Source organism: Acinetobacter sp. GW821-FHT09D10 (genome assembly GCF_059416285.1).
In genome coordinates this window covers 1-115,343 of sequence record NZ_JBWKOW010000006.1, presented here as the reverse complement: position 1 = coordinate 115,343, position 115,343 = coordinate 1, and the positions used below count along the sequence as shown (strand labels likewise).

96 protein-coding genes, 4 tRNA genes and 2 pseudogenes are annotated in these 115,343 nt (G+C 38.2%); 41 read left to right on the top strand and 61 right to left on the bottom strand.

Annotated elements, in window-relative coordinates; genetic code table 11:
* Genes AC07M3_RS14065 through AC07M3_RS14055 form a run of 3 tightly spaced genes read left to right on the top strand, consistent with a single transcriptional unit; the run spans position 1 to position 1,304 of the window.
* On the top strand, positions 1 to 615 hold the full coding sequence (locus AC07M3_RS14065; RefSeq protein ID WP_005045802.1) for an RNA polymerase sigma factor: 615 nt from the start codon (positions 1 to 3) through the stop codon (positions 613 to 615).
* Positions 605 to 925: a hypothetical protein gene (locus tag AC07M3_RS14060; RefSeq protein WP_494567585.1), complete on the top strand. Its 321-nt coding sequence runs from the start codon at positions 605 to 607 to the stop codon at positions 923 to 925. Before AC07M3_RS14065 ends, AC07M3_RS14060 begins: the two co-directional genes overlap by 11 nt.
* Positions 915 to 1,304 carry a DUF3106 domain-containing protein gene (locus tag AC07M3_RS14055; RefSeq protein WP_004790640.1) on the top strand — a complete coding sequence of 130 codons (390 nt, stop codon included), beginning with the start codon at positions 915 to 917 and terminating at the stop codon, positions 1,302 to 1,304. Before AC07M3_RS14060 ends, AC07M3_RS14055 begins: the two co-directional genes overlap by 11 nt.
* A 92-nt stretch (positions 1,305 to 1,396) precedes the next feature.
* Here the strand turns inward: AC07M3_RS14055 and AC07M3_RS14050 are convergent, their stop codons facing one another.
* The 4 genes from AC07M3_RS14050 to cxpE all read right to left on the bottom strand — a co-directional run bounded on the left by AC07M3_RS14050 (position 1,397) and on the right by cxpE (position 7,925).
* The gene (locus tag AC07M3_RS14050; protein WP_307011370.1) at positions 1,397 to 3,811 is read right to left on the bottom strand and encodes a CSLREA domain-containing protein; all 2,415 of its coding nucleotides are present in this window, start codon (positions 3,809 to 3,811) and stop codon (positions 1,397 to 1,399) included.
* A 15-nt stretch (positions 3,812 to 3,826) separates the two neighbouring features.
* Positions 3,827 to 5,677: a rhombotarget A gene (rbtA, locus tag AC07M3_RS14045; protein WP_307011368.1), complete on the bottom strand. Its 1,851-nt coding sequence runs from the start codon at positions 5,675 to 5,677 to the stop codon at positions 3,827 to 3,829.
* Between the two features lie 335 nt (positions 5,678 to 6,012).
* Positions 6,013 to 6,711, bottom strand: coding sequence for a DnaA regulatory inactivator Hda (hda, locus tag AC07M3_RS14040; protein WP_003650214.1), 699 nt, complete (start codon positions 6,709 to 6,711; stop codon positions 6,013 to 6,015).
* Positions 6,712 to 6,731: 20 nt separating this feature from the next.
* Positions 6,732 to 7,925, bottom strand: coding sequence for a chloramphenicol efflux transporter CxpE (gene cxpE / locus AC07M3_RS14035; protein WP_045429480.1), 1,194 nt, complete (start codon positions 7,923 to 7,925; stop codon positions 6,732 to 6,734).
* Between the two features lie 135 nt (positions 7,926 to 8,060).
* Between cxpE and purM the strand changes: the two genes are divergently transcribed.
* Both purM and purN read left to right on the top strand, forming a co-directional pair.
* Positions 8,061 to 9,131 carry a phosphoribosylformylglycinamidine cyclo-ligase gene (purM, locus tag AC07M3_RS14030; protein WP_004643711.1) on the top strand — a complete coding sequence of 357 codons (1,071 nt, stop codon included), beginning with the start codon at positions 8,061 to 8,063 and terminating at the stop codon, positions 9,129 to 9,131.
* Positions 9,128 to 9,757: a phosphoribosylglycinamide formyltransferase gene (purN, locus tag AC07M3_RS14025; protein ID WP_092706577.1), complete on the top strand. Its 630-nt coding sequence runs from the start codon at positions 9,128 to 9,130 to the stop codon at positions 9,755 to 9,757. Before purM ends, purN begins: the two co-directional genes overlap by 4 nt.
* Before the next feature lie 69 nt (positions 9,758 to 9,826).
* Here purN and AC07M3_RS14020 read toward each other — a convergent pair whose 3' ends face one another.
* Positions 9,827 to 10,636: an alpha/beta fold hydrolase gene (locus AC07M3_RS14020; RefSeq protein ID WP_375037868.1), complete on the bottom strand. Its 810-nt coding sequence runs from the start codon at positions 10,634 to 10,636 to the stop codon at positions 9,827 to 9,829.
* Positions 10,637 to 10,657: 21 nt separating this feature from the next.
* Positions 10,658 to 11,674 carry a signal peptide peptidase SppA gene (gene sppA, locus AC07M3_RS14015; protein ID WP_005038834.1) on the bottom strand — a complete coding sequence of 339 codons (1,017 nt, stop codon included), beginning with the start codon at positions 11,672 to 11,674 and terminating at the stop codon, positions 10,658 to 10,660.
* 131 nt (positions 11,675 to 11,805) lie between these two features.
* Here sppA and AC07M3_RS14010 point away from each other — a divergent pair, with 131 nt between their 5' ends.
* On the top strand, positions 11,806 to 12,789 hold the full coding sequence (locus AC07M3_RS14010) for a lysophospholipid acyltransferase family protein (RefSeq protein WP_205468667.1): 984 nt from the start codon (positions 11,806 to 11,808) through the stop codon (positions 12,787 to 12,789).
* Here the strand turns inward: AC07M3_RS14010 and AC07M3_RS14005 are convergent.
* The 3 genes from AC07M3_RS14005 to AC07M3_RS13995 all read right to left on the bottom strand — a co-directional run bounded on the left by AC07M3_RS14005 (position 12,742) and on the right by AC07M3_RS13995 (position 17,172).
* Positions 12,742 to 15,174 (bottom strand): DNA internalization-related competence protein ComEC/Rec2, encoded by a 2,433-nt coding sequence (locus tag AC07M3_RS14005; RefSeq protein ID WP_494567584.1) that lies wholly within the window; start codon positions 15,172 to 15,174, stop codon positions 12,742 to 12,744. The genes AC07M3_RS14010 and AC07M3_RS14005 overlap by 48 nt on opposite strands.
* 83 nt (positions 15,175 to 15,257) lie before the next feature.
* Positions 15,258 to 15,944 carry an ABC transporter ATP-binding protein gene (locus AC07M3_RS14000; RefSeq protein WP_004643715.1) on the bottom strand — a complete coding sequence of 229 codons (687 nt, stop codon included), beginning with the start codon at positions 15,942 to 15,944 and terminating at the stop codon, positions 15,258 to 15,260.
* Positions 15,937 to 17,172: a lipoprotein-releasing ABC transporter permease subunit gene (locus tag AC07M3_RS13995; RefSeq protein WP_045429455.1), complete on the bottom strand. Its 1,236-nt coding sequence runs from the start codon at positions 17,170 to 17,172 to the stop codon at positions 15,937 to 15,939. Before AC07M3_RS13995 ends, AC07M3_RS14000 begins: the two co-directional genes overlap by 8 nt.
* A gap of 149 nt (positions 17,173 to 17,321) precedes the next feature.
* Between AC07M3_RS13995 and AC07M3_RS13990 the strand changes: the two are divergent.
* Positions 17,322 to 17,402: pseudogene (locus tag AC07M3_RS13990) on the top strand (PilZ domain-containing protein); the annotation flags it as partial.
* Between the two features lie 29 nt (positions 17,403 to 17,431).
* Here the strand turns inward: AC07M3_RS13990 and AC07M3_RS13985 are convergent.
* A complete protein-coding gene (locus AC07M3_RS13985) occupies positions 17,432 to 18,340 on the bottom strand; it encodes a DMT family transporter (RefSeq protein WP_494567583.1) in 909 nt (302 codons plus the stop codon).
* Between the two features lie 7 nt (positions 18,341 to 18,347).
* Entirely contained in the window at positions 18,348 to 18,836 is a 489-nt protein-coding gene (locus tag AC07M3_RS13980; RefSeq protein WP_017387849.1) for a YaiI/YqxD family protein, read from the bottom strand.
* Positions 18,837 to 19,083: 247 nt separating this feature from the next.
* On the opposite strand from AC07M3_RS13980, the gene AC07M3_RS13975 reads away from it, so the two are divergent.
* Complete coding sequence (locus tag AC07M3_RS13975; protein WP_494567582.1) at positions 19,084 to 20,025, top strand: hypothetical protein; 942 nt, start codon at positions 19,084 to 19,086, stop codon at positions 20,023 to 20,025.
* 33 nt (positions 20,026 to 20,058) lie between these two features.
* Complete coding sequence (locus AC07M3_RS13970; RefSeq protein ID WP_005038822.1) at positions 20,059 to 20,205, top strand: hypothetical protein; 147 nt, start codon at positions 20,059 to 20,061, stop codon at positions 20,203 to 20,205.
* Between the two features lie 59 nt (positions 20,206 to 20,264).
* Here AC07M3_RS13970 and serC read toward each other — a convergent pair whose 3' ends face one another.
* Positions 20,265 to 21,344 carry a 3-phosphoserine/phosphohydroxythreonine transaminase gene (gene serC / locus AC07M3_RS13965; RefSeq protein ID WP_494567581.1) on the bottom strand — a complete coding sequence of 360 codons (1,080 nt, stop codon included), beginning with the start codon at positions 21,342 to 21,344 and terminating at the stop codon, positions 20,265 to 20,267.
* Positions 21,345 to 21,729: 385 nt separating this feature from the next.
* Here serC and AC07M3_RS13960 point away from each other — a divergent pair, with 385 nt between their 5' ends.
* Genes AC07M3_RS13960 through AC07M3_RS13945 form a run of 4 tightly spaced genes read left to right on the top strand, consistent with a single transcriptional unit; the run spans position 21,730 to position 26,579 of the window.
* Positions 21,730 to 23,217, top strand: coding sequence for a TolC family protein (locus AC07M3_RS13960; RefSeq protein WP_494567580.1), 1,488 nt, complete (start codon positions 21,730 to 21,732; stop codon positions 23,215 to 23,217).
* Between the two features lie 12 nt (positions 23,218 to 23,229).
* Complete coding sequence (locus AC07M3_RS13955) at positions 23,230 to 24,351, top strand: HlyD family secretion protein (protein ID WP_494567579.1); 1,122 nt, start codon at positions 23,230 to 23,232, stop codon at positions 24,349 to 24,351.
* A 3-nt stretch (positions 24,352 to 24,354) separates the two neighbouring features.
* On the top strand, positions 24,355 to 25,485 hold the full coding sequence (locus AC07M3_RS13950) for an ABC transporter permease (protein ID WP_311077277.1): 1,131 nt from the start codon (positions 24,355 to 24,357) through the stop codon (positions 25,483 to 25,485).
* Entirely contained in the window at positions 25,482 to 26,579 is a 1,098-nt protein-coding gene (locus AC07M3_RS13945; protein WP_494567578.1) for an A1S_2622 family ABC transporter permease subunit, read from the top strand. The genes AC07M3_RS13950 and AC07M3_RS13945 overlap by 4 nt, the downstream gene beginning before the upstream one ends.
* A 46-nt stretch (positions 26,580 to 26,625) precedes the next feature.
* Here the strand turns inward: AC07M3_RS13945 and gyrA are convergent, their stop codons facing one another.
* The 7 genes from gyrA to xerA all read right to left on the bottom strand — a co-directional run bounded on the left by gyrA (position 26,626) and on the right by xerA (position 35,338).
* Complete coding sequence (gene gyrA / locus AC07M3_RS13940) at positions 26,626 to 29,340, bottom strand: DNA gyrase subunit A (protein ID WP_003650180.1); 2,715 nt, start codon at positions 29,338 to 29,340, stop codon at positions 26,626 to 26,628.
* Between the two features lie 415 nt (positions 29,341 to 29,755).
* Positions 29,756 to 30,715, bottom strand: coding sequence for an MBL fold metallo-hydrolase (locus AC07M3_RS13935; RefSeq protein WP_494567640.1), 960 nt, complete (start codon positions 30,713 to 30,715; stop codon positions 29,756 to 29,758).
* A 93-nt stretch (positions 30,716 to 30,808) separates the two neighbouring features.
* Complete coding sequence (locus AC07M3_RS13930) at positions 30,809 to 31,648, bottom strand: helix-turn-helix domain-containing protein (protein WP_494567577.1); 840 nt, start codon at positions 31,646 to 31,648, stop codon at positions 30,809 to 30,811.
* Positions 31,649 to 31,724: 76 nt separating this feature from the next.
* Complete coding sequence (locus AC07M3_RS13925) at positions 31,725 to 32,657, bottom strand: electron transfer flavoprotein subunit alpha/FixB family protein (protein WP_016137313.1); 933 nt, start codon at positions 32,655 to 32,657, stop codon at positions 31,725 to 31,727.
* Between the two features lie 17 nt (positions 32,658 to 32,674).
* On the bottom strand, positions 32,675 to 33,424 hold the full coding sequence (locus tag AC07M3_RS13920; protein ID WP_133747167.1) for an electron transfer flavoprotein subunit beta/FixA family protein: 750 nt from the start codon (positions 33,422 to 33,424) through the stop codon (positions 32,675 to 32,677).
* Between the two features lie 449 nt (positions 33,425 to 33,873).
* On the bottom strand, positions 33,874 to 34,455 hold the full coding sequence (locus AC07M3_RS13915) for a phosphohydrolase (protein ID WP_494567576.1): 582 nt from the start codon (positions 34,453 to 34,455) through the stop codon (positions 33,874 to 33,876).
* Positions 34,445 to 35,338, bottom strand: coding sequence for a site-specific tyrosine recombinase/integron integrase (gene xerA, locus AC07M3_RS13910; RefSeq protein WP_080595434.1), 894 nt, complete (start codon positions 35,336 to 35,338; stop codon positions 34,445 to 34,447). The genes AC07M3_RS13915 and xerA overlap by 11 nt, the downstream gene beginning before the upstream one ends.
* A 174-nt stretch (positions 35,339 to 35,512) precedes the next feature.
* On the opposite strand from xerA, the gene AC07M3_RS13905 reads away from it, so the two are divergent.
* The gene (locus AC07M3_RS13905; RefSeq protein WP_494567575.1) at positions 35,513 to 36,136 is read left to right on the top strand and encodes a LysE family translocator; all 624 of its coding nucleotides are present in this window, start codon (positions 35,513 to 35,515) and stop codon (positions 36,134 to 36,136) included.
* A 48-nt stretch (positions 36,137 to 36,184) separates the two neighbouring features.
* Here AC07M3_RS13905 and AC07M3_RS13900 read toward each other — a convergent pair whose 3' ends face one another.
* The 5 genes from AC07M3_RS13900 to AC07M3_RS13880 form a co-directional block, all read right to left on the bottom strand.
* Positions 36,185 to 36,790, bottom strand: coding sequence for an alpha/beta fold hydrolase (locus tag AC07M3_RS13900; RefSeq protein ID WP_494567574.1), 606 nt, complete (start codon positions 36,788 to 36,790; stop codon positions 36,185 to 36,187).
* A 102-nt stretch (positions 36,791 to 36,892) separates the two neighbouring features.
* Entirely contained in the window at positions 36,893 to 37,738 is an 846-nt protein-coding gene (gene dapF, locus AC07M3_RS13895; RefSeq protein WP_494567573.1) for a diaminopimelate epimerase, read from the bottom strand.
* Positions 37,739 to 37,743: 5 nt separating this feature from the next.
* The gene (gene lysA / locus AC07M3_RS13890; protein WP_092709527.1) at positions 37,744 to 38,994 is read right to left on the bottom strand and encodes a diaminopimelate decarboxylase; all 1,251 of its coding nucleotides are present in this window, start codon (positions 38,992 to 38,994) and stop codon (positions 37,744 to 37,746) included.
* Positions 38,995 to 39,016: 22 nt separating this feature from the next.
* Positions 39,017 to 39,241 carry an LPS translocon maturation chaperone LptM gene (gene lptM / locus AC07M3_RS13885; RefSeq protein WP_307011327.1) on the bottom strand — a complete coding sequence of 75 codons (225 nt, stop codon included), beginning with the start codon at positions 39,239 to 39,241 and terminating at the stop codon, positions 39,017 to 39,019.
* A gap of 140 nt (positions 39,242 to 39,381) precedes the next feature.
* Positions 39,382 to 40,788 carry an amino acid permease gene (locus tag AC07M3_RS13880; RefSeq protein WP_004643801.1) on the bottom strand — a complete coding sequence of 469 codons (1,407 nt, stop codon included), beginning with the start codon at positions 40,786 to 40,788 and terminating at the stop codon, positions 39,382 to 39,384.
* Between the two features lie 488 nt (positions 40,789 to 41,276).
* Here AC07M3_RS13880 and radA point away from each other — a divergent pair, with 488 nt between their 5' ends.
* The gene (gene radA, locus AC07M3_RS13875) at positions 41,277 to 42,665 is read left to right on the top strand and encodes a DNA repair protein RadA (RefSeq protein ID WP_092709518.1); all 1,389 of its coding nucleotides are present in this window, start codon (positions 41,277 to 41,279) and stop codon (positions 42,663 to 42,665) included.
* A gap of 82 nt (positions 42,666 to 42,747) precedes the next feature.
* Positions 42,748 to 43,737: a Tim44 domain-containing protein gene (locus AC07M3_RS13870; RefSeq protein WP_494567572.1), complete on the top strand. Its 990-nt coding sequence runs from the start codon at positions 42,748 to 42,750 to the stop codon at positions 43,735 to 43,737.
* Positions 43,738 to 43,798: 61 nt separating this feature from the next.
* Here AC07M3_RS13870 and epmA read toward each other — a convergent pair whose 3' ends face one another.
* The 5 genes from epmA to AC07M3_RS13845 all read right to left on the bottom strand — a co-directional run bounded on the left by epmA (position 43,799) and on the right by AC07M3_RS13845 (position 49,757).
* A complete protein-coding gene (gene epmA / locus AC07M3_RS13865) occupies positions 43,799 to 44,773 on the bottom strand; it encodes an EF-P lysine aminoacylase EpmA (protein ID WP_494567571.1) in 975 nt (324 codons plus the stop codon).
* A complete protein-coding gene (locus tag AC07M3_RS13860) occupies positions 44,770 to 45,837 on the bottom strand; it encodes a 4-phosphoerythronate dehydrogenase (RefSeq protein WP_494567570.1) in 1,068 nt (355 codons plus the stop codon). Before AC07M3_RS13860 ends, epmA begins: the two co-directional genes overlap by 4 nt.
* A gap of 105 nt (positions 45,838 to 45,942) precedes the next feature.
* Entirely contained in the window at positions 45,943 to 46,335 is a 393-nt protein-coding gene (locus tag AC07M3_RS13855; protein WP_494567569.1) for a YkvA family protein, read from the bottom strand.
* 143 nt (positions 46,336 to 46,478) lie between these two features.
* Positions 46,479 to 47,270, bottom strand: coding sequence for a formate dehydrogenase accessory sulfurtransferase FdhD (fdhD, locus tag AC07M3_RS13850; protein ID WP_494567568.1), 792 nt, complete (start codon positions 47,268 to 47,270; stop codon positions 46,479 to 46,481).
* Positions 47,271 to 47,348: 78 nt separating this feature from the next.
* Complete coding sequence (locus AC07M3_RS13845) at positions 47,349 to 49,757, bottom strand: FdhF/YdeP family oxidoreductase (protein ID WP_494567567.1); 2,409 nt, start codon at positions 49,755 to 49,757, stop codon at positions 47,349 to 47,351.
* 397 nt (positions 49,758 to 50,154) lie between these two features.
* Here AC07M3_RS13845 and AC07M3_RS13840 point away from each other — a divergent pair, with 397 nt between their 5' ends.
* Both AC07M3_RS13840 and AC07M3_RS13835 read left to right on the top strand, forming a co-directional pair.
* Positions 50,155 to 51,297 (top strand): glycerate kinase, encoded by a 1,143-nt coding sequence (locus AC07M3_RS13840; RefSeq protein ID WP_494567566.1) that lies wholly within the window; start codon positions 50,155 to 50,157, stop codon positions 51,295 to 51,297.
* Between the two features lie 52 nt (positions 51,298 to 51,349).
* Positions 51,350 to 51,955, top strand: coding sequence for a nitroreductase family protein (locus tag AC07M3_RS13835; protein ID WP_199991337.1), 606 nt, complete (start codon positions 51,350 to 51,352; stop codon positions 51,953 to 51,955).
* A 99-nt stretch (positions 51,956 to 52,054) separates the two neighbouring features.
* Here the strand turns inward: AC07M3_RS13835 and AC07M3_RS13830 are convergent, their stop codons facing one another.
* The 4 genes from AC07M3_RS13830 to AC07M3_RS13815 form a co-directional block, all read right to left on the bottom strand.
* On the bottom strand, positions 52,055 to 52,609 hold the full coding sequence (locus AC07M3_RS13830) for a TetR/AcrR family transcriptional regulator (RefSeq protein WP_494567565.1): 555 nt from the start codon (positions 52,607 to 52,609) through the stop codon (positions 52,055 to 52,057).
* A 701-nt stretch (positions 52,610 to 53,310) separates the two neighbouring features.
* Positions 53,311 to 53,787 carry a hypothetical protein gene (locus tag AC07M3_RS13825; protein WP_494567564.1) on the bottom strand — a complete coding sequence of 159 codons (477 nt, stop codon included), beginning with the start codon at positions 53,785 to 53,787 and terminating at the stop codon, positions 53,311 to 53,313.
* Between the two features lie 7 nt (positions 53,788 to 53,794).
* Positions 53,795 to 54,028, bottom strand: coding sequence for an ECs_2282 family putative zinc-binding protein (locus AC07M3_RS13820; protein ID WP_494567563.1), 234 nt, complete (start codon positions 54,026 to 54,028; stop codon positions 53,795 to 53,797).
* A gap of 178 nt (positions 54,029 to 54,206) precedes the next feature.
* Positions 54,207 to 55,127: an aminoglycoside phosphotransferase family protein gene (locus AC07M3_RS13815; RefSeq protein ID WP_494567562.1), complete on the bottom strand. Its 921-nt coding sequence runs from the start codon at positions 55,125 to 55,127 to the stop codon at positions 54,207 to 54,209.
* Positions 55,128 to 55,290: 163 nt separating this feature from the next.
* Between AC07M3_RS13815 and AC07M3_RS13810 the strand changes: the two genes are divergently transcribed.
* From AC07M3_RS13810 to AC07M3_RS13800, 3 genes are read left to right on the top strand one after another with little or no spacing between them, the layout of a single operon-like run.
* Positions 55,291 to 56,142 carry a YqiA/YcfP family alpha/beta fold hydrolase gene (locus tag AC07M3_RS13810; protein ID WP_494567561.1) on the top strand — a complete coding sequence of 284 codons (852 nt, stop codon included), beginning with the start codon at positions 55,291 to 55,293 and terminating at the stop codon, positions 56,140 to 56,142.
* A 34-nt stretch (positions 56,143 to 56,176) separates the two neighbouring features.
* The gene (locus tag AC07M3_RS13805; RefSeq protein WP_494567560.1) at positions 56,177 to 57,241 is read left to right on the top strand and encodes a hypothetical protein; all 1,065 of its coding nucleotides are present in this window, start codon (positions 56,177 to 56,179) and stop codon (positions 57,239 to 57,241) included.
* Between the two features lie 43 nt (positions 57,242 to 57,284).
* Positions 57,285 to 58,028, top strand: a complete 744-nt coding sequence (locus AC07M3_RS13800; RefSeq protein WP_005045700.1) for a TSUP family transporter — start codon at positions 57,285 to 57,287, stop codon at positions 58,026 to 58,028.
* A 157-nt stretch (positions 58,029 to 58,185) separates the two neighbouring features.
* Here AC07M3_RS13800 and AC07M3_RS13795 read toward each other — a convergent pair whose 3' ends face one another.
* From AC07M3_RS13795 to greB, 4 genes are all read right to left on the bottom strand, one after another.
* A complete protein-coding gene (locus tag AC07M3_RS13795; protein WP_005038764.1) occupies positions 58,186 to 59,064 on the bottom strand; it encodes a MetQ/NlpA family ABC transporter substrate-binding protein in 879 nt (292 codons plus the stop codon).
* Positions 59,065 to 59,532: 468 nt separating this feature from the next.
* A complete protein-coding gene (gene posA / locus AC07M3_RS13790; RefSeq protein ID WP_494567559.1) occupies positions 59,533 to 63,531 on the bottom strand; it encodes a delta-poly-L-ornithine synthetase PosA in 3,999 nt (1,332 codons plus the stop codon).
* Positions 63,532 to 63,868: 337 nt separating this feature from the next.
* A tRNA-Ser gene (locus AC07M3_RS13785) sits at positions 63,869 to 63,958 on the bottom strand.
* Positions 63,959 to 64,047: 89 nt separating this feature from the next.
* A complete protein-coding gene (gene greB / locus AC07M3_RS13780; protein WP_005045696.1) occupies positions 64,048 to 64,542 on the bottom strand; it encodes a transcription elongation factor GreB in 495 nt (164 codons plus the stop codon).
* A 372-nt stretch (positions 64,543 to 64,914) separates the two neighbouring features.
* Here greB and AC07M3_RS13775 point away from each other — a divergent pair, with 372 nt between their 5' ends.
* Positions 64,915 to 66,027 carry an MltF family protein gene (locus AC07M3_RS13775; protein WP_133747194.1) on the top strand — a complete coding sequence of 371 codons (1,113 nt, stop codon included), beginning with the start codon at positions 64,915 to 64,917 and terminating at the stop codon, positions 66,025 to 66,027.
* A gap of 91 nt (positions 66,028 to 66,118) precedes the next feature.
* On the opposite strand, the gene AC07M3_RS13770 is transcribed toward AC07M3_RS13775, so the two are convergent.
* A complete protein-coding gene (locus tag AC07M3_RS13770) occupies positions 66,119 to 66,502 on the bottom strand; it encodes an SCP2 sterol-binding domain-containing protein (RefSeq protein WP_003650124.1) in 384 nt (127 codons plus the stop codon).
* A 204-nt stretch (positions 66,503 to 66,706) separates the two neighbouring features.
* A complete protein-coding gene (gene ttcA, locus AC07M3_RS13765; RefSeq protein WP_004643831.1) occupies positions 66,707 to 67,612 on the bottom strand; it encodes a tRNA 2-thiocytidine(32) synthetase TtcA in 906 nt (301 codons plus the stop codon).
* A 504-nt stretch (positions 67,613 to 68,116) separates the two neighbouring features.
* Between ttcA and AC07M3_RS13760 the strand changes: the two genes are divergently transcribed.
* On the top strand, positions 68,117 to 68,986 hold the full coding sequence (locus AC07M3_RS13760) for a lytic transglycosylase domain-containing protein (protein WP_213031178.1): 870 nt from the start codon (positions 68,117 to 68,119) through the stop codon (positions 68,984 to 68,986).
* A 247-nt stretch (positions 68,987 to 69,233) separates the two neighbouring features.
* Positions 69,234 to 70,139, top strand: coding sequence for a protease HtpX (gene htpX / locus AC07M3_RS13755; RefSeq protein WP_003650116.1), 906 nt, complete (start codon positions 69,234 to 69,236; stop codon positions 70,137 to 70,139).
* A 46-nt stretch (positions 70,140 to 70,185) separates the two neighbouring features.
* Here htpX and AC07M3_RS13750 read toward each other — a convergent pair whose 3' ends face one another.
* A complete protein-coding gene (locus AC07M3_RS13750) occupies positions 70,186 to 70,764 on the bottom strand; it encodes a DUF4112 domain-containing protein (protein ID WP_092709460.1) in 579 nt (192 codons plus the stop codon).
* Positions 70,765 to 70,837: 73 nt separating this feature from the next.
* Positions 70,838 to 73,933: a multidrug efflux RND transporter permease subunit gene (locus AC07M3_RS13745; protein ID WP_494567558.1), complete on the bottom strand. Its 3,096-nt coding sequence runs from the start codon at positions 73,931 to 73,933 to the stop codon at positions 70,838 to 70,840.
* Between the two features lie 263 nt (positions 73,934 to 74,196).
* Here AC07M3_RS13745 and AC07M3_RS13740 point away from each other — a divergent pair, with 263 nt between their 5' ends.
* Positions 74,197 to 75,339 carry a glycerophosphodiester phosphodiesterase gene (locus AC07M3_RS13740; RefSeq protein ID WP_494567557.1) on the top strand — a complete coding sequence of 381 codons (1,143 nt, stop codon included), beginning with the start codon at positions 74,197 to 74,199 and terminating at the stop codon, positions 75,337 to 75,339.
* A 43-nt stretch (positions 75,340 to 75,382) separates the two neighbouring features.
* On the opposite strand, the gene AC07M3_RS13735 is transcribed toward AC07M3_RS13740, so the two are convergent.
* Positions 75,383 to 76,345 (bottom strand): MBL fold metallo-hydrolase, encoded by a 963-nt coding sequence (locus AC07M3_RS13735; RefSeq protein ID WP_133747200.1) that lies wholly within the window; start codon positions 76,343 to 76,345, stop codon positions 75,383 to 75,385.
* Positions 76,346 to 76,451: 106 nt separating this feature from the next.
* On the opposite strand from AC07M3_RS13735, the gene AC07M3_RS13730 reads away from it, so the two are divergent.
* A complete protein-coding gene (locus AC07M3_RS13730; protein WP_056481643.1) occupies positions 76,452 to 76,826 on the top strand; it encodes a diacylglycerol kinase in 375 nt (124 codons plus the stop codon).
* 169 nt (positions 76,827 to 76,995) lie between these two features.
* On the opposite strand, the gene groL is transcribed toward AC07M3_RS13730, so the two are convergent.
* From groL to AC07M3_RS13710, 4 genes are all read right to left on the bottom strand, one after another.
* Entirely contained in the window at positions 76,996 to 78,630 is a 1,635-nt protein-coding gene (gene groL / locus AC07M3_RS13725) for a chaperonin GroEL (RefSeq protein ID WP_209831354.1), read from the bottom strand.
* Positions 78,631 to 78,688: 58 nt separating this feature from the next.
* Positions 78,689 to 78,979 carry a co-chaperone GroES gene (locus tag AC07M3_RS13720; protein ID WP_002120604.1) on the bottom strand — a complete coding sequence of 97 codons (291 nt, stop codon included), beginning with the start codon at positions 78,977 to 78,979 and terminating at the stop codon, positions 78,689 to 78,691.
* A gap of 189 nt (positions 78,980 to 79,168) precedes the next feature.
* Positions 79,169 to 79,927, bottom strand: coding sequence for a metallophosphoesterase family protein (locus AC07M3_RS13715; protein WP_307011279.1), 759 nt, complete (start codon positions 79,925 to 79,927; stop codon positions 79,169 to 79,171).
* Positions 79,908 to 80,846: a diacylglycerol/lipid kinase family protein gene (locus AC07M3_RS13710; RefSeq protein ID WP_307011277.1), complete on the bottom strand. Its 939-nt coding sequence runs from the start codon at positions 80,844 to 80,846 to the stop codon at positions 79,908 to 79,910. The genes AC07M3_RS13715 and AC07M3_RS13710 overlap by 20 nt, the downstream gene beginning before the upstream one ends.
* Before the next feature lie 392 nt (positions 80,847 to 81,238).
* Here AC07M3_RS13710 and AC07M3_RS13705 point away from each other — a divergent pair, with 392 nt between their 5' ends.
* A complete protein-coding gene (locus AC07M3_RS13705; RefSeq protein WP_004643846.1) occupies positions 81,239 to 83,071 on the top strand; it encodes a phosphoenolpyruvate carboxykinase (GTP) in 1,833 nt (610 codons plus the stop codon).
* Positions 83,072 to 83,112: 41 nt separating this feature from the next.
* On the opposite strand, the gene glpD is transcribed toward AC07M3_RS13705, so the two are convergent.
* The gene (gene glpD / locus AC07M3_RS13700) at positions 83,113 to 84,630 is read right to left on the bottom strand and encodes a glycerol-3-phosphate dehydrogenase (protein ID WP_494567556.1); all 1,518 of its coding nucleotides are present in this window, start codon (positions 84,628 to 84,630) and stop codon (positions 83,113 to 83,115) included.
* 157 nt (positions 84,631 to 84,787) lie between these two features.
* Complete coding sequence (gene glpK, locus AC07M3_RS13695; protein ID WP_494567555.1) at positions 84,788 to 86,296, bottom strand: glycerol kinase GlpK; 1,509 nt, start codon at positions 86,294 to 86,296, stop codon at positions 84,788 to 84,790.
* Positions 86,297 to 86,669: 373 nt separating this feature from the next.
* Between glpK and AC07M3_RS13690 the strand changes: the two genes are divergently transcribed.
* Positions 86,670 to 88,001 (top strand): MFS transporter, encoded by a 1,332-nt coding sequence (locus AC07M3_RS13690; protein ID WP_309949565.1) that lies wholly within the window; start codon positions 86,670 to 86,672, stop codon positions 87,999 to 88,001.
* A 116-nt stretch (positions 88,002 to 88,117) separates the two neighbouring features.
* A complete protein-coding gene (locus tag AC07M3_RS13685) occupies positions 88,118 to 88,540 on the top strand; it encodes a hypothetical protein (RefSeq protein WP_494567554.1) in 423 nt (140 codons plus the stop codon).
* Between the two features lie 21 nt (positions 88,541 to 88,561).
* Here the strand turns inward: AC07M3_RS13685 and AC07M3_RS13680 are convergent, their stop codons facing one another.
* Both AC07M3_RS13680 and folD read right to left on the bottom strand, forming a co-directional pair.
* Positions 88,562 to 89,230: a class I SAM-dependent methyltransferase gene (locus tag AC07M3_RS13680; protein WP_494567553.1), complete on the bottom strand. Its 669-nt coding sequence runs from the start codon at positions 89,228 to 89,230 to the stop codon at positions 88,562 to 88,564.
* 251 nt (positions 89,231 to 89,481) lie between these two features.
* Entirely contained in the window at positions 89,482 to 90,330 is an 849-nt protein-coding gene (gene folD, locus AC07M3_RS13675; protein WP_494567552.1) for a bifunctional methylenetetrahydrofolate dehydrogenase/methenyltetrahydrofolate cyclohydrolase FolD, read from the bottom strand.
* A gap of 152 nt (positions 90,331 to 90,482) precedes the next feature.
* Between folD and AC07M3_RS13670 the strand changes: the two genes are divergently transcribed.
* Both AC07M3_RS13670 and AC07M3_RS13665 read left to right on the top strand, forming a co-directional pair.
* A tRNA-Cys gene (locus AC07M3_RS13670) sits at positions 90,483 to 90,556 on the top strand.
* Positions 90,557 to 90,567: 11 nt separating this feature from the next.
* A tRNA-Leu gene (locus AC07M3_RS13665) sits at positions 90,568 to 90,653 on the top strand.
* Positions 90,654 to 90,762: 109 nt separating this feature from the next.
* Here AC07M3_RS13665 and AC07M3_RS13660 read toward each other — a convergent pair.
* Positions 90,763 to 92,526 (bottom strand): alkaline phosphatase D family protein, encoded by a 1,764-nt coding sequence (locus tag AC07M3_RS13660; RefSeq protein WP_494567551.1) that lies wholly within the window; start codon positions 92,524 to 92,526, stop codon positions 90,763 to 90,765.
* Positions 92,527 to 92,721: 195 nt separating this feature from the next.
* Between AC07M3_RS13660 and AC07M3_RS13655 the strand changes: the two genes are divergently transcribed.
* Positions 92,722 to 92,807, top strand: a tRNA-Leu gene (locus AC07M3_RS13655).
* Positions 92,808 to 92,883: 76 nt separating this feature from the next.
* Complete coding sequence (locus AC07M3_RS13650) at positions 92,884 to 93,225, top strand: hypothetical protein (protein ID WP_494567550.1); 342 nt, start codon at positions 92,884 to 92,886, stop codon at positions 93,223 to 93,225.
* Here AC07M3_RS13650 and AC07M3_RS13645 read toward each other — a convergent pair whose 3' ends face one another.
* From AC07M3_RS13645 to rlmE, 4 genes are all read right to left on the bottom strand, one after another.
* Positions 93,226 to 93,540, bottom strand: a complete 315-nt coding sequence (locus tag AC07M3_RS13645) for a DUF5713 family protein (protein ID WP_003650079.1) — start codon at positions 93,538 to 93,540, stop codon at positions 93,226 to 93,228.
* A gap of 133 nt (positions 93,541 to 93,673) precedes the next feature.
* On the bottom strand, positions 93,674 to 94,525 hold the full coding sequence (gene folP, locus AC07M3_RS13640) for a dihydropteroate synthase (protein WP_494567549.1): 852 nt from the start codon (positions 94,523 to 94,525) through the stop codon (positions 93,674 to 93,676).
* A 135-nt stretch (positions 94,526 to 94,660) separates the two neighbouring features.
* Positions 94,661 to 96,556 (bottom strand): ATP-dependent zinc metalloprotease FtsH, encoded by a 1,896-nt coding sequence (gene ftsH / locus AC07M3_RS13635; RefSeq protein WP_213074624.1) that lies wholly within the window; start codon positions 96,554 to 96,556, stop codon positions 94,661 to 94,663.
* Between the two features lie 133 nt (positions 96,557 to 96,689).
* A complete protein-coding gene (rlmE, locus tag AC07M3_RS13630; RefSeq protein ID WP_005038716.1) occupies positions 96,690 to 97,340 on the bottom strand; it encodes a 23S rRNA (uridine(2552)-2'-O)-methyltransferase RlmE in 651 nt (216 codons plus the stop codon).
* A gap of 199 nt (positions 97,341 to 97,539) precedes the next feature.
* Here rlmE and yhbY point away from each other — a divergent pair, with 199 nt between their 5' ends.
* Entirely contained in the window at positions 97,540 to 97,863 is a 324-nt protein-coding gene (gene yhbY / locus AC07M3_RS13625) for a ribosome assembly RNA-binding protein YhbY (protein ID WP_003650075.1), read from the top strand.
* A gap of 16 nt (positions 97,864 to 97,879) precedes the next feature.
* Positions 97,880 to 98,416, top strand: coding sequence for a DOMON-like domain-containing protein (locus AC07M3_RS13620; protein WP_003650074.1), 537 nt, complete (start codon positions 97,880 to 97,882; stop codon positions 98,414 to 98,416).
* A 59-nt stretch (positions 98,417 to 98,475) separates the two neighbouring features.
* On the opposite strand, the gene AC07M3_RS13615 is transcribed toward AC07M3_RS13620, so the two are convergent.
* Entirely contained in the window at positions 98,476 to 99,063 is a 588-nt protein-coding gene (locus tag AC07M3_RS13615; protein WP_056481669.1) for a hypothetical protein, read from the bottom strand.
* A gap of 29 nt (positions 99,064 to 99,092) precedes the next feature.
* Positions 99,093 to 99,250: pseudogene (locus AC07M3_RS13610) on the bottom strand (hypothetical protein).
* A 123-nt stretch (positions 99,251 to 99,373) separates the two neighbouring features.
* On the opposite strand from AC07M3_RS13610, the gene carA reads away from it, so the two are divergent.
* The 5 genes from carA (at position 99,374) to AC07M3_RS13585 (ending at position 105,590) form a co-directional block, all read left to right on the top strand.
* Positions 99,374 to 100,513: a glutamine-hydrolyzing carbamoyl-phosphate synthase small subunit gene (gene carA / locus AC07M3_RS13605; protein WP_199991363.1), complete on the top strand. Its 1,140-nt coding sequence runs from the start codon at positions 99,374 to 99,376 to the stop codon at positions 100,511 to 100,513.
* A 14-nt stretch (positions 100,514 to 100,527) separates the two neighbouring features.
* A complete protein-coding gene (carB, locus tag AC07M3_RS13600; protein ID WP_005038712.1) occupies positions 100,528 to 103,758 on the top strand; it encodes a carbamoyl-phosphate synthase large subunit in 3,231 nt (1,076 codons plus the stop codon).
* Between the two features lie 87 nt (positions 103,759 to 103,845).
* A complete protein-coding gene (greA, locus tag AC07M3_RS13595) occupies positions 103,846 to 104,322 on the top strand; it encodes a transcription elongation factor GreA (RefSeq protein WP_003650066.1) in 477 nt (158 codons plus the stop codon).
* 74 nt (positions 104,323 to 104,396) lie between these two features.
* Positions 104,397 to 105,029: a CatB-related O-acetyltransferase gene (locus tag AC07M3_RS13590; protein WP_494567548.1), complete on the top strand. Its 633-nt coding sequence runs from the start codon at positions 104,397 to 104,399 to the stop codon at positions 105,027 to 105,029.
* Positions 105,030 to 105,152: 123 nt separating this feature from the next.
* A complete protein-coding gene (locus AC07M3_RS13585; RefSeq protein ID WP_494567547.1) occupies positions 105,153 to 105,590 on the top strand; it encodes a universal stress protein in 438 nt (145 codons plus the stop codon).
* A gap of 73 nt (positions 105,591 to 105,663) precedes the next feature.
* On the opposite strand, the gene AC07M3_RS13580 is transcribed toward AC07M3_RS13585, so the two are convergent.
* Positions 105,664 to 105,993: an MGMT family protein gene (locus AC07M3_RS13580; RefSeq protein WP_307011713.1), complete on the bottom strand. Its 330-nt coding sequence runs from the start codon at positions 105,991 to 105,993 to the stop codon at positions 105,664 to 105,666.
* Positions 105,994 to 106,074: 81 nt separating this feature from the next.
* Between AC07M3_RS13580 and AC07M3_RS13575 the strand changes: the two genes are divergently transcribed.
* On the top strand, positions 106,075 to 106,794 hold the full coding sequence (locus AC07M3_RS13575) for a zinc metalloprotease (RefSeq protein WP_494567546.1): 720 nt from the start codon (positions 106,075 to 106,077) through the stop codon (positions 106,792 to 106,794).
* Between the two features lie 6 nt (positions 106,795 to 106,800).
* Here AC07M3_RS13575 and AC07M3_RS13570 read toward each other — a convergent pair whose 3' ends face one another.
* The 3 genes from AC07M3_RS13570 to AC07M3_RS13560 all read right to left on the bottom strand — a co-directional run.
* Positions 106,801 to 108,531, bottom strand: coding sequence for a CapA family protein (locus tag AC07M3_RS13570; protein ID WP_494567545.1), 1,731 nt, complete (start codon positions 108,529 to 108,531; stop codon positions 106,801 to 106,803).
* Positions 108,528 to 110,183 carry a glycoside hydrolase family protein gene (locus AC07M3_RS13565; RefSeq protein ID WP_494567544.1) on the bottom strand — a complete coding sequence of 552 codons (1,656 nt, stop codon included), beginning with the start codon at positions 110,181 to 110,183 and terminating at the stop codon, positions 108,528 to 108,530. Before AC07M3_RS13565 ends, AC07M3_RS13570 begins: the two co-directional genes overlap by 4 nt.
* Positions 110,184 to 110,327: 144 nt before the next feature.
* Positions 110,328 to 115,343: BapA/Bap/LapF family large adhesin (locus tag AC07M3_RS13560; RefSeq protein WP_494567543.1), on the bottom strand; the 5,016-nt coding region annotated here is incomplete at its 5' end.

The following is a 115,343-nucleotide window of genomic DNA, read 5'->3' as shown; positions in this document are numbered from 1 at the left end:
ATGGATTTAGCACCGAAAAAGTCTCGATCGGAAACATCTAGTGCTCATGCAAGCACGGCTGAGCAACGCCTGAAAGTTTTCATGCAAGATGTAACTGGTCGTGCTTTGGTGATGATGGAGAGTGCTACCCAAGGTCAACAAGGTATTGCAATGGATTTGGTTCAAGAAGCATTTATTGCTTTACACAAATCTTATGCCGATAAAAGTACTGAAGAATGGTATCCCCTGTTTTATACGATTTTAAACAACAAACTTCAGGATTGGCGCCGCAAAGAATCTCGTAGAGCAAACCCATTTTCATTCTTCAAAAAAGTTAGTCTGGACAATGACGACGACGAAATTATTGATGTAGTTGATGAAAAAGCCATTAATCCTGCGGATTTTCTCGATCAAGCAGTGACTATCGAAGAAATTCGAGAAGCGATTTCAAAGCTACCAGTTCGTCAACAACAGGCATTTATGTTACGTGCATGGGAAGGTTTTGACACACACACAACAGCTCAGATCATGAACTGTACCGAAGGTAGTGTAAAAACCCATTATCACCGAGCAATTCAGGGACTTAGAGAGTACTTGGCCCATTTAAATCCCTTGGGAGGTTCTGATGAATCATGATGATTTCACTAAAAAGGTGACGTCTAAACTTGATAGTTTGGCACATCACCATAAAAATAAAACAGTGGTCATGAATCATGTGCTTGACCATATTGAACAAAAACCAGCCTCTTTTTATAGTGTCTGGAAAATGTCTGGTTTTGCACTTGCAGCAGCGATCACAGGTTTTGTAATTTTACCTAATTCAGCAGATATTGTTGATAAGCCACAAAATCAAGTGATTGTAAATCCTAAATTATCCCCACAAATGGTGGAAGATTTAGAAATGCTAATGGTCTTGGGTGAGGATAAAGTACAACATGGCAGCTAAAAAATTAGCTCTTATCCTTTGTTCATTAAGTTTCTTGCAAACCAGTTTTGCAGGTTTTGAACGATTTTGGATTTTTTCTAAAGATGCCAATACACAAGTTGATGACACATGGAATGCCCTTTCTGAAGAGGAACAACGTGCAGTTATTAAACGTTACCAGAGCTTAAAAGAGTTACCAGCGAATCAAAGTACGAACCTACAGCAACGTATGGACTGGTTTACTCAGCTCCCCGATGCTGAAAAAGAAAAAATGCGTGAAGCATGGCAAAAAATGAGTACACAGGAACGTAATGATTTACGCCAGCGTATGCTTAAAGCGAATGGTGAAGAAAGAACAGCTATTCGTGAAGAATATATGAATAAGTATTTAGAACATTAATATAGTATGTGAAGTTCACACACCGTGAGTTTCATGATTTATAGAGTTTCCATAAAAAGCCTCCAATTGGAGGCTTTTTTATTTTATATAGTTTATTTACGGTAGCGTCTATAGACCGCTAAACCAAGTAAAGATGCTATAGATAGAATTCCTAAGCTACCGCCGCCGCCACTACTCCCTCCACCAGCAGCAGTATTACTACTAACTAAACTTAGAGTACCAGCATTTGAAATTTTATTATCAGCGTCATATACGTAATAAGTTAATGTATCATTGAAGTTATTAAAACTATTTTTAGCCTGAATATAAATATTACCACCATAACAAGTATTATCCTTATCATCACCTGGGCAAGGACCTTCTCTATCTGCCTTCACGACCGTAAAAATTCCATCTTTTGAGCTTTTACTAGGTAAATAAATTGGTAAGTCCGCAAATTGAGGCTTATTAGGCTTTGTAATAAGTACACTAACTGGCCCATCTCCATCATCGTTTGCATATTTAAGTAAATTTAATGGAATTATTTCATTTGCTAAATATTGGAATATTACCTTGTCATTATTTACTACTGGTGCAACATTATCAAATCGGGCTTCTAACAGTCCGGATGTTTGCGTAGAACCATCTTTAGTACTAATCGTATATTTACAATAGTTGTAATCACCAGCTTGGGTAGTAATATCATCCGATCGATAGAATATAATTTGCTGTAAAGCACTATTCCATTCACAAAAAAGTCTATCGTCTTTTTTGACGCTTGTCACTTTATCGTCTATCAGTCCTGTTCCAACAGATTCAAGATTAATATTATAGTCCGTACTATTAAAAAATTTTAATATATGATTACTACCTTCATTTGGCAAAGGTAAACCATTTGCCTTCAAATCAATATAGATAGCTCGATATTTTGCATTTGCCTTAGTTTGATCAAGAAGATTTTTATAATTTGCCAAATCTATTTTTAAGGTATCCCATAAATATGAATAAAGTGGATTAGTGAGATTTTTTTCTACAGTATCATATTGTGTTTGATATCCCTCAAGTAAAGTAGTAAGTGATTCATTGCCTAAACCTCTTAAATCACCAGCAGTCAATTTCATTAATTCTACAGAACCTATATCACAGCTATTACGAGCAATGTTATCTGGCTGATAATATAATTTATTAGTTGGGCGTCGAGCTAAACCACGTTGATCTATATTAGCACATACAGCTTTACCATCAGAATCTACATCTATCAGATCTTCTTTTCCTGAGGGCAATTTTAATGGAAAATAAAGTGGTAAGAAGCCTGTTACTGCTGCAGCTTCATGGCGCTCAAGTAAAGCACTAAATGGAACACCTGAAATATCAATTGTCTTATTAGCTGAAGAAAGTATTTCTGTTGGTAAATCACATTTATCAGTATTATTACTTAAATTTAGTGCATTAAAAGATAATCTAAGACCAGAGTTTTTCAAATCAGCTGCTGAGCCTGCCAAATATCGACAAGAATAACCATCTGTGTTAAATCCAATTATATTAAACGTTAATTCTTTTCCACCTAAACTATCGTAGAGAAAAGTAGTGTGGGCCTTGTTTTGGACAATAGTATTATTTTGTAATTTTAAACTACTTCCACCACTTAGAATGGTTGATGGATTCGTTGTAGTACCCGGAACCGCATCTCCTGTAAATTTCAAAATCACTCCATTTACAGTATTTGCGATATTTTGAGCAATCGTATTAATAGTAAATTCAACTTTCGGTTCACCACAAAATTCAAATGTACTAGCAGAATTATTTGAACCATTTTTGATAATACTTGAAGATGTAAGAGTAACATCACGTTTGGAATACTCGGTACCGTTACTACAACTCATTGCTAACACACTACCAGTCGTTGCCTGATTGCCTTGCAATAAGGAATGAGTTACCGATAAATTCACCCCACTACCACCAAGAAAGACAGCTCCACCTTTCAGTGCTTGTGAATTCAAAATTTGAGTATTTAATAAGGTAACATTACCACCCGCATAAATAGCCCCGCCTTGATTTGAAGCCATACCATTTTCTAAAATAATATTTTGCAAAAATAATGCTTTTTGATTTTCTGCTGTATTAAATATACGTGACTTGCCTGCTGCATTAATACGAGTTTGAAGAAGTGGTAATGCAGGATAATCATTTGTTAATACATTCTTTTCTGACCAAATTTTATCTTGCTCGCGTTCTCCGTAACCATAAATAGAAATATTAGCATTTGGTACTAATTCTTTATTTAAAGTATAAGTCCCTGCTTTTAGTTGAATTACCTGATCGGCATCCAAACTAAAAACAGTACATCCATAGGCGGATTTACGAGTTTCTGCAACTTTAATAGCTTCTCTTAATGAACATGCATTAGCATTTTCACCATCTTCATCAGCAAAAGTTGTAACCTCAATTCTTTTATTTGTGGTATCTGCAAAAAGTGGTATATTTGCAAGCACAGCTAATGCTAATAATGCTTTTTTATAATTTTTCATAGTCCTCATCCCTGATTATGACTTGAAACGGCGCAAAGCAATTAAACCTAATAAACTTAAAATAAAGCCGCCACCAACACTACCCCCACCTCCAGTACTGACAGATTTGTCTTCAATTCCAGATACAGGGTCCTGAACAATTCTTGTTGGGATAGTAATATATTGAAACTCTACGCCTTCATTAAAACGAGAAACACTCGTAATAACCTGAATGCTAAAAATATCTGCACCATGCCAGTTACCATTTGGTGTATAAATTACATTTCCATTTTGATCTAGAGTTATAGTACCTTTAGAAACTGGAGTATCCGTACTTTGTTTAATTCGAAGACATCCTGGTTGCCATTCTTTTCCATCAGCACGCTCTCCAAATAAACGTTTGCATGTAGCTGGAGTCACTAGATCTGCTTCACTTAAAGAACCCAAAATATTAAATTTAGCAACTTGGCCGTATCTAATATCTTGACCTACTGAAGACATCTCTGTGTTTAAAATATATTCGATTGCGCCTAGATCACACAGCTCATCATAACCGCTACGTTTTTTCCCACGTTGATCAACATTTTCACAGCTTGCTAATCCGACTGAAGTGGCGTCACTATATAAACGACCTTTATTAATAATTAAGGAATCAGCTAAAGTATTATAACTTTCTAACAGTCGAGGTTTAAAAAAACCCAAGAAGCTATCTTTAGGCGTGCTAAATGGGCATAACAATCCTTCTTTTGCTGTTACATCACAGACACCTTCATCTGTAGTTCCTGCAATTAATTTTTCATTATTAGGATAGATAATATTTGGAAGTTTTGAGGTCGCATTCCTATTACATTCTGCTGTAACTAAATTACTTTGTATGATTGCTTTATCAGCAGTACTAGCCTGACAATTGATTGTATTCCCAACTAAAATACTATTTAAAATAGAAGCATTACCTTGCGGGGCATCTAGAAATAGCCCTTTGTCATTTTTGATCATGGTAATGTTATTAACAAACATTCCATCTCGAATATTTGCAATAAAACCTACTTTATTGTGGAAAAAAGTACTGTTACTCAATCCGGTAGCGCGCTGACTTAAGTATCCAGCTGTGCTTGCATCATCAAATTTATTTGCATTAAAAAAAAGTGATCCAGCTGCTGAACTAGCTTCATTATCTCGGATCACAGACTGAGTGACCAAATACAAAGGCTGCTCGCTATAAATTACTCCACCTTCTGTTGCTTTATTATTCTGAATAAGAGTATTGGTAATAGTGACGAAACCATAAGTCTGGCCACTTTTTGTGACAAGCCCTCTATTATAAATTGCTCCCCCTTGAGCTGCATATCCATCGATTAAACGAGAGTTTTGGATCTTCAACATTTCATGATTATCGATCAACCCACCAGTGACGGCTTTAGATTTTAAACCCGCACCTTGTAAGTTAAGATCAGTTAGCGAAACAGAAATCGATGCTTTTTCAACACTTGCATCATCAACTATAAATAACCCATCTGTACCAATCATTTTTATTGTAGCGTTATGTGAACCTGGCTGATCGGTATCAACTAACGTAGAATCATTCTTAACAGTACTGATTGTTAAAGGTGCTGTGATCTTTATTTTTTCATTAAGTGTGTACTCTTTATCCCTTTGCAGAATAATGTTTGTTGAGTCACTACCTTTACATCCGTGATAACCCTCTTTTACAGAATCTACATCTGTAGAATTACTTGAGTTACGCTTATTTAACAGCTCTACAGCCTCACGTAATGAACAGACTGTATTATCGACGTCTTCATCAATTGTAGTTGTGACTTGAATATCGGCAGAATAAGCGTGTCCAGCAGCAGCCAATAAAGCAAAAGCAATGCTCCGTTTGAGCATACCCATCTCCTTACATCTTTTTTCATTTTTTTTGTCAATATTGCAAAAATTTTACTTTTGCAATCGCATCCTTTGTGCGTACTTTGTCACAGCAAGTAGAATTTCTCAAGACATTTTGGTCGGTCTGTAGAGTCATTTTTGAACCAGATTACAAAAAGCTTCATACATTTAAAAAACTTTTTTAAATACAAAAATGTGAACCATTAAAAATTAGAAAGAGATTTAAAAAGATATATAGGCAAGTGCTCTGAAACTAGATATCTTGTGCCAGAGACTCTATTTTTAATAGGTTTTTATAAATTTAGACAATGCAATAAAGCAAAATGAAAGAATATCTATTGTTGATATTCATCAATCAAAGCATAAATTTGTCTTAAAGTTGCATTTGAAAGTTTTGTTTTTTCGCCTTTGAGCAATTTTTCTAATTGGGCAACTGTCTGTAGCAAAAGAGAAGCTTGATGAGGGCCATGTAACAATAAATAGTCAACAATTTGCTGATCAAAATGAATACCACGTCTAGACATTACAGATGTCACCAAAGCATAGCGGTCCGCATATAAACTTCCACTCGGCACTTTAACACTGACAGCTTGGGTAAGTCGTGACTGTAAATCTGGTAATTCCAACTTTAATTCAATAGGCGCTACACGCGAAGAAAATACCAACTGCCCTTCGTGATTATTCATTAAATGAAAGACAGCTTTTTGCCAATGAGGAACACCACTAATCGATTCAATATCATCCAGAGCAACAAGGTCATAATGCTCTAAAGAAGTAATTGCTTCGATAGGAGCATCCAGGAGTTCAAGCAAAGAAACTTTAATCGCAGATTTGCCTATTTCTAAATAAGAGTCACAAATTGCGGAAAGTAAATGACTCTTACCTGTCCCTGCCCCACCATAGATGTAAAACCTACTGACTAGACCAGCATGTAGTTGACGCACAGCATCGACTACATTCCCCCAACTTGGTCCCGAGAAATCACTGATTCGAGCATCAAGTTGAGGTTCTATATCCAGTTGGAGTTGACGCATATATCGAATTAACCTTGAAATTATTTCTGGTCAGATGGTTTCAGTTTATCTGTATCTTGCTGTGTTTTAACCTCAAGATCAAGCTTAGTGCTTTCGGTTTCTACATGAATTTGCTCAATATCACCTTGTTGTATGACTAACGCAGACGGTGAAGCGTAAAGTGAGCTTCTTTCATAGTTATCTCTTAAGTGTTTCAACAACACTACAATAACAGCCGCAACAGGCAATGCAATTAACATTCCCAAGAACCCTGCAAGTTGCGCGCCTGCCAATACTGCAAAAACAACTGCTACAGGAGATAGACCAATTTTATCGCCCAGTAAGAATGGCTGTAGAATATAGCCCTCTACCGCTTGGCCAATCATAAAAACTACACCAACGAGTAATAAATGCATCCAGTCCAATCCGAACTGGAACAAGCTTGCGATAACCGCTGCAATAATACCTACTGCAAACCCTAAATAAGGAATAATACTGGCAAGGCCAGCCACCATACCAATAATAAGACCAACTTCCAAACCAATGAGCTGCAAACCAACCGCATATACTATGCCTAGCAACAGCATGACGAGAAACTGACCTTTAACAAATGCCCCTAAAACGCTATGACATTCACCAACGATTTGCAAGGTAGTTGCTTCATATTGACGTGGAATGAGACGACGTAAGTTCTGTAACATACGATCCCAGTCTAGTAAAAAATAAAAAGCAATAATTGGAATTAAAACAACTGTTCCACCAATCTGAATAAAATTCAAACCAGACTGGGCCAATTTTAATAACACTGACTGAATACTATCGGCACTATAATTGGTTTGAACATATTCCATCACAGCTTTTGACATCTGCTCTGTGTCAATTTCCATTGCCTGGAGATTAAAAGTTGAAGATACCCAAGGCAAAAAGGTAGCGTTAATCCAGTGAATACCAGCTGGAATACTATCTCGGGCATAAACCAATTGTTTCCAGATTAGAGGAACCAAATACCACAAAGCGATGGTTAAAGTTACACCTATTCCTATAAACACCACGCTAATTGCTAACCAGCGAGGCAATTTGATTTTTACCAGAACATCAACAAGTGGACTGAATAAATAAGCCAGGAAAAAAGCGCCGATAAAAGGAATGACTACAGGCTTGAGTAAGTACAATACCCATACCAGCAATACAATACCTGCGAGTAAAAAAATACGGCGCAGTATACGATCTTGCATAAAATCTAGCCTTTTTTGATTTAATCGTTATAAATGAAAAAATATTTTTATTAAAGATAGCATTTTCGAGCATAAATAACATAAGAGTTTCGTATATTCAGGTTATAATCTGCCGCCAATGCGGAGACTTCATTTATGAGCAACTCAACTTCTACCCCAAATACCGGTTTAAGCTATAAAGATGCGGGTGTCGACATTGAAGCGGGCGACGCACTGGTCGATCGTATCAAGTCAGTCGCTAAACGTACAAGTCGTCCTGAAGTAATGGGCGGACTTGGTGGCTTTGGTGCACTATGCAAAATTCCTAAAGGTTATGAAGAGCCTGTTTTAGTTTCTGGAACCGATGGTGTAGGAACTAAATTACGTTTGGCACTTAATCTTAATCGTCATGACACAATCGGCCAAGATCTTGTGGCTATGTGTGTAAATGACCTTTTAGTTTGTGGTGCAGAACCATTATTCTTCCTTGATTATTATGCAACTGGTCACTTAAATGTTGACGTTGCTGCAAATGTTGTTACTGGTATTGGTAAAGGTTGTGAGCTTGCAGGTTGCGCACTTGTAGGTGGGGAAACCGCAGAAATGCCAGGCATGTATGAAGGCGAAGATTACGATCTTGCTGGTTTTGCTGTTGGTGTTGTTGAGCAAAGTAAAATTATTGATGGCTCTAAAGTAAAGTCTGGTGATGTACTTATTGGTGTTGCATCAAGTGGTGCTCACTCAAATGGTTATTCATTATTACGTAAAATTTTAGACGTTAAAAATGTTGATTTAACTCAAACGATTGATGGCCGTCCTCTTGCTGATGTAGCAATGGAGCCAACTCGTATTTATGTAAAACCAGTTCTTGAGCTATGCAAACAAGTTGATGTACATGCTATGGCACACATCACTGGTGGCGGTTTACCAGGTAACTTACCTCGTGTATTACCAAATGGTGCACAAGCTGTCATTGATGAAGCTTCTTGGGAATGGTCTGAGTTATTCCAACTTCTACAACGCGAAGGCAATGTAGAACGCTTTGAAATGTACCGTACGTTTAACTGTGGCGTAGGTATGGTCATTGCGGTTGATGCAAATGATGCAGAAAAAGCAATTGAAGTGCTTAATGCTCAAGGTGAAAAAGCTTGGAAAATCGGACACATCCAAGAAAATGCTGAATCAGTGGAAGGTGCAGACGAAAAAATTCGTGTGATCTTTGCATGATAAAAATTGCTGTTCTAGTCTCTGGGAACGGCAGTAATTTACAAGCCTTGATAGATGCAAATCTATCAGGGCAAATTGTAGGTGTACTGTCTAATAAAGCAGATGCTTATGCCCTAGAGCGTGCTCAAAAAGCCAATATTGCTACGGCAGTTATTTCGCATAAAGACTTTCCAACTCGTGAAGTGTTTGATGAAGCAATGCATCAACAACTGTTGGCTTGGCAAGTGGATGTAGTTATTTTAGCCGGCTTCATGCGCATTTTAACTCCCACCTTTGTCAATAAATGGCAAGGGAAAATGCTGAACATACATCCCTCACTTCTTCCAGCTTACAAAGGCGTGAACACTCATCAACGTGTTTTAAACACAGGTGATCGTTTACATGGTTGTACCGTACACTTTGTAACGGCTGAACTAGATTCTGGTCAATCAATTGCCCAATCCGCTATTTCAGTTAAAGAACATGATACTGCCGCTTCATTAGCAGATCGAGTACATACACTTGAGCACTTTATCTACCCACAAGTAGCAGAGTGGATATGTAATGGTCAACTTACATGGAAAAATGGCCAAGCTTATTTCCGTGATCAAGTTCTTAAGCACCCTATTCGTTTTGCAAATTGGTAAAGCATTTTACTTAAAAGCAAAAATAAAAAAAGGACATGCTAGCATGTCCTTTTTTTATAATTTTAAAAATTAATTTGGCTGAGTATGAATCAATTTCTTTATAGAGTTCACCGTATCAATAGGATGTTCTAGAGGGAACATATGTCCCCCTTCAACTACAGTAAATGGGATTCCCATTTTTCGCTTTGCCATTTGAGGAAAGCCTCTTTTTAAGAAATCACTTTTTTCCCCCACCACTAAATGTACGGGCATCTTAGGTTTTGGCATAGGTAGCCACCACCAAGAAGGATTTTTACGGAAAATTGCAACTTCATCTTCACGAGAAATAGTTAAAGTAACTCCACCGCGGACCGAGTCTTCTTTTAAAGCATAGTCAATGTAAGCTTGAAAACAATCTTCATCAAAATCTTTATAGAAACCTTTAGGGCGCAGTAATTCAGCAGCCTGTTCTCTCGATTCCCAATGTTCACGACGACGTGCAGATAAGCCAGCTGGTGTCATCGCATCAACCAATTTAGGACGAAATAATTTTGCCATATGAAAAGCAAATGAATATCGTCCTAAAATAAGAGGCGGGTCTAACATAATCACTTGAGAAAAGAGTTCAGGGCGCTGAAAAGAAGCCATCAAAGTTAAAACTGAACCAAGAGAATGCCCAAGTCCAATGACTTTACGTCCTTTCGCCTGCCGCACAATACTATCAATCACCTGATCAACCAAAGAAGGCCAATGGTTAGTCACAGGATAACGCTTATCAGGACCAATCAGGGGAACATAAATAATGTCATATTCCCCTTTCAACTGGTCAAACAGTTTTTGATACACTTTTGAGGGTACGCCATTCGCATGAGCAAAGTGTATAACTGGTTTCATTGACATACCGCTATCCTAAAACAGATTTTATTGTAATTTTGCGCTTTGACGAGTCTGCACTTCTTGAGCAATAGATTCACTTACCCCTTGCCCTATTTGTGCACCCATACGACCTAAAATTGATTGTAATGGGTTACGCTCAATTGTGTAGTCAACTTTATTATCAAGGTTTAGCTCACGCATCAAGCTCGTAATGTTACCTGAACGGTCAGCAACACCTAACTGGATTGCTTGGTCACCAGTCCAGAACAAACCAGAAAAAATAGCTGGATCATTCGATTTCAAACGCTTTCCACGTCCTTCTTTAACTGCGGTAATAAAGTGAGTATGAACATTATCAAGAACAGATTGAATGTGCTGCTTTTGTGCAGGATCAATCGGTTTTGTCATACTTAAAATGTCTTTATTCGTTCCTGCTGTTAAAGTGCGATCTTCGATACCAAGTTTCTGAGCTAAACCAGTAATCCCATAGTTAGGCATGATGACACCAATTGAGCCCACTAAACTCGATGGATTGACAATAATTTCATCTGCAGCAGAAGCAATATAGTACGCACCCGATGCACCCATATCACCAATAACGGCGTAAACCTTCTTATCAGGATGCTGTTTTTTCAAATAACGAATTTCCTGCCAGATTTCATCAGACTGAACAGGAGAACCGCCAGGTGAGTTAATATTAAGTGCAACAGCTTTACTATTTGATGCCTCAAAAGCACGCTTAAGCGCTTTATTGGTATCTTCACTATTCACAGATTGATTGCTTGAAGCGTCAATAGTTCCAATAATATCTACCACTGCCAAATGAGCACTGCTGCTACTTACAGCAGATCCTTCTTTACTGGTTGAGCAGCCTTTGCCCATGAGTACAATAATGAATAATAAATAAATAAAAGTTAATGTTTTAAAGAAGATACCCCAACGGCGACTTCGACGCTGTTCCTCTACAGAGGCAAGTACAGCCTTCTCGAGAATTTGCCATTCTGGTCCATTTTGTTTAGGGATTATAGGTTCATTTTGTGGTTTTGGCGGCCAATCGGACATAAAATTCCAATCCAAATTAATCTAAAATGATGTCATTATATACGTTGATTTGATAAAAACTGTCTAAATAATATGATTTCATTTATAATAATTTTATCTTTTTTTAATTATTGCTTCCTTTCCCGCGATAGATGACCAAATTAGATATAAAAAGCATGAACTATTTCCTACTCAAAACTTTTAGCCGCCAGCCAATTAAATTTGGACGTTTTTTTGCTCGTATGTTGGCAGGGTTAATCAATACTTTAAAAATTACTAAAACATCAAAAAGTATAGAACTAAACCTACAAATCGCCCTTCCACATTTAACGCCACAGCAGCGAATAGAGATTACGCAACAAGCTATTCGTAATGAAATCACCTCATACTTTGAATTTTTAAGTATTTGGGGTTCATCAAATAGTAAAAATATCGAAAGAATTCATCATGTTGAAGGTGAACATTACTATCACGAAGCGCTTGCAGCAAAAAAAGGGCTTGTTATGATCATCCCACATTTTGGCACATGGGAAATCATGAATGCCTGGTGTTCACAGTTCACTTCAATGACAATTTTATACAAGCCTGTAAAAAATGTAGATGCAGACCGTTTTGTTCGAGAAGCACGTAGTCGTGAGCAAGCCAATTTGGTCCCTACCGATGAAACTGGTGTAAGACAAATTTTTAAAGCTTTAAAACAAGGTGAAACCACCGTAATTTTACCTGACCATACGCCAAATGTTGGTGGTGATATGATCAATTATTTTGGCGTTCCACTTGCCTCAAGTAATTTAAGTGCCAAGCTCATCCAAAAAACTAAAGCAAAAGCTTTATTTCTTTACGCAATTCGTAACGAAAATGATGGCTTTACGATGCACATTGAACCTATGGATGAGAAAATCTACGAAGGTAGTGCGGATGATGGAACTTATGTCATTCATCAGGCTATTGAACAACTCATCCAGCGTTATCCAGAACACTATCACTGGAGCTATAAACGTTTTAAGGCAAATCCTGCTTTAGATAATATTTACAATATTGATCCAAATGAAGCACTTCAAATTGTAGATAGACTTAAAGCCGAAGCTTCACAAAGTTCTGTGAAGCCAAGTGCGCTCAAAACGTCGAGTGTATAAAGCCATTTGATGATTACGAGATACAAAACTTAATGTTCCTTGCTCGATTGTGGTTTTAAAAGGAATATTAAGTGCTTGTATTCTGGCTAAAACCTCTTTGCTTGGATGCCCGTATCGGTTATTAAAACCAGCAGAAGCAACAACAAGCTTGGGCTTTAAAGTCGCTAAGAAGTCATAGGCAGAACTATGTTTACTACCATGATGGCCCAATACCAAAACATCTACTTTTAAATCAGGATATTCCTTTATTAGTTGATATTCTGCTTCCCATCCTGCATCCCCCATAATTAAATAGTTTTGATAACCTTTTATCTGTTTTAAATGAATATAAACGACACAAGAGTATTGATTTTGATTTGAAGAAGCTAAATTTAAATCATTTTCTTTAGGCCAAAGTATCTCAATATCTAACTGTGGATATTGCCATTTTTGCCCTTGATGACAATAAGTAAATGGTTCTTTAACCTGCTCTTTCCACAACTCATTCGATATGACTTGTTTGATAGGAAAAGCCTGACTTATCGCCGGAAATGCACCACTATGATCTTGGTCAAGATGAGATAACACGACATGATCTAATTGTTTAATACCTTTCTGACGTAAATATGGAATCACTACATTTTGGCCAATACTAAAAGCTTTCTCATCATAAGAACCGCCGGTATCAATTAACCATGTCTGCTCTAGATGTTGTAAAAAAATAGATTGGCCCTGACCTACGTCTATAATATTTAATTGGATTTGCTGGGATGACTTATTTGGAATGATTAATGGTAAACAACATATGAGACCCCAAGATTTCGGTAAAACACCACGTGGTAAAAATAAGATAATAATGACACAGCTAAGACACACCAAAGTAAGTGGTGTCAGGCTAAAACCTTGTAATGGTAAGGATAGTTTCTCTAAAAGACTAAAACATGTCAGCACTATACTGAGCAAAATATCGTTAATCTGAAAGAGTACTTTTCCAAGTGAATTAAAAATAAGCCACACACAAGCGGCAAAAATATTCAAAGGAACAATAATTACTCCTAGCAAAGGAACTGCAATAATATTTGTGAGAGGTGCAACCCATGAAATTTGTTGAAAGAAAATCAGCATTAAAGGACATAGGGCGATAAATATTTTGCCCTGAGATTCAATTAGGGTTTTAGTTAAAAGAATTATTCTAGATAGCAGACTCACTGAAGCAAGACTCGGAGTCTGTACTATGGTTTGATAAATGCGTAATAAAATAAAGCAAGAACCATAAGAGAGCCAAAAACCTGCCGATAAGACACTAAATGGATCGAAAAGCAAAAGTAGACTTGCGCTATAAACCAAGAGTGAAAATGGCTTAACAGGTAGTTTTACCCACAATAAAAAAACAAATAAAAATACTGAAAGTAAAGTTCTTAAGGCTGGGATTTCAAAGCCGACAAATGCGGTATACATCAAAACCCCAAAACATAACGGAATCATTGCCAATATTTGCTTGGGTTGCCACAAGTAAATCTGCGGATAATAACGTCGTACTAATTGATGTAATCCCCAAGACAACATGATTGCAAAAATAAGGACATGAGGCCCTGAAATGGCCAACAAATGAGAGACTCCTAACTGCTTAAATTGATTTTTAGTCTGTTCATTTAAAAGGCTTTCATCTCCTGTTAGAAGTGCTAATAACAGTCCTTTGTTCTGTAAGGGAGATTTTTTTAGCATTAATCTAAATTTTAGACGGAGTTTTTCTATATTTAATTGTTGTCTAGTAAAAAACTTTTGTTGCTGTTTTAAGTGACTTTGATAACCCAACCGATAAATTTCATCAGAGCTTAAAGGTTCAATATGCTGAACACTGAAACCTGACATTATATTTCGTTGAATGAACCATTGTTCCTGATCAAAAGCACCTGATACTGCGTAACTATGGGCAGGTCTGGTTTTACCCGAAATCCGATAGTAGTGGCCTAATTGTAATTTTGGACCCTCTATCAATGCCTTCTCATTTTCATTTTTTAAATATAATAGCCAATTGACTACATGGGATGACCGCCCTAGAACCTGAGCGAGTTGCTGTGTCTTATTATCTTTTTCTTCATTTATTCGGTCTATATACACAACAATGTCTAAAGACTCAGGTTGCATCTCCCGTAGTTGTAGTCTTTCATTTAAGGCATGATGAGCATATTGATGACCTATAACAAAAAGGCTTAGACCACAGATTAAACAGTAAACTCCTTTTAATATGGGACGATTTACAACGATATACTGCTTAAAAATATAAAAAATAAAGCTGATAAAGAGGAGAACTTTACCAACCCAACCATATTGCGTTATTAGGGGAAGATCTATTCCCATAAATGCAATACCTACAACCCACCCCACTAAAATAAGCTTTAACATTTAAAATCATATCGTTATCTTTTTAGGGGCAAAATTAAAGCCCAACTGAGTGGGCTTTAACAATGTGATTTAATGACAATTTTTTAAGAACCACTCACCCAAAGACCATCTTCCATATGCAAGATTGAATCTGCTGCCTGAGCCAACTGCTCATCATGAGTCACAATGAGCATGGCCATGTTGAGTTCTTTCTTAAGATCAGTCAGTAATTCAAAAATGCCTAAAGCTGTTTTACGATCTAGGTTTCCTGTTGGTTCATCAGCCAAAACAACCGCAGGTTGAGTGACCAAAGCACGAGCCAAAGCGACACGTTGGCGCTCACCGCCTGAAAGCTCACCTGGCTGATGATCCATACGATGAGATAAACCCACTCGATCTAGTAAATATTCAGCTTGTGCTTTTACCGATTTGTATTGGCTATCTGGGCGAAGCATAAGAGGCATTGCCACATTTTCAAGCGCAGTAAACTCAGGTAACAAATGGTGAAATTGATAAACAAAACCTAGGTATTTGTTACGTTGAAAACCACGTTCGGCTTCGCCTAAATTATCAAAACGCTGACCATTTAAAAATACTTGTCCTTGCGTTGGTTGCTCTAGACCGCCTAGCGCATGAAGCAAAGTACTTTTACCTGAACCACTCGCACCAACAATCGAAACAAACTGCCCTGCTTCAACTTGTAAAGAAAGACCTTTAATGACTTCAACCTTAGATTTACCATCATCAAAATGTTTATAGATATCTTTTGCTTCTAAAACAATTTTACTCATAACGCAGTGCCTCGGCAGGTTGAACTTTGGCCGCACGAAGCGCCGGATAGATAGTTGCCAAGAAGCTTAGAAGTAAAGACACAATCACAATAATCGTCACATCTTGCCATCTTAAATAAGAAGGTAGGTAATGCACAAAGTAAGCATCAAATAGATTTAGGCCCAAAACATTGTTAAACCATGAAATGATATCACTAATGGTTAAAGCTAAAATTACACCTAAAACCGTACCCGCAACTGTACCAATCACACCAATGACAGTACCTTGCACCATAAATATTTTAGTAATCATCGATGGTGACGCCCCTAATGTACGCAAAATGGCAATATCTGATTTTTTATCAGTAACAACCATCACTAAAGACGAAACGATATTAAATGCTGCAACCACAATGATAAGTACAAGTAATAAACCAACCAGTGTTTTTTCCATTTGAATGGCATTAAACAGATTGCCATGCGTATAGGTCCAGTTCGTCGCGTAGAAATTACTTGGCAAACTTTTTACCAAGTCATCTGCAACTTGTGGTGCGGCAAAAATATCATCTAGTTTTAAACGAACACCTTGAGCACCATCTGGTAAGCGTAATAGGGTTGACGCATCATATAGGGCGATATAACCCACCATAGAGTCGACTTCAGCACCTACACTAAAAATACCAACCACTTTAAAGCGTTTGAAACGAGGTACTACACCTGCTGGAGATGGCGTTGCTTCAGGTAAAACCAATGTCACGCTGTCGTTTAGACGTAAGCCTAATGAATCGGCCATATCTTTACCAAGGACAATACCAAACTCACCCTTTTTAAGTGAATCTAAGCTACCAGCAACAATATGATTTTGAATAATAGACACATTCTTTTCATATTTTGGGTCAATACCCGTCACCATAATACCTGCGACTTGCCCTTGCGCGGTTAACATACCTTGCAATTGGGTAAAAGGTGCAACCCCAGTTACATGTGGATGATGTTCAACTCGTTTTACCAGTTCAGGCCAATCCGTGAGGATTTGTGTAGATGAAACTGTCGCTTGCGGAACCATTCCCAAAACACGGTTTTTTAGTTCTCGATCGAAACCGTTCATCACAGAAAGTACCGTAATCAGCACAGCGACACCTAGTGTCAAACCGATCATCGAAACCAATGCAATAAAAGAAATAAAATGATTACTGCGTCTTGCGCGAGTATATCTCAACCCTATATACAGTGAGATTGGTTTAAACATACCTTCTAAATCCAAGGTGATTGATGGGAAATAGCAGATGCTCATGTCAAATCGCATCCACATCTACTATTTGGCCATATCGTTAGATGCTGTATTAAGGTTTAAAAATCAGTAAGTTCTGATCTTTCCTTAACAATCCTAATATTATATTGCTGCGCTATTTTCTACTACTTAAGTTGGGAGATCAATTTGATCATGCATTTCGCTACGAATTAGAACAATTTAATGAATAAGCTCAACAAATTACCCAAATCTTCTCCTATTTAGGTTTCATATGTCGGACAAAATTTCGATTTGCTTGAATGTCTTTATAGAAATATAAAAATAGTCCAAACAGGATAATTAAAGCACCTACAAAAACCATAATCGAAAGTTGTTCATGATTTAAAGCAGCTCCAATCATCATGGCTAACATTGGCGTAATAACTGTCGTTAAAGATAAAGTCGTTGCCTGAATGTTTTGTATAAGCTTGAAATAACAAAACATGGCGACTAATGAAGCCATCAATACCGTATAAATTAAGGCAAATAACGATTTAGCTTCTGGTAAATGTGTTGGTGCATATTGCCAAATAAATGGAATAAGACAACTTGCCAAAATCGAAGAAACTAAAATAGATCCCGTTGCCTGAGCCATAGGCTGAATTTGTGCATTAACTTTCTTAACCCAAAAAATTGAGAAAGAATAGACAAAAACACTGATCAGCATGAGAACGATGCCAAACGGATGCACATGCTGATTCGATCCATTCAAGCAAATAATCGCTAAACCACTTACGGCAATAGCCATACCTAACCATTGCAACTTATAAAGTTGCTGACCGAATGCAAAACGGCCAATCAGCCCAGCCATAATGGGAGCTAAACCAAACATAAGCGCAATCATGCCTGAACTTAAATATTGGGTAGCAGCATATGTGAAAATTTGAGAACCAATTAAGCTAAAAGATCCGGCAATGTAGCTATGAATTGCTTGTCGATGAGTTGGAAAAGGTGTTCTTAAAATCAGTAATATAGTCACGGCCAAAGGCAATGCAATAAAAAAGCGTAACAACAATGCCCACATAAGATGTAAATCGGACACACTCCAAACAATGGCTAATGGAGTTGTTGCCCATATAAACACTAACAAGGCATAGGTTAAAGCCAAATTGGTTTGCGATGGCATGCGATGCTCACTTAGCTATTTTACGTTTTTGCTTTAAAATTGTTTGATCTAATGCACTCGAAAATTCACGCTTATCCCGTTCTGAAATAGGGGGCGGCCCGCCAGTTTGTACTCCTGCGCCACGAAGCGTATCCATGAAATCACGTAGGTGTAACCGCGCTTTAACATTAGCAGTTGTATAAACCTCACCTCGGGGGTGAATAGCAACGCCACCCTTTTCAATGACTTGAGCCGCTAGTGGAATATCTTGCGTAATGACAATGTCATTTTCAATCATACGATCAACTATTTCTTTATCGGCCTGATCTGCACCACTTAAAACCTGTATTGACTTGATGCGAACAGAAGGCGTAATCCCAACATTTTGATTTGCAACAAAGATGACTTCTAACTGATAACGATCTGATGCACGCAAAATCACTTCACGTAATATTCTTGGTAAAGCATCTGCATCTACCCATAGCTTAAATGGCAGCAAGTTATTCTCTATTTCCATTAAAAATATAAGTCTAACAGATGCTTTTCTAAGGTGAATAGTAATAAACATTAAACTTATTTTTAATTTAGTGTTTAAGTTTTTTTAAGAGCCAGATCTACCTTTTATTTTATAATTAGCAGCAATATCTATCTTTCAATGACTAAATATGTGCTTTTACAAGAGAATTTACATATGGTGACTTGAAAAATAGCAAACACCCTCGATTTAATATAACAAGTAATGTGAACCCAACAGCATCATGCTTATGAAAAATCAAAACAGTCCAGAAGTTATTAAAGTAAATGACCAAAATTTTGGTAGTCATGGCGAACATTGGAATCTATTGACGTCCCATCCCGAAACAGATGTACCAAAATGGTTAGGACTAGCACTTGATGCGCCCGTAATGCCAATGGGCTTATGTGAACATGAAGAAGAGATGGATCAATCTTTTTGGTTAATTCAAGGCCCACAAGACCAAAAAGTTACAATCAACCAGATTATTGCGGTTGAAAATCAGAAACCTCGTGCGCTCAAAACAGCCTTTCCAAGTTTTGAAAGTCCATATCAATATAATGCAAAAATTGAACGTATCATTACTTGTGACTCTTCGACACAAGCTGTTTTAAGTTTAAAACTAAATAAAGATACAACGGTTTATGCATTTGATAATTTATTTAGCGTTAACGCTTGTCAATATGACAAAACTAAAGATTATCAAGTTCAATTTAATGCATGGGCTTATGAATTAGAACCTGTTCCAGCAGGCGAAAAAATCGTTGTTGATGACCCAGCCTCTATTAAACATCACCGTGCATTAAATGCAATTTTAACTGAACATAATGGTGTTGCTCCTGAAAATTTACAGGAGCTCATTAATGAATGGCAACCAAAAACTCCAGAAGATCAAGAACCTGTAACCGTTGATTTTTCAAAAATGGTTGCTTATTTATATGGTGAAACTCTTGGTCAAGAAGATGAAGCATGGTTCCAAGGTAATATCGTTGGTAAAACTTCTATGACATTTATGGGGGCAGAATATACCCTTTATGATGTTACTTTGGTTTTAGAAGATGATCTTCCTGCCATATTAGTGCGCATTGCAACCAAAAACGATTTGTATAAAAACTTTAATATTGGCGAATATATTCGCGGTAATATCTGGATTCAGGCGACTATTTGTGCTAAAAAGGGTGAAACTAATTGAATTTCACTAATATTTTAATAATTAGGTTATTGAATGAAGATTATACCCGAACAAACTACCAGCCTCATTCAATCTAGTAGCCTGCGCGTAAAGGTCGATACTGGTGCGTTTTGCTTTTTTGTATTGGGTATGTTTTTAGCTGCCATATTCATGCACCAGTTTGGTTTAGTTCCTTTTTAGTTTATAAAATTTATTCAAAAATAAAGCCCTCATTTGAGGGCTTTATTTATTTGATTTGCTTAACCATTACGCTTTGCAAAATCATCCATAAAGTTGATTAAAGCCTGTACACCATCTAAAGGCACTGCGTTGTAAATACTTGCACGCATACCACCGACAGAGCGATGTCCAGCTAAGTTTAATAAATGGTTTGCTTCCGCTTCTTTTAAGAATTGCTTTTCTAAAGCTTCATCTGCCAAGGTAAACGGTACATTCATAATTGAACGGTTTGGAATTGCAATCGGGTTATTGTAGAAATCGCTTGAGTCGATATAACCATATAATGACTGAGCTTTTGCGAGGTTAACTTTATGGATAGCATCTACCCCACCCTGCTCTAGCAACCACTCAAATACCAAACCAGACAAGTACCAAGCGTAAGTCGATGGTGTATTAACCATAGAACCATTTTTCGCTTGGTCACCATATTTCAAGATGCTTGGAATTTCTGGTTTAGCTTGATCAAGTAAGTCATCACGAATAATGACAATTGTTAAACCAGCAGGACCAATATTTTTTTGTGCGCCAGCATAGATCAAACCAAACTTGGTCACATCTAATGGAGCAGATAAAATGCTTGATGAATAGTCACAAACGAGTGGTGCTTCTACATCAGGAATTCCTGCAAACTGTAAGCCACCAATCGTTTCATTATCGGCATAATGTACATAGGCTGCATCATCAGACAAGTTCCATTCGCTTTGTTCAGAAATTGCGAACTTACCATCTACTTTAATACCAGCGTCTACAACATTAATGTCGCCATAACGTTTTGCTTCTTTCAACGCTTTTTCAGACCAGATGCCAGTATCAATATAATCAGCTTTATTGTTCTTACCCAAAAGGTTTAAAGGAATCGCAGAAAATTGTAATGACGCACCGCCTTGTAAAAACAGTACTTTATAGTTTTCTGGAATATTCATTAACTTACGTAAATCTGCTTCAGCTTTTTCAGCCATAGCAACATAGTCAGCACTACGATGACTCATTTCCATGATGGATAGACCTTTACCATGCCAATCCAACATTTCTTGTTGAGCTTTTTCTAAAACGGCAGTAGGTAATGCAGCAGGACCAGCACAGAAATTGTACGCGCGCATGATTTTTCCCTTGTATAAAGTCAAACACAATAAAAATGGCATTTAACCACAGATTGCTTAAGCTTGCAGCAGCTTCTCAAGTAAATATTTCAATGCTGGACTGTATTTAGGATCATTTTTTCAATTATTGTTGGATTTATTTCTTTGCTTTTATTTGTGATTTTATCAGTTTAAAACATTTTCATTGAGTAAAGATCAACTTGACTTGTGATTATGATTTCACATACTTTGATATGTAGTACAAAATATGGGCTTTATAATATTTAAGAATTAAAGGGAGCTTAAACTATCTTGTTTCTATACAAATGTATAAGAAACAAGATGATAATTGAATTTAATAACAAGAAATTTAAACTATAAGGGATGCCAGAAATTGTTATTTAAAATGCCAGTACATCGATATAGACAGTCTATTTGCCCCTTTTTCTTTAAACCCAAACATCTTGCTTTGGCCTTAGGACTTTTTTTCACAAATCATTTATATGCTCAAAGCTTAAGCTATGCTGAAGCAGAACAACAAGCTTTGAAGAGTTCATATAGCACTCAAGCTAATCAGGCTTTGCAGCAAGCATCTCAATTAGAAGCTGAAGCAGTGAAAGGACTCGGATTACCTCGAGTTGATTTAAATGTTAGAGCATATGCCTTTCACAGCGAAACAGACGTACCCCTCGCCTCTTTTAAACAAAAGCTTGAAAATGATTTAAGCCAGGGATTCAACGATAAACTTTCACAGTGGAACAATGTCATTCCATCGGATGTTCTTGGACAAGTTCAAGAAGGTGCGAATCAAACCATCCATGATGGTATAAATCGCTTTCCCGACTATGCGAATCTGACTATAGAAGATCAGGTTGTACGCCCATCTATTTCGGTCGTTATGCCCCTATATACAGGTGGCTTAACCAGCAGTGCAAAAAAAATAGCCAACATTCAAGCACAGCGTTCGGAACTTTCAAGTCAACAGCAACAAGATGTACAGCGGTTTGAAGTTGTACAAAGTTATTTTAATGTTCAATTACAGCAGCAACTGGTAGCAAGTAGTTTATTCAACTTTAATGCCATGCAAAAACATTACAGCAATGCCCTAAAGCTCGAACAACAAGGATTTATTAGTAAAGGGCAACGCATGCAGTTTGAAGTGGCTCGTAATAATGCGGAACGTACTTTACAAAGTACTCAAGCCAACTTAAATGCCAGTCGCTTTAGCCTCAATAATCTTTTACATCAAGAAAATAATGTAGATTTAAGTACACCCTTATTTGTAAATAACACTCCAAGCCAGTCTCTAGAATCACTTTTAACTAGTTATTCGCAAAAATCCAGTCTTGTACAAAAAATGCAGATGGATACTCAACTGGCTAATGTAAATATTCAAGCTCAACAAGCCGCAAAAAAACCAAGTCTTTTTGCATTTGGTGAATATGCCCTTGATGAAAATGAAAACTGGATTGTCGGTGTAATGGCAAAATACAACCTATTCTCTGGTGTAGATAAAAATAAGAATATCCATGCTGCTGAATTAAAGCGTTATGCTTCTGAACTTATGACCGAACGTACCAAGCAAGAAATTGAGGCACTTCTGAATAAATCATATAACGAACTCAACTCTGCTCAGCAAAGCCATCAACTCTTACAAAGAAACGTAAATGCAGCTCAAGAAAACTTGCGTATTCAAGAGCTTTCTTTCCGTGAAGGAATGGGTACAGCTACCCAAGTCATTGATGCACAAAATGCTTTAAGTGCTTTAAAAACTGAAATGGCTTTAAATGCCTATAAATATGTCATGTCACTCGCGACTCTATTGCAAAGTCATGGTTCAATTGATCAATTTAAAGCTTATGTCAATCAACCACATACCGACTATATCCGTTAATAGGAGTATAAAATGAATCAAGAATCATCTCATTCAGAACAGGATTCTCTTGCTGCGGATACGGTAGAAACTAACCAATCTCAAAAAAACGATCAAGCGAGTGACAACCCTGAATCAAACATAAATAACGGCGACTCTCAACCACCTAAAAACTCCAAGCTTAAACTGATTATTGGCTTAGTAATTATTGCACTATTAGGTTTAATTATTTTTGGTTTATGGAAAAGTTATCAGCCAAAGCCTATTGAACTACAAGGTCGGGTTGAAGCCGAAACTATTCACGTGAGTACGAAAGTTCCAAGTCGTATTGAAGAAATTTATGTACAAGAAGGCCAGAAAATTTCCAAAGGCCAGCCACTTGTTCGCTTGGTTAGCCCAGAAATAGAAGCTAAAAAGCAACAAGCCTTGGCAGCTTTACAATCAGCTTTAGCATTTCAATCTACGATAGACCGCGGTTCTCAGCAAGAAAATATCGATACTCTCTATGCCAACTGGCAAAGCACCAAAGCACAAGCAAACCTTGCAAAAACCACTTACCAACGTGGTGAAAATTTATATAGACAAGGTGTTATTTCACGCCAAAGACGAGATGAGATGCTAGCGGCTCAAACTTCTGCCCAAGAATTAAGTGAAGCCTCTTATCAACAATATGCTCGTGCAAAACGTGGTAGTACAAGTCAACAAAAATCTACAGCAGATGCACAGGTTGAAATTGCAAAAGCAGCTGTAGGCGAAGCAAAAGCACTTGAAGCTGAGACACGTTTATTCTCCCCTATTTCAGGTACAGTTTCAAAAACTTACGGGAAGCCTTCCGAGTTAGTCGCTATGGGTGTACCTGTTGTCAGCATTTTAGAAGATGATGATTTATGGGTCAGCTTAAACGTGGGTGAAAATCAATATGCCTCTGTTTATAAAAATAAAACCCTTGAAGGTTTTATTCCCGCACTTAATCAAAATGTGACTTTTAAAATTAAGAATATTGATGCTGAAGGTGAATTTGCCACTATAAAAACTACTCGCCAAACTGGAGGCTATGATATTCGTAGCTTTAAACTTCATCTTGTACCTGAAAAACCAGTGCAAGATTTAAAAGTGGGTATGAGTGTTCTATTTAAAATTAAAGAAGAAAAATAACTTATGTTTGCCAGTATATTACGCGAACTAAACTATCTAAAAAGCAATAAATGGGATTTGTGCATGGTGACACTTATCCCCGCTTTTATCATTTTTTTGTTTAGCAGCATGTTTTACGCAGGTAAAGCTGAACATTTACCCATTGCCATTATTGATCAGGATCAAAGTGAACTTAGCCGCAATATTGAAAAGTATCTTTCGTTGAATCATACGGTAGATATTAAAACGATTACGGCAAGCTCTACTGAAGCTGAACAATTACTTAACGAAACTAAAATCTGGGGTTATGTTTTCATTCCAGACGGTGCTGAAAAGCGCTTTGTGAAAGCGCAAGATGCTCAAATCAGCATTGCATTTAACCAGTCTTTCTTTAGCGTGGGAAATACGATTTCTTCAGCAATGCTGGTAAGTACCCTCAATGCTTTAGCAGACTATGCAGGCCAAAGTTATCTTGCAAATAATATTCCCTATTTAGATGTACCTACAGCTCATGTAAAAGTATCAACGCTTTACAACCCAAGCATGAGCTATGAGTTTTATTTAGAGCCATTTATGGTTCCTGCCGTATTGCATCTATTGCTATGCTGCTGTGTTGCTTTTGCAATTGGACAAGAACTAAAACGTAATACCCTCACTCAATGGGTGAACCGAGAAAATTTTATTCAAGGCTTATTGGCTAAAAATTTGCTCTATAGCCTTATTTTTTGTGTATGGACGTGGCTATGGATGTTTTGGCTAGTTGAAATCCGTGGCTGGTTCGTAGCGGGTTCCTTAAGTTTATTGCTGGTTGCACAGTTCTTACTTTATTTTGCCTATGCTCTGATTAGCAGTACGGTCATTCTTGCCACTAAAAATTTAAGTAAAACTTTTGGCTTTATTGCCGTCTATGGTGGCTCATCTTTAAGTTTTGCAGGCGTTACTTTGCCTTTAAATAATGCACCGATTTTCACTAAATTTTGGTCACTCATTATCCCCTATACACCTTATGCCAAGCTGCAAACCGAACAATGGGTGATTGGTAGCCCACTTTTCATTTCAATGATTCCCTTTTTAATACTTCTGGGTTACTGCCTTATTTACTTCTTTTTAAGCTCTCTGCTGCTTAAAAAATTAATTCGGGGAGCAACTCCATGAAAGAGTTTTTAAAGGCTTATGGGCAAACATTTAAAGATATTGTTAGTAATAGTTCGGTTTTCACAACTCTGATTTTATCGGTCATTCTTTATAGCTTTTTTTATCCTACCGCCTATAAAGCTGAGCGTGCAGAATCAATTCCTATTGTAATAGTTGATGAAGAACAAAGCCTATTAACCTCTCAATTAATAGGACAAAGTGCAAATAGTCCACATGTTCATATTGTTACCGTTACAAGTAATTTTTTACAAGCGGAACAAATGGTTCGTGAACAAAAGGCTGATGGTATTTTACTTTTACCAAGCAACCTAACTCAAAGCTTGCGTCGAGGAGAAACAGGGGGAATTGGCTTATATCTGAGCACAACAAACTTTTTAAAAACTAAAGAAATTGGTTTAGGCTTAGCTACATCCATTGAAGCCACATTAAAAGAATATATTGAAAGATTTGGAGAGCGCACACATTTCCAACCTGCGCTTTCTATTCATCAAGTCCCATTATTTAACCCACTTTCAGGATATGGAAGTTATATTTTTCCAGCTGTTGCAGGTTTAATTATCCATCAAACGATTGTGCTAGGTTTAGCGATGCTAATCGCAAGCTACCGTGAACAACACCAAAAAATTACAGGTGTTCGCTTCGCTGGAATTTTTGCAAGTATATTTACCATTGGCTGTTTAGGATGTTTTTATCTTTTCGGTTTTACCTTGTGGTTCAATGACTATCCACACGGTGGGAACTTTACTGGTTTGCTAGTCGCCGTTCCTATTTTTATTAGTTGTGTGATTGGATTAGGCATGCTGATCGGCTCACTTTTAGATATGCCAGAACGTGCTGGACATATTATTGTGTTTAGCTCTGTTCCCCTATTCTTACTGACAGGCACTGCATGGCCTCATCAAGCAATGCCTGAGTGGTTACAATGGTTTGCATGGTGCTTACCATCAACACATGGGGTACAAATGTTTGTGCAACTTAACCAGATGGGTGTTCCTTTAGCCACGGTTATACCAAAACTGATTTTTCTTGCGACAGCCGGATTAATATTAATGTGCTTAGCTTATTATCAACTTGTTAAAAAATCTTCTTCATAAAATAAAAAAAGGAAGCATATGCTTCCTTTTTTTATTTAATTTCTACTTACTCTTCTGATGCATCGTCATTCGTAGACACTGCATCTTCGGTATCTAATTCTGAAGTATCAACCTCTCCTTCGAGAAACTCTTCTTCATCTTCAACCGCTTCAATAGACACAACACCCACCAAGGTTTCTTCTTCGCTTAAACGAATTAGACGTACACCTTGTGCATTACGACCAGTCATTGCAACTTCTGCCGCGCGAGTACGAACTAATGTACCACCATCAGAAATAAGCAACAGTTCTTTGCTTTCATCGATAGATACTGCACCTACAAGCTCACCATTACGTTCACTTGTCTTAATCGCAATAACACCCTTACCACCACGTTTTTTGGTTGGGAAGTCATTTACAGGAGTACGTTTACCATAACCATTGGCACTCGCACACAGCACTTCACCCGTTTCAGGAACAACAACAAGCGATACGATGCGACTTACTACACTTAACTCTGCTGAATCTTCATTATCATCAGATTCATCATTTTCAATTTCTGCATCTTCTTCACTTAAAGTGTTGCTTGCAATGCTAACGCGCATACCACGGACGCCTTTAGCAGTACGACCCATTGAACGCACATCGGTTTCAGCAAAACGAATTGCCTTACCTTCATTTGAAAACAACATGATTTGCTGATTACCATCAGTAATCGCAACACCAATTAAGGTATCCTCTTCATTAAGTTCAATTGCACGTAAGCCATTTGAACGAATGTTAGAGAACTGCTCCAAATCAACACGTTTAACTGTACCTGAAGCTGTTGCCATAAATACGTAATGGTTTTCTAGGAACTCTGTTAACGGCAAGATCGCAGTTACTGTTTCGTTCGCATCTAAAGGTAACAAGTTTATAATCGGGCGGCCTTTTGCACCACGTGATGCTTGAGGCACTTCAAATACGCGAAGGCGATATACTTTACCTACGTTAGTAAAACACAACACAGTCGCATGATTTGAAGCCACGATTAGATGTTGAATAAAGTCATCACTCTTCATTGAAGTTGCAGACTTACCACGTCCACCACGGCGCTGAGCCTGATAGTCAGAAAGCGGTTGAGTTTTTGCGTAGCCTGTTTGTGAAACCGTTAATACAACTTGTTCTTCTGGAATTAAATCTTCACGACTAAAATCAATACGCGATTCAATAATTTCCGTACGACGTCCATCACCATACTGTTGTAATACTTGTGCTAGCTCTTCACGAATCACAGCCATCAATAAATTGAAATCATTAAGAATTGCAGTAAGTTCAGCAATTTGACCTAAAATTTCAGTATATTCAGCATGTAATTTATCTTGCTCAAGACCCGTTAAACGATGTAAACGCAATTCTAAAATTGCACCTACTTGCGTTGGAGATAGACGATAAATCGATTCAGATAAGCCAAATGGACGATCTGGGTTTTCACCTTCGATTTCATCTGGGCGAACAGAAATAGCACCAGCTTTTTCGAGTAAAGAAACAACACCACCGCCAGCCCACTCACCTGCAAGTAAACGCTCACGCGCTTCAGCTGGGTTAGCAGAAGTTTTAATGGTTTCGATAATTTCATCAATATTGGCTAAGGCAACGGTTAAGCCTTCCAAGATATGACCACGTTCACGTGCTTTACGCAATTCGAACATGGTACGGCGTGTCACTACTTCTTGGCGGTGACGAATAAATGCCGCAATAATATCTTTCAGATTCATCAATTTTGGTTGTCCATTGTCAAGACAAACCATGTTGATGCTGAATGAGTTTTCAAGCTGTGTATTCAAGAATAAGTTATTTACAATGACTTCTGCGTTTTCACCGCGTTTCAAGTCAATCGCAATACGCATACCGTCTTTATCAGACTCATCACGAAGCTCTGAAATACCTTCAAGTTTTTTCTCTTTAACTAACTCGGCAATACGCTCAATAACTCTTGCTTTGTTAACTTGATATGGAATTTCAGTAAAGACGATGGTTATGCGACCTGTCTTTTCATCTTCTTCGAAATGGTATTTACCACGAATGTGTAGTCGGCCTTTACCTGTACGGTAAGCATCAACAATACCTGATTTACCGTAAATAATACCGCCTGTAGGGAAATCAGGACCAGTAATATATTCCATCAACCCTTCAATCGAAATATTCGGATTGTCGGCATAGGCTAAACATGCATTCACAACTTCTGTCATGTTATGTGGTGCCATGTTTGTTGCCATACCAACAGCAATACCAGCAGCACCATTAATTAACAAGTTTGGAACACGTGTCGGAACCACCTGAGGAATACGCTCAGATCCGTCGTAGTTATCTTCCCAGTCAACAGTGTCTTTTTCTAGATCTGCAAGAAGTTCGTGCGCTAACTTTGTCATACGGACTTCGGTATAACGCATTGCAGCTGCACTATCGCCATCAATCGAACCGAAGTTACCCTGACCATCTACCAATAAATAACGTAAACTAAAGTCCTGAGCCATACGTACAATGGTTTCATAAACAGCTGAGTCACCATGAGGGTGATATTTACCGATTACGTCCCCAACAACACGTGCAGATTTCTTGTAGGCTTTGTTATAGTCATTGCCCAATTCGTGCATGGCAAATAGCACACGACGGTGAACAGGTTTTAGACCGTCTCTCACATCCGGCAATGCACGAGATACGATTACACTCATCGCGTAATCTAAATATGAATGCTTGAGTTCATCCTCAATGGCAATCGGTCGGATTTCCGATACGCTCATGCATACTCCTTCTTACAGATAGAAATTTCCATCTGCTTATATGTCTTGATCTTGCAAAAAATTTAGTTCCGAAAACTGAACTAAAGTCGAAAAAAATATAGCTGTATACTATAGCACAAACTGCTCATTAACTGGGAGTTTAACAATCTGAAAATAGCATTTTTTTACAATAAAAATTCCATTAGAATTAACAAGTTAAAATTAGACATTTCGGCTTTTAAATGTATTTTTAAAAACTGCACAATTCGACTAAAATACAACCAACACAAAAGTGCTCCCTAGAGAGCACTTTTTATTTATTCTTAAAAATAAAACTTTTTTAATTAGCTTGGTTCAACGATATTTAGCTTGAACATTCTTGTTTTTAGTCAAATCTATTATTCTTCTGATTTCTTTAAAAATCATTTTAGAGTTTTTATTTTACAGGTCGATATTGAGCAGGAACCCACTGATATCCTTTTGAATTTTTACCAATATGTCCTATGCCAGGAAAAGCAACATGTGCCGCCCCCACCCACCATTGGTTTTTATAGGCTTGCTCAAAAATACTTTTACGGACTGCTATCGCATGCTTAGAGTCAGTATCAGGTTTATAACTTGCCTCGGGGTAAGGAAATTGTACTGCCCCATAATGTACAACATCACCTAAACCTAAGAACTTTTGCCCTTTCTGTCCATCTACCAAATAAGATGAATGACCTTCCGTATGTCCATGAGTCGTTATGAGTTGAACATTAGGTACGTTGAAAGAAGCTTTAGTAAAAGCAATCAATCGGCCAGCCTCCTGATAAGGCTTTAATGCGTCTCTGGTCATTTTAAATATTGGCTTAAAAAAATCAGTGGCTTTTGCTTTATTAACAGTCGATGTCCAGTAATCCACATCCTCTTTAGCTAAATATACTTTGGCATTCGGATAAGCCATTTTGCCATCTAGCGTAATTCCACATAAATGATCAGGATGAGCATGTGTAATCAAGATCGTATCTATTTGTTCAGGCTGTACCCCCGCCTTCTTCAAATTTTCACGTACAAAACCCAAGGTTGGACCAAAACATTTTGCGGTACCTGCATCAATTAAAATATTTTGTGTAGGTGTTTGTACAAGATAGGCAGAGAAATCTGTGACAATATGATTATGTTCATCTACAGGAACAAAATTTTCTGTAAACAACTGATTGGCTTTTTCAGCTGAAATACCCAATAAATCACTTCGGGGTAATCCTAGTTCTCCATCAAATAATGCTGTTACTTTGAGATTGCCTACAGGTTGTAAAAAATAACCATCAACCTGATGAACGCTGGAATTTTGTTGAGCATGTGTGATAACACTGGCGCTTGCTAGCAATAATATCGAAATTGATTTTAATGATTTCATCATAGAGCCCTTAATATTTTAATACTTTAACTCTATCGACTTTTATCTGTTCAAATCGCTCAATAAGCGATAAGAAACGCTCAAATTGAATTATTAGGCAGCTAGTACAGTTGGGTCTACACCATAACGCTGCATAAAGCGTTCACGAAAGATGGAAACAGATTGATAACCCGATTTTGCTGCAATAGTTTTCATGGGCAATTTATTTGAATATAACAGCTCAAGTGCATAAGCAAGACGTGCCTGAGTAATCGTTTCTCTTAAGGATGTTTCTTCATGCTTAAGTTTACGACGAAGTGTTGCACTACTCAAACCTAAACGCATTTCAATCTCGCTAGATTGCCAATGATGTTCTGGATTATCTATCACCCAATCATGAATTATTTTTGCCAATTTAGGTGGAGGCAGAATTAATACATCTGAATAATGCTGTTGGCATAACTGTACCAGTATAGAAGCAATGCATAAACGGGCTTTCACCAGATCATTATCAAACAAAGCCGTCTGCCACTCAGCTAGATGTGTAGCAAAATCATCGATTGAAAATTTTAATATAGCCTCAGTTTTGTCTACAATCGGCTTAGACCAAATCATCTGTGCAGCTTGAATCACCTCTTCACACATGGGTACAAGAATGGTTAAGTATTCACCCGTCACTGGATCTGGTAGATTAACTGCATCGATAATCGTATCTGGTTTCACGATATACAAGTTGCCAGCACTTAAATTGATTTGTTTTGTTTGAATATTTAGTTGTTGCTGTCCATGTAAAATGATGCCCATGTGCAACCGGTTCACTTTAACATTTGACAGGCCATGCTGACTTTTAGATCGAATACACAAATAATCTCGCGCCATATCTGCTCTTGCCAATCTCACAAGTGATTGATGCAATTGATGAGCTTGTACGGAAGCAGAAAAATTGATATTCATAATGTTGATCTAAATAAAAAACGCCCTTGGCTATTTATAGCACAAGGGCGTTTTCGAATAAGTGACAAGCTGTAAATTACAACTTACTTACTAACTCTGGTACTACAGTGTTCAAATCACCAACTAACCAGTAGTCAGCAACACTGTTGATTGGCGCTTCTTCGTCTTTGTTGATTGCAACAATAACTTTAGAATCTTTCATACCAGCCAAATGCTGGATCGCACCAGAAATACCTACAGCAACATAAAGGTCAGGTGCAACGATCTTACCAGTTTGACCAACTTGGAAGTCGTTAGGTACAAAGCCTGCATCAACTGCTGCACGTGAAGCACCTTGTGCTGCACCAAGCTTGTCAGCTAATGGATCAAGTACTTTATGGTAGTTCTCACCAGAACCTACACCACGACCACCAGAAACAACAATGCGAGCAGCTGTCAATTCAGGACGGTCAAGTTTCACGATTTCTTCAGATACAAAATTAGAAATACCTGCATCTTTCGCTTCACTTACTGCTTCAACCGCAGCAGAACCACCTTCAGCAGCGACTGGATCAAATGCTGTACCACGAACTGTACCAACAATGATTGCTTCGTCAGATTGAACAGTAGCAATCGCGTTACCTGCATAGATCGGACGCTTGAATGTGTTAGCAGATTCAACAGAAATAATGTCTGTGATCATGCTTACATCAAGAAGAGCAGCAACACGTGGAAGAATGTTCTTACCAGTTGTTGTAGAAGCAGCTAATACGTATTTGTAACCTTTAGCCAAATCAGCAACTAAAGCAGCTACGTTTTCAGCTAACTGGTTTGCGTAAGCAGCATTGTCAGCAAGTAAAACCTTGCTTACACCAGCAACTTTAGCAGCAGCATCAGCAACTGCCTGAGCACCAGAACCAGCAACTAATACAGTAATATCACCACCGATTTTTTGTGCTGCAGCAACAACGTTTAAAGTAGCACCGTTAAGTACTTGGTTGTTGTGGTCAGCGATAACTAAAATACTCATGATTTTATCCTTCCGTATTAGATCACTTTCGCTTCATTTTTCAATTTTTCAACAAGCTCATCTACAGATTTCACTTGTACGCCAGCTTTACGTTCTGCTGGAGCTTCAACTTTAACAGTTTTAAGCTTAGTACCAGCTGTAACGCCATAATCAGCAGGAGATTTAGTATCAAGTGGCTTCTTACGAGCTTTCATGATGTTAGGCAAAGCTGCATAACGTGGCTCATTCAAACGCAAGTCAGTTGTAATGATTGCAGGAAGTGCCAGTTCAACAGTTTGTAAACCACCATCAACTTCACGAGTTACTTGTACTTTACCGCCATCAACTTTCACTTCAGAAGCGAATGTACCTTGGCCCGCACCTAATAATGCGCCAAGCATTTGACCTACTTGGTTAGAGTCATCATCAATTGCTTGTTTACCAAGAAGGATAAGTTCTGGTTTTTCAGCGTCAACAACACCTTTTAAAATTTTAGCAACTTCTAAAGCGCCAATTTCATCAGTCGTTTCAACTAAAATACCGCGGTCTGCACCCAAAGCCATTGCAGAACGGATTTGTTCTTGAGCTTCTTTAGGACCTACAGAAACAACAACGATTTCTGTTACTGTTCCTTTTTCTTTTAAGCGAACCGCTTCTTCCACTGCGATTTCACAAAATGGGTTAATTGACATTTTAACGTTAGTTAGGTCAACCCCACTATTGTCCGGCTTAACACGAACTTTGACGTTGGCATCAACCACGCGTTTTACAGCAACAAGAGCCTTCATGTAATCCTCGGCTGTTCTAGCAAAAGTAAATGTTGAGAAAAGTATATTAACTCTTCAATTAAAATTTTTTAGGTGCCCTATCTTGCAATGTGTTTGGCATTTCGGTCAAGTCACAATTTTCGCTACTGCTATAAAAAAGATGAAATGCCCAGTTCACTAATTCAAATTGCTTATTCGCTCAATGAATTTAGCAAATCAGCCAAATAAATTTTAAACCTTGAATTTCTTGATATTTTAAAAAATACGGCAGCTTAAAACCCTTTAATTCTAGTGAGGAGAAAAACAACAAAAACATCATTTTCCCACCCAATGAAAGTACTTAAGGTACTCTGAAAAACTGGCAATTAAGTAAGAACATCCATAAAATAATGTTACACAAAATAAAAAGCCATTTACTGCTAACCACTTAATATCTCAGCACATATTTCTATTAAAAACAGAATATTAAGTTACCATTTAAACATAGGTAAAGGACTCCAAGGCTTTTGTAAAAAAAGTTTTAATCCTAAATAAACTAGCGTTTTATGGAATCCAGAATTTGGATATTGACTCGTTAACTTTTTAAACTCGCTTCTTGGAATATTTGAACGCAATAAACCTAAAGAAAAATCTGCATAATCAGCTTGTCTAAAATATTCAACCAATGGATATTCTGAACACTTTGTCGTTGTTAATTTATGATGCTCTGTAATCATCAATGTTATTTCTATTTGCCAATCTAATAACCGATGCAAAGTAAGATAACTTAACATCACTTTGACGGATGGCTCTAAATAATCAATTGTTTTACTTGTCCATATCCCAATATCATGAAAAGCAACTGCAATCGCTATTTTACGAATAGTGTCTTCACGACTATCTTGGCTTAATATTAAACAACATGCAGCCACACGTTTACAGTGATTTAAGTATCCTTGATAATCGGCATCAATAATAGTTTGATATTTCTTCAAAATCATCTCAATCAAAATACTACATTGACTAAACGCATCTTGATCAAGTGATAAAATCAAACCTTCTTTAGTGTTCATTCTTTTGTGCTCTTGGGTGAGCTCGATCATAGACTTGTGCCAAATGATCAAAATCAATATGCGTATAAATTTGTGTCGTAGACAAATTACTATGCCCCAACATTTCTTGAACTGAGCGTAAATCACCACTACTTGATAACATGTGGCTAGCAAAACAATGTCTTAATAAATGAGGATGTAAATCCACATTTACACCGGCTCTTTGCGCCTGAAGCTTTACACGTTTTTCAATTTGTCGCGGGGTTAACACGCCACCTCTTTGAGAAATAAAAACAAAAGCATTTTGATCAAAATGACCTTTCCAAATTTTGTAAATTTTTAGCCAATTCAATAGGCTTTCTTTCGCCTTTTTTCCAAACGGTACAATACGGGTTTTATTTCCTTTACCCGTAATACGGACCAGTTGCCGATTAAAATCTATATCTTTAATTGTTAAACCTTGCAGTTCAGCGAGTCGTAAACCACTTGAGTAAAGTAATTCCAACATGGCTTTATCACGTAACCATAGTTGCTGATCAATTGGTTTTTCAGGCATAGGTTGATCTAAAATCTGATTAACCGTTTCTATGTCGATCATACCCGGCAAAGGTCTAGGCTGACGTTTTAGTTTAAAGTCATCTGTAGGGTTAATTTCTAGATATTTTCCTTGTTCAGCCCATTTCATGAACTGGCGAATGGAAGTGAGATGACGCTGCATACTGCTTGAACTTAACTGGTCCTGCTCAACACGCTGGGCCAAATATTCACGTAAATCTGAAGCTTCAACATTTCTTAAATCAATTTGTTTGAGATCACAAAACTCAAGAAAGCTTTTAACATCTCTTTCATAAGCAGTAATCGTGTGCTCAGACTGGTTTTGAATTTTTCTTTCTTTTAACCACATTGAGAGCAGTTGTAATGCAAAATCCAAATTGCTCTCCATTTATTTGCTCATTTTATTTTTTTCAGTGTACCAAAAAGTAGTTGATCAGGAAAATTGAGATCGTACAGCATAATAACTAACTACCTTATATATGTATTACACTTTAGCTCAAGTATTTGTCGGAACCTTGCTGCCATGACCACCATACTCATACCCTATCTACTTGCAATCACCTTACTTACGCTTACCCCTGGTCTAGATACGACTCTAATTATTCGTACCGCTACACTTGAAGGTAAATCTAAAGCATTCCAAGCAGCTGTAGGCATTAGCCTTGGCTGTATTGCATGGGGAATTGTAGCTGCTTGTGGTCTGGGTGCTTTGCTCATGGCTTCTGATTTAGCTTTTAACATATTGAAATGGATGGGGGCCGCTTATCTTGCATGGCTGGGTTTAAATATGATTTTAAAACCGCGTAGTCAACTTGCAGAGATGCAAGGGAGTAATTCAAATATGACTACTTCACAGAATTGGTTCATTAAAGGTTTCTTGGGTAATTTACTTAATCCTAAAGTCGGCATTTTTTATATTTCATTTCTTCCCCAATTTATTCCACCGCAAGCATCGGCTGTTACTTGGGTCATGGGGCTTGTAATGATTCATGTCGTAATTGGAATGTTATGGTCAACTCTGTTAATTTTAGCCATGCAACCACTGTCACGTTATCTAAAGCAACCTAAATTTGTGAAATATATGGACCGTATTACAGGCAGTATTTTTGTGTTGTTTGCTTTGAAATTGGCTTTGAGCAAAAAGTAAACCTAAAAAGCGTGCTGGTACCTAGCACGCTTAATATAACTTAAAGAGTTACTTTAGCTTTTTTAAATAGTCTTTTATTTGGATTGCAACTTCATCTGCATATTTTTCTGCCAACTGATGATCTCCCCCTTGAACAATATGTAATGTTGAACTTTTAAATATCTGATTTAAGTATGTCCCGACTTCAACTGGACTCACTAGATCGTTATCGCCCCAAATTAGTAAAGTTTCGACGTTTATATCTGACAAAAATTCTTCATAGTTGATATTGGTAGTAATAAACCAATCTGGATATTTTAAAAATGCTTGGCGATATGCTTCGCGCCAATCTTGAACATTAAAGCGTTCAAGGCTGATTCCACCGGAAGTTGCAATCAAGACCAGCCCTTTGACCAGTTGAGGTTTTTGTAAAGCTGCGGCAACAGCAAAAATTCCTCCCATAGATTGAGCAATAATTACAGACTCATCATTAATTTGATTAAGAACATAGTTTGTTAAGTCTTTAAAATTTTTGACCTCTACAGATTCTGGTGTATCTCCAAAGCTCGGATAACCAATAATTTTTGTATGATACTGCTGAGGTAGTTTTTCAATTAATGGCTGCCAAAAACTAATACTTCCTGAAGCACCGGGTAAAAAAATTAAATTATTCATATTTCTTATAAAGTAGTTAAATCAAATATTATTGTACATATAAAAGAAAGCCTCTTTTATCAGTTTAGTTGATGAAAAGAGGCTTCTATTTAGGTAACGCTATTAGCCTTGGAAATAACGTAAATCCAAACGCCCATCATATACATGGGTTGTTGGACCAGTCATCCAGACCACATCGCCTTCTTGCCATTCGATTTGTAGCTTACCGCCAGCCAATTCAACTTCTACAGAATTAGCAAGTAAGCCACGGCGCATGCCACTTACCGCAGCAGCACAAGCACCTGTACCACATGCAAGTGTTTCACCTACACCACGTTCAAATACACGAAGGCGCACATGGTTTTCATCAATTACTTGCATAAAACCAGCATTAACACGCTCAGGGAAACGAACATGTGACTCAACTTGTGGACCAATACCAGCGACATCTGCGGTGAGTACATCAGGAACAATAGTTACAGCGTGAGGGTTACCCATATTGACCACATCAATACTAATGTTTTGGTCATTGGCTAACTCAAGCGTATATAAAGCTTCTGGTTTTTCAGCAACAAATGGAATTTCATTTGGTAAAAATTTTGGGTAGCCCATATTCACGCGCACCCAACCATTTTGCCCAAGTTCTGGCTTTACAATACCTGCTTTGGTTTGAACAGTAATATTGGTTTTGCTTGTTAAATGACGTTCATGTACAAACCGCGCAAAACAACGGACACCGTTACCACACTGTTCAACTTCAGAACCATCAGCATTAAAAATACGATATTTAAAATCTGCTTCTGGTAAATCTGGTGGTTCAACAATCAATAGCTGATCAAAACCAATACCAAAATGACGGTCAGCTAAGCGTTGAATTGTTTCTGTGTCTAAATAAGCACGTTGGCTAATCAGATCAACCACCATAAAGTCATTGCCTAAGCCATGCATTTTAGTAAATTCTAATAACATCTCATTTACTCCTCAGGCAATAAACGTTCTTTTTCCCAAAGGGATTCAACTGTTTCACGTTCACGAATCAAATGGGCTTTATCGCCTGATACCATTACTTCAGCGGCACGTCCACGTGTATTGTAATTTGAGCTCATTACAAAACCATAAGCACCAGCACCGAGAACAGCTAACAAGTCATTTTCTTTTAAAGCCAATGAACGATCTTTACCAATGAAGTCACCTGTCTCACAGATTGCACCAACAAGATCCCAAGTTTTTTCTTCAGTGTCTGAACTTGGTACCACAGGCTGTATATCCATCCATGCTTCATATAATGCAGGGCGAATCAAATCGTTCATTGCAGCATCAATAATGGCAAAGTTACGGTGGCTCGTTGGTTTAAGCAAATCAACTTTTGTTAAAAGCACGCCTGCATTTGCACTGATGCTACGGCCCGGCTCCATGTAAACCTTGAGACCTAACTTTTCTAAAGCAGGTTTCATTGAGTTAGCATATTCTTCAACACTTGGCGGTGTTTCATCTTTATAACAAACGCCTAAACCACCACCAATATCAATATGTTTAAGATTGATGCCAAGTTTTTTTAGTTCATCAATCATTAACATGACACGATCTAAAGCATCAACAAATGGCTTAGTCTCAGTTAATTGCGAACCGATGTGGCAGTCAATCCCAATAATTTCAAGGTTAGGTAAAGATGCAGCATATTGATAGGTTTCATAAACGGTATCACTTGGAATACCAAATTTATTTTCTTTAAGACCTGTTGAAATATAAGGATGAGTTTTTGCATCTACATCAGGATTTACACGTAAAGAAATCGGAGCTTTCTTACCCAAACGAGCCGCAACTTTTTGGAGACGGTCTAGTTCTGCATATGACTCTACATTAAAGCAGGCAATACCCACATTTAATGATGTTTCAATATCAGCTTCCGTTTTACCTAAACCCGAAAAAACAATTTTAGATGCATCCCCGCCCGCTTTTAAAACACGTGCAAGTTCCCCACCAGATACAATGTCAAAACCCGCACCAAGTTTTGCCAATACATTAAGAACAGCTAAATTTGAGTTAGATTTCACCGCAAAACAGATTTGATGATCAATAAAGTCAAAAGCACGATCCATATCTAGATAATGTTTTTCAAAAGCTGTTTTTGAATAAACATACAACGGTGTGCCAAATTGCTGCGCAAGCTGCTCCAGAGAACATTGCTCTGCGTGCAATACTCCATTAATGCGGGTGAAACTCATGAATGTGTCCTTATTTCAAAGCTTAAGGTGATGTTGTTTGGGTTGGAGCTGTTGAAGATTCGGCTGACTGTTCAGCCTTTTCATCGTTTTGCACAACTTGTTTTGATTCTTTATTACGATAGAGCAAGTATTTTGCACGTTTGTCATAATTTGGATCAGAAGGTAGTTGTAATACTCCTGACTGACCACAAGCACTAAGCAAAACACTGCTGCTCAATAAACTGATGAGGCAAATGACACGACGCATCTGAGCACCTGATTTAAACAATTCGATGCAGTATACCGTGATCATGCAAGCGGCTAAAGAGTAAACTTAAAGAGAAAAACAATATGCATAAAAAACGCCAGCTTTTCAGCCGGCGTTTAGTCATAACCAAATAAGTTTAATTATTTTTTATTGCGTGGTTTATAGAAGAAGAAATAACCAATGAGCAAGATAATAAACCAGATTGGACTGACTTTAAGCGCTTTAAACGTGTCAGGCTCTAAAGACAACACGTAAATCATACCAACAAAGAAAATAATGGTGATCCAACATGTAAATAAACCACCCGGTAATTTAAATGTTGATTTGGCATGTAACTCAGGACGCGTAGTGTAATAACGGATATAACTCCAGATAATTAACAACCACACACAAATGAACAGAATCGTTGAAAGTGTTGTTGCAAGTGTAAATGCCTCAACGGTATTTGGTACAAAATACTGTAAAGCCGCGCCTAACAATAAACACGCAGCAGAGAAATACAATGCATTTGCAGGTACTGCACGCTTGTTAAGTTTACCAAAAGCTTTAGGTCCTTGGTCTTCACGTGATAGACCAAATAACATACGACTTGTTGAAAACACGCCACTGTTCATTGATGACATCACTGATGACAATACGACTAAGTTCATCAAGATTGCTGCTGCTGCAACACCTGCTTGACTAAACAAATTTACAAATGGACTGATGGCTGGATCAATTCGATTCCATGGTGTTACTGACATTACAATAATTAATGCGAACACATAGAAAATAATGATACGAATTGGAATTGAGTTAATTGCTTTAGGCAAATTACGTTCAGGATCTTTAGTTTCCGCAGCTGTTGTTCCGACTAGTTCTACACCAACGAAAGCAAAAATCGCAATCTGGAAGCCTGCCAAGAAACCATGCACCCCTGTTGGGAAGAAACCACCATTGGCCCAAAGATGAGTAAATGAAGCAACTTCACCGGTAGTAGAGGTAAAGCCCGTAAAGATCATCCATAAACCCACAGCAATTAAAATGATAATTGCAAGGATCTTAATAAGCGCAAACCAAAACTCCAATTCACCAAACAAGCGAACTGTTAACAAGTTCAAGCCCATAATGAATACGATGGCCGCAACACTGATCATGGCCCCTTCGACAGGTGAGAAAGGTAGACCATTATTGAAGAATTGTAAGTAATAGATAATTGCAGAAAGATCGGCAATACCAATGGTGATCCAGCATAGCCAATACGTCCACCCTACAAAATAACCTGCCCATGGGCCGATTAAGTCTGTTGTGAAATCAATAAATGATTTATAGGCCAAATTTGAAAGAAGTAGTTCGCCAAGCGCACGCATGACAAAAAACACCATCACACCAATAATCAGGTAAATGAATAAGATTGATGGACCGGCAAGACTAATTGTTTTGCCTGATCCCATAAACAATCCCGTACCAATTGCACCGCCAATCGCGATCAGCTGTAAATGCCGATTAGAGAGGCTACGATGGAGCTCACCTTGTTCATGAGACTCACTCAGATTTTGATTCGACATCTTATCAATACACTCCAGTAATTTTTTTTAGTCCGTTAGCTAAAATCAAAAAGACGATATCGCACCATTTGCAGGTATCTTTTAAATGTATATTTTTTGACAATTTTTCAGCTAACCGATTTTTATCTGTATTGCTGATGATTTCAAGCTACATACAATTAAATCTGATAATACGCACAAGCCCATAGCAATACAACGCACTTTACGGTCTAAAAACATGACTTGAACTGGTCTGATTTTTAAATTAAAAAGACAACTCGATTTGATTGTTTCTCTCATATTCAATTTCATTTCAGTCCTTCATCTGTTTATTAAAAAACACCCCTGCTCGATCTTAATCTTTTAGATTATTTAACACATGACAAAGACCTGATTTTTACGTTGTTTTAAATTAAGCAAAATGTATTCCACATCAGTCAATTTCTCTATTTCGCTTTTTGCTATACTGTGTTTTTACTGATTATGAAGTTTTTTAGCTGAAGTCGAATATGAGCAAAGTCAAAACTGTTTACCGTTGCGAACAATGTGGTGCTGACCACCTTAAATGGGCAGGTCAATGTTCAGAGTGTGGTGAATGGAATTGTCTTAGTGAAGTTAGAGTTGAACCAACCACTGCGCACCGAGCACGTCCCAAAACTGGGGGCTATGCAGGCCAAGCCGCCAATATTACAACACTCAATAAAGTCTCAGTTTCCCATGAAACCCGCTTACAGACAGGTATTAGCGAATTTGATCGTGTACTTGGTGGAGGCTTAGTTACCGGTTCAGTCGTACTGATCGGCGGTGACCCCGGTATTGGTAAATCAACCATTCTGTTACAAACCGCGACCCACATGGCAAGCGCAAAAAGCTCTGCACTTTATATTACGGGTGAAGAATCTTTATCTCAGGTTGCTCTTCGTGCTCAACGTCTTGATTTGCCTACTGACAAATTAAAAGCCATGGCCGAAACCTGTGTAGAACGAATTTGTGAAGTTTTAGAACAAGAAAAGCCTGCGGTGGCTATTTTAGATTCTATTCAGACCCTTTACACCGAAACACTTCAATCGGCACCAGGTGGTGTTTCTCAAATTCGTGAATCTGCTGCATTACTTACACGCTATGCAAAAAATAGTGGCACGGCGCTATTTCTTGTTGGTCATGTGACCAAAGAAGGTGCACTTGCTGGTCCCCGTGTTTTAGAGCACATGGTGGATTGCGTACTTTACTTTGAAGGTCAATCCGACTCGCGCTATCGAATGATTCGTGCTGTTAAAAACCGTTTTGGTGCGGTCAATGAACTGGGTGTATTTGCCATGACAGATAAAGGGTTACGTGAAGTTGCTAACCCTTCTGCCATTTTCTTGAGTCGTTATGATGAAGCGATCCCCGGTTCAATTGTCATGATTAGCCGTGAAGGGACTCGTCCTCTTTTGGTCGAAGTACAAGCTTTAGTTGACGATGCACAAGGCCAACCACGACGTGTCGCATTAGGTCTTGAACAAAACCGTTTAAACATGCTCCTTGCTGTAATGCATCGTCATGGCGGTGTCCAAACCACGGGACAAGACGTCTATGTCAACATTGTAGGTGGATTAAAAATTACTGAAACAGGTTCCGATTTAGCGGTTTTGTTAGCATGTGCTTCAAGTCTACGTACTAAAGCCCTACCCCAACAACTTGCAGTTTTTGGAGAAGTTGGTCTTTCTGGTGAAATTCGTCCAGTCCCTAATGGTCAGGAGCGCTTAAAAGAAGCGGCTAAACATGGCTTTAAATATGTCATTTTACCAAGAGGGAATGCGCCGCAAAAAGCAATTCCAGGCGTACAAGTCATTGCGGTTGCCCGCCTGCATGAAGCATTGACCGAAGCAATGCAACTTAGTGATGAATTGACATAAAAAAACATACTTTTATAGTTGAAATTTAGTGCAAATACCTTCATAAATACTATTACAATTTAATTTTAAACAGGAATTTCCTATGGAAGTACACCAGCGTGGCTTGATTACCGGTATTTTAATGGCTGCTTTAGCAATTTCGCCTCTTGCTGAAGCTAAACGTGCAGGTGGTGGTAAAAACCACGGTATGGCACGTTCTACTACTTCAAGCCAGTCTTATCAACAACCTCGTCAAGTGACTCCTGCTCAACAACCTACTACTGCGCCTCAAAGATCTGGTCCAGGTGTGGGTTCAATGGTTGCAGCTGGTGTAGCTGGTGCTGCCGTAGGTGCTGTTGCAGCAAATGCTTTAGCTGATGACAAACCGACATCAACTGAACATCAAGCAACTCAAGCTGGAACAGACCAAGCTGCTCAAGCACAAGAAGAGAAAAAAGGTGGTATCCCTGGCTGGATTTGGGTTTTACTTGCAGCAGCTTTAGCCTTTTTTGTATTCCGCAAATTGGGCGCAAAAAAAAAATTAGCGGGTAATAATCCTTACGCACCAAATAACGGCGGTCAAAACCCATTTGGCCGTTCTGCTGCGCCACAAGCAACACCACGTAATGCTGGGGATAATACAAACATCTTTGGTCAGTCTGTGACTGGTGGTGCTGCAACCCAAGCGCCTTTTGGCGGTGTAACAACCAGCAATGGCAACCAACTTCCAGACGGTAGTGAACCAGCGGCGTTCTTGCGTATCGCACGTCAACGTTTTAACCACATCCAATCGATGAATACTGCAAGTAACATTGAAGAAATTCGCCGTTACTTAACACCAGAACTTTATACTTCTATGTATAACGACATCATGGAAAACCAAGATCAAGACGTTGCTGAATTTAGCAATCTTAATGCGATGGTTGTAGACAGTGCGACTGAAAATGGTCAATACGTTGTGAGCGTACGCTTCACAGGTAATGTGAGTGAAGATTTAAACAGCTTGCCACAACCATTTACTGAAATCTGGCACTTTGTTAAACCTGCTGGCTCTCAGCAAGACTGGGTAGTTGCTGGTATTCAACAAGCTTAAATTGAATAAGCTCTAAATAAAAAAAGCCACAATATTGTGGCTTTTTTTATTTGTTAGTTTTTTAAGCAATGTCTGCGGGAAATGTAATGACTTTTTCAATTTTGACCTGATCCATCGCAACCATTAATAGACGGTCTACACCTAAAGCAATTCCTGAACATTCTGGCATATGAGGTAAAGCAGCTAATAGATGTTCATCTAAAGGCATGACATGGAGGTCTTGCTTAGCCCGCTCTGCATTGTCTGCTTCAAAGCGTGAACGCAAAACTTCTGCATCAAGCAATTCGTCATAGGCATTTGCCAGTTCTAAACCTTCAATATAAACCTCAAAACGTGCAGCAACCTCTTCCCCATCTTCATCGAGTTTTACCTTCGCCAAAGATGCCATTTCTGGTGGAAAGTCAGTTAAAAATACAGGCGCATCAAACCCCAAACTTGGTTCAACAAAATGCGAAAACAACAAGTCGATATAAGCTAAACGGTCGTCACCTAAATCAAGGTTTAAGCCCACACGATTTGCCGTATCTTTGAGTTGCTTTAAAGTTGCTTGTAATGGATTAATGTCTAGACGATCTTGAAAGGCATGCTTATAACTTAAAATAAATGGGCGAACTTCTCCAAAACGATGATGCAAACAGCTTTGCAATAAATCAGCAGTTTCATGCATTAAAGCTTTTAGGTCAAAACTCGGGCGGTACCATTCGAGCATCGTAAATTCACTATTGTGTTTACGCCCATGTTCATCATCTCGAAAAACCTTACAAATTTGATAAATCGGCCCACTGCCACTTGCCAATAAACGCTTCATAGCAAACTCAGGTGAAGTCTGTAAATATTGAGTTTGCATTTTGCCATTGATATGACGCAAAGCCTGAACAGAAGCTAAATGCACATCGGTAACACCTGCTTGTGAAACAATCGGTGTTTCAACTTCGATGACATTACGTTCAGCAAAAAACTGGCGAATTTGGGTGTAGAGCTTGGCGCGTGCTTTTAAGGCATCAATTGAACAAGTAGGTTGATAACTTAAACTCATGCCTGCGGCCCCCCATGTGCTGCCCACTCCCGACGTAGCGGATAGTTCTTACGTAATAAATCAAATGCTTTTTGCTCTACTTTGCCGTCTTTAATGCAAGCACGTATGTTGGCATCGTCTTGTGCAATATCATAAATGTGAGTTAATTTTTGCTTTAACACAGCCTTTAAGTCATGACCTGAAAAATAATCTTCGCACGCAGGCAATTGTGTCTCGAAACGCTTATTTATATCGAAACCAAATTTTTGGCAAAACGCTTCGTAAATCATTTGTGTACCGCGGGCCTTCCCTTCAAGGCTATAACCAGCAATATGCGGTGTTGCCAAAGCCAACATATCTATAAGCTCTTCTGATATGACCGGCTCATGCTCAAATACATCCAGCACAACTTTACGCTTTGTCCGCTGAATATCTTCAATTAAAGCCGCTTCTTTAACGACTGGACCACGCGCACTATTAATTAAAATTGTATTAGGTTGAAGTGCTGCAAAAGCTTGCTCATCAAAAAGATGATACGTCGCATGCTCAACATTTTTAGTTAAAGGCACATGAATTGAAATTGCATTTGCTTGTTTCAAAAGCGTTTCTAAGCTTACATTTTCAATTGAATCTAACTGTACATAGGGGTCAAAGCCAATCACACGCCAGCCAAGCAACTGAGCCATATATGCTAAACGTTTACCCACGTTTCCAAGCCCAACAATGCCTAGGGTAAATTTTTCTTGTTGTTCTAAAAGGTTAGCATCTAAATGCAGTAAAGCAGTAATTACATATTCAGCAACTGCTTGGGCATTACAACCTGCCGCATTTGCCCACGTAATTCCTTGTTTTTCTAAAGCTGGAATATCTAAATGATCGGTACCAATTGTGGCACTACCTACATATTTTATTGAAGTGTCTCGAATTAAATTCTCATTAACTGCTGTTACCGAGCGAACCAATAAAGCCTCTGCATCTTTTACATCTGCATGAGTTAAGGTACGCCCTGCATGGTGTTGAATATCGCCAAACTCTGAAAAAAAGTAATCGGTAAATGCCAAATTTTCATCTGCGACGATTTTCATTGTCTGCAACTCATAGCTTATAAAAACGTTATTATCCTTTGAGTTGTAGCAAAGTACAATGTTAATGCTTTTAAATTAGTACTCTATATCTTGAACCTTTAGAACTTATAAACCACCGCTAAAATAGAAATAAGCCATCACAGCCAAAGTTATCCAAACTAGAATAATCAACACAGCAACCAAATAATTTTGAGGACGGCGTTCTTGTTGTTCAAGCCATTCTTCAGCTTGTTGTTCCGCCTCTAAAATGACGTGTTTGGGCGTAAAGCGAACAGCTAACCAAATGAGTATTGGTAAAATTAAAGCCTCATCAAGTAAACCCAAAACAGGAATAAAATCTGGAATTAAATCAATGGGACTAAAAGCATAAGCTACCGCTACAACAGCAATAATTTTTGGTAACAACGGCATTTGCGGGTGCTTCGATGCAAACCACAGCATAATAATTTGTTTTTTTAGATGTTTTGCCCAATCTTTTAGAGACTGCAACCAAGACATTGGGACTCACTCCAACCTACCGAAGTCTGATAATAAAGTATAAAACTCATGCCTAGCTTAAAATTAGAAAAAATAGAAATGTAAATTTCTATCTTTTTGATCATTCTTTTAATGAGAGTTTATTTAATGGTTATTTTAAGGCTTCATACTTCGGTATATAAAACAAAGCCATCACCACGACAAAAACTAGCCAAAGTTAGACCCGATATTTTTGCCAACCGAATAGCCATGCTGGTTGGGGCAGAAATTGAAGCCAATAAACCAATATTGAGCTGAGCGCATTTACGAATTAATTCATAGCTTGCACGACTGGTCATGACAACAAAACCAGAACTTGTATCATAATTTTCTTGGGCTAAATAACCGAGTAATTTGTCTAAAGCATTGTGACGTCCCACATCTTCAAACAAAGCGATAATTTGGCCTTCAACGACCCAAGCTGCTGCATGGGCGCCTCCTGTTAAAGCAGTAATTTCTTGCCGATTCTTTAAATGAGCAATTGCCATCGGAATTTGCTCAAGCCATTCTTTAGAAGGTGTGGTTGTAATTTTAGGAACATCGAGATGAAACTGCTCTAAACTTTCAATACCACATAAACCACAGCCCGTACGCCCAACCATCATTCGTCTACGTTCTTTTAATGTGGCAAATGCTCTAGATGAAATCGTCATTTCGACTTCAATACCTAATTCACTTTGATGCACCTCAATGGCATACAATTCTTTTAAACTCGTTAAAATTCCTTCAGAGAGACTAAAACCTTTAGCAAACAAACTCACATCGGTAGGTGTTGCCATCATCACTGCATGAGAAATACCGTTATATACCAAAGCAATTGGATACTCTTGAACAATATTATCTAAAACACTTTCAGATTCGGTTTTCTTAAACCGCTGTACTTGTAATGTTTCAACCCCATAAGAATGTGGTGTCAAAATAATTTCCTTTATATTGGAATGGCGCTTTTTGGGAGCGCCATCTGTTTCAATTACATTTCTAATATTGCCTTTGATTTAAAGGCTGCTTACTTTTCTATCTGCATCTTCAGGGTCAACTGCTGTTGCCAAATTAAAGTGTTCAGGTGCATCACCGGCATGCAAAATCACAGGAACACTTTTTGAAGCTGGAATCTTTGCGTATTTATCATGACTGCTTAAGGCCACTAAAGGATTGGTTTCCGGATAGTAAGCGGCTAAGCTGCCCCGTGGAATGTTGTAAGGCACAATTCGGAAACTATGCACAATACGTTTAACGCCATCCGAGAAAACACTTTCAATATCGACCCATTGGTTTGCTTCGAAGCCAGCTTCATCAATATCGGCCTGATTCATAAACAATACACGGCGTTGACCAAAGACCCCACGGTAACGGTCATCAAGACCATATAGCGTCGTGTTGTACTGATCGTGAGAACGAGTCGTCATTAAGGTATAAACTTTACTCTCGGTATAGGCAGCAGCATATTGATTTTCTTTATCGCCATAGACTTCATTAAGTGGCGTAATCATAAACTGTGCTTTACCACTTTTTGTATTCCAGATGTGCTGATTGGCTGGATGCTCTAAGTGGAATCCACCCGGTTCATAGACCCGTAAATTAAAGTCATGGAATTCATCAAAAACATCGGCAATTGAATCACGAATACGGTCATAGCTTTCGATGTACCATTTCCATTTAATTTGGCTATCTGGTAACACTGCCTCTGCCATTCTTGCCACAATGTCTGGCTCAGACAAAATATTTTCAGAAATTGGAGTATTACGCCCTGCCGACAAATGAATATTACTCATTGAATCTTCGACTGAAATGGCCTGTGGGCCATGAAGCTGCTCATCAATTTCAGTACGGCCTAAACATGGCAAAATGAGTGCTTCTTTACCGCACACCAAATGACTACGGTTTAACTTGGTTGCGACATGAACAGTTAAATTACACTTTCTAAGTGCTTCTTGGGTATACGGTGTATCAGGGGTGGCAACTGCAAAGTTTCCGCCTAGACCAATAAAGACTTTGACTTCGCCTTCAGCCATCGCTTTAATGGTTTCGACGACACCATGCCCATTTTTTCTAGGGGATTTAATTCCAAACACGCGGTCAATGCTGTCGAGTAATTTAGGGCTAGGGAGTTCATTAATGCCCATAGTTCGGTCGCCTTGTACATTACTATGCCCACGAACTGGACATAGCCCTGCACCCGGTCGGCCAATTTGACCACGTGCCAACAATAAATTCGCTAACATATGTACATTGGCAGTTCCGTGGCGGTGCTGGGTAATTCCCATACCCCAACAAAAAATTGAACGTTCAGAATCTAAAAAGAGTTTGGCTAATTTTTCTAAATGTTCAGCAGACAAACCTGAATGTTTATAGATATCTGCCCATTCAGTTTTTTCAACCTCAGCAATCATTTCATCAAAACCAATGGTATTGACCGCAATAAAGTTTCGGTCAAAAACACTTGGTTTTCCTGAGGCAAGGGCTTTTTTATCCCACTCATTTAAATGCTTTAAAATACCTAACATCAGTGCGTAGTCACCACCAATTTTAGGTTGGAAATAATAACGGCTAATCGGTGTACTGCCATTGGTCATCATTTCAAGTGGTGCTTGTGGGTCTTGGAAACGTTCAAGTCCTCGTTCTTTAATTGGGTTAATCGCAACAATGTTACCGCCACGTTTAGACACTTCACGCAAAGTACCTAACATACGTGGGTGATTGGTTCCAGGATTATGCCCAAAACTAAAAATCGCATCGGCTAAATCAAAGTCTTCTAGGGTGACTGTGCCCTTTCCTAAACCAATCGAATCAAGCAAACCAACACTTGTGGTTTCATGGCACATGTTCGAACAATCTGGAAAGTTATTTGTACCAAAGCTTCGCACAAACAGTTGATATAGAAATGCCGCTTCGTTACTGGCGCGACCAGACGTATAAAATGCCGCTTGGTCTGGATTGTCTAGCGCATGAAGATGTTTAGCAATAATCTGAAAAGCTTCATCCCATGAAATGGGTACATATTTATCAGTTGCTGCATCGTAGCGGACTGGATCGGTTAAACGCCCTAAGTCTTCAAGAAAAAAATCACTTTGTTCAGACAACCAACTGACTGTATGACCTGCAAAATATTCAGGAGTAACTGTTTTACTGGTTGCTTCAAAGGCAACCGCTTTTGCTCCGTTTTCACAGAAATTAAACGCATGAGCATTTTTCTTTTCAGGCCATGCGCAGCCCGGACAATCAAAGCCTGTAGGCTGGTTAATATTGAGTAAGGTAATTGAACCTTTTTTTAAAATATCTTGTCGTTTTAGATTTCGAGCGACACTCAGTAGTGCCCCCCATCCCCCAGCAGGATGAGTGTAGGGTTCAATTCGCGCAAAGCCGTTATTTTCTTGTATATGCTTTTGTTCTTCAGAATTATCCACTTTGTCATCCTCTTATTTCTTTTTACACATTCAACAGATGCAATAAATTCACAACTTCATTATGGTTATATCTACGCTATCTGCTGTCTAGCTTATGGGTAGAGTCCGCTTTTTATGCTATTCCCAATATTTTAAAAGCTGGCTCAATCGTTCTTATAATATGTGCCATATTTTTTATAATTACAATAATTTAGCCAAATCTAAAAAATCATTTAAATTAAATAATAACAATACCTTAACATCAGAAAGATCTATTTTTTACAGATAAAAACATAATTCACTTTATATTTTTCACAAATAGAAATGGTGTGATGAACTGAAATTTACGTCATTTTAAGTAGGTTTTTATTGGTTTAAGCAGTATAAATTAATTGAAAAAAACAGATTTAGAGAACGTATGAAGGTTGTGATTGCGCCAGATTCTTTTAAAGACAGCCTGTCGGCTTTGGGCGTAGCACAGGCAATTGCTCAAGCATGGCAAGAGGTTTTTCCTGAGGCCGAAACAATTCTATGCCCTATGGCAGATGGGGGTGAAGGCACACTTGAAGCAGTGTTAGAAGTCTGCAAAGGTGAATGGCGTGAAAAAACCGTAATTGGACCCTTAGGTAAACCTGTTCAAGCAAAATGGGGATGGTTAGAAACACAAAAAATAGCCATGATTGAAATGGCTCAAGCCAGCGGCATACAGTTAGTGCCACCTTCAGAACGTGATGCCTGCCAAAGCACAACTTTTGGAACAGGCCAACTCATTTTAGATGCTTTAGACGCAGGTGCAAAAGACATTATTTTAACTGTGGGCGGTAGTGCAACCAACGATGGCGGCACAGGACTACTCAGTGCTTTGGGCGCAGTTTTGCTCGATACCAACCAAAATGTTTTACCCCTAGGCGGTCTCGCTCTAAGTAACCTGTCAAAAATTGATTTAGCCCATTTCGACTCGCGTATTCAACAAACACGTTTTTTATTGGCTGCCGATGTGACAAATCCACTCTGTGGCCCAAACGGTGCATCCTATATTTTTGGTCCACAAAAAGGTGCTACCCCTGCTCAAGTACAGTTACTTGATGAAGCCCTTGCTCATTTTGCCGATGTCTCTGCCCAACTTCTAGGTTTCGATAAAAGAGATGAAGCGGGTTCGGGCGCTGCGGGTGGTTTAGGCTTTGCAGCCAAAAGTTATTTAAATGCTGAGTTTAAGGCTGGGGTTGAAGTCGTAGCTGAGCTCAATCAGCTTGCTCATAAAATCTCTAGCGCAGATTGGGTGATTACAGGTGAAGGCAAATTTGACCGACAGACTTTAAATGGCAAAACAGTTTTTGGTGTGAGTCGAGTCGCGAAAATGCAAAATATACCTGTTATTGTGATTGCAGGAACTTTAGGCGAAGGCTACCAAGCGCTTTATGAACATGGCGTTACGGCTGCTTTTTCACTGACAAATGGTCCAATCACATTAGAACAAGCCTGCCAACATGCATCAGAACTCATTTTCGATAGAACAATTGATATTGCTAGATTAATTAAGTTTAATCTGAAGCAACCATAACAATTTACCCAGTAATCTTTAAAACGGTTAAACCAACAAATAGGAATGTCTTATGAACGTTATTGATGCTATTCAGAAACGTCGTGCTATTAAGCGCTTCGACCCTTCATTTCAACTCTCTGAAGAAAATAAACAACAGTTATTACATGAAGTTTTAGCAAATGCACCAAGTGCATTTAATTTGCAGCACTGGCGCCCTGTTGTAATTGAAGATGCTGAACTAAGACAAAAAATTCGTACTATTGCGTGGGACCAACCACAAGTGACTGAAGCATCCTTACTCATTGTTTTATGCGCAAAAGTAAGCTCGTGGGAAACTGATGCTAAACGTGTGTGGGATGGGGCTGCTCCGGAAGTTCAAAATATTATGGTTGGTGCAATTGATCAATATTATCGTGACCGCCCACAAACTCAACGTGACGAAGTTATGCGTAGTGCGGGTATTTTTGCTCAGACCTTAATGCTTCTTGCTCAAGAGCATGGTTTAGACAGTTGCCCTATGGATGGTTTTGACTTTGATGCGATGGCGAAGCTCATTAACTTACCTGAAGATCATGTGGTGTGTTTAATGATTGCCGTTGGTAAATCAGCGACTCAACCTTACCCACGTGTGGGCAAACTTCCTTTTGATGATGTCATTATTCAAAATACATTCTAAGTTTTTAGTCAGATTTTAGGCTTCCATACTATTTCTTAATTTTATTATGAATAGTTGGAAGCCTTTAATTTTGTATCATGATAAAGCTGATTTTGAGTCCTATTTAAACTGGATTAGAAAATAATCTAATAATTTTTCCCTTTCCCCTGCCTTATTTGGGTCTAAAAGTTGAACCATTGCCCCATCAATCACAAACAAGAACATATGCGCATCTTGTTTTGAAGCATTTTCATTGGTTGTTAAAAGTAAATTATAGATTTCATTAATGAACCACTTTCGATATTCAACGACCACCTGATACGCTTTGGGATGTGTTTTTGAAATCTCAAAAATAGCTTTGAAAGGCAAATGATAGAGTCCATCTAAGTCGGCATGTAAAAAGTAAATTTTACGAAGCTTTTCAAGCAGGGTTAAGTCTTTTTGAACATAGATGATTGAAATGACCTCTTGTTTAAGCCCATCTTTTTGAAAGGTTAAACTCATTTCAATAAGACGTTCTTTTGAGTGAAAATAGTTATAAAAAGTTGCTTTAGGCGTTTTCGAAGATTCAATAATGCGGTCCACCCCGACTTTGTGAAAACCGTATTTATTAAAAAGAAATCGGGAGGTATGAAGCACACTTAAAGCACGAAATGGGAGATCTGAATGTGGCATAGTTTTACCGTTATAAATTAAATTTTTGTTGTATATAAATGAGATACTTTTTTAAGCAAATAAAAGGCATAGCAAAGCCGTAAAGACTGTGCTTAGCACATCTCAAGTTTTATTGTTGATTAAGTTTTTAGACGAAGCGATTTAAAGTCTGAAAAGCCTAGTGGCAATCAAACTGCTTTAAACGTTTAAGTCGTGTCGTTATAGCTTGTGGCAATGGCTGCCAAGAAATAATGGATGTGCAAAGCCAACTCCTTTTTATTGGGAGTTCTGCCAGACATTTATAGAATTATGGTGGCAGAACGAGAAAGGGTTCGCAGACTAGTATTATCTCAAACTAGCACACCCGAAGGTGTCCCTCTCCCGTCCTACCGCTACGGGAGGGAACGAGTGGTACACCACACAAGACTATTCCTCAGAAGGAATAATTCTGATGCGGGAGATAATATGCGGTCTGCGACAACCGACTGGCAATGTAGGCCAGCAGGCAAAGGATAGTGCTCTGCCCTTTTTCAGTCAAGTACACAAAATGACATTTGTTTTAAATTAGATCATTAAAAAGTAAGGATAAATAATGAGTGAGTTATTGTTAAAGTGGGGTTTTAAAGAGGGAGATAATTGGCTTGGAAGGCTGTTTTTAAGCTAGAAAGATTTCGTATAAGAGGTATTATGTTGATTTTAGGAAAATTAAACAAATAATAGTATTAACTAACTATTTCAATATCCTTTGAATTTTGTTTTTTAAATTGATCATCCCATGTAATCCTAACAGTAAACTTACTTGGAAAGTCCATCCCTCTTGAATAGGAAAGCTTTCCTAAATGACCTGAAACAATATTCATAGGAAAAATTTCATCAATATCCCAAAAACATCCAATATAGGCACTATCAATTAAAACTTCTAAATAAACGTTTTCAGCAGTAGCCTTGCCAGCATTAGTTATTATCACCTGATAATTTCCTTTAGCCCCTGTTTTGTATGCTCGAATGTCAGCCTTATTTTGTTCATTAGAGTAGTCTTTTTCTTTAGTGATCAAAAGGCTATTAATTTCAACCTGTTGTTCTAGAATCTTCTTGTTAAGCTTTTTAAAAGAGAAAAAGCTATATATTGAAAATACTATTGATATACCTGCAAAAATAGCCGAAATTCCAGCTATTGTAATTTCCCAATTTATATCCATTAATTACTTATTTCCATCCTTTACCTTTGAATATCTTTTTCATTTCTTTAGCTAAATCCTTGGCTAGCTGATTAGTATCTATTTTGTCTGCAACCTGATTTTGTTCAATTAGCTCATCTTTATGAAGCTTTAAATTACAAGTGCCACATGTAACTATTTTGTTTTCATCAATAGAAAAAAGAGTATTCTCACAATTAGGACAAAGTAAAGTAATCTGTTGATCTGGAATATTGATTTTCATACTTATAAAACCCTGAATTAAATAATAAATTTATAAAATATATCACAAAAAAACAAGAGCAAAATACAAGCAATACGACACTAAGTGTCGTACACAATATACTCATTCAACATAATATAAAATTTAAAAATAAAACTTTTTATAAATAATGAGTTATGAAATAAGAAATTTCCTAAAACTATGTCTGCAACTCTTCTAATACTATTTTTAATGTCTTAACGGCTGAAGCCCTAAATATAGTATTACCGTCCATAAGCTTATTTTTATCTGTCCATGCTATTGCTGCAAGACATTGAATACCGACATAGCATAAAAAATCCCTTTGAGGAACTTCTTCCCCATAAGTCATTTCCCAACCTCGTAGAAATGAATTTCTTAATTCTAAATCAGAGAAATCTATATCTACCCAGACCATCTTCGCTAGATCATAAACCGCATCTCCAATACGAGCAGCCTCAAAATCTAAAACACCAGAGATTTTATTACTGCTAGTTGCAAGAAGGTTCCGACCAATATAGTCACAATGCAAAAGACTCAACTGCTTTGGTTCTCGTAAATCTTTGCAATATGAAAGCAATACATTCAACTCACAACTAAATTCTTGATAGTCAGCTTTAGAGGGATCGATTCGGGACATCCACTTTGATGTCATTAATTTTAGATGTTCGCTCCATAAAGTTGGATTTTCAGAAGAATCATCTCGTCCTTTCCAGAAGTTCATCTCAAATAAACGAGAAGAATTAATCGCTCGATGAAAACTTCCTAGAGATGATCCTGCGGATTTTAGCAATAATAATTTTTCTGTTCTCGAACAATTTTTTAAAATATTGTTTACTGGCTGCCCTTCTAAAGCACTCATTACAACAATAGAATAATTTTCCCATTCAAATTTATTTAATAACTCTGGGGCTAGGGAAAATGCCTTAAGCTCATTCAATATTTCACAATATCTGTCATTATCTACTTTCCGTGCATAGGCTTTTACAAAAACCTCTCCTTGAGTAGTTTGTGCTTTGTATACAGTAGCTCCATCTCTATGAGTAACTAAACTCAATGTCTCTGCTTGAATTCTGTTAAGTAAGCCATCTAAATTTTTCATAATATCTTATTAAATATATAAAGTTATAATCTCTATTCATTATATGATAAAGAATATATAAGAGTTCCTGTTTTACAAGGATTTTTAGAATTTTCATTGTTATTTATTTAAATTTTATTTCTATACAACAAACTCCTGAATACCTCTAATAGGAATATAAGTCATGGAAAACCAAGACATGATATCAATTGCTCATAGATATCTTTCTAATACTATTTCTAAAGTAACAAAGTTACCTATGCATAAGCTAAAAAATAATAATCCTATCGAAAGTGAAAGCTCTTTCTTTTTTATACATGATTTTGGTACTTATGAATTAGAAGCCAAATTCAGTTATTGTGATGGTTTTCCCAAAAAAGTAGCTCTACTTATACATGGAGGTAACTCTGACTTAAGCTCTTTAAGTCCTTTAGAAGATCTACTTAGAAGGGAAAATATTGGAACTCTTTCATTTAATTTAAGTGGGTTAAATAGTACCAGTAAAACAAAATCATCGTTATCTCAAAATATAAATGAAAGTATTTCTTTTTACAGTCTATTAAAAAAGGTAGATATTGTTATTGGATATAGTTTGGGTGGTTATATTGCAATAAATTTAGCAAAAATATTTCAAATAGATCAATTAATTTTATTATGTCCAGCTATATATTCAGATCAAGCAGTAAGCAAAAATTATGGAAATGAATTTAAGAATGAAATTTCTAAACCTTATAGTTTTTATTCATCATCAATTTGGCATTTTTTAATGGCATATAAAAGAGAAGTATTAATAGTATATGGAGAATTGGATGGAATAAAAACGAGTGATGGAAAGTCAAAAGGGTTTTATGAAATTAATGGTATGACTAAGTATTCTCCAATTCCCTATGAGATAGTCCAAACATTTAAAAAAATTTCTATGCGAAAAGCTAACTTTAATTTAATAATTGAGAAAGATAAAGATCATTATCTCTTAAAAAATATAAAAACTTATAATATTAAAAAAAATATTGATTTATCAAAAGAGACACTCTAGTCTGTAGCAGAATTTTAATCACAATAAACTAGCCATGAATCAAATAGTTAAGAACTTAGAAACTTATCACCTTCATCTTTCTTCCGAGATTTCTCATTTAATTAATGAAATGTCATATGAGTTGGCGTTATTAGGAGGTCCAGATTCTTTATATGTTCAAGAAAAGATTCTGGCTTTTAAGGAAATACTAAGTGCAAAGTTAAATTCATATGAAAAAAGTATGATAGAAAAATACATTCATAGAGAAATACCTTACCTAGTACTTGAAGGGCTAAATATTAAAAAACTAGATCGTAGTAAAATTGATATTACTCAATCAACTCAACTACCACCCCTTGAAACACTCGAAAAAGATATAGATATATTAACCTTAGCCTCTTCTGAACAAATAATATTGGCACTCCTTGAGGAAGATGCTTTTGCGTTTGATATTGATAATGTGGGTAAAATCGTTAGAGTTGTTGCAAACCTAAAAGGCGGTGGAGCTACAAAAATTGATAATGAGAATCCTGATAAGAGTTCACATTCAGGTATAGAATTAACTGCGCACACCGAAGCTCCTTACCATACAGTTACTAAAGTTGTTAACAATCACTCACCAGCTCCTTCTTCCTTAATTTTAACAGCAAGATGGAACCCCTTAAATGAACCTACAAGTTTAATTCCAATATCAAGAGTGTTAAGCCAATTAACTATTGAAGAGATACTGGCTTTAACAACAGAAAGTTTTAATTTCACAAGAAGTGAAACATTTAATGAGGGCCAAGGATCTGGAGGAGAAAATGTTTCTATCCTAGAAGTAGATAAATATGGTTATAAAGCCATGAAATACAATTCATATAGATTCACTCCAAATGAGAATGCCTCTATAAAAATTAAAAATGCTTTTTATAAATTTGAATCAATTGTTCGAAAAACTAGTATTGTTGATTCTATTAATTTAAATCCTAATACCGTTTTAATTATTAATAATAGTTTATGCTTACATTGCCGAGATGTTATTAAAGATAACCGGAGAACATTAGTTCGTTTATTTGGTTATAGAAAAAATCTTGATTATATTGTACTGCAAAAAAATCCTCTTATTGTGAAAGGCTAATAAATTGAATCTCGAACTCCTACTTATCTTAGGCTTAGTGGCTATGGTAGCTGGATTTATTGATGCTATTGCAGGTGGGGGTGGCTTAATAACTCTGCCTGCATTGCTCTTATCAGGGGTTCCTCCTGTATCTGCAATAGCAACCAATAAATTGCAAGCTGCCTCTGCAACACTTTCAGCAACTATTAGTTTCGCAAGAAAAGGACTCATCGAGTGGCGTAAAGCAATCCCTATAGCTTGTATGTCTTTTTTAGGTGGAATATTAGGGGCACTTTCAGTTACCCTCATGCCTAAAAATGTACTTTTAACGATTGTTCCAATACTTTTAATTTTAGTAGCCTTATATTTTATTTTTTCACCAAAACTAAGTGATGTAGATAAAAAACCACTTATTCCTTATTTTCTATTTGCACTTCTAGTCGCACCATTACTAGGGTTTTATGATGGAGTTTTTGGCCCTGGAGTCGGTTCATTTTTCATAGTTGCATTTGTACTATTATTAGGTTTTAAGTTGGTAAGTGCCTTATCTTATACAAAATTGGCAAATGTGGCTTGTAACCTAGGTTCTTTATCTATTTTCATCATTAAAGGATATGTCATTTTTCCAATCGCCTTAGTGATGGCTGGTGGAGCTTTTATTGGGGCTTCGATTGGCGCAAAATTTGCGGTAAGATTTGGATCAAGAGTAATTAAGCCTTTGTTAATATTGATAAGCTTATGTATGGCTCTAAAATTATTATTGGATCATAAGAACCCTATTTTCATATATTTTAGCCATTTCTTTTAATCTATTTATTACATTATTTGCATCTGAATAGCGTTTTTTCTAGAGGCTCTTAAATCTGTTAAGAGCTCATTACTCTAAAACAGAACATACCATAGAAAAAGCTAAGCCCCGATTACCGAGACTTAGCTTTTGAAAATAATTTTAATTAAAAAATTACTTATTTAATGTCTGTAAACTCAGAAACAGGTTTGTTGACTTCAACTTTTGTACCTGCAAATTTTTCGCTCACAAATTTTTGTACTTTAGGTAAGTGGTAAAGTTCACCTAATTTCGTATAGATCGGGTCATTTTTATTCGCTTCAGCCACACCCAATAAGTTCACATAAAGCTTTGTAGACTGGTCAATAGGTTCACGGAAGATAGAATCTTTCAGTACGTTTAAGCCGCCTTCAAGTGCCAATGTATTACCTAATACAATTGCATCTACATCGTTTTTAACACGAACTGCTGTCGTCATTTGAATTGGTTTTAATTTTAAACCTTTAGGATTTTCAGCGATGTCATTGGTTGTCCCTTTTACAGGGTCAAAGTCTGGTTTAAGTTTAATGAGTTTAGCAGACTGTAATAATGTTAATGCACGCGCTTCGTTAGCAGTATCGTTTGGAATCGCGATTGTAGCGCCTTGTGGGAACTCATCAACAGTTTTAACTTTATTTGCATAAAGACCCATTGGCTCTAGGTAAGTTGTCGCAACAGCAGCAACTTTAGCAGTATTTGAAGCATTGTAAGCAGCTAAATAGTTAAATGACTGGAACGCATTTACGTCTTGCTCACCACTTGCTACAGATGTATTTAACACAACGTAGTCAGTCAAGTTAGTCACTTCGAGTTTAATGCCCGCTTCTTTAGTCTCAGGAAGCGTTGCAACATATTTCCATACGTCAGTATCTGAACCTGTTGAAACAAGTTTAATTGTGCGTACTGACTCAGTTTTGTCATTAGCTGGTGCTGTATTTTCAGTTTGTGCAGGTTGTTTATTACATGCAGTCAGTGTGAGTACAGAGGCGCTGAACAGGACACTAAATAATTTTTTCATAGATATATCCTAAAATAGGAAACGCCTACTCTACAAAAGAGCGAGGCATTCCCAACCATTGGGTCGAAATGCAATATTTGGCTGGAAATAATTTCCAGATATATAAGGGTTTAGAAGCCTGAATTCAGCCTAATTTCTTCCTTGATCTTGCTCGCTGAACAATAGAATTATGTTTTGAATCAGTTTCTAAATATGGGATCATCATATATCAATAAGTGAATATTCTACAAATAACTTGTTCGATTTTGATATATAGACGCGTGCTTGGTAAGGTACTGATAATAAAAAACATATTATATAAATATAACAATTTCGATTAAAATATATACTTATTTGATTTATATGAAATTTTCAGGATTTGTTAGCAATATTTAAGCTAACTATGACGCTAATTTATGCCTTATGTATAAAAAAAGCCCCTGTTTTCACAAAGGCTTTTTTTTATTAGATGGTTAAACTTAAATTCAATTATTTATGAACCCAAGGCACGGCTGGTGAGCCAATCCACGCAGATTTAGCAGGAATATTTTCACCTTTCATAACTAATGTTAAAGGTCCTAACACTGCATGGTGGCTAACATTGGCGTTATATAAAATAATACTACGTGAATTTACAACCACATCATTTCCAATATTCACTTGTCCAATTTTCATAATACGATCTTCAAACAAGTGGGTTTGTGGGCCTGAGAAGCTATTAAACTCTGCACGATCACCAATGCTTACACAGTCGAACTCAGTGATATCAGCCGTATCCATGTAGACATCTTTACCAATTCGAACACCTAAAATACGCAAGAAGAATGGTAACATTGGCGTTCCTCTTAAGTAATTTAAGAAGTTTGGAATGGCAACTGATTCATATAAGCTGGTAATCCCTTCACTTAACCACACAAACATGGTCCACATTGGTGCTGAACTTGGTTGATAACGTCCGATCAAGATCCACTTCATCAATGCAACAATAATGAAGCAGCCGACGCCATAGAGCAGCCCTGCAATGGTTAATGCTAATAGTCCTTTCGCTATGCCGTAGTTATTAATAACATCAATAACATCTAATACAATCATATAACCTACGCCAATTGCGAGTGCGGCTGGCAATACAACACGAAGTCCTTCAATAAAACCACGCATGAAACGGCGCTTGAAACTTGGTTTAAACGTTAAATGGTCAGGATATTTTTCAGCAGCTTCACGTGCAGGCAATAATAATGACGGCGAACCAAACCAAGTTTGACCATCATACATTTCAAGGTTATCTGGTGTTTTTGACTGTACGCCAATTAAGACATTGTCTGGTAAGACAGTTCCATCAGCAATATAAGCACTGTTTCCGACAAAACTACGATTTCCGATTTTGGTTGCTTTTAACGACATCCAACCGCCTTTAATTTCTTCATCACCCAACATTACCGCATCGGCAATAAAACTTTCTTCGCCCAGAGTCAGCATTTCGGGAATCACGCCCGTTGCTGTAGAAATTTCAGTATTTTTACCGACTTTTGCCCCTAACATACGGAACCATGTTGGCGCATAAATCGTAGCAAACAGGCCATGCAGTGTTTGTAAGCTTGTTTCTAAAATTTGAGCCGCAAACCATTTACGATAGTACGTTCCGCCATGAACAGCGTACGTTCCTGTCTCAAGGCTCGGTAATACAATTTTGCGCAGCCCAGAAGAAATTACCGCAGTAATCATCATCATCATTGCACTAGCTGGAATGGCTAAAATGAAATAATAAAGTGCGATTTGGAAGTGGTTATTCGGGTTAATATTAAATACGTTTACATCTAACCAATCGACTAAAAGGAAACTTGGAAAAATCGGAATAAAGAAGATACAAGCAATAATTAAAGCACTAACACCATAATATCCATATTCAGCAATTTTGCGAATAAACGATAATTTAGGACGCTCAGGCAATTTAGCGTGCTCATCGACATGTCCTATTTTTTTAGCAGGTGTTCCATCCCAAATTTCTCCGGCTGGTATTACTGTGTCATATTCAATTGAAGTTAAGGCATTTACGTGAGCTTGTTTTTCTAACACTGTATTTTCTTCCAATACAGCATACGAACCCACATAACTATCTTCTTTAAGGTGGATTGAACCCAACACCAAATGTCCATGTTCGACTTTGGCATTTTCTAAATTCACTTGAGAGCCAATACTCACACCATCTTCAACTGTTAATAAAGATGGCATGCGAATATGAACCGAACTAATCGTGACATCATGTCCGATTTTCGCGCCGAGTGCTTTTAAATAGAGGTTAAGTAAAGTTGAACCTGACAAAAGATAAACTGGTGAGATATTGCTAATACGGTCTGCTAACCACCAACGGAAATAAGTCATTCCCCAAAGTGGATAACGACCTGCACCAATGCCCAACATTAATAATCGTTTTACAGTAATGGAAAGTATAAAACTACTAATAATAACGCTGATATAAACCAATAGAGACAACAAGATCGCATACGGGATGCTATCTCGGGTTCCCCCTGTAAAATAGTGATAGGTAAAGAATGGTGCCAACCACTGCAAAATATTAATCGAGATTAAAACTGGAATAGTCGCAAGCTGCGCAATACCACATAGCCATTTATAAGTTTGATTACGCGGGTTGTCTTGCCCAATTTGGCTATCAAATAAAGTAGGCTCTGGTTGCTCCAACATTAAAGCTGCAATAGCCCCCACTCTTCGGGCTTGATATAAGCTTTGAATTGTAAGATGGCTATATTCTTGATGTTCACGCAGGTTTGAAATTAAAACGGCCGCTAAAAGCGAATGCCCACCTAAATCATCAAAGAAATCCGAATCTAATTTAATTGGCATGTTTGGAAACAAACGAGTCAAAATTTCAAATAAGATTTCTTCTGCTGGATTTTGTGGCTGATCAGACTCACTGCGGTCAATCACACTCATAAGCGGTCTTGCTTTTAACGCTTTACGGTCAATTTTTCCAGATAATAAACGTGGTACTTCCTCAATAATCTCAAAACGATTCGGCACCATGTAGGGCGGTAACCGTTGAGCTAGAGTATGACGAAGCTGCTTAATTTCGATAGGCTGTTTTGCATCAAGCTCAGATGCAATAAAAGCAATAAGCTGATCAATTCCGTCTTCTTGACGTAGAATTACTGCTGCTGTGCCAATGCCATCAATATCACAAAGTGCCGCTTCAATTTCACCGAGTTCAACACGGAAACCACGAATTTTCACCTGATCATCAGCACGGCCTAAGCAATGTACTTGACCAAATTCATCAATTTTTGCCAAATCCCCAGTACGGTAAAGTAACTCTTCATCCGCACTCATAGCCCAAGGGTTTTCAATAAACTTATCAGCCGTTAAATCAGGTCGCCCTAAATAGCCTGGTGCCACACTTGGGCCAAAAATACAGAGCTCACCTGTTTCACCTTGAGCCAGTAATTCCCGTTCTGCATTAATCACCAACATACCGTAGTTCGGTAACGGCCTCCCAATCGTGACTGGTTTACCACGTTGTAATAGCTCTAAGCTTGCAGTAACCGTAGTCTCGGTTGGGCCATAGGTATTAAACATTTGATGGTGAGGTAATGCCCAACGGTCAACGAGTGAATCCGGGCACATTTCCCCACCTAAGTTAATAATTCTTAAGTTAGGTACATCTTCAGGGAATAAAGCCAGTAATGTTGGTACAGCATGCAATACTGTAATTTGTTCCTGCTTTAATGTTTGGCATAAACGTTCAGGGTCACTCACCAAGTTTTTTGGAGCAATCCATAATGTTGCCCCAACCAAATACGAAAGCCAGATTTCTTCAAACGACATATCGAAAGCGACTGAAAAGCCTTGATAGACTTTGTCCTGCTCTTGAATATTCAAAATATTATTTTCACTGCGAAGGAAGTGACAAATATTTTTTTGGGTAATCACAATACCCTTCGGCTTTCCGGTTGAGCCTGAAGTGTAAATAATATAGGCAGGTTGATCTGGGGTAGTTTTCGGTAAGCTTACTTCTTTAATAACAAGGTGTTGTAGCTCAGTGTTTGTCCATTTGGTTTGTGGCACTTCAGCTAAATGTTCATACCATTCATCTGTAGTAATCATTCCTACAGCTTCAGCATCTTCAAGACAAACTGCAATTCGGTCTGCTGGCGTATCCATATCAAAAGGAAGCCACGCTGCGCCACTCAAACAAATTGCCAGTTGTGCTTTTAAAAGCTCAATACCCCTTGGTAGCCACAACCCGACAATATCGCCTGCTTTTACCCCATTTAAAGTCAGTTGTTGCGCCATAACGAAAGCTTGTTGATATAACTCTCCATAGCTCAGCGTTTTATTTGCTTCAATTAAAGCTGTTTTATCTGAGAGATTTTGAGCAGTTTGAATAAAAATATCGGCCAGCACTTCATCTTGTAAAAACTCAGGGTGATATTTACCACGAATAATATTTTTCGAGCTTGTTACGCATTGGTTCATTTTTATAACTCTCTTTAAGTTTTTGATTTAACCTAAATACAGTCATGTTTGGATTTTTATGACTTATTAAAGAAATCAATTGTTAGGCGACAAATTAAAGAGTTGAACTTAAATGAAGATTAAAGATTTTCTTTTAAGATTGAGGAGTGAGTTATTTAATTAAAAGAGCAATCAATTTTTATTACTTATAAATCAAACTAGAATGACAATAAGGAAAAATATAGGCACGTATTTCAATAAAATTTAAATAGCTTTATTCAAAATTGATATAAGTCGAGAAAATAAAAAACAGGCATAAAAAAAAGCCCTCGTCATTAACAAGGGCTTTTTAAGAATTTGGCGGAAGCGGTGAGATTCGAACTCACGGAGGACTCACACCCTCGTCGGTTTTCAAGACCGGTGCATTAAACCGCTCTGCCACGCTTCCAACGAGCGCTATCATATAAACAAAAAGCCAAGTTGGCAAACCTTTTATTTAACTTTTAATTCAAACGCTCAAAATAAATACAAATTGATTTAGTTTTCTGGGTTTCCGTTCTTCTCATAGCGAATTGTATTGATATACCAAAGCTTTTTCCCAGATGGCGTGTGTACTTCAATCTCATCATCTACTTCTTTGCCGAGCAGTGCACGGGCCATAGGTGATTCAATCGAAATATGCTGCGGGTGATGATCATAAATTTCATCAATCCCTACAATACGTAAAGTTTTTTGCTCACCTTCTTCGTTTTCAATCTCGACCCAAGCGCCAAAATAAACTTTACCGGCTTGCTCAGGGGAGTAATCAATGATTTTTAATTCTTCTAAACGTTTTCCTAAATAGCGTACTCGTCGATCAATTTTTCTAAGTAGCTGCTTGTTGTACTGATAATCTGCATTTTCACTGCGATCACCCAAGCTTGCAGCCCAATTCACTTTCTTTGTTATTTCCGGTCTTTCTTCATGCCAAAGTTGTTTTAATTCAGCAACTAATTTGTCATGCCCTGATCGGGTGATTAAGTTAGATTTCATGATTAAAAACCACTGTTCAACAACATATCGCTTACAAGATGTAGCATTTTATACCCTATTTTCTCATATCAGAAGTGTATAAATTTTCTTCCTTAAGAAATTCATGTGTTTATGATGATATATCGAATATTTAATTGTACGAAATTTGACAATACTTTTTTTCAATACTATGATGCGCGCAGATTAAATGTTGAGCATTTTTTAACCTTTTAGAAAACTATGTAGATTTTCTACACAGTTTGTTTTTTTCATTTCATGTCATTTTGAATGACGTCATGACTGCCCACCCCTTATTGAATTTATCAACTTTTAAAAGTTATGGCAGCTTATTGTCTGACTTTTTGGGCATAAATTATCTGTAGCGGAGACAACATGCACAGTAATTCAAGTTCAGGGTCGAGGCTTTGCCTTAACTCTTTATTTTCTTCTCTCCCGTTAAAAGCACTTGCACTCAGTACTATGCTTTTTCCATTTCATAGTATTAATGCAGGAAAAACCCTACAGTACAATACTGTAGTAAATACAAACACTCTAACTGTTGTTGCGGTGGAAAGCCCGACAACCGTTTTCAAAGAAGATCAGTTCTTACATGGTTTTGGTTACGACTTAGCACGTAACTATGCACAAAGCCTTAATGTAAAGCTGGACTTTAAAATTGTGGCAGACAATGCCACTGCACTTAGATGGGTTCAGCAAGGTAAAGCAAACTTTGCGATGACTACGGCAGGCTTAAGTACCATCGAGAACAAAGGTTTAATGTCCTTTTCTGCAAGTTGTGGTGACACAGTCAATTTGCAGAAAAATGGTTTAAATTCTGAGTTAAGCTGGGTATTTAAACAAGCTGATGACCCCCTCACCCAGACTGCTAGTGGCTTTGTATGCCAAAGTAAGCAAAATGGTGTGACTCAGCAACTCGCTTCTTTCTATAATCGTAATGTAGTGAAACCAGAAGCTTGGTCAACCATTCAACGTGACTTAACGACGCGTTTACCGATTTATAAAGCGAGCTTTAAACAAAGTGCAGCTAAATATGATCTCGACTGGCATTTACTTGCCGCCATTGGTTATCAAGAATCATACTTAAAGCCAGAATCTGTTTCTCCCACAGGTGTTCGTGGCTTAATGATGCTGACCAATAGCACTGCTCGAGCAATGGGTGTAAGCAATCGTAGTGATCCAGCTCAAAGCATTCAAGGTGGAGCAAAGTATTACGACCAGATGCTAAGTGAATATGATGATATTCCTTTCCCTGATCGGAACTGGTATGCGCTTGTGGCCTATAATATGGGACCAGGTGCGGTAAACCAGATTCAGAAGCGCTTGCAGGCACAAGGGAAAGATCCAAATCAGTGGGTTAATCTCTACGATTATTTGCAAAGTAATAAAACGCGTAATGGTCGATATAAGCAAGCGGTTCAATATGTCACTCGTATTCGTGCTTATCTTGAACATATCAAAACGGCGCAAACACGAATCAATATCTAATTTTTATTGTTTAAAAGTTGATAAATTCATTGTTTGTATGAATAAAAAGCTTACCTCTTGGGGTAAGCTTTTTATATGAATTCTTTTAAATTTAAGCTGTTTGCTCTAATACTTTCTTAAATAAATCTTTTTGTTCTTGGCTTGGCTTAGCTGTTTGCAAAGCCATCAATTGAGACATATCGCCTTGAACTTTAATTTTACCAGTCATGAATGCCTGCATAGCAGCAGCCATATCAAACTCTAAGAATACTTTACGTAAAGTTTCAGCATCCATATTTAAAGTTGTTTTGGCATTTGAAGACAAACCTTTTTTGATTTTACCCCCATCTAAAGCTAATTCGGTATTTCCAGAAGCATCTGTAACTACTAAATTAATTGCCAAATTCGCAAGAGCGGGTGGCAAATTAAGATCCCCTGCTTCAGCAGTTAATTTTTCGACAGTAGCAAACCAATCTTCAGTTAAAAATGCAGGCATGATTCTTCCTCAAATTTATTTGTTCAATTTCTCTAGTTGCCTATCCAGACAACATCATGTGAAGCAATTCTGCTTGAGCGTTGTTATAGCATGTAATTTAAATTTTGGGCTATGACTTTTTGTACGGAACATTCATTTTTTAGTATTTTGATACATTAAAGGCACTTGTTTATAAAGTGCCTTTAATTGACTTATCAAGTAGTTTTACTCAGCAGCAAAACTTAAGTTCACAACATCTAAGCGATTCTTAAGCTCTTCTGGATCTTTAAAATCCAGCTCGCGCTGAGAATCTAGCGCTTCGAAATCAAACAATTCACGGTCCGCTAACTGAGACGGAGATACGTTTTGTAACGCACCGAAAATGCTGTGTAAGCGTTTTGGATATTGTTTATCCCAGTCACGTAGCATGTCATTAAGCATGGCACGCTGTAAGTTTTCCTGCGAACCACAAAGGTTACATGGAATGATTGGGAACTGACGCAACTCGGCATATTTGATGATGTCTTTTTCTTCAACATATGCCAATGGACGAATCAGAATATTCTTCTTATCTGATGATAAAAGCTTTGGAGGCATTGCCTTTAAACTACCACCATGAAACAGATTTAAGAAGAACGTTGCAAGAATGTCATCGCGGTGATGTCCTAAAGCAACTTTAGTCGCACCAATTTCTTGTGCAAAGCCATACAAAGAACCACGACGCAAACGCGAACATACTGCACAGTAGGTTTTACCTTCCGGTGTTAAACGCTTAGTAATGGTATAGGTGTCTTTTTCTAAAATGTAATATGGAATGTTATTTTCTTCCATATAACGAGGTAAGACATCTTCAGGAAAGCCTGGTTGCTTTTGGTCAAGGTTAACCGCAACAACATCAAAATTGATTGGTGCAATACGTTTAAACTGCAACATGATATCGAGCAAGGTATAACTGTCTTTACCACCAGACACACACACCATGACCTTATCGCCCTCTTCAAGCATATTGAAGTCACGAATAGCATGCCCAACTTGACGGCGAAGCTTCTTGAGCAAACGGTAATAGGCCGAGCTTGTTGGAAGTTCAGGCTTAAAATTAAATCCCTGATTAGACTCAACTGGCGCGTACATAGACGAGATATACCCATAAATAAAAATACCGCGCAATTTTATATGATTCGGACGAGAATCGCATCAAAAGAATAGTTTCAATTCTTGAAGCCGTCACATTGCTCCTGCATGATGCAAAAGTCGTGCTTTATTTTGACTGAAGCGTTCAAAATACGTGCAAAGTGCTTACTTTTTGGACTTTTCCACAGTTTTCCACAAAACCTGTGGATAAAATTGTGGATTTCTTCGTACTTGACAAACTGTTTAGACCTTCTGTTAAGGGTTTTATTTAAATTGATCATTTTTTAACCAATGTTTTTTGCCGTTAAATATCAACATGTTAGTCAAGTCAATAGAATCATTTTAAAAATAATTTTTAATTTTTTTTGATGAGCATTCGAACAAAACAGCTTGATTTTTTGAAAGAGTCGAAATAAAAAAAATTACACAAAAGTTCTTTCTGTAATATTTTTTGATAAACTCTTCGACAAGTTTTGAATACCTTAAAATTGTGAATAACATAAAATGAAAAAACCGGTTCAATTTCTTTTTTCTTGTTTACTGGGGATGACCACTTTTTCGGTCGGCATAACGTCGAGCTCAGCAGGCCAAATGTATATTTACCAAGATAAAAATGGTAGTACTTTACTGACGAATCGGAAAAGTTATGATCAATCACTTAAAAAAGTAAAAGTGACCTATTACCCTGACAGTAATATTCATAGTTATACGAACTGGGGAGCCTCAGAGGCCTCTGTTCTACCAAGCTACAATAAAAATAAAAACGCTTTTGACCACATTATTAAACAGGCTGCACAGCAACACGGCGTATCAGAAGGCTTAATTAAGGCCGTCATGCATACCGAGTCAGGATTTAATGTAAATGCTCGCTCTCCTGTGGGTGCACAAGGTCTTATGCAGCTTATGCCTGCGACTGCACGTCGATTTAACGTAACCAATGCCTTCGATGCTCAACAAAATATTTTTGCAGGTGCAAAATATTTAAGCTGGTTGCTCAAGCGTTTTCGTGGCAATACACAAATGGCACTTGCTGCTTATAATGCAGGTGAAGGTAACGTTGATAAGTACGGCGGTATTCCACCTTTTCGCGAAACACAAGATTACGTTCGCCGTGTAACCAGTCGATATCAAAACTTATATTCATCTGGTTCAGGTTTTTCATCTTTTACTAATTCTTCTAATACTTCAGCGCAAGTCTCTTCTCAGTCTTCTAATTTAACGGAAAACACAACAGCTCAAATAGCAGCGCCAGCACCTAAATATTCCTCTTCTCGTCAAATTGTGACTTTATCTAATGGGACATTTACTGATGCGCCTACGGGTACTTATGTCACGAACAACGCCACGGCTATTGCACATATTCGAATTGAATAAGAACTTTTACTGACGGATCTATTTCGTCAAGTTGCTGTGCTTTAAATTGTAAAGATCTATTACCTGATCCTTACCATTTAGGCGAATTTAGCCAATAATTCTTTAAATTTAGGTACATTCTACTTCGTGAAAGAATGTATCAATTCCTTATTTTTTTCTTGAATTTTTCTCCTAAGCCCCGCATATTAGCTGCATGATTTAGAATTTGTAAATCAGATAACATTTTATTTATAAGAGGATTTTCTCAATGATGCGGATTGGTTTGTTTTTGCTTACCAACCTCGCGGTACTGGTTGTAGCTGGCATTATTTTGTCACTCTTCGGTGTCGGTAGTTACCATGGCGCGGGTGGCTTAAATCTAGGCAACCTTTTAGTAATCTGTTTTGTGTTTGGTATGGTGGGATCTTTAATCTCGTTATTCATGTCAAAATGGATGGCTAAGAAAACGACCGGTACAGAACTGATCGACCCGAATGCTCCTCGTAACCAAGCTGAAAGCTGGTTATTGCAAACAGTCGCTGAACTTTCTCAACGTTCTGGTATTAATATGCCAGAAGTTGGTATTTTTCCATCATATCAATCCAATGCTTTTGCAACAGGTTGGAATAAAAATGATGCCTTAGTTGCCGTTTCATCTGGTCTACTTGAGCGTATGAATAAAGATGAGCTCCGTGCTGTGCTTGCGCATGAGATTGGTCACGTTGCGAATGGTGACATGGTTACCCTAGCACTCATCCAAGGTGTCGTGAACGCCTTTGTTATGTTCTTTGCTCGTGTAGTCGGTGACTTTATCGACCGTAATGTTTTTGGTCGTCAAGATGATGAAGCACCGGGTATGGGTTACTTCGTTATTACCATGGTATTAGATATTGTCTTTGGTATTCTCGCTTCTGCGATTGTGATGTGGTTCTCTCGTTATCGTGAATATCGTGCTGATGAAGCAGGTGCGCGTTTAGCAGGTAAACAAGCAATGATTTCTGCATTATTACGTCTACAAGCTGAGACAGAAATGCCAGATCAAATGCCAAAAGAAATGAAAGCTTTCGCGATTGCGGAAGGTAAAGAACAAGGTTTCAGCTTAGCTGCTTTGTTCCAAACCCACCCAACAATTGAACAACGTGTGGCAGCTTTACATCAATTAGATTGCCCATAAAACGTTTAACGTGAAGAAATAAAGCCTCCAATCGGAGGCTTTATTTTTATGACATTGATTGATAAAAACTCCACAGATAACTTGCTCCCCACCAAACAGCCAAGCCAATTAAAAGTAGTACAAAAGCACCTAATAAATCGGGTATATGTAACCATAACCAACTCACCACAGGATTACGCCAGAAGGCTGAGTGCTGCTGCTTCTTTTCAAGCTTTTCATGTAAATATGGATGAACGACATGAATATCACTTTGAATCGCATATTCTTCACGTATGTGCGTATGCACCACATCTAATGCTTTTCTGCTAGGACGTATAAAAATATCAAAAATAGTTCCTGCAACCGGAACAAAGCCCACTACAGCATCTACAACTGCCAGTTTAATGACTGGAGTTAATTTATGTTGAGGTACACCAATCTGTTTGGCTTTATATATGGCATAGCACGTCAGCGCGAAACCAGCAACATCACCAGCAATTGGAATCGTACTCAATGCAGCATCAGCACCAATACCCTGCTTTGTAAAAGGGATACGCACTGCGCTGTCCATCATGGTGGCAAACTTGGCAAGGTCTCGTTCTAGTGCGATGACCTGCTGCTCTGTTAATTTTTTTTCTTGAGGCATCTAAATCAAATATATGAAGAGAAGTTAAACTTAATATACTTGATTTAATGCCTCTTTTTAAAATTGTTTACTTTTAGCTAGAAGCTTTCGATCTAAACAATGAACGAAGCAACACGTACATCACTGGAATAAAGAATAAAACCAGCACTGTACCAAACATGACGCCACCTAAAATACTAATACCGATTTCTTGACGACTCACAGCCCCTGCACCTTGAGCAAAGACCAAAGGGATTACTCCAGCACCAAAGGCTAAGGAAGTCATTAGAATGGGTCTTAAACGCAAGCTAGCGCCTTCTAAAGCCGCTTGAATCGCATTCTTACCCTTTTCTTGAGCCAAGGCTGCAAACTCAACAATCAAAATTGCATTTTTGCACGATAAGCCAATCGTGGTTAACATTGCGATTTGGAAATACACGTCATTTGGCAGTCCAAAAATATAAGAGAAAATTACACTTCCCCCTACGCCAAGCGGAATAGATGTCATCACAGCGGCTGGAATGCTCAAGCTTTCATATAAAGCAGCTAAACATAAGAAAATAAAGCCTGCCGAGATTAAATATAACCAGACGGCCTGATTTGTCGACTTCTGTTCTTCAAAAGATAAACCAGTCCATGCTAAACCCACATCCTTTTGCTGATTTACGAGTTGTTCAACATCTTTCATTGCTTGACCTGAACTGCTACCACTCGCAACATCTGCCTGTAGCTGTAAAGCACTATAACCCATATAGCGTTTTACGATTTCAGGAGCCCCGCCCCAGCTAAAGTTAGCAAATGAACTAAACGGAACCATTTCATTTTGGTTATTACGTACAGACCAATTATATAAATCTTCCGGTTTCGATCTAAACTCAGCATCACCTTGAATCATGACACGCTTGATACGACCACGATCGATAAAGTCATTCACGTAAGTTCCACCCCATGCACTCGACAGGGTGTTATTAATCGCAGGTAGCTCTAATCCATTGGCTAATGCTTGTTTTTGATCAATCTTGATATTGAGGTTTGCTTTACTGTTGGTTGATTGCTTATCAAAATTTTCGAAAGTTGAGTAACTTTTGCTCTGTGTTTGCAACTGACGGAAGATGCTATCTAGAAAATCTTGACCCTGCCCATTTAAATCTTGAATCCATAAATCCATACCATCAGTTTGACCTAGACCATTGACTGAAGCAGGTAAAGTCACATTGATTTGAGCATTATTAAAACGGCTAAAATATTTCATCGCACGCTTTTGTATAGCGTCTGCCGAATCATCTTTTCCAGTACGCACATCCCACGGTTTTAAAGCAATAAATCCTTGTGCCAAGTTCTGTCCTGTACCCGAGTAATTTCGGCCATAACGGATTAAAACCAAGTCGACATTTTTATCTTCTTGAGTCAGGAAATATTGACGAACTTGTTCACCAATTTTCTGACTTTGAGAAATTGGGGCACTATCCACAAGCTTAATTTGAACACTTAAAATGCCTTGATCTTCTTTAGGAATAAATCCACTTTTTAAACCACTATAGAACAGGGCGAAAACAGCAATCAAAGCCACAAAAATCACAACAACCGATTTACTGTAACGAATGCTTGTTTGTACGATTTTTATATATTGATTTTTAAGTTGATCAATTTTTTGGTTAAACCAAACCGCCCAACGCATAGGCTTAGGGTTAGGTTTTAAAATTAGGGCACACAAAGCAGGTGTTAGGACTAATGCAACGACGAGCGATAACGCCATAGCGGCAACTAAAGTAATGGAAAACTGACGGTAAATAACCCCAATTGAACCACCTAAAAAGGACATTGGAATAAAAACCGCGGTTAAAACCAATGTAATCCCAATTAAGGCTCCACTAATTTCTCCCATCGACTCAATGGCTGCTTCTTTCGGTGTTAAGTGCTGTTCATGCATGAGCCGTTCAACGTTTTCCACGACTACAATGGCATCATCAACTAACAAGCCAATGGCGAGTACCAGTGCAAATAAAGTTAAAGTGTTAATACTAAAACCAAGCACATATAAGACAGCAAAAGTTCCTAAAATAACAACCGGCACAGTAATACTCGGAATGAGTGTAGCGCGCCAGCTTTGTAAAAATAGGAACATCACCAAAATAACGAGAATAATCGCTTCAATAAGTGTTTTCACTACTTCCTTAATCGACTCTTGCACAAACGGCGTATTATCTCGTGGATAAACAATTTTATATCCGGCTGGTAACTTGCTTGTAACCTGATCTAGAGTTTGATGAATAAGCTTAGAGGTCTGAATGGCATTCGCACCTGAAGATAGCGAAATACCTAAACCAGCAGCAGGATAACCATTAATGGTGTTAAAAGACTGATAGTTTTCTGCACCCAACTCAACTCTGGCAATATCTTTTAAATAGACATAGCTCGCTGTTTGATTTGATTTCACTACAATATTTTTAAATTCTTCGACTGTTTTTAGTCGAGAACCGGCTGTAACTTTCGTATTTAAATATTGCCCATCGATAACAGGTAAATCACCAATTGCACCCGCAGCCACCTGTGTATTTTGAGCGGTGATTGCACTGGCAACATCACTTGGCATTAAATTATATTGTTTTAATTTATCGGGGTTTAGCCAGATTCGCATTGCATATTGCGAACCAAACACATCAGACTCACCGACCCCTTCAATACGGTTTAAGTCATCTACCACGTGCGTTGTTAAATAGTCCGATAGCTCAATATTGCCCGCTTTACCTGTCGAGTCATATAAACCTACCACCATAAAAGTGTCGCCGAGTGACTTACTTACCGTCACCCCTTGGCGTTGTACTTCATCTGGCAAACGTCTTATGACACCACTAATGCTATTTTGTACTTGCACCTGTGCCGTATCTGGATTTGTTCCATTATCAAAACTAATCGTAATTCGGCTACGTCCCGATGAATCACTGGTCGAACTGAAATAAAGTAAGTGATCTATACCCTGTATTTGTTGTTCTAAAATCTGAGTAACACTTTGCTCAACCGTTTGTGCATCTGCCCCACTATAACTTGCCGATACTGTAATTTTTGGAGGGGCAATATCAGGATAACGTTCTACGGGTAAATTCAGCACCGAGAAAATACCAAATGCCATAACAATAATTGCTAGTACACTGGCAAAAATAGGGCGCTGAATAAAGAATTTAGATAGCATGGCTGCTCAGAATTAAGTCGTCAATTAACAGGTGGCAATACCGAATTCGGCATCTTGATCATCAACGAGCGATATATAAAAGACAAGTAGAATTAACACAATAAATGCAATTAAGACAAAAACAAAGCCAGAATGGGCATTTCCTACAAACCCATAAACAAGGTTTTAACAAGTGTCACTGAAAATTCATGAATTCTTCATGATCACGTCAAGTTCAATGAGCAGACTAGAGCCGTTTCAACTAAAACAATATGAGTAGCATTATGTTTAAAAAAGCAATTTTATGCTTAAGTTTAATTAGCTTGGTTGGCTGTAATGACGATGATAAAACTGAAAACACGCCAACTACACCAGAATATCAACTTCCTAAAATTTTAGTGATAGGACACCGTGGAGCTAGCGCTTTACGTCCAGAACACACCCTAGCTTCATATCAAAAAGCCATAGACGATGGTGCAGATTTTATTGAACCAGATCTAGTGTCTACAAAAGACGGCGTATTAGTTACTCGCCATGAAAATGAGATTGGTGGAACAACCAATGTGAGTACCTTAACTCAATTTGCAGACCGTAAAGTAACGAAAAATATTGATGGCAAGGACTTAACAGGTTGGTTTACGGAAGACTTTACTTTAAATGAATTACAGCAAATTAAAGCGCGTGAGCGTATTCCAGAGTTCCGACCTGCAAACACCGCTTATAATGATCTCTATCCAGTCCCGACCCTAGAACAAGTGATTGAGCTGGCTGAAGCAAATTATAAAAAAACTGGAAAAATTATTGGTTTATATATTGAAACTAAACATCCGACTTACTTTAAAAATCATAATCTGGCAATGGAAGATACCCTTCTTAAAACATTAGCCAAATATAAATATACACGTGATATTGCACCTGTCTATTTACAGTCTTTTGAAGTCAGCAATTTAAAATATCTAAAAGATCAACTCGACCTTCATAAAACCATTAAACACGCACAAATCATTCAATTATATGATGCTAAAACCTCTCAACCAGCCGACTTCGTTGAATCTGGCGATACTAAAACTTATGCTGATTTAGCCACAGGACAAGGCTTAAAAGATGTTGCTAAATATGCGAACGGTGTAGGACCAAGTAAAGGCTATATTCTGAGCTTTAATGACAATGGCTCAGTTCAAACGACTTCATTTATTTCTGATGCACATACGGTTGGCTTAAAAGTACATCCTTATACTTTCCGTCCAGAAAATAATTTTTTACCAGCGCCTTTAAAATGCAGTCAAGATAAACCAGCTGAGCGCTGCCCATCTGGTGCTTTAAAAGAGTTTGAAGCATATTTCAAAGCAGGTGTTGATGGAGTCTTTACAGATGACCCAGCACTTGGCCGTGAAGCCGTGAATAACTTTGAGAAAGCAGCAAAATAATCAAAGTTTCTAATAAAAAACAGGGCAATAAATGCCCTGTTTTTTATTTCTCTACGACATTATCAAAATAAAGTGGGATCCACTGATATTGCTCAGCATTTACTTTATAAACATGACCAATGCCTGGGAATGGTAAATGTGGCGCTGCAACCCATTGCTGCTTATTTGAAATTTCAGCAAACATTTTTAAACGGGTATTAATCGCCTGCTCAGAATTCACATCAAAATCTACCCCTGTTTTTGGAGCATCAAACTGCAAAGAATGTGAGTGAACAATGTCTCCAACAAAAATGATTTGCTGATCATTACTCTTTAAGCGAAAGCTGTGATGACCAGGCGTATGGCCACGTGTATCGATCACTTCAAAGCCTTGAATGACATCACCATCTTTAAATGTCTTAAATGCTTTTTTTGCTTGATAAGGAGCAAGAGCAGTTTTTACATTTTTCACAGTACCTAAGTAGCTTTCTTTTTTATCTGCTGGCACTGTTTTTTCAGAAGCTGGATTTAACCAATAATCAGCCTCACGTTCATGTGCATAAACGGTTGCATTTGGAAATACAGCTTTTCCATTTTGAGCAATACCGCATACATGGTCTGGGTGTAAATGTGTAAGCAATACTGTTTTTACATTTGCCAGTTGATAACCTGCCAATTCAATATTTTTTGCAATCGAGCCAAGCTGTGGACCAAAGCAGCTTGCTGCGCCACTGTCTACAAGCGTCAAACTTTTGCCATCATCTACTAAAAATGCATTGACCGAAGTTTGAATCCCCTTCTCATTCACAGCAGCATATTTAGTTAATATTTTAGTTTTCTGAGTCTGATTTAAGTTTTTAAATAAATTAGGATTTAGATAAATTGTGCCATCAAGTAAAGAAGTCACACGATATTTACCAAATTGATGGTGATAATAACCTGGTACTTGCTGGGTAGGAGCTTGCTCGGCATACGTTGCATGCATGCTACAGAATGCAAGACCCAAAGCTACACATAATTTTTTCATCTCTTCTTCTCTATTCAGTTATAAAGTCAAAATCTTTAAAAAAGATTTAATAATTTTTTAAGACCCAAATTATATAATGCATGAAATGTGTCAGAAATATAAGTAAATGAATAGCTATTCTCCTTATAAGGGCAAAACTGGTCTTAAGCGCATATTAAATGCAACGGGCTACTCTATTTCCGGATTTAAAGCAGCATATAAAAATGAGGCAGCTTTCCGTCAAATTGTTTTTATTAATCTTATTTTAATTCCAGTCAGTTTTTTTCTTGATGTAACCCGCAGTGAACATGTCTTACTCATTATTGTATGTTTGTTTGCAATGATCGTTGAACTGTTCAATTCAGCTATTGAAGCAGTGGTTGATCGAGTTTCTCTTGAAAAACATCAACTTTCTAAAAATGCAAAAGATATGGGAAGTGCTGCTCAATTTGTTGCACTTTCTATTATTGCCATTACATGGTTGTTCATTTTATTAGGATAAAAAAAACCATGCTTATAAGTAAATAAGCATGGCTGTAACAAAGAGGAACTTCTAGCTGCTGTTCCTGTTTTTTAATATAAGTCATTGAACTTAACGATTTCTTAAAATCACTTAAAATAAAAAATCCCTGCATAAGCAGGGATTTTTTGGTTAAAGCGTTGATGTGTTATTACATCATGCCGCCCATACCACCCATACCGCCCATATCTGGAACAGCTGGTTTATCTTCTGGAATGTCAGTAATCATACATTCTGTAGTTAACATTAAACCAGCTACAGAAGCAGCGTGTTCAAGTGCAGAACGAGTTACTTTAGCAGGGTCAAGAATACCCATTTCTAACATATCGCCATATTCGCCAGTTGCTGCGTTGTAACCGAAGTTACCTTCACCAGCTTTAACTGCATTAATCACTACAGATGGCTCATCACCTGCGTTTGAAACGATTTGACGAAGTGGAGCTTCGATCGCACGGCGTAAAATGTTGATACCCGCAGTTTGATCTTCGTTAGCACCTTTTAGGTTGTCTAATACATTTACAGCACGTACTAGCGCAACACCACCACCAGCAACCACACCTTCTTCAACTGCTGCGCGAGTTGCATGAAGCGCGTCGTCTACACGGTCTTTCTTCTCTTTCATTTCAACTTCAGTTGCCGCACCGATTTTAATTACAGCAACACCGCCAGCTAATTTAGCAACACGTTCTTGTAATTTTTCACGGTCATATTCTGAAGAAGATTCTTCAATTTGAGCACGGATTTGTTGAACACGCTCAGCGATTGCAGCTGCATCACCAGCACCATCAACAATAACAGTGTTTTCTTTAGAAACAGTGATCTTGTGTGCAGTACCTAAATCTTGAAGAGTCGCTTGTTCTAAAGACATACCAACTTCTTCAGAAATAACAGTTGCGCCAGTCAAGATCGCGATATCTTGAAGCATTGCTTTACGGCGGTCACCAAAACCAGGAGCTTTAACAGCACATACTTTGATAATACCGCGCATGTTGTTTACAACAAGCGTAGCAAGCGCTTCGCCTTCAACATCTTCAGCGATGATAAGAAGTGGTTTACCAGTTTTCGCAACTGCTTCTAAAACAGAAATCAATTCACGAATGTTACCGATTTTCTTGTCAACAAGAAGAATGAACGGGTTTTCAAGCTCAGCTGTTAAAGTATCTTGCTTATTTGCAAAGTACGGAGAGATATAACCACGGTCAAACTGCATACCTTCTACAACGTCTAATGCGTCTTCGAAGCCAGAACCTTCTTCTACAGTGATTACACCTTCTTTACCTACTTTTTCCATCGCTTGAGCGATAAGTTTACCAACAGTAGTATCAGAGTTAGCAGAGATAGAACCAACTTGTTCGATCGCTTTGAAATCATCAGCAGGTTTTGCATTTGCACGGATATTTTCAACTACAGTTCTTACTGCGATATCGATACCACGTTTTAAATCCATTGGGTTCATACCTGCAGTTACAGATTTGATCCCTTCATTTAAAATTGCTTGAGCAAGTACAGTTGCAGTTGTCGTACCGTCACCAGCGATGTCGTTTGTTTTGCTTGAAACTTCACGAACAAGTTGAGCACCCATGTTTTCAAACTTGTCTTTTAATGAAATTTCTTTAGCAACAGTTACACCGTCTTTAGTGATGTGTGGAGCACCGAAAGAACGATCAATTACTACGTTACGACCTTTAGGACCTAAAGTCACTTTAACCGCATCTGCAAGTACGTTTACGCCTGCAATCATTTTTGAGCGAGCTGAATCACCAAATTTTACGTCTTTAGCTGACATATTAAACTCCGAATCTTTTTAAATACTGAATCTGATAATGGATTGAGTTATGGATTGATTAGCCTTCCAACACAGCTAAAATATCTGACTCTTTCATGATTAAGAGTTCTTCACCACTTACTTTCACTGTTGTACCTGCATAAGTACCAAACAATACTTTGTCACCAACTTTAACATCTAAAGCACGTACGCCATTCTCAGTGATTTGACCATTACCTACTGCAATTACTTCACCTTGCGAAGGTTTCTCAGCAGCAGAACCTGGAAGTAAAATACCACCAGCAGTTTTGGTTTCTTCTTCTACGCGACGAATTACAACGCGATCATGTAATGGACGAATGTTGCTCATAATTAACTCCACCAGACTAAGTCTTTTTGATTAATCGTTATTGCCATAATCCAGAGCAATAACAAAATATTTAGATGTCACTTTTGTGGGGATGAAAAAAAACGCTTCAAGGGGAAAATGAAAAAAAACTTCTATTTTTGTTTATTTTTAAGACAACCGCATCATTAAGAAACATCATCAAAATTTAACTTAACTAGAAGTGAACTCACCCTTCGTGGAGTTAAACCAGTAATGATCAATTTCCCCCTTATTTGAAATGACATTAAAACTATTTGGAACATGATAATGCAGACGGCTAGATGTCGCTGTTCCTGCATGAATGTCATAAATAGGATGATCTATTTCTAAATGATAGATCTGCGTCAAATCATATACAGCAGTTTTATGTAGATGCCCATGTAACATACCGAATAGCCCTGTCATGCTCCATTTTTCGAGTGCCATTTTTCCTAATACAGGGCAATCTTTAATACCGTGCTCGTCATCAGGTGGAGTATAAAAAGGCTGATGAAAAACCACTAACTTGATTTTATTCGCTGGCCCTTGCTGTAATCGCTCATATGTAGCTTGTATTTGTTCAATCGAAATATGCCCACGTGTGTGATAACGGCGGCGTATACTATTTACGCCAACAATATAAAAATGCTCAGTTTCTAATGTTGGTTCAAGCTGACCAAAAAAATATTGATAGCGAGTAAATGGAGAAAAAAAACGGTTCCAGACATGATACAAAGGAATATCGTGATTACCCGGTACAATAAGATAAGGAATATTAAGACTATCTAAAAATTGTCGACAATTATAAAACTGTTGATATCGGGCACGCTGAGTAATATCTCCACTCACAACAATAACTTCAGGTCTATGTTGGGTACAAAAAAGCCGAATCGCATCTAAACAGGCCTCAATTTCTGTTCCAAAATGCAAATCAGACAGATGTAGTAACATTTGGCACCATAATATTTAAAGCATTCTTTTCTACAGTGAAATTTAATGGTGTTTTCATCTCTAATATTTCACCATCTAAAGCCACGGTAAGTTTTGATCTTTTTGCACAATCTACCATCACATGGTCTGCACAAAAACTATAAACATCTTGTGCCTCTTCTACTTTGCCTTGAATCCACTGCCATAGCATGCTTAATAAACTAAGCCTATCACTTTTTGTAATGACCACTCCAGCGACTCGCCCTTGTGCAGCACAATCCGCAATTCTTAGTTTCATATCACATAGTTGCAATTGATTATTACCAAAGAAAATTAGAGGTGTTTTGACTGGATATTTCTTACCATCAACCGTGACGGAGAGTTTCATTGATTTATTTTCTCTTAATAAAACGTCCAAAGCCGAGGTATAGGCATGTAAAGGCAAACGACCTAAGTATTTATTGTAGAGCTCACGTTTTTTTATAAATAATGGATAAAGACCTAGGCTCGCATTATTCAAATAAATATGATCGTTAATCGTCGCAATATGTACAGAACGTGGTGTACCTGTAGCGATGACTTCAGCAGCTTCTAACAAATCTAAAGGAATATCTAAAACTTTAGCGACATAGTTAAAAGTTCCCAAAGGTAAAATTCCCATAGGGATATTGGTATGTCGAAGTTTTGATGCGACTGCATTTAACGTCCCATCCCCACCAGCTGCAACAACAACGCCTAAATTTGCACTTTGACTATGCCGATGGATGACTTTATTCATCAAATCATCAAAGGTGACCTCCTCTGCTAATTCAAAAACTTGTATTTCAAAACCAAACTCAGTGAGTACAGTCATTAATTGTTCATACATATCTTCATGTTTCGAAGCATGAAAACCCGATTTCTGGTTGTAGATGATAGAGAGAGGTTTTAAAGTCCGCATTTTTATTATCTTAGAGAGGATTCACCCTATATTTTGTATAGAAAATCGCCTAATAAAAGTCTCTTTATGTAAATTTCGAATGATGATCATTTGTTTAATCAATAATAATTCTCAAGAAAAATTTAAACATCAAGTCATTGATTTTAAAATAAATAAATAATATAAATAACACACATACAACATAAAAATGTAAAGAATAAAATACACCAAAAAACAATAAATCAATGATTTTAATCAAGAAAATTTAAAAATCAAAATATCTATTTCTTATTCTTTAGTCTTATTTTTTTTATGATTTTATGCTTTAATACAGCCACTTTTTTATTTGATCTTTCATTGTACCTCAATGAATGACTTGTACATTGTTGTACATATTTTGAATAGGCCTCACCATGACCACAGTGAACGCACCAGAATTCGTTCGTCATCCTAAGCTTATCGCATGGGTTGAAGAAATTGCAAACGTAACCAAACCAGCAAAAATCGAATGGTGTGACGGAAGCGAAGAAGAGTATCAACGTCTAATCGACTTGATGATCGCTAACGGCACCATGCAGAAATTAAACCAAGAAAAACATCCTGGTTCTTATCTTGCAAATTCTGATCCATCTGATGTTGCGCGTGTTGAAGATCGTACCTACATTTGCTCTCAAAAGAAAGAAGATGCTGGTGCGACAAACAACTGGGAAGAACCAGCTGTTATGCGTGAAAAGTTAAATGGTTTGTTTGAAGGGTCAATGGAAGGTCGTACAATGTACGTTGTGCCTTTCTCTATGGGTCCACTTGGAAGCCATATTGCTCATATCGGTATTGAGTTAACTGACTCTCCTTATGTTGCTGTTAGCATGCGCAAAATGGCACGTATGGGTAAAGCAGTTTATGACGTGTTAGGTACAGACGGCGAATTTATTCCTTGTATTCATACCGTAGGTGCTCCACTCGCTGAAGGGCAAAAAGACGTTGCATGGCCTTGTAACCCTGAAAAATACATCGTTCATTACCCAGAAACTCGTGAAATCTGGTCTTACGGTTCTGGTTATGGCGGTAACGCATTACTTGGTAAGAAATGTTTAGCACTTCGTATTGCTTCTGTTATGGGACGCGAACAAGGTTGGTTAGCTGAACATATGCTTATTCTTGGTGTGACTAACCCACAAGGTGAAAAACACTATATCGCTGCAGCATTCCCATCTGCATGTGGTAAAACAAACTTTGCAATGTTAATTCCACCAGCAGGCTATGAAGGCTGGAAAATTGAGACTGTAGGTGACGATATTGCTTGGATCAAACCAGGTGAAGATGGTCGTCTATACGCAATCAATCCAGAAGCTGGTTTCTTTGGTGTTGCTCCTGGTACAAATACCAAAACTAACCCTAACTGTATGGCAACTCTTCACAAAGATGTTATCTATACAAACGTTGCGGTGACTAATGATGGTGAAGTATGGTGGGAAGGTCTTTCTAAAGAAATTCCAACTAACTTAACTAACTGGAAAGGTCAACCTCACGTAAATGGTGAAAAAGCTGCTCATCCAAATGCGCGCTTCACTGTTGCTGCTGGTCAATGCCCTTCTATCGATGCTGACTGGGAAAATCCAGCAGGTGTTCCGATTTCTGCATTTATCTTCGGTGGTCGCCGTGCAGATACGGTTCCTTTAGTATCTGAAGCTTTTGATTGGGTTGATGGCGTTTATAAAGCTGCAACTATGGGTTCAGAAACCACTGCTGCTGCTGTTGGTCAACAAGGTATCGTTCGTCGTGACCCATTCGCGATGCTTCCATTTGCTGGCTACAACATGGCTGACTACTTCGATCACTGGTTAAGCCTTGGTGAAGAAGTAAGTACAAAAGCTGAAGCTGCTGGTAATAAATTACCAAAAATCTTCAACGTAAACTGGTTCCGTCGTGATGCTGAAGGCAACTTCGTATGGCCTGGTTTCGGTCAAAACATGCGTGTTCTTGAGTGGATCATTGATCGTTGTGAAGGTCGTGCAAACGCTGTTGAAACACCAATTGGTCTTGTTCCAACTTACGATGACTTGAACTGGGAAGGTACTGATTTCTCTAAAGAAGAATTTGACCTTATCACAGCTCAAAATAAAGATCAGTGGGTTACTGAAATTGAAAGCCACACTGAGTTATTCAATAAACTTGGTGAACGCTTACCAAAAGCATTAAAAGAACGTCAAACAGCTTTACTTGAAGCTGTAAAAACTGGCTTCTAATTGCTAAATATAAAAAAGGTCGCTATATGCGACCTTTTTTATTATGCGGCATCATCTTTTTGTCGACGTCCAGCCAAATAGCTTTCCAAATTTTTTACTTGTTTTTCATCAAATGCCAAACCTAGCTTAGTTCTACGCCACAATATATCTTCTGCCGTATTTGCCCATTCATTTTCACATAAATACTGAACTTCAGATTCAAATAAACCGTGACCAAAATCTTGTCCTAACTGCTCAAGAGCTTTTTGCTCATGCAAAATATTCCAAACTCTAGAGCCATACGCATTTGCCCAGCGCGTAGCAAGCTGCTCAGTTACCCCTTCCACTTGGTTTTGAATCCTTATAACTAAATCTTCAAGTGTGGTCCAATTCTCTGCACCAGGTAATACTTCATTTGCGGTCCACTCCTCTCCCATTTCTATGAAAAATGGGCTAAGTTGTTCCAGAGCTGATTCCGCTAATTTCCGGTAAGTCGTAATCTTTCCACCAAATACGGACAGCAAGGGAGTGGTTTTATCTTCCACTTGCAACACCACAGTATAGTCACGGGTCACTGCTGAAGGATTATCTGACTCATCATCACATAAAGCTCTAACTCCAGAAAACTGACTTACAATATCTGCGCGGGTGAGCTGCTTTTTAAAATGTGAATTTGTCACTGCTAAAAGGTAATCAATTTCTACTTCTGTAATCTCTACCTTTTGAGGATCATCCAAATATTCCTGATCTGTCGTACCTATTAATGTGTATTGTTCTAAATAAGGAATGGCAAACACGATACGTCGATCTTCATTTTGCATAATAAAGGCCTTATGGCAATCATACAGTTTAGGCACAACAATATGACTTCCTTGTATAAGCCGAATTTGATATGGCGATTTTAATTGTAGGTTTTCACTAATAATTTCCTCGACCCAAGGGCCAGCTGCATTCACTAACGCTTTTGCACGTATTTGATAAAGCTCAGCCCCAGTTTGTAATTCCAGATGCCATAACTCTTGTTGTCTATAAGCCTTAATACATCGTGTTCGTGTTACAACTTCAGCTCCATTCTCTTTCGCTTGTAGTGCGTTTAATACGACAAGACGTGCATCATCTACAGTACAGTCAGAATATTCAAAGCCACGGGTTATAGCTGGCTTTAAAGGACTATCTTCTTTGAAATAAATCAGATTTGATCCTAATAATTTTTCTCGTTTTCCTAAATGATCATAAAAAAACAGGCCTGCCCGAATTAACCATGCAGGACGTAAATGTGGTCGATGAGGCATAATAAAACGCATTGGTTTAATAATATGAGGGGCTTTAGCCAACAAGACTTCACGCTCTGCTAAAGCTTCTCTGACTAACCGAAATTCTTTATGTTCTAAATAGCGTAAACCGCCATGAATTAATTTGCTGCTCGCAGATGAAGTATGACTAGCTAAATCGTCTTTTTCACATAAAAATACAGATAATCCGCGGCCTGCCGCATCATTAGCAATACCGACACCATTAATACCGCCACCAATCACAGCAATATCATATATTTTTGAATAATCATTAGCTTGTACTGTCATTTCTCATTTCTCATTTTCTTTTTATTGTTTATGTTATTAAAAATTAAAACATCAAATTGATGAAACAACAATCAAAAAAGCAGAATAATCAATTTTAAATAGCTACTGGGTTAATTCTTCATTGATTACTCTGCGATTTAATTACTTTCAGAAGAAATCAATCTTCTGCCCAATTTTGACTACGTTGAACTGCCTTCAACCATCCCTTATACATAACTTCAGTTTCTTCAAGGCTGGTACGTGGCTCGAAAACTTTCTCTATCGCAGACTTATTCTTCAATTCATTCAAATCTTGCCAGAAACCTGTTGCCAACCCAGCAAGAAAAGCAGCACCTAAAGCTGTTGTTTCTTTCATGGTGGGTCTTTCAACTGGAGTGGCTAAAATATCAGCCTGAAATTGCATTAAGAAATTATTAGCTGTTACTCCACCATCAACTCGGAGTGTTCGAAGCTCTTCTTCTGCATCTTGCTGCATCGCATCAAGTACATCTCGTGTCTGGTAAGCGATTGACTCTAAAGTTGCACGAATAATATGCTCTATACTCGCTCCACGAGTGAGTCCAAAAATTGCCCCTCGAGCGGTCGGGTCCCAATATGGCGCACCTAAACCTGTAAAGGCAGGTACTACATATACGCCATTACTGTCCTTTACACGTGTTGCATAAAGCTCCGAGTCTTTAGCGTTCTTAATTACCTTCAGCTCATCACGAAGCCACTGAACACAAGAGCCTCCATTAAACACGGCGCCCTCTAAGGCATAGTTCACTTCACCATTTGCACCACAAGCAATCGTCGTCAGTAAGCCATGCTCTGAACGGACAATCTTTTTACCCGTGTTCATTAAAAGAAAACAGCCTGTGCCATAGGTATTTTTTGCTTGCCCAGACTCTACACACATTTGCCCAAAAAGTGCAGCTTGTTGATCCCCTGCTATACCTGCAATTGGAATTCCCACCTCTTGTCCACTAATTGTATGTGTATAGCCATACACCTCAGATGAACTACGTACCTCTGGTAGAATTGCTTTAGGAATATCTAAAGCTTGTAAAAGTTTCTCATCCCATTCAAGCTTTTCAATATCAAAAAGCATCGTTCGCGAAGCATTGGTGAAATCAGTGACATGGGCTGCGCCATTGGTTAATTTCCAGATTAACCATGTATCGACCGTACCAAATAATAACTCCCCTCGCTCGGCCCGTTCACGGCTTCCTTCTACATGGTCCAGAATCCATTTTATTTTGGTGGCAGAAAAATAAGGGTCAATTACTAAACCTGTCACTTTACGGACGTGATCTTGCCAACCCGCCTTATGTAATTGATTACATATCTCTGTAGTTTGACGGCTTTGCCAAACAATTGCATTGTAAATAGGTTTTCCTGTTTTCTTATCCCATACAATTGTGGTTTCCCGCTGGTTTGTAATCCCAATTGCCGCAACTTGTTCACTCTTAATGCCAGCTTGAGCCAATGCCTCTACCCATACCGCACTTTGTGTCGCCCAAATTTCCATAGGATCATGCTCGACCCAACCTGGTTGAGGATAAATCTGGGTAAATTCTTTTTGAGCAATACTTACAACGTTAGCATCATGATCTAAAACAATTGCTCTTGAGCTTGTTGTTCCCTGATCGAAAGCGACAATATATTTTTTTGGGCAATTTGACATCTGAACGTCCCTTTCATTATTTACACACACTAGCTCATGACGATAAAACATCATGTCTAACTGTATTATTCAAAATTTTCTTTGGAATATATCATTGTTTTTAACGCATATATTGCTTCTAAACTAAACATTGGTCATTCTTGATCAATTTTCTTATCTTTATGGGAAAATAATGTGCAGTAAATCAAAATTTAGCTACAAGAACATGCGAATTGTCTAATTTGAAATCACATAAATATTCAACCTCTCCCTTTGCTTAAATAATAAACATTGTTTTACAGACATAAAAAAAATAAAGTGAAATACTCCTCTGGATACTATGTAAAAACGGAATAAATTCTCTCTCTTTTTTAGCATTCAACCCAAGCGAAACATGGAGCGACCCATGGTTGATCAACCCTCTACAGCAACAACCCCACAACCTCATTTAGATACAAAAACTCGCCTAAAATCAATTTTAGGTGGTTCTGCTGGTAACCTTGTCGAATGGTACGACTGGTATGTATATGCTGCATTTACTCTCTATTTTGCTCATGCTTTTTTCCCAAAAGGAAGTCAAACTGCTCAGTTACTTCAAGCAGCCGCTATTTTTGCTGTAGGTTTCCTTATGCGTCCAATTGGCGCATGGATTATGGGAATCTATTCAGACCGTAAAGGACGTAAAGCAGGTCTTACGCTTTCGGTCACTTTAATGTGTGTCGGTTCTCTACTCATTGCAGTCACCCCTTCCTATGAAAGCATTGGCGTATTCGCTCCACTACTTTTGGTTGTCGCACGTTTAATTCAAGGTTTAAGTGTAGGCGGTGAATATGGTGCAAGTGCTACCTATTTAAGTGAAATGGCTGAAAAAAATCGACGTGGTTTTTTCTCCAGCTTCCAATATGTAACTTTAATTGCCGGACAATTGACGGCTCTATGTGTTCTTTTAATATTACAAATCGTATTAACCGAACAACAGTTGCATGACTGGGGATGGCGCATTCCATTCTTTATTGGCGCTTTACTTGCCATTGTTGTATTCCGTATTCGTCGTGGCTTATTAGAAACACAATCTTTTAAAAATGCTCAAGCTGAAAAAGACCAGCCCGAATCAGGCATGTTTGCTTTATTCAAGCACTACCCAAAAGAAGCTTTTACAGTATTATTTTTAACAGCTGGCGGAACTTTAGCTTTTTATACTTACACGACTTACCTACAAAAATATTTAGTGAATACTTCCGGATTTACAAAACCCGAAGCCACTCAAATTACTACTTTAGCGCTATTTATTTTCATGTGCTTACAACCTGTAGCTGGTGCTTTGTCAGACCGAATCGGACGTAAACCACTCATGATCGCTTTTGGTGTAACTGGGGTTTTATTTACTTATATTTTATTTAATACCCTTGCAACCACACATAATTATTGGACTGCTTTCTGGTTGTGCTTGGCAGGTCTAGTTATGGTAACGGGCTATACATCTATTAATGCCGTGGTTAAAGCTGAACTTTTCCCTGCTCATATTCGGGCTTTAGGGGTAGCTTTACCCTACGCGATTGCCAATACATTGTTTGGCGGTACAGCAGAGTTCTTTGCTTTGAGTTTTAAAGAGGCTGGTCATGAATCTTGGTACTTTATTTATGTAACTATTATGATCTTCATTTCACTCATTATTTATATTTTTATGAAAGATACTAAGCATCATTCAAAAATTAAAGAACATTAATATTTTACCAATAAGCGCTAATATCGCCAGCCGATGTTAGCTTAAATCGTGCGATTAAGCCCCAACAATCGTTGTGTTTATGAGATACTAGAGATAAGAATATAAGGATGATACTGATGAATAGAAGTATTTTATGTTTGGCATTAAGCAGCATGTTTATTTTAACTGCTTGTCAGACCACCCCTCGACAATATAATGGCTCAACTGGCTATCAGATTGAAAACAAAACAAAAACTTCTGCAACTTTAGCTTATACATTGGCTAGCCGCACTAATCAGCAGTTAGATGAACGTAAATTGCAACGTGCTTGTCAAAATGTATTGGGTGCTCAAAAAGTTTATAAATTGTCAGTTCTCAGCATTAATGAGATTTCAAACCCAGCTCAACAAGAACATTATGGTGTTCAATTGGGTGAAACTCGTGCCTCATTTGGTTTATCTAATACACCGAGCTTAAACAACGGCGAAGATTATGCGACTCGCCAAGCGCTTGAAGCACGCCCGAGTACGCTAAAAGTCGTTCGTTATACCTGCTCATAATATAAAAAAAAGACGCTGTTTTTACAGCGTCTTATAAAAACTTACATTTCTAAATTCTTTAGCTTCATCAAGGTCTGGCCATGTTGATGCACTTCTGTCATCAATTTTTTGATAATTAGGATGACTAAAGTTTTTAACACGGCTATCTGCAACCCAGACTTCTGGGGCAAACTTTAAAAATTCATCTAAAAAGAAACGGTTGCACTGGTCATATAACACATCGGCTGCCAATAAAATATCAACTTGCTCTGCTTTATATAAATCGTCTAAATATTCCAGCTCAACATCATTTAACAAAGCATTTTCACGGCAGGCTGCAAGACTAACTTGATCAATATCACAACAAATTACTCTTTTAGCGCCAGCCATTTTTGCTGCAATTGCAACAACACCAGAACCTGCACCAAAATCGAGAACAACTTTATCTTTGACATGATGTGGCTCTGCAAGCAACCACTGCGCCATTGCTAAACCAGATGCCCAGCAAAAAATCCAGTACGGCGTGTCATTCCAGATACGGCGAATCACTTCATCATCTAAGCGATCAGTTGGAAAAACTGGCGGAATCAACCATAAAGAAATAGATGTTTCCGGCAACTGCTGTGCCATTAATTCACAATGAGGGATGACTTCCTGCAAGGCTTGAAGTAAATGTTCAGGGGCTTTGGTAAGTTGAAAGGTGCAGCTCATAAATAAGCTCAACAATTTATAATTACTATTTGATACGCGTTAACGTCATCCGCAACTTGAGCAAGACTAAAACAGTGGCTAAAGCATAATAAAGTGGCTAATCACTATAAATACACTACTTCAATTTTACCACTGCTTTAATTACAGCAACCGTTTTGGTCTTGCGTAGCATTTGCTACTCATCCCGAAAGAAAAGTAACATACGAGCTCCTAACATTTGCGTTAAACGGTAGGATGCCGTCGTGAACAAATTAAACTAAAGCTTTTTCAGCAGCTTCTACAGTTTGACGAATTAATGTTGTAATTGTCATTGGGCCTACACCACCTGGTACTGGTGTATATGCAGAAGCAATTTCTTCAATACCTTGTAGCTGGATGTCACCTACACCACCGCCATCACGAGGATGGAAACCAGCATCCACAACCACTGCACCTTGTTTAATCCAGTCTTTTTGAATAAGTTCCGCCTTACCCACAGCACCAACAATAATGTCAGCTTGTTTCACAAGCTCAGGTAAGTTTTGTGTGCGTGAATGACAAATCGTTACTGTTGCATTAGCTTGCAAAAGCATCATTGCCATTGGTTTACCTAAAATTGCTGAACGGCCAACCACAACTGCATGTTTGCCTGCAATTTCAATGTTGTTCTCTTTTAGAATAGTCATAATGCCGGCTGGAGTTGCTGAACCATAGGCAGCTTCACCCATTGCCATACGACCAAAACCGAGGCAAGTCACGCCATCTACATCTTTAGCTAATGAAATCGCATCAAAACATGCGCGTTCATCAATTTGTGCAGGTACGGGATGTTGTAAAAGAATACCGTGAACATCTGGATTGGCATTAAGCTTTTCGATTTCTGCTAATAATTGTTCTGTTGTTGTTTCTTGTGATAATTCAATTTTTAAAGAATCCATCCCTACTCGACGGCAGGCATTTCCTTTCATGCGTACATAAGTTGCAGATGCGCCATCATCCCCAACCAAAATAGTCGCCAAAATCGGGGTACGACCTGTTTTAGCTTTTAAAGCTTCAACACGTACCGACAAATTTTCTTCAATTTGCTTTGCTAATGCACGACCGTCTAAAACCAATGCCACAGCACATCTCCAAGGTAGACATGAATTTAATATGCCAATAATACATGATTATTTGGACAATTTTATTCTAGATGTTGCTTTTATGTTCATCTTCACTAAAAACAGTATTGTTTTTTCTGTAAAGGTTGCTAATATGTGCATCACCAAATGTAGGCGGGGTGGCAGAGTGGTCATGCAGCGGACTGCAACTCCGTGGACGCCGGTTCGATTCCGACCTCCGCCTCCAAATTTGGTAAAGCCCGGGTGGTGAAATAGGTAGACACAGGGGATTTAAAATCCCCCGCCCACAAAGCGTGCCGGTTCGAGTCCGGCCCCGGGCACCATTTTTTAATATTGAAAATGGTGCCATAAAGAATCCAGCGTAAGCTGGTTTTTTTATGCCTATAAAAAAGTAAAGGATGCTATTAGCACCCCTTACCCTACCCAATATATCTAAGCGGTTTTCTGCTTATCTTTTGCAGGCGTCAAATTCACATCTAACACTAATTGATATTGTCTACTTGTATCTACTTTATATTCTGCATTTTTAATTGAATCTACAAATATCCAATTCGACTGTACCTGCGCTTGATCTAACGTAACCAATAAATAGCCTCGCTGATTTAAATTACAATAGGCCAATTCATCAATAAGCGTAGTAAAAGCAAATTCAAACTGTTGTAATTGAGCTATTGGAATACTTAAATATTTTTCGAGGCCTGGTGAAGAAACTGAACTCGTCGCCAGCTCAACCCCAACATATTGACCTTTTTGGCTATACAAATAAGATGCCCATGCATTATGAGTATCGCCTGCCAAAACAATAACTTTCTTATTCAAACTAGCTAAGTTTTCATATACGGTTTCACGTTCAGCATAATAACCATCCCAAGCATCAAGGTTATATGGCACTACTGTTGTGACTCGCGCTTTCTCTTGAGCAGTTAATGTTGGATCGCCCTGTTCTAACCGCAATTTCAAGGTGACTAGCTCTGTAATTTGAGCATTCATTTTAGCCAAGGTTTCAGCCGAAGCCCCACCTGAGGTAATTTGCCCTAAAGACAACAATAACTCAGCAGGAATCCACATCTTACTCATTAGAACTTGCTGACCGATCACATTCCATGTTGCCGTAGATTGCTTCAATTTATCAACCAACCAATCCCTTTGTGTATAGCCCATTAAAGTACGCTTTGGATCAGTTAAGTCGGCCTGAAACTTTTGAGCATCCAAACCAGCAGCTGTCATATAATCAGCATATTCAAGCTGTTTATCACGCGCAATAATACGTGTATCCAGCATCGTCAGCTCAACCAATGAACCGAAATTAAACTGTCGGTAAATATTTAAATGATCTGTGCTAGCAACTGGACGAATAGGCATCCATTCAAAATAAGCTTGTAGAGCAGCTAATTTACGATCAGAAAAAGACCCTTCATCACTTTGATGATTTTCGGCCCCATCACGCCAAGTATTATTTGCTAACTCATGGTCATCCCAAATTACAATAAAAGGATGACGCTGGTGAGCTGCCTGCAAGTCTTTATCTTGACGATAAAGTGCATAACGTTTGCGATAATCATCTAGTTTGATAATTTCTTTATTATTATCTGTTGGTAAGGTTCGACCAAGTTTTGCTGCATCTTCCGCCGCATAGCCATCTGCCCCATATTCATAAATATAATCACCTAAATGAATAATGACATCGACATTCTGCTTTGCCATTTCACGGTAAACATAAAAGTAACCTGCCGGATAGTTCGAGCAAGAACATACGGCAAAGCTAACTTTATTGGTACTTATTGGTAATGTTTTAGTTTGACCAACAGATGAAATTTTATTTCCAAAACGGAAACGATAATAATAAATGGTATTCGCCTGTAGTCCTGTTGCATCCACCTTTACCGTGAAGTCATCAGTCTTGGTCGTTTCAACCATCCCCGTCTTTAAATTCTGCTTAAATTGATTATCAGTGGCAATTTCCCAAGTAACTTTAAGACGTGCACTAAGATCTACTGGTGTTAATCGCGTCCATAAAATCACTTTATCTTGTAAAGGGTCGCCGGTCGCAACTCCATGTAAAAAATCTGCTTGTGTCTCTGCACTTTCATCGTCTGAGCCATCATTACAACCCGTAAAAGCTACAGGCAAAGACAGTGCCCCAAAACCGAATAGACTTTTTTGAATTAATTCTCGGCGTGAAATTTTCTCTGACATACAACTACCTAAGTTTTAAGCAATGAGTGCCTTAAACTTAAGTAGATAAGATGAACAACTGATCTCAATTTGATGAAGAAATTATGACTTAAGTAGATCTTATTTTTAAATACATGTACGAACTGATTGAAAATAAAGCAAACTATCCGATTTTCTCTTGCCAATCGCCGTCTTGTCATCTATTATTGCGCACATGCCCGGGTGGTGAAATAGGTAGACACAGGGGATTTAAAATCCCCCGCCCACAAAGCGTGCCGGTTCGAGTCCGGCCCCGGGCACCATTTTCAAATATTGAATTTGGTGTTACAAAGAATCCAGCGTAAGCTGGTTTTTTTATGCCTAATTAAAATGAATTTTATGATAAGAATATTATTACTTCTGTGTAGTATCCTTTTTATATCCAAGGTTTACGCTACAGATCTTTTTTCTGGCACTATTTCTTTCAAAGATGACAACTGGTACTTTTCACGCTGCTCTATTACCAAAGATGATTACTTAATTAAAGCACCTGAACAGATCATAGATAAACTCAAAGCATTACAGCAAAAACGAGAAACCTATTGGATCAGTTTATTAGCAGATGCCGATTATCAAGAGAATGGTGTTTTAGTGTTAAAAATTAAAGAAATAAACGAAATTCATTCAAAGGCATCTTGTCATTTATTAGATGCATTTGAAAATATTGAGAATCGAGAGTAATCACCACTCTCGATTCACAACCAACTCTTCCATCTCAAGATCCAAATATCCTGCACCCTGCGCCACCATCATCATTGCCTCAGCAATATAGTCAGCAGCACTATCATCTAGTGAAGAATCCAGATCTTCGAACTGTGGTTTCATTTCATTAATTTCAATAACAGTTTGATGAGCATATCGATAGATATCCTGATCAGCTAAAGCAGACTTTTGAACTTTTTTGGCAAATTGTTCAATTAACTGCTTGAGTTCAGCGACTAAAATATCTGGATAATACTCATCATCAAACATTGGGAGAAGTAAGTCTTCGAACATACAAAAGTTTACACAGCAGCAGAAACCTGCCGCTTATAACATATTTTCAAAATAATAACGACAATTTTCCCTGACTCAACCATCCAATCCATGCAATTAATTAATCATAATCTGATTATAAAAGCCTGTTTCTTCAAGCTTGTTCCATCGCTTTCCAAACGAGAATTGCATCATGCATGGCTTTTACATCATGTGCACGAACAATGGATGCTCCTTGCTGAATACTCAGCAAATGCCCTGTAACGCTTCCTACCGCGCGTTGATCTGCTACTACACCCTTTAAAGCTTCACCAATAAAACGTTTACGAGAAAGACCCGATAAAATTGGATAACCCATATCACTAAGTCTCCAAAACTCTTTTAATAGTTTTAAATTCTGCTGAGCATTTTTTGCAAAACCAAATCCCGGATCAATAATAATATTATGCTTTTTCACACCAGCGGTTAGAGCCTCATTAATACGCTGCCGAAGCTCTTGCATTACATCCAACGTTACATCCGTATACTGATCTAGCTGATTCATTGTGGTGGGCTCACCACGCATATGCATGATCACTACAGGTATATCTAACTCTACTGCAGTTTTTAAAGCATTTGGTCGAGTAAGCGCACGTACATCATTCCAAATATGCGCGCCTGCTTCTTTCGCTGCACAGATAACATCTGGCTGACTTGTATCAATCGATAAAACCACATTATGTTTAGCTAAAGCTTCAACTACAGGAACAACTCGTCGTACCTCTTCTTCTACACTTACTTCTGATGCACCTGGTCGAGTAGATTCCCCGCCAACATCTATAATTGTGGCGCCTTGTTCAATCATATTTAATGCATACGCCACAGCTTGATCTAACTGATTATGCTTTCCACCATCACTAAAAGAGTCTGGTGTGACATTTAAAATGCCCATAACGTGAGGCTGTGATAAATCTAACTGAAGCTGTCCACATTGTAGAATTTGCTGAGGTAAAGGCATTAACTGCATGACAAGCTCCAATTTAATATTCGGCAACATTTTAACAAGTCTCTGCTCGATATACTGTTGATTTCTTTTCGGCTTTGTCTGAAATACGCGCATAAAAAAAGAGCCACATGATAGTGGCTCTTTTTTTTAACAGGTTTAGTTCATTGCTGGTAATGGTGGTGGTGTAGATGGACCATCTTTTGGTGGTTCAAATGCAGCCACTGGATTTTCAGCAATATAGACCTTAGGTGGTTGTGGTTCACGACCTTCCATAATGTCACGAATTTGATCACGATCAATGGTTTCCCACTCCATCAAAGCTTTTACCATTGCATGTGCAATATCCTTATTACCTTCTAAGATATTACGCGCAACTTTATATTGCTCATCAAGAATACGGCGTACTTCTTCGTCAACCAATTGTTGAGTTGCTTCAGAGATAGTACGACTACCTACATTTCCAAAGAAACCATTCTGGTTTTCGTCTTCGTAAACCATTACGCCCATTTTGTCAGACATACCGTACTTAGTAACCATTGCACGCGCCATTTTAGTAGCTCGCTCAAAGTCATTTGAAGCACCAGTAGATTGCTGTTGGATAAACACTTCTTCAGCAATACGACCACCAAACAAAATCGCAATTTCGTTTAGCATCTTGTCTTTATAATGGCTAATCTGGTCTTGTTCAGGTAACTGCCAAGTTACACCCAAAGCCCAACCACGTGGCATGATTGTTACTTTATGAACAGGATCTGTACCAGGCAAAATCTCTGCAACAATTGCATGACCAGCTTCATGATAAGCAGTAGCACGACGCTCTTCTTCACGTAGAACCATCGACTTACGCTCTGGACCCATGTAGATTTTGTCTTTTGCGTCTTCAAAGTCATGCATGTCAACAGTATTCTTATTACGACGTGCAGCAAATAATGCAGCTTCGTTAACAAGGTTTGCCAACTGTGCACCAGAGAAACCTGGTGTACCACGCGCTAAGACTTGCATGTCCACACCCGTGACTGAAGGTAACTTTTTCAAATGTACATTCAGAATTTGCTCACGACCACGAATATCTGGTAGACCAACCATTACTTGACGGTCAAAACGACCCGGACGCAATAATGCTTTATCAAGCACATCAGCACGGTTAGTTGCAGCAATAACAATTACGCCTTCATTACCTTCAAAACCGTCCATCTCTACAAGCATTTGGTTTAAGGTTTGTTCACGCTCATCATGACCACCACCTGTACCTGAACCACGATGACGACCCACTGCATCAATCTCATCAATAAAGATGATACATGGTGCGTGACGCTTCGCTTGCTCAAACATATCACGGACACGGGACGCACCCACACCCACGAACATTTCTACAAAGTCAGAACCTGAAATGCTGAAGAAAGGAACCTTGGCTTCACCAGCAATTGCTTTAGCTAATAACGTTTTACCAGTACCCGGCGGGCCAACCATAAGTACGCCACGAGGAATAGTAGCGCCCAAACGTTTGAATTTTGCAGGGTCTTTTAAGAAATCTACAATTTCAACAACTTCTTGTTTTGCTTCATCACAGCCGGCGACGTCAGAAAAATTGAGTTTAATCTGGTCTTCAGAAAGCATTTTTGCCTTTGATTTACCAAAACTCATCGGTCCATTCTTTCCGCCTGCACCACCACCCATGTTACGCATAAAGAACATGAATAACAAAATGATTAACAGTACAGGGAAACTAGCAATGAGAAGTTGCATCAAAATGCCTTGACGTTGTGGAGCTGTTCCCTCTACAACAACATTTTGTTTATTTAAGCTTGGCATAAGTTCAGTGTCTTCAACTTGCGGACGAACAGTTTCAAACTGTGATCCGTTAGTTTTTTCACCATTTATATTTAAACCGTCAATTGTGACTTGCTTAATTTGGCCACTATTCACCGCTGCAACGAAATCTGAATATTTCATCGCAGTAGGCTTATTGCGGTCACTGATATTACTGAAAATTAAAATCAGAACACCAAGTATTATTAGCCACAATACGGCATTCTTGAAGTAATCGCTCAAAGCTTTATTCCCATATCGATCTAATTTGATCATGCCCAATCTTGGCCGATCGTCATAAAAGCAGCAACTGTATTGCTTGCGGATAACCTAAAAGTACAAAATGCACAATTTTTAGGAGCTTGGCAAGTAAACTTTATTGCAATGCTTTCTTACGCCCTTGTCCAATCAAAAAAACCTCTTTAGACCGCGCCCGAGAAGCTGCTGGTTTTGCTGTCTTTAACACATCAAAACTATCAACTACTTGTTTACGAAACTCATCAAATCCTGTGCCCTGGAACACTTTAACAACAAATTGTCCATTAGGACCCAGAACCTTTTGAGCAAAATCTAAAGCCAATTCACATAAGTAAATCTGTCTAGGTTGATCAACGGCCCTATTACCTGATGTATTGGGGGCCATATCAGAAATTACAATGTCTACTTGTCGCCCATTTAAAATATTTAACAATTTTTCAAATACATCTTCTTCTCTAAAGTCGCCTTGTAAGAAAGTGACATCAGGCAAAGCATCCATAGGCAAAATGTCAGAAGCAACCACTAAACCTTTGCTACCAACGAGTTTCCCAGCGATTTGAGACCAACTACCAGGAGCCGCGCCTAAATCCACTACAGTCATGCCTGGCTTGATCAACTTATATTTTTCTTGGATTTCAAGAAGTTTATAGGCTGCTCGAGCACGATATCCTTCCTTTTGTGCTTTTTTTACAAAAGGATCGTCAAGATGTTCCCTCATCCATACACGACTACTTTTCGACAATTTCTGGTTTGTAATGCGTGTTGCCATAACTCACTAAATATCAAAAAAACTTCTGATCGTTCATTGTACGTGAAAATTACTCTCATTACAGTACGGATGTAGCGTAATCTCACTAAGTTTTACAGTTTTTTTCCAATAATGTTGATCGATTATTTATACAGTTTTTCGTACATCTGGATTTAAGTTTTTTGCTATACTAAGCCGTTTTTAAAATCAGGTATTTTTAATGGCCGCTTTATCTATCCATGAACGTAAACGTTTACGTCAAATTGGTCATGTGCTTAATCCAGTTGTCATGATTGGTGGACAAGGCTTAACAGACGCGGTAATCGAAGAAACACTTCGTGCTTTAAATGACCATGAGCTTATTAAAGTTAAGATTGCTGGTGAAGACCGTGAAGCGCGTACTGCAACAATTGACGCAATTGTAGAAGCGACAGGTGCTCAAGCTGTGCAAAAAATTGGTAAAATTGTTTTGCTTTACAAAAAAGCAGCTAAACAAAACCAGCATTTATCTAATCTTGTTCGTCACGCTCATCTAGCAAACTAATTTAATTTGACAAACTATGGCAAGTTACGAACTTTCAGCTTTTGATCGTTTTCAAGCTGTTTCCGTTGTTGGCGCAATTGAACAGCAAGCACCCTATACCTTAAATATCGGTTTTTGGATTCGCGATCCAAATCAACTTATTATCTGGCCTCAAGAAGTCGCGGCTCATCCTCGTCAAGATTTTTTGTGGGAAGAAACTTGTTTCGAAATTTTTGTTGGCGTGCATGGTGAAGATTATTATCGGGAAATTAATCTTTCCCCTTCTCAAGCATGGCAGTCATATCAGTTTGAAGAATATCGCTATCCAGAAAGTATACCTCCCCTTGCTGCTTACGATATTGAACTGAATCATCTCAAGCGTACTCACTATGGCTTAAATGTTAGTCTTGATTTAGGACAATTTATGCAACAGCATCGCTTGAAATGGGCAAACCTTTATTTAGGCTTGACTACAGTTTTAAAGACAAAAGAAGGTATGCAGTACTATGCAATGCAGCATAGTGGAAAAAGTGCAGATTTCCATAATAAACGTGACTGGTTACATCAGTTCTAAAAATAAAAAAGCGAGAAATTAATTCTCGCTTTTTTATAGCTGGATCAAAGCAGAGATCATTAATTGTCTCGTGCTTTATTCCAAGCTTCGACTGCATTACTTTTAGTACGCTTAATACTTTCACTTAGAGAATCTTTGTGTTTCAAAGAGATCTGGCTAATATCCCCCTTAAGCTCTTTGCTCACTTTCGTTAAATCTTCAATAAGTGCATTAATTTCTGCTTTCAAAGCATTTTTAAGGTCAGACAAGCCTTCTTGTGAAGTACTAAATTGAGCTTTAATCACATCCAGACGCTGTAGAATATCTTGTTTAATTTGAACAAATTGATTTTGAATGTTCTTATTTAATTCGTGAGTTTCAGCTTCAATTTTCTCTTGAGTCTCGCTTAAAACTTCTTTGACTTGTTCTTGAGTCTCAGTAATTGCCTCTTTTACCTGAGTTGTTGCTTCTGTAGCAACTTCTTTAACTTGCTCAGTTTTTTCGGCAACAGCTTCTTTTACCTGTGCAGTTTTAGCAGTTACTGTTTTTTTAGCCTTAGTTGTAGTAGCAGCTATGGTTTCTTTCACTTCATTAACCTCAGCTTTTACCGACTCAACTACCGCTTGAGCTTTTTCGCTCACATCTTTTGAAACTTCATTATTGCTCATACTATTTCCTCATATTGTTTATTTTTTAACTAGCAATACAATAAATCTAGTTCCAAGAATTCCCCTTCCAAATTGTTAGACAATTTATCAAAAGTATCTAATTCAGATAAGCGGATATTTTTTTGTAAAAAGCAAGCAATGAATTATATTTTTTAGCAGAAAAGAAATAGACTTTAGAGGGTTCCATGCGTATAATGCGCTGTTAAGTTACAAGCGGGCAGACCGATAGGGAGGGCATGTTTTATCCAAACATCGCCGATCTTTTTTGGGTCTACTCGCTTTTTTACAGCCGAAATTCAGGAGCTTTGGTTTGAGCATCCCCGCCATTTTAGCCCTCGCAGATGGAACGATCTTTAAAGGAACGTCAATCGGCGCACCGGGAAGTACGACTGGAGAAGTCGTTTTTAACACAGCCATGACAGGCTATCAAGAAATTTTGACTGACCCAAGTTATGCACAACAAATTGTGACATTAACTTACCCTCATATTGGTAACACTGGTTGCAACTCGGAAGACGTTGAATCTGGTCGTATCCATAAAGTATGGGCGAATGGTTTAATTATTCGTGACCTTCCACTACTACACAGTAATTTCCGTGCTGAGCAGTCGTTGAGTGAATATTTGCAAGCGCATAATGTTGTTGCTATCGCAGATATCGATACTCGTAAACTGACTCGTATTTTACGTCAGACTGGCGCTCAAAACGGATGTATCCTTGCTGGCGAAAATATTACAGAAGAAGAAGCAATTGCAAAAGCACGTGCTTTTGGTGGCTTAAACGGTTTAGACCTTGCAAAAGAATGTTGTGATCCAGCAGGTTTTGAATGGTCTGAAGGTTCATGGACCTTAGGCAAAGGCTTCTCTCAACCTGAATTAAAATACCATGTAGTTGCATACGATTACGGTGTCAAAACCAACATCTTGCGTATGCTTGCAGACCGCGGTTGCAAACTAACCGTTGTTCCTGCAGAAACTCCGGCTGAAAAAGTATTGGCACTTAATCCGGATGGCGTATTCCTCTCAAATGGTCCTGGCGATCCAGCTGCTTGTGATTACGCGATCGAATCTGTAAAAACTATTGTTGAAACCACAACATTACCTGTATTTGGTATCTGCTTAGGTCACCAAATTCTGGCACTCGCTTCTGGCGCAAAAACTGTAAAAATGAACCATGGTCACCACGGTGCTAACCATCCTGTACAAAATCTTGAAGATGGTACAGTGATGATTACTTCACAGAACCATGGTTTTGCTGTAGATGCAGAAACTTTACCGGCTAACTTAAAAGCAACGCATAAATCATTGTTCGATGGCACCCTACAAGGTATCCACCGTACAGACAAACCAGCTTTCAGCTTCCAAGGTCACCCTGAAGCAAGCCCTGGTCCACATGATTGTGCACCTTTGTTCGATCATTTCATCGAACTTATCGAAGCATCTAAACAGTAATTACGGAGCGAATAATGCCTAAACGTACGGATATTAAAAGCATCTTAATTATTGGTGCTGGCCCGATTGTGATTGGACAAGCATGTGAGTTTGACTACTCAGGTGCTCAAGCGTGTAAAGCACTTCGTGAAGAAGGCTATCGTGTTATTTTGGTTAACTCTAATCCAGCAACCATCATGACAGATCCTTCAATGGCTGATGCAACTTATATTGAGCCGATTACTTGGCAAACAGTTGCACAGATTATTGAAAAAGAACGTCCAGATGCAGTATTACCAACTATGGGTGGTCAAACTGCATTGAACTGTGCCCTCGCACTGGATGAGCACGGCGTTCTTGCTAAATATAATGTTGAATTAATTGGTGCAAGCAAAGAAGCGATTGAGAAAGCCGAAGATCGTAAACTCTTCGATATCGCTATGCGTAAAATTGGCTTGGAATGTCCAAAAGCTGCCATTGCTGAAACAATGGAAGAAGCTTTAACAATCCAGTCGCGCTTTGGTTTTCCTGTAATTATTCGTCCATCATTTACAATGGGTGGTTCGGGCGGTGGTATTGCATATAACCGCGAAGAATTCCTTGAAATTTGTGAACGTGGTTTTGACCTCTCTCCTACTCACCAGTTATTGATCGATGAATCTTTAATTGGTTGGAAAGAGTACGAAATGGAAGTTGTTCGTGACAAAAACGACAACTGTATTATCGTATGTGCTATCGAAAACTTCGATCCAATGGGCGTTCACACTGGTGACTCAATTACCGTTGCTCCTGCTCAGACATTAACAGACAAAGAATATCAATTGATGCGTAATGCTTCGGTTGCAGTTCTTCGTGAAATTGGTGTTGAAACAGGTGGTTCTAACGTTCAATTCGGTATTAACCCGAAAGATGGACGTATGGTTGTCATCGAGATGAACCCTCGTGTATCTCGTTCATCTGCTCTTGCTTCTAAAGCAACAGGTTTCCCAATCGCAAAAATCGCAGCAAAACTTGCTGTTGGTTATACCCTTGATGAATTGAAAAATGACATCACTGGTGGCGTGACTCCTGCAAGCTTCGAACCATCGATTGACTATGTTGTAACGAAGATTCCTCGTTTTAACTTCGAGAAATTCCCACAAGCAGAACCTGTATTAACCACTCAGATGAAATCTGTTGGTGAAGTAATGGCTATTGGCCGTAACTTCCAGGAATCTGTACAAAAAGCATTACGTGGTCTTGAAGTTGGTGTAAGCGGTTTTGATGAAAAAATCGAAGCTGGTGCAACAAATGCAAAAGAAACCATCTTAAAAGAGCTTAAAGTTCCAGGCCCTGAGCGTATCTGGTATGTAGCAGATGCTTTCCGTCATGGCTTCTCTTTAGATGAAGTGTTTGAAGCAACCAAAATTGACCGTTGGTTCCTCATTCAAATTCAAGACATCGTTAAAACTGAAGCTGAAGTAAAAGCTCTAGGTTTTGGTGACTTAAACGCTGACAATATCCGTGCTTTCAAACGCAAAGGTTTATCTGACCTGCGTATTGCTGACCTCATGGGTATTTCACAAAAGCAATTCCGTAAACAACGATGGAATTTGGGTGTTTATCCAGTTTACAAACGTGTTGATACATGTGCTGCCGAGTTTGAATCTGGTACTGCATACATGTATTCAACTTACGATGAAGAGTGTGAAGCAAACCCATCAAATCGTGACAAGATCATGGTGATTGGTGGTGGTCCAAACCGTATTGGTCAAGGTATCGAATTTGACTACTGCTGTGTACACGCGGCGCTTGCTATGCGTGAAGATGGTTATGAAACAATCATGGTTAACTGTAACCCTGAAACTGTTTCTACCGACTATGACACATCTGACCGTCTATACTTCGAACCTGTAACACTTGAAGATGTGCTTGAAATTGTACGTACAGAGAAGCCTAAAGGTGTAATCGTACAGTACGGTGGTCAAACTCCTCTTAAATTGGCACGTGCTTTAGAAGAAGCTGGTACACCAATTATTGGTACATCACCAGATGCAATTGACCGTGCAGAAGACCGTGAACGTTTCCAGCAAATGATCCAACGTTTACAGCTTCGTCAACCAAACAACAGCATTGTAAAATCTGCTGAAGAAGGTATCTCTGAAGCTGCAAAAGTAGGTTATCCGTTAGTTGTTCGCCCATCTTATGTATTAGGTGGTCGTGCAATGGAAATCGTGTATAACGAAGAAGAACTTAAACGTTACCTTCGTGAAGCAGTTCAGGCATCTAACGAAGCCCCTGTCCTTCTTGACCGCTTCCTAGATGATGCAACTGAAGTTGATGTTGACTGTGTATCTGACGGTAAAGACGTTGTGATCGGCGGTATTATGCAGCACATCGAACAAGCTGGTATTCACTCAGGTGACTCAGCATGTTCAATTCCTCCTTATTCTTTATCAAAAGAAATTCAGGATGAAATGCGTCGTCAAACTGTTGCGATGGCAAAAGAACTTGGTGTGGTTGGTTTGATGAATGTTCAGTTCGCAGTTAAAGGCGATGATGTTTACATTCTTGAAGTTAACCCACGTGCTTCACGTACAGTTCCATTCGTATCGAAATGTATTGGTGATTCTTTAGCAAAAGTAGCTGCACGTTGTATGGCTGGTCAATCACTTGAATCTCAAGGATTTACTAAAGAAATCATTCCAACACACTTTGCTGTGAAAGAAGCTGTTTTCCCATTCGCTAAATTCCAAGGCGTAGATCCAATGCTTGGACCTGAGATGAAATCTACAGGTGAAGTAATGGGCGTAGGTAAAACATTTGGTGAAGCATTCTATAAAGCTGTTTTAGGCTCAAATGAACGCTTACCAGGTTTACCAACTGAAGGCGAAGTAAAACATGCTTTCTTATCAGTACGTGAATCTGACAAGAAATATATTGCAGATATCGCTAAGAAATTAGCTGCATATGGCTTCAAGCTTATTGCAACAGGTGGTACATACCAAGTGCTTAAAGAAGCAGGTTTAGAATGTGAATCTGTGAATAAAGTAACTGAAGGTCGTCCACATATTGTTGACCGCTTGAAAAATGGTGAAATACACCTTATTGTCAATACCACTGAAGGTAAACAGGCTCAATATGACTCTGCAATGATTCGTCGTGCTGCCCTACAAGGCAAAGTGTATTACACAACGACTATCAATGGTGCAGAAGCTGTTTGCCAAGCCTTTGCTGTGAAATTGCCAATGGATGTATACCGCTTGCAAGATTTAACTGTAGGTTAATTTGTTACCGATAAGTCCCGTCACCTTATCGGTGGCGGGATTTTTTCATTTTTTTAACTGTGTTTTCTCAAATTAAGAGGGACCAAAATGCAACGCTATCCAATGACCCCTGAAGGTAAAATTGCCTTAGAGAAAGAATTACAACATTTAAAATCTGTTGAACGCCCACGTATTATCCAGGCGATTGCTGAAGCACGTGAGCACGGTGATTTAAAGGAAAATGCTGAATATCATGCTGCTCGTGAACAGCAAGGTTTCTGTGAAGGACGTATTCAGGATATCGAAGGTAAACTCGGTGCAGTTCAAGAAATTGATGTCAAAACACTTGAGCAAAATGGTCGTGTTGTATTTGGTGTGACTGTCACCATTGAAAATCTTGATACTGAAGAACGTAAGACTTATAAAATTGTAGGCGATGACGAAGCAGATTTTAAAATTAATAAAATCTCTGTGAACTCACCAATCGCACGTGGTCTTTTGAGTAAGAGTGAAGGCGATGAAGTAAAAATCGTGACTCCTCAAGGCGAAGTCGAATATGAAATCGTAAGTGTAGAATATCTCTAAGATAATACACAACTAACCCCTCTTTATGAGGGGTTTTTATTCAATACCATTGATATATTTTTGGGAAATCACAAATGGATACTTCTTTAATTAACACCCCAGTTCGTCATTGGTGTGAATTTGAGTTTATTTCCAAAACTGTTAAAAACCCAAATATCCATATTAAAGGTCATTATTCATATTATTCAGCCTATTGGGACCAAGGTTTTGAACGTTGTGTCGTACGTTATTTACATGACAAAGCCTCGACACCTGACAAACCGATTGACCAACTTTATATTGGTAATTTTGTTTGTTTTGGCGCTGAATGCGTAATTATGATGGGTGGTAACCAACTTCATAGACCAGACTGGATTTCGACTTTTCCTTTTGATACGCGTAGCTTTTTAGCTGCTGGTGACACTGTTATTTCTGATGGTTGCTGGATTGGTAGCCGGGCAATGATCATGCAAGGTGTCAAACTTGGTGAAGGTGCAGTGGTTGCAACTGGAGCTGTAGTAACTAAAGATGTTCCACCTTATGCAATTGTAGGTGGCGTGCCTGCGAAAATTATTAAATATCGCTTTCCTCAAGAACAAATCGATAAACTGCTTGCTTTAAAACTGTATGATTTAGATGAAAAGCAGATTCTAAAAATACGTGAATATTTGCAAACTGATGATATAGCTGCTTTATCTACACATATAGAAAATTTGCGAAATCTATAAAAGTTTATCTAGAAAAATTTATTGTTATAAAGTCACAAATGATTACGTGCTTGAATTTAAATCGTCAAAAAATAAGTATAAAGTATTGCATAAATAAACATCATTACAATAAGGAAAACACCCATGTTATATCAAGATATTCTTGTACCAATTGACGGTTCTGAAACTTCTATGATCGCCATGAAAGAGGCGATCAAACTGGGAAAAGCGCTAAATAGCAAAATTACGGTTGTACAAGTTATGGCACTTGACCCGTTTATTGCAGACGTATATGTAAAAACGGGTCAAACTAATGATTTGATTGAACGCACACGAACTTATTTGCTCGATATTTTAGAACAAGCAAAACAAAAATTTGCCGAAGAAGGCATTCCTGTTGAAACTAAACTGCTTGAAGGTTTTGTGGTGCATGAAGAAATTATTCAGGCTGCTCAAGACTTAAATGCAGATCTGATCGTGATGGGTTCACATGGTCGTACAGGTGTCCGAAAACTTGTACTGGGTAGCGTTGCACAAAAAGTCTTAGGCGAAAGTCATATTCCTGTTTTGATTGTTCGATAACTTCCATATTGCCTATTTTGTTAATTCTAATAATTTAGGCAATTATTTTTAAATAAATAGCCCTTAAGTCAATTTAAGGCTGCCAAACAAATTGCTTTAAGTTTACTTTGCCATTTAACAAATAGACGCCTTCAGCTTCCAGCTTTAACTGTTGAACATTTTCCCCCTTTTCATTAAATTTACTTAGGCTAATTTTGCCTTGAGAATTAATAACGCGATACCACGGAACTTGATGATCTGCTTCAAGATGTTTCAAAACATAGCCCACCAGCCTCGCATGTTTAGGTAACCCTGCCATACGAGCCACCTGCCCATAAGTTGCAACTTTTCCGTAAGGAATCAAAGCAATGACTTCTAAAATCTGCCGATGTAGTTCATACTGAGTTGTCAAAATGGACTCCATAAAAATTGACATTATTTATATCATATAAAAAAATCTGACTAAAATTAAATGTAATCCAAGGTAGGTTTGAGGGACATTTACATGAAAAAAACCATACTGGTAGTCACTGGAACTTTACTATGTGTTTCTTGTACTACTCGCCCCCCTATTCTTCCTTCAAGAGAAGTACCTAAAGTATCTATAGATGGCCGCCCTATTGTTCCAGTCACTTTCGTTTTTACCACTGATTCTCCGGAAGCTGTAAAGTTTGATAATTACCAACAAATGCGGAAAGAAATTAAAATATTAAATAAATATTATGTAGATGATAAAAACAATAAAATCTTTAAGTTCAAATTAAACCGTTATATCTCTTACGAAGATTTTTCAAAATTACATTGCGATTTAAAGCAGCAAATTAATCAGCCCTATCCTATTTCCCTCGAAACGATTCCGACAAGCATAAAGACCTGTTTTCCAAAACGCACAGCAAGTAAAGAAGTCATTATTTTTATTTACGATGCATACTCACCTAAATGGAAATTTGAAGACGTTACAAGCAGAGCTTTTCGCAACAATGGCGAACCCTTTATTTTATTAGACTGGAATCGTTTAAATTATAATATTCAAGCTGGTAGCGTGCATGAAATGGGACATGTATTTGGTCTAAAACATGTTTGCGCACCGAATGCTACAAAACGGACTCCAACAAATATTATGGCGAGTGCTGAATGTAAACGCGGTAGTGGTGGATTAAGGAATTTAGGCTTTACACCTGTACAACTTCAAACAATTTTATCGAATTATCAAAGTTATCCTTAACATATTTTAAAAACCAAGCTCTACATAAAAGCCTAATTCATCTTGAGCCAAACTATAATTTTCATGGGAAAGTAATGAAGTCATATAACTGCTGATCTTTGAAAAATCTTCCTCATTGACAGGATACGGCTGCCAAAATGTTTTCAAATTATTGGTATAGATCGGATATAAACGCAGGCGATCTTTTGACAAATCTAGCCGTGCTATACATCCATATGGTAGAGCATTGTGCTCTTCATATTCACCGTTACTATTAAAAACTGCATTGCCAATACCAAATACTACAGGCTTTTGATGAATAGGTTGAATAGGTTGAATAGTGTGCGCACCATGCCCAATAACAAGATCGGCCCCCGCTTGGGTTAAAATATTGGCGAGTTTATTTTGTTCTTTTGTAATAGGTTTAAAATCAACGCCCCAATGACAAATAACAATGACTTTATGGTGAGGATGAGCCAACTTATAACGGCTTATTTGTTCAATTAAAACTCCATTTAGACAGGCCACTCCACTCTTATGCGCTAAAGCGTAAAAATCATAATCTAAATAGGCTGTATCTCTGTGCCAATAGCCATTAAAAATAGCGTAATGCTTGTTATTAAAAGCGATTTCAAAGTAGCTATGGGCATCTTTTTGGTTCAATCCTGCGCCAATATAAGAAATATTGGCCTGATCAAATTGCTGTAATGTATAAGCTAATCCGCGATCACCATGATCTTTTAGATGATTATTGGCCAACACAACATGGTTAAGGTGAATATTCTTAAATTCTGCTAATGTTTTTTCAGCCTCAGCTTTAAGAATAAACGGCTTTTTACGCGCTAATGGTGACTGATCTTCTAAAGAAAATACTGCTTCAAAGTTAGCAATATTCAAGTCATTTTCACCTAAAAAGGCTTTTATTTTTTCGAATGAATAGCTGTATCCATATTGTTGTAGAGCATCTTTTTGCCCCTTAGACTTACGCTTTTCTGTATAGCTCTCCCCAAAATAAGTATCTCCAAAAATGTTGATCATGCCACTTTGAGTAGAGCAAACTTTAGGTTTTACGTTCTGCTCTTGAAAGCAGTGATAGTAAGGAACCAAATGTTCAATTCGATGAATATCATCTAAAAATGAAAAGAAACCGATGGTCTGGTTTTCTTCAAAAAACGTGAGATAAATTTTTCTAAACGAGTTAGAAAGATATAATACCGTTACAACTGATTGAGCCATTAATGGCGTCTGTGGATGATAAGACTTTCCTTTAAAAATAAGCTCTTTAATAAAGAAAACTTTTCTGATTTCAGCTGGATAGGTATAAATATTTTTGACTAATAAAAACAAATGTTTTAGCTGATTTCGTGTACCCTCTTTTTTAAAATTTAAGTGATAGATATCAGCTCTTTTTAATAAAGCTAAATATGCTTGCTCATTTGTACCGCAAAGCATATTGCTTAAAGCATTTTTTACATCTGCAGCTTGAGTAAAAATTAAGAACTGTAATAGTTCAATAAAGGTGTAATGTTCAGAAGGCTTTAAACCTAGATTTTGCTGACCTAGTTGCTCAGATAGCTGTTCAGGCATGACATAGACATCTTGAGCCTGTATATTTTTTTGCTGAAATTGCTCTAGAGCATAGTCAATAAGCAATAATGTTGAAATATCATCATCAAATTCGAATTGCCATAAAGTTTCATCAAAACTTGTAGTGCCGACATGTGCTAATAACTTGATCTCAACGGGTTGATATTTCATGGCTCATCACCCTTGTAATCTTTTACATAGGCGATATAACCCGACAAATTATGTTCTTGGTCATCAATCCTTACTCGAAAACGGTCATGTCGAATATAAAATGCATGCAAGATTTTATCTGGCCGTGCCATATACATGGCCATTTCCGGATAAAAAAATCCTGTAGTTTGAAAATCTGCTCTAAACTCAATTAGTTTTTGAAGCTCAGACATATAAGATTGCTCAAAAAGTGCTGTGCGTCCCTGCTCTTTTAAACGACTCACCATTTTATAAGCAGCCATTAACATCTCTAACAAAGTTGCATATGTTGTTTTTCGATTTCGAATAAAAATAAAATGTTTTAAATAATTATTTAGACCAAAAATAAAATATTTATCTTCTGGGCATATTTTAGTGAGTTCATTGGTACAATAACTTAACCAATGATCATGATATTTTTCATATCTTTTTTCAATAAAACATTCAAACATTAACTTAACTGTTTCTAATAATCTAGAATCTTGGTTAATTTGGTATAAACGTAATAAAGCTAAAGCAGCTTCCCCATCATAATAAATAATTCTAAATTTTTCTTTTAAATCATAGTTAGGATAATTTAATACATGAGTTGTTGAGCCATTTGAATCTACTAGCTTTAAAATACCATTTGCGAGTTTCTCTGCATATTTTTGATAATCAGTTTTTTGAGTAATTTCTTGATATTTTGTTAGCATTAAAATAGCTGCCGCATTGGCACCCAGTTTAATTTCCAATTCTCCTTCTTTACCATCAATCATAAAAGCGGTTGATGAATCTTTTTCTTTATAAAAGTTGGTCAGTGCATAGTGAATCGCGGCATGAATTTTAGGCCAATATTCAGGCTTATTTTGCACCTCAAATGTTTCTATTAAGGCATACGCCGAGGTACAGTGACGTACCGTATTATAGTTACGAATGTCCCGATCATAGGCAGAAAAATAACCATAAATAAATTTGCCATTTTCTTGAATCTGGCTATGCAGGAATACCGAATTTTGTTCAATTAGCCGCTGAAAATGCTGTTTCTTATTGTTTGATATTCCTCTAATACCATTTACATCAGAGCGACTCGCTAAATTAATGAATTGCCCATTTTCATAAAATCCTGCGTAGGTATCAAAAGTCCAAATGTCTTGCAACTCTTGTAGTTTAATCTGTAGTTTTGTAGCGTTATATTTTTGCTTAATTGCATAATTCAAATTGATTTCATCAAAGAAGTTCGGCTTGTCGTAGCTCAAGCCTCGAATAATTGCTTTTCCATAGATCTCTTGTTCAAGAAAAGCCACTGAACAGTGTTCATCAAAGCCAATGCCTTTACGGTAATGGTTGTTGTGAAATTGATGGTGGACCTGCTGCTCTATTTCCTTCCAAGCTTGTTTCGCTAAATTATATGCGATATCGATTTTTATATAATCAGCAAGTGGTGCCTGTGCAAACTGGTCATTAATAAAATCTAATAATTGTTTTTTAGCAGACTCTAAATCTGTTTTCTCACTGTGCCATACGCTACATCTTTGGTCTTTAGGGCCATAAGATAAAAATAAAATAATATCCTGTTTAAGACTCGGAACATGCTGAACAACTTGTTCTAACCAAAGGTTCAGTTGTCTTTGGAAGTTTAAAAATGCCGTCACTCGAATTCAGTCCCTGATTGTTTGTTGTTCTATAAAGTGCCAATCAAGCATCATATCATGCCCCTTCTAAAAGCAAAGTTAACGTATTGTTTAAACATAAAAAAAGAGCCCGAAGGCTCTTTTTTCTATAAGTCGATTGTCAGATTAGAAAATGATTTGACCATTGTTGATCAAGTCATTCAATGTGACTGGACCTGTGAGGTTAGTCAATTGAAGCAATGGTGTTTCAGTGTAAGTACCTTCAATAAGTACTCCACCATCACGGTCTACGCTGATTGTCGCAGTTTGCGTACCCGCATCGTAGCTTACTGACACATATTGACCGATTGTTAAGTTAGATTGAGAACCAATTAACAAGTTACTCAAGTCAATCTTATCAGCCTGATCATCAGTTGCAGTATTACCTACATGGAAGTCAGTCCATGTATCTACACCACCACCTGTTGTGTTACCACCAGTTGCGTTAGTGACACTTGCAGCTGTTAATGTGTTGTAGATCAAGGTATCAGAGCCATTACCAAGAGCAAATGTATCATTTGCCGCAGTACTTACTGCAAGGCTATTCAACTCTTGACTCAAGTTAATCGTCAATGAAGAAGGATATTCACTACCATCAATCACCGAAACTAACTTGTAATCAATCACATCAACTGTCGCATTAGCAGCACTGTCTAATGGTTTGTAGAAGTAAGAGCCATCATTGTATAGATACAATGTGCCTTCACCCGTATTCACTCCTTGACCAGCAGCTAGCTCATATGTGCCAGTTGTTGAGTTCAGTACATAGAGCTGAGTACCTTCTACGACATCATTAGTAAGTACGTTGCCAGTAATCCAGTCTGTTTGACCATCTGGTGTGTATTGGTCTAGATGAGTCGCTGTAGTTGTCACTACAGAGTCTAGAGTTACCACACCTAGTGAAAGCACACTTGATAAACTGAATACAACTCGATAAGTACCCGCCGTCAAATGTGGTACATCTGCCGAGAATGCCGGAGCACCGAGTACACCTGCCAAGGCAGTTGCAGAACCTGAATATGCAGTATCAACCCATGTTCCACCAACGAACTGCTGAATTGTATATCCAGTTGTTGGGAAAGCAGACAAGCTTAATGATGCAGTGTAGTTCAACTGTACATGTACATCGCTTACTGTATTAGCAGCAATCACAAATTGATCCGACGTTACCGTACTGCTGAGTACAGGAAGTGGAATTGGGAAACCAACCAAGTTACCGATGGTCACATTACCACTTACCACATCCACAAGTGGATCTACCACTGGTGACATACTGATCGTTGCATCATCTATATCAGCTGTTACAGCAGGTGTCGGAAGTGTAGCGTCTGCCGATGGATCTGCTGTATTCCAAGTTACATCAACATCTGGTGAACCCACTTGAACATGTAATGTGGCTGTATCAGTTCTACCAGTAACTGGGTCTGTGACTGTGTAAGTGAAGCTATCAACTTTACCTACATTCGCCATATTTGCAGTTGCTTGATAGCTATAGCTGCCGTCTGAATTGATAATCAAGCTGCCATATGCACCTACGATCGCTGTCGGAGTACCAACTACAACCGCCTCTGTATTACCATTTTCAGCTGTAACTGTAGTTACTACTGAAGTTGTCGTAATGTAGTCTGGTACATAGTTTGTACCGTAAACTGCCGAGTTATCATCAGCGAGTACATTACCAGTGACAGGATCAACAACTAGTACTGGAGGCTGAGTAATATCACCATGATTTAGTGTGATATCTGCTGTAACACTACCTAGAGCTGTTAGAAGTGTGTTGCTTTCCATGAACAATTCATAAGTACCAGCACTTAAGTTATCAATCTTGAATTGAACTTCCGAACCAAAGATACCTAACAAATCAATCACACCAGTATCAGAACTGTCAGCAACTACTGTACGAGTGCCGTCTGGATTTACTCGTGTTAATACCACATGTAAACCATCAATAACTGTTGCAACCGAACCGAAGTTCACTGCAATAATGGCATCAGTAAGGTTACCTGGGTCAACTGTAAATGTAGCTGTACCTTCTCTAGAACCGATAACGATTCCACCTACACCGAGTAACCAGTTATAGCTGATCGCATTATCAAGTACCTCAGTTGTTACTGGATACACCATGTCTATTTCAGCTGAAGCAACGTTATCCATCGCATCTACTGGAAGCGGACTAGTAATTACAGCTGGTTGAGATGGATCTGCATCGTTCCAAGTCATATCTACACTGTCACTATCGAGACGAACATAAAGTGTTGCCTCAGAAGTGTTACCTGTTACAGGATCAAGCAAGGTGTAGGTAAATTGATCTACCTGACCGAGGTTTGCCCCATTCACAGTTGGTGTATATGTGTAGTTACCATCTTGATCGATCACCAAGGTACCGTAAGTACCAACAATTGTTGCACCAGCTGTTGGATCAACAGCAATACCATTCACTTCAGAGATGACAGCACTGCTGCTTGCCGCATCAACTTCACCAGTGAGGCTTGCATCTTTGATGACATTACCAGAGATCGGTTCAACAGAGTAACCAGCCACGATGTATGGATTATAGACATCCATCGTACCAGTTAATGTTCCGCCTAAGCCTATGCCTAGCAAACCTTCATATCCGATAAATGCACGGTACTGACCAGCATCCAATCCTTCAAGCACGGCTGTTGGTGTACCGCCGATGAGTGATAGATCAATGAGAGAAGCTTCTGGATTAGTTCCACCAATAGATACCCATTCTCCTGTTGCTTCATCAAACTTCTGAACAACAATCGCATAATCACTGAGTAAATCGACAGTGAGTAAAGCATCGAATGTGAACGTTGCTGTACCTTCACGGTTTGGATCAACAGTAAATTCAATTGCCTCGTTACCAAGCAATTGTAAATCCAGACCAGCCAACGATACGGCTGCAAGGTAAGACGCATCTCCAAGAGCTACATCATCTGCAACAAGCAATGGCTCTGGGTTAATTTCTGCCGTTACTACATTGTCTACCGCTTTCACAGAGCTCAATTGAATATTGAGATTTGCTTGAGCAGTATCACCAGTCAGAGGATCAGTTAATGTGTAGACAAACACATCTGTTTGACCAACTCCAGCGGAATCTAAGTTAGGTGTGTAAGTGTATGTACCGTCTGGATCAATTACCAAAGTACCATACAACCCGTTAATCACTGTATCTACCGCTGTAACAGGCTGACCATTTACCGCTGTAACTACAGTCGTAGAAGTTACGATGTCTATTTCACCACTGGTATTGATATCAGTAATAACATTACCATCGGCAACTTCGGTGTAGTATCCACCTACTTGTGTCGTATCATAGACATCCATTGTACCTGTTAAGGTACCAAGTAAACCGATGCCTAGAAGACCGTTATAAGTCATGAATGCACGGTATTGACCTTCTTCTAATCCATCAATAACTACACTCGGAGTTCCACCTAGCAGAGTTAAATCTAGAATATCAGCTTCACCACCACCGTAAACAGAGGTCCAATCACCCGTTATTGGGTCTAGTTTTTGTAGTACCAATGAGTAATCGGATAAAACATCTGCACCAAGCAATGCACTATAGGTAAATGTCGCGTTGCCTTCTTGACCAGCACCCACTGTAAAATCAATTGCTTCAGAACCAAGCTGTAAATCAAGTCCAGCAAGTGAAACCAAGGCTAGGTAAGTTTCGCTACCTAAAGAGGCATCATCTTGTACAAGTAATGGTTGAGGAGCAAGTACGGCTGTATCAGTGTTATCAAAGGCCAAGATACTAGACGAACTAATTGTTACCGTACCAGTTGCAGGAATCGATACATTACCCGCAGGGTCTGTTGCAGTTACACTTACAGTATGTGGACCATCGATTAATGAAGGAAGTGTATTGTCCGCAAGCGTCCAAGTACCGTCACCGTTATTGGTCGCATTATAGTTCAAGCCATCAACAGTCACTACAACAGTCGCAGTAGGATCATCAATCGTACCAGTTAATGGTGGCGTATCATCATTAGTAGTTACATTTGTGAAGCCGACTACTGGCGCAATAATATCAACGATAAAGCCGTCTGTACCATCGAGTACATCACCTGTACCCAAGTTACCAGCAAGATCTGTATAAGTACCATTAGCCACACTAATGCTTGGTGCTGTGCCTGTACCATCTGGTGTGAACACTGCTGTCCAGGTGATGTTGTCAGTTGTAACCAATGCACTCAACGTACCGCCAATAAGAGTGATGTCATTTGCATCAAAACCTGTCACTGCTTCACTGAATGTGAAGCTAATATTCGCTGTTTCACCAGCTGCAAGAGCTAGGTCATCAGTCGTGATCGCAAGCGTTGGTGGAACAATATCTACCACAAAACCGTCTGTACCATCGAGTACATCACCTGTACCCAAGTTACCTGCAAGGTCTGTATAAGTATTATCAGCCACAGTAATACTTGGTGCCGTGCCTGTACCATCTGGTGTGAACACTGCTGTCCAAGTAATGTTGTCAGTCGTAGTCAATGCACCTAATGTACCGCCTACTAGGGTGATATCACTTGCATCAAAGCCTGTAACCGCTTCACTGAATGTGAAGCTAATGTTCGCTGTTTCACCAGCTGCAAGAGCTAGATCATCAGTCGTAATCGCAAGTGTTGGCGGAACAATGTCTACAACAAAGCCGTCTGTACCATCAAGTACATCGCCTGTACCCAAGTTACCTGCAAGGTCTGTGTAAGTATTATCAGCCACAGTAATGCTTGGTGCCGTGCCTGTGCCATCTGGTGTGAACACTGCTGTCCAAGTGATGTTGTCAGTCGTAGTCAATGCACCTAATGTACCGCCTACTAGGGTGATATCACTCACATCAAAGCCTGTAACCGCTTCACTGAATGTGAAGCTAATGTTCGCTGTTTCACCAGCCGCAAGAGCTAGGTCATCAGTCGTGATCGCAAGCGTTGGTGGAACGATGTCTACAACGAAGCCGTCTGTACCATCAAGTACATCGCCTGTACCGAGGTTGCCCACAGTATCTGTGTAGCTACCGTCAGCCACCGCAATGCTTGGTGCTGTGCCTGTGCCATCTGGTGTGAACACTGCTGTCCAGGTGATGTTGTCAGTCGTAGTCAGGCCAGTCAATGTACCGCCTACTACCGTGATGTC

Excerpts from the sequence above, each read along its gene's own strand:
- AC07M3_RS14065 (WP_005045802.1), top strand. The coding sequence starts at position 1 with ATGGATTTAGCACCGAAAAAGTCTCGATCGGAAACATCTAGTGCTCAT.
- AC07M3_RS14060 (WP_494567585.1), top strand. The coding sequence starts at position 605 with ATGAATCATGATGATTTCACTAAAAAGGTGACGTCTAAACTTGATAGT.
- AC07M3_RS14055 (WP_004790640.1), top strand. The coding sequence starts at position 915 with ATGGCAGCTAAAAAATTAGCTCTTATCCTTTGTTCATTAAGTTTCTTG.
- AC07M3_RS14050 (WP_307011370.1), bottom strand. The coding sequence starts at position 3,811 with ATGAAAAATTATAAAAAAGCATTATTAGCATTAGCTGTGCTTGCAAAT.
- rbtA (WP_307011368.1), bottom strand. The coding sequence starts at position 5,677 with ATGCTCAAACGGAGCATTGCTTTTGCTTTATTGGCTGCTGCTGGACAC.
- hda (WP_003650214.1), bottom strand. The coding sequence starts at position 6,711 with ATGCGTCAACTCCAACTGGATATAGAACCTCAACTTGATGCTCGAATC.
- cxpE (WP_045429480.1), bottom strand. The coding sequence starts at position 7,925 with ATGCAAGATCGTATACTGCGCCGTATTTTTTTACTCGCAGGTATTGTA.
- purM (WP_004643711.1), top strand. The coding sequence starts at position 8,061 with ATGAGCAACTCAACTTCTACCCCAAATACCGGTTTAAGCTATAAAGAT.
- purN (WP_092706577.1), top strand. The coding sequence starts at position 9,128 with ATGATAAAAATTGCTGTTCTAGTCTCTGGGAACGGCAGTAATTTACAA.
- AC07M3_RS14020 (WP_375037868.1), bottom strand. The coding sequence starts at position 10,636 with ATGTCAATGAAACCAGTTATACACTTTGCTCATGCGAATGGCGTACCC.
- sppA (WP_005038834.1), bottom strand. The coding sequence starts at position 11,674 with ATGTCCGATTGGCCGCCAAAACCACAAAATGAACCTATAATCCCTAAA.
- AC07M3_RS14010 (WP_205468667.1), top strand. The coding sequence starts at position 11,806 with ATGACCAAATTAGATATAAAAAGCATGAACTATTTCCTACTCAAAACT.
- AC07M3_RS14005 (WP_494567584.1), bottom strand. The coding sequence starts at position 15,174 with ATGTTAAAGCTTATTTTAGTGGGGTGGGTTGTAGGTATTGCATTTATG.
- AC07M3_RS14000 (WP_004643715.1), bottom strand. The coding sequence starts at position 15,944 with ATGAGTAAAATTGTTTTAGAAGCAAAAGATATCTATAAACATTTTGAT.
- AC07M3_RS13995 (WP_045429455.1), bottom strand. The coding sequence starts at position 17,172 with ATGTTTAAACCAATCTCACTGTATATAGGGTTGAGATATACTCGCGCA.
- AC07M3_RS13985 (WP_494567583.1), bottom strand. The coding sequence starts at position 18,340 with ATGCCATCGCAAACCAATTTGGCTTTAACCTATGCCTTGTTAGTGTTT.
- AC07M3_RS13980 (WP_017387849.1), bottom strand. The coding sequence starts at position 18,836 with ATGGAAATAGAGAATAACTTGCTGCCATTTAAGCTATGGGTAGATGCA.
- AC07M3_RS13975 (WP_494567582.1), top strand. The coding sequence starts at position 19,084 with ATGAAAAATCAAAACAGTCCAGAAGTTATTAAAGTAAATGACCAAAAT.
- AC07M3_RS13970 (WP_005038822.1), top strand. The coding sequence starts at position 20,059 with ATGAAGATTATACCCGAACAAACTACCAGCCTCATTCAATCTAGTAGC.
- serC (WP_494567581.1), bottom strand. The coding sequence starts at position 21,344 with ATGCGCGCGTACAATTTCTGTGCTGGTCCTGCTGCATTACCTACTGCC.
- AC07M3_RS13960 (WP_494567580.1), top strand. The coding sequence starts at position 21,730 with ATGCCAGTACATCGATATAGACAGTCTATTTGCCCCTTTTTCTTTAAA.
- AC07M3_RS13955 (WP_494567579.1), top strand. The coding sequence starts at position 23,230 with ATGAATCAAGAATCATCTCATTCAGAACAGGATTCTCTTGCTGCGGAT.
- AC07M3_RS13950 (WP_311077277.1), top strand. The coding sequence starts at position 24,355 with ATGTTTGCCAGTATATTACGCGAACTAAACTATCTAAAAAGCAATAAA.
- AC07M3_RS13945 (WP_494567578.1), top strand. The coding sequence starts at position 25,482 with ATGAAAGAGTTTTTAAAGGCTTATGGGCAAACATTTAAAGATATTGTT.
- gyrA (WP_003650180.1), bottom strand. The coding sequence starts at position 29,340 with ATGAGCGTATCGGAAATCCGACCGATTGCCATTGAGGATGAACTCAAG.
- AC07M3_RS13935 (WP_494567640.1), bottom strand. The coding sequence starts at position 30,715 with ATGAAATCATTAAAATCAATTTCGATATTATTGCTAGCAAGCGCCAGT.
- AC07M3_RS13930 (WP_494567577.1), bottom strand. The coding sequence starts at position 31,648 with ATGAATATCAATTTTTCTGCTTCCGTACAAGCTCATCAATTGCATCAA.
- AC07M3_RS13925 (WP_016137313.1), bottom strand. The coding sequence starts at position 32,657 with ATGAGTATTTTAGTTATCGCTGACCACAACAACCAAGTACTTAACGGT.
- AC07M3_RS13920 (WP_133747167.1), bottom strand. The coding sequence starts at position 33,424 with ATGAAGGCTCTTGTTGCTGTAAAACGCGTGGTTGATGCCAACGTCAAA.
- AC07M3_RS13915 (WP_494567576.1), bottom strand. The coding sequence starts at position 34,455 with ATGAACACTAAAGAAGGTTTGATTTTATCACTTGATCAAGATGCGTTT.
- xerA (WP_080595434.1), bottom strand. The coding sequence starts at position 35,338 with ATGTGGTTAAAAGAAAGAAAAATTCAAAACCAGTCTGAGCACACGATT.
- AC07M3_RS13905 (WP_494567575.1), top strand. The coding sequence starts at position 35,513 with ATGACCACCATACTCATACCCTATCTACTTGCAATCACCTTACTTACG.
- AC07M3_RS13900 (WP_494567574.1), bottom strand. The coding sequence starts at position 36,790 with ATGAATAATTTAATTTTTTTACCCGGTGCTTCAGGAAGTATTAGTTTT.
- dapF (WP_494567573.1), bottom strand. The coding sequence starts at position 37,738 with ATGTTATTAGAATTTACTAAAATGCATGGCTTAGGCAATGACTTTATG.
- lysA (WP_092709527.1), bottom strand. The coding sequence starts at position 38,994 with ATGAGTTTCACCCGCATTAATGGAGTATTGCACGCAGAGCAATGTTCT.
- lptM (WP_307011327.1), bottom strand. The coding sequence starts at position 39,241 with ATGCGTCGTGTCATTTGCCTCATCAGTTTATTGAGCAGCAGTGTTTTG.
- AC07M3_RS13880 (WP_004643801.1), bottom strand. The coding sequence starts at position 40,788 with ATGTCGAATCAAAATCTGAGTGAGTCTCATGAACAAGGTGAGCTCCAT.
- radA (WP_092709518.1), top strand. The coding sequence starts at position 41,277 with ATGAGCAAAGTCAAAACTGTTTACCGTTGCGAACAATGTGGTGCTGAC.
- AC07M3_RS13870 (WP_494567572.1), top strand. The coding sequence starts at position 42,748 with ATGGAAGTACACCAGCGTGGCTTGATTACCGGTATTTTAATGGCTGCT.
- epmA (WP_494567571.1), bottom strand. The coding sequence starts at position 44,773 with ATGAGTTTAAGTTATCAACCTACTTGTTCAATTGATGCCTTAAAAGCA.
- AC07M3_RS13860 (WP_494567570.1), bottom strand. The coding sequence starts at position 45,837 with ATGAAAATCGTCGCAGATGAAAATTTGGCATTTACCGATTACTTTTTT.
- AC07M3_RS13855 (WP_494567569.1), bottom strand. The coding sequence starts at position 46,335 with ATGTCTTGGTTGCAGTCTCTAAAAGATTGGGCAAAACATCTAAAAAAA.
- AC07M3_RS13840 (WP_494567566.1), top strand. The coding sequence starts at position 50,155 with ATGAAGGTTGTGATTGCGCCAGATTCTTTTAAAGACAGCCTGTCGGCT.
- AC07M3_RS13835 (WP_199991337.1), top strand. The coding sequence starts at position 51,350 with ATGAACGTTATTGATGCTATTCAGAAACGTCGTGCTATTAAGCGCTTC.
- AC07M3_RS13830 (WP_494567565.1), bottom strand. The coding sequence starts at position 52,609 with ATGCCACATTCAGATCTCCCATTTCGTGCTTTAAGTGTGCTTCATACC.
- AC07M3_RS13825 (WP_494567564.1), bottom strand. The coding sequence starts at position 53,787 with ATGGATATAAATTGGGAAATTACAATAGCTGGAATTTCGGCTATTTTT.
- AC07M3_RS13820 (WP_494567563.1), bottom strand. The coding sequence starts at position 54,028 with ATGAAAATCAATATTCCAGATCAACAGATTACTTTACTTTGTCCTAAT.
- AC07M3_RS13815 (WP_494567562.1), bottom strand. The coding sequence starts at position 55,127 with ATGAAAAATTTAGATGGCTTACTTAACAGAATTCAAGCAGAGACATTG.
- AC07M3_RS13810 (WP_494567561.1), top strand. The coding sequence starts at position 55,291 with ATGGAAAACCAAGACATGATATCAATTGCTCATAGATATCTTTCTAAT.
- AC07M3_RS13805 (WP_494567560.1), top strand. The coding sequence starts at position 56,177 with ATGAATCAAATAGTTAAGAACTTAGAAACTTATCACCTTCATCTTTCT.
- AC07M3_RS13800 (WP_005045700.1), top strand. The coding sequence starts at position 57,285 with ATGGTAGCTGGATTTATTGATGCTATTGCAGGTGGGGGTGGCTTAATA.
- AC07M3_RS13795 (WP_005038764.1), bottom strand. The coding sequence starts at position 59,064 with ATGAAAAAATTATTTAGTGTCCTGTTCAGCGCCTCTGTACTCACACTG.
- posA (WP_494567559.1), bottom strand. The coding sequence starts at position 63,531 with ATGAACCAATGCGTAACAAGCTCGAAAAATATTATTCGTGGTAAATAT.
- greB (WP_005045696.1), bottom strand. The coding sequence starts at position 64,542 with ATGAAATCTAACTTAATCACCCGATCAGGGCATGACAAATTAGTTGCT.
- AC07M3_RS13775 (WP_133747194.1), top strand. The coding sequence starts at position 64,915 with ATGCACAGTAATTCAAGTTCAGGGTCGAGGCTTTGCCTTAACTCTTTA.
- AC07M3_RS13770 (WP_003650124.1), bottom strand. The coding sequence starts at position 66,502 with ATGCCTGCATTTTTAACTGAAGATTGGTTTGCTACTGTCGAAAAATTA.
- ttcA (WP_004643831.1), bottom strand. The coding sequence starts at position 67,612 with ATGTACGCGCCAGTTGAGTCTAATCAGGGATTTAATTTTAAGCCTGAA.
- AC07M3_RS13760 (WP_213031178.1), top strand. The coding sequence starts at position 68,117 with ATGAAAAAACCGGTTCAATTTCTTTTTTCTTGTTTACTGGGGATGACC.
- htpX (WP_003650116.1), top strand. The coding sequence starts at position 69,234 with ATGATGCGGATTGGTTTGTTTTTGCTTACCAACCTCGCGGTACTGGTT.
- AC07M3_RS13750 (WP_092709460.1), bottom strand. The coding sequence starts at position 70,764 with ATGCCTCAAGAAAAAAAATTAACAGAGCAGCAGGTCATCGCACTAGAA.
- AC07M3_RS13745 (WP_494567558.1), bottom strand. The coding sequence starts at position 73,933 with ATGCTATCTAAATTCTTTATTCAGCGCCCTATTTTTGCCAGTGTACTA.
- AC07M3_RS13740 (WP_494567557.1), top strand. The coding sequence starts at position 74,197 with ATGTTTAAAAAAGCAATTTTATGCTTAAGTTTAATTAGCTTGGTTGGC.
- AC07M3_RS13735 (WP_133747200.1), bottom strand. The coding sequence starts at position 76,345 with ATGAAAAAATTATGTGTAGCTTTGGGTCTTGCATTCTGTAGCATGCAT.
- AC07M3_RS13730 (WP_056481643.1), top strand. The coding sequence starts at position 76,452 with ATGAATAGCTATTCTCCTTATAAGGGCAAAACTGGTCTTAAGCGCATA.
- groL (WP_209831354.1), bottom strand. The coding sequence starts at position 78,630 with ATGTCAGCTAAAGACGTAAAATTTGGTGATTCAGCTCGCTCAAAAATG.
- AC07M3_RS13720 (WP_002120604.1), bottom strand. The coding sequence starts at position 78,979 with ATGAGCAACATTCGTCCATTACATGATCGCGTTGTAATTCGTCGCGTA.
- AC07M3_RS13715 (WP_307011279.1), bottom strand. The coding sequence starts at position 79,927 with ATGTTACTACATCTGTCTGATTTGCATTTTGGAACAGAAATTGAGGCC.
- AC07M3_RS13710 (WP_307011277.1), bottom strand. The coding sequence starts at position 80,846 with ATGCGGACTTTAAAACCTCTCTCTATCATCTACAACCAGAAATCGGGT.
- AC07M3_RS13705 (WP_004643846.1), top strand. The coding sequence starts at position 81,239 with ATGACCACAGTGAACGCACCAGAATTCGTTCGTCATCCTAAGCTTATC.
- glpD (WP_494567556.1), bottom strand. The coding sequence starts at position 84,630 with ATGACAGTACAAGCTAATGATTATTCAAAAATATATGATATTGCTGTG.
- glpK (WP_494567555.1), bottom strand. The coding sequence starts at position 86,296 with ATGTCAAATTGCCCAAAAAAATATATTGTCGCTTTCGATCAGGGAACA.
- AC07M3_RS13690 (WP_309949565.1), top strand. The coding sequence starts at position 86,670 with ATGGAGCGACCCATGGTTGATCAACCCTCTACAGCAACAACCCCACAA.
- AC07M3_RS13685 (WP_494567554.1), top strand. The coding sequence starts at position 88,118 with ATGAATAGAAGTATTTTATGTTTGGCATTAAGCAGCATGTTTATTTTA.
- AC07M3_RS13680 (WP_494567553.1), bottom strand. The coding sequence starts at position 89,230 with ATGAGCTGCACCTTTCAACTTACCAAAGCCCCTGAACATTTACTTCAA.
- AC07M3_RS13660 (WP_494567551.1), bottom strand. The coding sequence starts at position 92,526 with ATGTCAGAGAAAATTTCACGCCGAGAATTAATTCAAAAAAGTCTATTC.
- AC07M3_RS13650 (WP_494567550.1), top strand. The coding sequence starts at position 92,884 with ATGATAAGAATATTATTACTTCTGTGTAGTATCCTTTTTATATCCAAG.
- AC07M3_RS13645 (WP_003650079.1), bottom strand. The coding sequence starts at position 93,540 with ATGTTCGAAGACTTACTTCTCCCAATGTTTGATGATGAGTATTATCCA.
- folP (WP_494567549.1), bottom strand. The coding sequence starts at position 94,525 with ATGCAGTTAATGCCTTTACCTCAGCAAATTCTACAATGTGGACAGCTT.
- rlmE (WP_005038716.1), bottom strand. The coding sequence starts at position 97,340 with ATGGCAACACGCATTACAAACCAGAAATTGTCGAAAAGTAGTCGTGTA.
- yhbY (WP_003650075.1), top strand. The coding sequence starts at position 97,540 with ATGGCCGCTTTATCTATCCATGAACGTAAACGTTTACGTCAAATTGGT.
- AC07M3_RS13620 (WP_003650074.1), top strand. The coding sequence starts at position 97,880 with ATGGCAAGTTACGAACTTTCAGCTTTTGATCGTTTTCAAGCTGTTTCC.
- AC07M3_RS13615 (WP_056481669.1), bottom strand. The coding sequence starts at position 99,063 with ATGAGCAATAATGAAGTTTCAAAAGATGTGAGCGAAAAAGCTCAAGCG.
- carB (WP_005038712.1), top strand. The coding sequence starts at position 100,528 with ATGCCTAAACGTACGGATATTAAAAGCATCTTAATTATTGGTGCTGGC.
- greA (WP_003650066.1), top strand. The coding sequence starts at position 103,846 with ATGCAACGCTATCCAATGACCCCTGAAGGTAAAATTGCCTTAGAGAAA.
- AC07M3_RS13590 (WP_494567548.1), top strand. The coding sequence starts at position 104,397 with ATGGATACTTCTTTAATTAACACCCCAGTTCGTCATTGGTGTGAATTT.
- AC07M3_RS13585 (WP_494567547.1), top strand. The coding sequence starts at position 105,153 with ATGTTATATCAAGATATTCTTGTACCAATTGACGGTTCTGAAACTTCT.
- AC07M3_RS13580 (WP_307011713.1), bottom strand. The coding sequence starts at position 105,993 with ATGGAGTCCATTTTGACAACTCAGTATGAACTACATCGGCAGATTTTA.
- AC07M3_RS13575 (WP_494567546.1), top strand. The coding sequence starts at position 106,075 with ATGAAAAAAACCATACTGGTAGTCACTGGAACTTTACTATGTGTTTCT.
- AC07M3_RS13570 (WP_494567545.1), bottom strand. The coding sequence starts at position 108,531 with ATGAAATATCAACCCGTTGAGATCAAGTTATTAGCACATGTCGGCACT.